Origin of the sequence: Micromonospora sp. LOL_025 (genome assembly GCF_048060285.1) — a bacterium.
Taxonomy (GTDB): Bacteria; Actinomycetota; Actinomycetes; order Mycobacteriales; family Micromonosporaceae; genus Micromonospora.
This window is the reverse complement of the sequence record NZ_JBHMIR010000006.1, coordinates 1-111,099: the sequence shown is the minus strand read 5'-3', so window position 1 is coordinate 111,099 and position 111,099 is coordinate 1. Positions and strand designations below refer to the sequence as shown.

General features: G+C 73.1%; 111 protein-coding genes, 2 tRNA genes and 3 pseudogenes (1 of these 116 only partly in view). 70 read left to right on the top strand and 46 right to left on the bottom strand.

Going from position 1 to position 111,099, the window contains the following annotated elements; all coding sequences use genetic code 11:
* On the top strand, positions 1-35 hold the 3' portion of the coding sequence (locus ACFHW0_RS10735; protein ID WP_416607119.1) for an HpcH/HpaI aldolase/citrate lyase family protein. The gene continues 922 nt to the left of window position 1, outside the view; 35 of the gene's 957 nt are visible here — the last part of the coding sequence; the start codon falls outside the window, past its left edge; its stop codon occupies positions 33-35.
* Between the two features lie 57 nt (positions 36-92).
* Here ACFHW0_RS10735 and ACFHW0_RS10730 read toward each other — a convergent pair whose 3' ends face one another.
* Positions 93-626 carry a DUF4190 domain-containing protein gene (locus ACFHW0_RS10730; protein WP_416607118.1) on the bottom strand — a complete coding sequence of 178 codons (534 nt, stop codon included), beginning with the start codon at positions 624-626 and terminating at the stop codon, positions 93-95.
* A 120-nt stretch (positions 627-746) separates the two neighbouring features.
* On the opposite strand from ACFHW0_RS10730, the gene ACFHW0_RS10725 reads away from it, so the two are divergent.
* Positions 747-1,652, top strand: coding sequence for an SDR family NAD(P)-dependent oxidoreductase (locus ACFHW0_RS10725; RefSeq protein WP_416607117.1), 906 nt, complete (start codon positions 747-749; stop codon positions 1,650-1,652).
* Between the two features lie 9 nt (positions 1,653-1,661).
* On the opposite strand, the gene ACFHW0_RS10720 is transcribed toward ACFHW0_RS10725, so the two are convergent.
* Positions 1,662-2,210 (bottom strand): DUF4190 domain-containing protein, encoded by a 549-nt coding sequence (locus ACFHW0_RS10720; RefSeq protein WP_416607116.1) that lies wholly within the window; start codon positions 2,208-2,210, stop codon positions 1,662-1,664.
* 174 nt (positions 2,211-2,384) lie between these two features.
* Between ACFHW0_RS10720 and ACFHW0_RS10715 the strand changes: the two genes are divergently transcribed.
* A complete protein-coding gene (locus ACFHW0_RS10715; protein ID WP_416607115.1) occupies positions 2,385-3,581 on the top strand; it encodes an acyl-CoA dehydrogenase family protein in 1,197 nt (398 codons plus the stop codon).
* A gap of 12 nt (positions 3,582-3,593) precedes the next feature.
* Here the strand turns inward: ACFHW0_RS10715 and ACFHW0_RS10710 are convergent, their stop codons facing one another.
* From ACFHW0_RS10710 to ACFHW0_RS10695, 4 genes are all read right to left on the bottom strand, one after another.
* Complete coding sequence (locus ACFHW0_RS10710) at positions 3,594-4,343, bottom strand: hypothetical protein (protein WP_416607114.1); 750 nt, start codon at positions 4,341-4,343, stop codon at positions 3,594-3,596.
* Positions 4,344-4,421: 78 nt separating this feature from the next.
* The gene (locus ACFHW0_RS10705; RefSeq protein WP_416607113.1) at positions 4,422-4,829 is read right to left on the bottom strand and encodes a CoA-binding protein; all 408 of its coding nucleotides are present in this window, start codon (positions 4,827-4,829) and stop codon (positions 4,422-4,424) included.
* A 22-nt stretch (positions 4,830-4,851) separates the two neighbouring features.
* Positions 4,852-5,211: a hypothetical protein gene (locus ACFHW0_RS10700; protein WP_416607112.1), complete on the bottom strand. Its 360-nt coding sequence runs from the start codon at positions 5,209-5,211 to the stop codon at positions 4,852-4,854.
* 195 nt (positions 5,212-5,406) lie between these two features.
* Positions 5,407-6,456 carry an Rv2578c family radical SAM protein gene (locus ACFHW0_RS10695; protein ID WP_416607111.1) on the bottom strand — a complete coding sequence of 350 codons (1,050 nt, stop codon included), beginning with the start codon at positions 6,454-6,456 and terminating at the stop codon, positions 5,407-5,409.
* A 102-nt stretch (positions 6,457-6,558) separates the two neighbouring features.
* Here ACFHW0_RS10695 and ACFHW0_RS10690 point away from each other — a divergent pair, with 102 nt between their 5' ends.
* Complete coding sequence (locus ACFHW0_RS10690; protein WP_416607110.1) at positions 6,559-6,978, top strand: thiol-disulfide oxidoreductase DCC family protein; 420 nt, start codon at positions 6,559-6,561, stop codon at positions 6,976-6,978.
* On the opposite strand, the gene ACFHW0_RS10685 is transcribed toward ACFHW0_RS10690, so the two are convergent.
* From ACFHW0_RS10685 to trxA, 3 genes are all read right to left on the bottom strand, one after another.
* Positions 6,942-7,850: an HTTM domain-containing protein gene (locus tag ACFHW0_RS10685; protein ID WP_416607109.1), complete on the bottom strand. Its 909-nt coding sequence runs from the start codon at positions 7,848-7,850 to the stop codon at positions 6,942-6,944. The genes ACFHW0_RS10690 and ACFHW0_RS10685 overlap by 37 nt on opposite strands.
* Entirely contained in the window at positions 7,847-8,287 is a 441-nt protein-coding gene (locus ACFHW0_RS10680; RefSeq protein ID WP_416607108.1) for a hypothetical protein, read from the bottom strand. Before ACFHW0_RS10680 ends, ACFHW0_RS10685 begins: the two co-directional genes overlap by 4 nt.
* 261 nt (positions 8,288-8,548) lie before the next feature.
* Complete coding sequence (gene trxA, locus ACFHW0_RS10675) at positions 8,549-8,911, bottom strand: thioredoxin (RefSeq protein ID WP_416607107.1); 363 nt, start codon at positions 8,909-8,911, stop codon at positions 8,549-8,551.
* A gap of 548 nt (positions 8,912-9,459) precedes the next feature.
* On the opposite strand from trxA, the gene ACFHW0_RS10670 reads away from it, so the two are divergent.
* From ACFHW0_RS10670 to ACFHW0_RS10620, 11 genes are all read left to right on the top strand, one after another.
* Positions 9,460-9,975: a MaoC family dehydratase gene (locus ACFHW0_RS10670; protein ID WP_416607106.1), complete on the top strand. Its 516-nt coding sequence runs from the start codon at positions 9,460-9,462 to the stop codon at positions 9,973-9,975.
* A 62-nt stretch (positions 9,976-10,037) separates the two neighbouring features.
* Positions 10,038-10,565, top strand: coding sequence for a hypothetical protein (locus ACFHW0_RS10665; RefSeq protein ID WP_416607105.1), 528 nt, complete (start codon positions 10,038-10,040; stop codon positions 10,563-10,565).
* A gap of 183 nt (positions 10,566-10,748) precedes the next feature.
* Entirely contained in the window at positions 10,749-11,372 is a 624-nt protein-coding gene (locus tag ACFHW0_RS10660) for a TrmH family RNA methyltransferase (protein WP_366640944.1), read from the top strand.
* A gap of 114 nt (positions 11,373-11,486) precedes the next feature.
* A complete protein-coding gene (locus tag ACFHW0_RS10655; protein ID WP_416607104.1) occupies positions 11,487-12,188 on the top strand; it encodes a DUF6758 family protein in 702 nt (233 codons plus the stop codon).
* A gap of 133 nt (positions 12,189-12,321) precedes the next feature.
* A complete protein-coding gene (locus tag ACFHW0_RS10650) occupies positions 12,322-12,480 on the top strand; it encodes a hypothetical protein (RefSeq protein ID WP_007455302.1) in 159 nt (52 codons plus the stop codon).
* Positions 12,481-12,486: 6 nt separating this feature from the next.
* A complete protein-coding gene (locus tag ACFHW0_RS10645) occupies positions 12,487-13,362 on the top strand; it encodes a PH domain-containing protein (protein WP_366640942.1) in 876 nt (291 codons plus the stop codon).
* A gap of 105 nt (positions 13,363-13,467) precedes the next feature.
* Positions 13,468-14,508 (top strand): SigE family RNA polymerase sigma factor, encoded by a 1,041-nt coding sequence (locus ACFHW0_RS10640; protein WP_416607103.1) that lies wholly within the window; start codon positions 13,468-13,470, stop codon positions 14,506-14,508.
* 56 nt (positions 14,509-14,564) lie between these two features.
* On the top strand, positions 14,565-15,782 hold the full coding sequence (locus tag ACFHW0_RS10635) for a hypothetical protein (protein WP_416607102.1): 1,218 nt from the start codon (positions 14,565-14,567) through the stop codon (positions 15,780-15,782).
* A gap of 48 nt (positions 15,783-15,830) precedes the next feature.
* Positions 15,831-16,697: a PHP domain-containing protein gene (locus ACFHW0_RS10630; protein WP_416607101.1), complete on the top strand. Its 867-nt coding sequence runs from the start codon at positions 15,831-15,833 to the stop codon at positions 16,695-16,697.
* A 40-nt stretch (positions 16,698-16,737) separates the two neighbouring features.
* Positions 16,738-17,352, top strand: a complete 615-nt coding sequence (locus ACFHW0_RS10625) for a MarC family protein (RefSeq protein WP_132231586.1) — start codon at positions 16,738-16,740, stop codon at positions 17,350-17,352.
* A 138-nt stretch (positions 17,353-17,490) separates the two neighbouring features.
* A complete protein-coding gene (locus tag ACFHW0_RS10620) occupies positions 17,491-18,333 on the top strand; it encodes a PD-(D/E)XK nuclease family protein (protein ID WP_416607309.1) in 843 nt (280 codons plus the stop codon).
* A 19-nt stretch (positions 18,334-18,352) separates the two neighbouring features.
* Here the strand turns inward: ACFHW0_RS10620 and ACFHW0_RS10615 are convergent, their stop codons facing one another.
* Positions 18,353-19,210 carry an oxygenase MpaB family protein gene (locus ACFHW0_RS10615; RefSeq protein ID WP_416607100.1) on the bottom strand — a complete coding sequence of 286 codons (858 nt, stop codon included), beginning with the start codon at positions 19,208-19,210 and terminating at the stop codon, positions 18,353-18,355.
* Positions 19,211-19,264: 54 nt separating this feature from the next.
* Positions 19,265-19,693: a Fur family transcriptional regulator gene (locus ACFHW0_RS10610; protein WP_089002133.1), complete on the bottom strand. Its 429-nt coding sequence runs from the start codon at positions 19,691-19,693 to the stop codon at positions 19,265-19,267.
* A gap of 228 nt (positions 19,694-19,921) precedes the next feature.
* On the opposite strand from ACFHW0_RS10610, the gene ACFHW0_RS10605 reads away from it, so the two are divergent.
* Entirely contained in the window at positions 19,922-20,404 is a 483-nt protein-coding gene (locus tag ACFHW0_RS10605) for a DUF2231 domain-containing protein (protein ID WP_416607099.1), read from the top strand.
* Between the two features lie 49 nt (positions 20,405-20,453).
* Here ACFHW0_RS10605 and ACFHW0_RS10600 read toward each other — a convergent pair whose 3' ends face one another.
* Complete coding sequence (locus tag ACFHW0_RS10600; protein ID WP_416607098.1) at positions 20,454-20,792, bottom strand: hypothetical protein; 339 nt, start codon at positions 20,790-20,792, stop codon at positions 20,454-20,456.
* 97 nt (positions 20,793-20,889) lie between these two features.
* On the opposite strand from ACFHW0_RS10600, the gene ACFHW0_RS10595 reads away from it, so the two are divergent.
* Both ACFHW0_RS10595 and ACFHW0_RS10590 read left to right on the top strand, forming a co-directional pair.
* A complete protein-coding gene (locus tag ACFHW0_RS10595; RefSeq protein ID WP_121396719.1) occupies positions 20,890-21,084 on the top strand; it encodes a hypothetical protein in 195 nt (64 codons plus the stop codon).
* A gap of 188 nt (positions 21,085-21,272) precedes the next feature.
* Complete coding sequence (locus tag ACFHW0_RS10590; protein WP_416607316.1) at positions 21,273-21,515, top strand: hypothetical protein; 243 nt, start codon at positions 21,273-21,275, stop codon at positions 21,513-21,515.
* A gap of 62 nt (positions 21,516-21,577) precedes the next feature.
* On the opposite strand, the pseudogene ACFHW0_RS10585 reads toward ACFHW0_RS10590, so the two are convergent.
* Both ACFHW0_RS10585 and ACFHW0_RS10580 read right to left on the bottom strand, forming a co-directional pair.
* Positions 21,578-21,736, bottom strand: a pseudogene (locus ACFHW0_RS10585) (FmdB family zinc ribbon protein); the annotation flags it as partial.
* Positions 21,733-22,401 carry a 5-formyltetrahydrofolate cyclo-ligase gene (locus ACFHW0_RS10580; protein ID WP_416607097.1) on the bottom strand — a complete coding sequence of 223 codons (669 nt, stop codon included), beginning with the start codon at positions 22,399-22,401 and terminating at the stop codon, positions 21,733-21,735. The gene ACFHW0_RS10580 and the pseudogene ACFHW0_RS10585, both read right to left, overlap by 4 nt.
* An 85-nt stretch (positions 22,402-22,486) precedes the next feature.
* Between ACFHW0_RS10580 and ACFHW0_RS10575 the strand changes: the two genes are divergently transcribed.
* From ACFHW0_RS10575 to ACFHW0_RS10555, 5 genes are all read left to right on the top strand, one after another.
* A complete protein-coding gene (locus ACFHW0_RS10575) occupies positions 22,487-24,754 on the top strand; it encodes a diguanylate cyclase (protein ID WP_416607096.1) in 2,268 nt (755 codons plus the stop codon).
* Positions 24,755-24,763: 9 nt separating this feature from the next.
* Entirely contained in the window at positions 24,764-25,726 is a 963-nt protein-coding gene (locus ACFHW0_RS10570; RefSeq protein ID WP_416607095.1) for a UTP--glucose-1-phosphate uridylyltransferase, read from the top strand.
* The gene (gene glp / locus ACFHW0_RS10565) at positions 25,723-27,036 is read left to right on the top strand and encodes a gephyrin-like molybdotransferase Glp (RefSeq protein ID WP_121396714.1); all 1,314 of its coding nucleotides are present in this window, start codon (positions 25,723-25,725) and stop codon (positions 27,034-27,036) included. The genes ACFHW0_RS10570 and glp overlap by 4 nt, the downstream gene beginning before the upstream one ends.
* A 105-nt stretch (positions 27,037-27,141) precedes the next feature.
* Complete coding sequence (locus ACFHW0_RS10560) at positions 27,142-27,792, top strand: GNAT family N-acetyltransferase (RefSeq protein WP_416607094.1); 651 nt, start codon at positions 27,142-27,144, stop codon at positions 27,790-27,792.
* 178 nt (positions 27,793-27,970) lie between these two features.
* Positions 27,971-28,762, top strand: coding sequence for a hypothetical protein (locus ACFHW0_RS10555; protein WP_416607093.1), 792 nt, complete (start codon positions 27,971-27,973; stop codon positions 28,760-28,762).
* A gap of 63 nt (positions 28,763-28,825) precedes the next feature.
* Here ACFHW0_RS10555 and ACFHW0_RS10550 read toward each other — a convergent pair whose 3' ends face one another.
* Positions 28,826-29,569, bottom strand: a complete 744-nt coding sequence (locus tag ACFHW0_RS10550; RefSeq protein ID WP_416607092.1) for a class I SAM-dependent methyltransferase — start codon at positions 29,567-29,569, stop codon at positions 28,826-28,828.
* A gap of 231 nt (positions 29,570-29,800) precedes the next feature.
* Here ACFHW0_RS10550 and ACFHW0_RS10545 point away from each other — a divergent pair.
* Positions 29,801-29,877: transfer RNA gene (locus ACFHW0_RS10545), tRNA-Ala, on the top strand.
* 236 nt (positions 29,878-30,113) lie between these two features.
* On the opposite strand, the gene ACFHW0_RS10540 is transcribed toward ACFHW0_RS10545, so the two are convergent.
* From ACFHW0_RS10540 to ACFHW0_RS10525, 4 genes are all read right to left on the bottom strand, one after another.
* A complete protein-coding gene (locus tag ACFHW0_RS10540; protein WP_416607091.1) occupies positions 30,114-30,647 on the bottom strand; it encodes a M23 family metallopeptidase in 534 nt (177 codons plus the stop codon).
* 451 nt (positions 30,648-31,098) lie between these two features.
* Positions 31,099-32,025: an endonuclease/exonuclease/phosphatase family protein gene (locus ACFHW0_RS10535; RefSeq protein WP_416607090.1), complete on the bottom strand. Its 927-nt coding sequence runs from the start codon at positions 32,023-32,025 to the stop codon at positions 31,099-31,101.
* 107 nt (positions 32,026-32,132) lie between these two features.
* A complete protein-coding gene (locus ACFHW0_RS10530) occupies positions 32,133-32,636 on the bottom strand; it encodes an O-acetyl-ADP-ribose deacetylase (RefSeq protein WP_416607089.1) in 504 nt (167 codons plus the stop codon).
* Positions 32,627-33,697 carry a saccharopine dehydrogenase family protein gene (locus ACFHW0_RS10525; RefSeq protein WP_416607088.1) on the bottom strand — a complete coding sequence of 357 codons (1,071 nt, stop codon included), beginning with the start codon at positions 33,695-33,697 and terminating at the stop codon, positions 32,627-32,629. The genes ACFHW0_RS10530 and ACFHW0_RS10525 overlap by 10 nt, the downstream gene beginning before the upstream one ends.
* A gap of 104 nt (positions 33,698-33,801) precedes the next feature.
* Between ACFHW0_RS10525 and ACFHW0_RS10520 the strand changes: the two genes are divergently transcribed.
* Positions 33,802-34,755, top strand: coding sequence for a helix-turn-helix domain-containing protein (locus tag ACFHW0_RS10520; RefSeq protein WP_416607087.1), 954 nt, complete (start codon positions 33,802-33,804; stop codon positions 34,753-34,755).
* Here ACFHW0_RS10520 and ACFHW0_RS10515 read toward each other — a convergent pair.
* Positions 34,713-36,200 (bottom strand): glycosyltransferase, encoded by a 1,488-nt coding sequence (locus ACFHW0_RS10515; RefSeq protein ID WP_416607086.1) that lies wholly within the window; start codon positions 36,198-36,200, stop codon positions 34,713-34,715. The genes ACFHW0_RS10520 and ACFHW0_RS10515 overlap by 43 nt on opposite strands.
* 207 nt (positions 36,201-36,407) lie before the next feature.
* A complete protein-coding gene (locus ACFHW0_RS10510) occupies positions 36,408-36,953 on the bottom strand; it encodes a M23 family metallopeptidase (RefSeq protein WP_416607085.1) in 546 nt (181 codons plus the stop codon).
* A 274-nt stretch (positions 36,954-37,227) separates the two neighbouring features.
* On the opposite strand from ACFHW0_RS10510, the gene ACFHW0_RS10505 reads away from it, so the two are divergent.
* Positions 37,228-37,917, top strand: a complete 690-nt coding sequence (locus tag ACFHW0_RS10505) for a hypothetical protein (RefSeq protein ID WP_416607084.1) — start codon at positions 37,228-37,230, stop codon at positions 37,915-37,917.
* Positions 37,918-38,042: 125 nt separating this feature from the next.
* Here ACFHW0_RS10505 and ACFHW0_RS10500 read toward each other — a convergent pair whose 3' ends face one another.
* The 4 genes and pseudogenes from ACFHW0_RS10500 to ACFHW0_RS10485 form a co-directional block, all read right to left on the bottom strand.
* Positions 38,043-39,074 (bottom strand): hypothetical protein, encoded by a 1,032-nt coding sequence (locus tag ACFHW0_RS10500; protein WP_416607083.1) that lies wholly within the window; start codon positions 39,072-39,074, stop codon positions 38,043-38,045.
* A 208-nt stretch (positions 39,075-39,282) separates the two neighbouring features.
* A complete protein-coding gene (locus ACFHW0_RS10495) occupies positions 39,283-39,939 on the bottom strand; it encodes a 4'-phosphopantetheinyl transferase family protein (RefSeq protein WP_416607082.1) in 657 nt (218 codons plus the stop codon).
* Between the two features lie 390 nt (positions 39,940-40,329).
* Positions 40,330-40,983, bottom strand: a complete 654-nt coding sequence (locus ACFHW0_RS10490; protein ID WP_416607081.1) for an HNH endonuclease family protein — start codon at positions 40,981-40,983, stop codon at positions 40,330-40,332.
* A gap of 456 nt (positions 40,984-41,439) precedes the next feature.
* A pseudogene (locus ACFHW0_RS10485) lies at positions 41,440-43,053 on the bottom strand (dolichyl-phosphate-mannose--protein mannosyltransferase); the annotation flags it as partial.
* Positions 43,054-43,237: 184 nt separating this feature from the next.
* Between ACFHW0_RS10485 and rsmI the strand changes: the two are divergent.
* On the top strand, positions 43,238-44,086 hold the full coding sequence (gene rsmI / locus ACFHW0_RS10480; protein WP_416607080.1) for a 16S rRNA (cytidine(1402)-2'-O)-methyltransferase: 849 nt from the start codon (positions 43,238-43,240) through the stop codon (positions 44,084-44,086).
* Between the two features lie 137 nt (positions 44,087-44,223).
* Here rsmI and ACFHW0_RS10475 read toward each other — a convergent pair whose 3' ends face one another.
* A complete protein-coding gene (locus tag ACFHW0_RS10475; protein ID WP_416607079.1) occupies positions 44,224-44,541 on the bottom strand; it encodes a hypothetical protein in 318 nt (105 codons plus the stop codon).
* A gap of 158 nt (positions 44,542-44,699) precedes the next feature.
* On the bottom strand, positions 44,700-45,713 hold the full coding sequence (locus ACFHW0_RS10470; RefSeq protein WP_416607078.1) for a hypothetical protein: 1,014 nt from the start codon (positions 45,711-45,713) through the stop codon (positions 44,700-44,702).
* A gap of 158 nt (positions 45,714-45,871) precedes the next feature.
* Here ACFHW0_RS10470 and metG point away from each other — a divergent pair, with 158 nt between their 5' ends.
* Positions 45,872-47,674, top strand: coding sequence for a methionine--tRNA ligase (gene metG, locus ACFHW0_RS10465; RefSeq protein ID WP_416607077.1), 1,803 nt, complete (start codon positions 45,872-45,874; stop codon positions 47,672-47,674).
* A gap of 96 nt (positions 47,675-47,770) precedes the next feature.
* Here metG and ACFHW0_RS10460 read toward each other — a convergent pair whose 3' ends face one another.
* Both ACFHW0_RS10460 and ACFHW0_RS10455 read right to left on the bottom strand, forming a co-directional pair.
* Positions 47,771-48,622 (bottom strand): alpha/beta fold hydrolase, encoded by an 852-nt coding sequence (locus ACFHW0_RS10460; RefSeq protein ID WP_416607076.1) that lies wholly within the window; start codon positions 48,620-48,622, stop codon positions 47,771-47,773.
* Between the two features lie 89 nt (positions 48,623-48,711).
* Positions 48,712-49,944, bottom strand: a complete 1,233-nt coding sequence (locus ACFHW0_RS10455) for a hypothetical protein (protein WP_416607075.1) — start codon at positions 49,942-49,944, stop codon at positions 48,712-48,714.
* An 82-nt stretch (positions 49,945-50,026) separates the two neighbouring features.
* Between ACFHW0_RS10455 and ACFHW0_RS10450 the strand changes: the two genes are divergently transcribed.
* The 6 genes from ACFHW0_RS10450 to ACFHW0_RS10425 all read left to right on the top strand — a co-directional run bounded on the left by ACFHW0_RS10450 (position 50,027) and on the right by ACFHW0_RS10425 (position 56,095).
* Positions 50,027-50,953 (top strand): TatD family hydrolase, encoded by a 927-nt coding sequence (locus tag ACFHW0_RS10450; protein ID WP_416607074.1) that lies wholly within the window; start codon positions 50,027-50,029, stop codon positions 50,951-50,953.
* Positions 50,954-51,008: 55 nt separating this feature from the next.
* Positions 51,009-51,878, top strand: coding sequence for a 16S rRNA (adenine(1518)-N(6)/adenine(1519)-N(6))-dimethyltransferase RsmA (gene rsmA, locus ACFHW0_RS10445; RefSeq protein ID WP_416607073.1), 870 nt, complete (start codon positions 51,009-51,011; stop codon positions 51,876-51,878).
* Positions 51,879-51,888: 10 nt separating this feature from the next.
* The gene (locus ACFHW0_RS10440) at positions 51,889-52,845 is read left to right on the top strand and encodes a 4-(cytidine 5'-diphospho)-2-C-methyl-D-erythritol kinase (protein WP_416607072.1); all 957 of its coding nucleotides are present in this window, start codon (positions 51,889-51,891) and stop codon (positions 52,843-52,845) included.
* 172 nt (positions 52,846-53,017) lie between these two features.
* Positions 53,018-54,823: an ABC-F family ATP-binding cassette domain-containing protein gene (locus tag ACFHW0_RS10435; RefSeq protein WP_416607071.1), complete on the top strand. Its 1,806-nt coding sequence runs from the start codon at positions 53,018-53,020 to the stop codon at positions 54,821-54,823.
* 113 nt (positions 54,824-54,936) lie between these two features.
* Positions 54,937-55,392: a DUF4383 domain-containing protein gene (locus tag ACFHW0_RS10430; protein ID WP_416607070.1), complete on the top strand. Its 456-nt coding sequence runs from the start codon at positions 54,937-54,939 to the stop codon at positions 55,390-55,392.
* A gap of 226 nt (positions 55,393-55,618) precedes the next feature.
* Positions 55,619-56,095 (top strand): DUF4383 domain-containing protein, encoded by a 477-nt coding sequence (locus tag ACFHW0_RS10425; protein WP_121396693.1) that lies wholly within the window; start codon positions 55,619-55,621, stop codon positions 56,093-56,095.
* Between the two features lie 12 nt (positions 56,096-56,107).
* Here the strand turns inward: ACFHW0_RS10425 and ACFHW0_RS10420 are convergent, their stop codons facing one another.
* The 3 genes from ACFHW0_RS10420 to ACFHW0_RS10410 form a co-directional block, all read right to left on the bottom strand.
* The gene (locus ACFHW0_RS10420) at positions 56,108-56,797 is read right to left on the bottom strand and encodes a TetR family transcriptional regulator (RefSeq protein WP_416607308.1); all 690 of its coding nucleotides are present in this window, start codon (positions 56,795-56,797) and stop codon (positions 56,108-56,110) included.
* A 228-nt stretch (positions 56,798-57,025) separates the two neighbouring features.
* Positions 57,026-57,982, bottom strand: a complete 957-nt coding sequence (locus ACFHW0_RS10415; protein WP_416607069.1) for an acyl-CoA desaturase — start codon at positions 57,980-57,982, stop codon at positions 57,026-57,028.
* Positions 57,983-58,036: 54 nt separating this feature from the next.
* Positions 58,037-58,348: a hypothetical protein gene (locus ACFHW0_RS10410; RefSeq protein WP_416607068.1), complete on the bottom strand. Its 312-nt coding sequence runs from the start codon at positions 58,346-58,348 to the stop codon at positions 58,037-58,039.
* Positions 58,349-58,519: 171 nt separating this feature from the next.
* Here ACFHW0_RS10410 and ACFHW0_RS10405 point away from each other — a divergent pair.
* The 8 genes from ACFHW0_RS10405 (at position 58,520) to ACFHW0_RS10370 (ending at position 66,318) form a co-directional block, all read left to right on the top strand.
* Positions 58,520-58,591 (top strand) — tRNA-Gln (locus ACFHW0_RS10405).
* Between the two features lie 105 nt (positions 58,592-58,696).
* A complete protein-coding gene (gene glmU / locus ACFHW0_RS10400; protein ID WP_370040046.1) occupies positions 58,697-60,232 on the top strand; it encodes a bifunctional UDP-N-acetylglucosamine diphosphorylase/glucosamine-1-phosphate N-acetyltransferase GlmU in 1,536 nt (511 codons plus the stop codon).
* 55 nt (positions 60,233-60,287) lie between these two features.
* Positions 60,288-61,268 (top strand): ribose-phosphate diphosphokinase, encoded by a 981-nt coding sequence (locus ACFHW0_RS10395; RefSeq protein ID WP_416607067.1) that lies wholly within the window; start codon positions 60,288-60,290, stop codon positions 61,266-61,268.
* Positions 61,269-61,680: 412 nt separating this feature from the next.
* A complete protein-coding gene (locus ACFHW0_RS10390) occupies positions 61,681-62,370 on the top strand; it encodes a 50S ribosomal protein L25/general stress protein Ctc (RefSeq protein WP_416607066.1) in 690 nt (229 codons plus the stop codon).
* A 105-nt stretch (positions 62,371-62,475) separates the two neighbouring features.
* Positions 62,476-63,066, top strand: coding sequence for an aminoacyl-tRNA hydrolase (gene pth / locus ACFHW0_RS10385; protein WP_416607065.1), 591 nt, complete (start codon positions 62,476-62,478; stop codon positions 63,064-63,066).
* 122 nt (positions 63,067-63,188) lie between these two features.
* Positions 63,189-64,022: an inositol monophosphatase family protein gene (locus ACFHW0_RS10380; protein ID WP_416607064.1), complete on the top strand. Its 834-nt coding sequence runs from the start codon at positions 63,189-63,191 to the stop codon at positions 64,020-64,022.
* Between the two features lie 80 nt (positions 64,023-64,102).
* Complete coding sequence (gene cysD, locus ACFHW0_RS10375; RefSeq protein ID WP_416607063.1) at positions 64,103-65,014, top strand: sulfate adenylyltransferase subunit CysD; 912 nt, start codon at positions 64,103-64,105, stop codon at positions 65,012-65,014.
* Positions 65,014-66,318 (top strand): sulfate adenylyltransferase subunit 1, encoded by a 1,305-nt coding sequence (locus ACFHW0_RS10370; protein WP_121396685.1) that lies wholly within the window; start codon positions 65,014-65,016, stop codon positions 66,316-66,318. Before cysD ends, ACFHW0_RS10370 begins: the two co-directional genes overlap by 1 nt.
* 32 nt (positions 66,319-66,350) lie before the next feature.
* Here ACFHW0_RS10370 and galK read toward each other — a convergent pair whose 3' ends face one another.
* Both galK and galE read right to left on the bottom strand, forming a co-directional pair.
* Positions 66,351-67,511, bottom strand: coding sequence for a galactokinase (gene galK / locus ACFHW0_RS10365; RefSeq protein ID WP_416607062.1), 1,161 nt, complete (start codon positions 67,509-67,511; stop codon positions 66,351-66,353).
* Positions 67,508-68,491: a UDP-glucose 4-epimerase GalE gene (galE, locus tag ACFHW0_RS10360; protein ID WP_416607061.1), complete on the bottom strand. Its 984-nt coding sequence runs from the start codon at positions 68,489-68,491 to the stop codon at positions 67,508-67,510. The genes galK and galE overlap by 4 nt, the downstream gene beginning before the upstream one ends.
* A gap of 265 nt (positions 68,492-68,756) precedes the next feature.
* Here galE and ACFHW0_RS10355 point away from each other — a divergent pair, with 265 nt between their 5' ends.
* The 6 genes from ACFHW0_RS10355 to ACFHW0_RS10330 all read left to right on the top strand — a co-directional run bounded on the left by ACFHW0_RS10355 (position 68,757) and on the right by ACFHW0_RS10330 (position 73,350).
* Positions 68,757-69,692: a hemolysin family protein gene (locus ACFHW0_RS10355; RefSeq protein ID WP_416607307.1), complete on the top strand. Its 936-nt coding sequence runs from the start codon at positions 68,757-68,759 to the stop codon at positions 69,690-69,692.
* Between the two features lie 33 nt (positions 69,693-69,725).
* Positions 69,726-70,751: a tryptophan--tRNA ligase gene (gene trpS / locus ACFHW0_RS10350; protein WP_416607060.1), complete on the top strand. Its 1,026-nt coding sequence runs from the start codon at positions 69,726-69,728 to the stop codon at positions 70,749-70,751.
* A 46-nt stretch (positions 70,752-70,797) separates the two neighbouring features.
* Entirely contained in the window at positions 70,798-71,355 is a 558-nt protein-coding gene (locus ACFHW0_RS10345) for a 2'-5' RNA ligase family protein (RefSeq protein WP_416607059.1), read from the top strand.
* Positions 71,356-71,513: 158 nt separating this feature from the next.
* Positions 71,514-72,437 carry a YihY/virulence factor BrkB family protein gene (locus ACFHW0_RS10340; RefSeq protein WP_416607058.1) on the top strand — a complete coding sequence of 308 codons (924 nt, stop codon included), beginning with the start codon at positions 71,514-71,516 and terminating at the stop codon, positions 72,435-72,437.
* 14 nt (positions 72,438-72,451) lie between these two features.
* Positions 72,452-72,820, top strand: a complete 369-nt coding sequence (locus ACFHW0_RS10335) for a GntR family transcriptional regulator (protein ID WP_416607057.1) — start codon at positions 72,452-72,454, stop codon at positions 72,818-72,820.
* Positions 72,821-72,909: 89 nt separating this feature from the next.
* The gene (locus ACFHW0_RS10330; RefSeq protein ID WP_416607056.1) at positions 72,910-73,350 is read left to right on the top strand and encodes a hypothetical protein; all 441 of its coding nucleotides are present in this window, start codon (positions 72,910-72,912) and stop codon (positions 73,348-73,350) included.
* A gap of 30 nt (positions 73,351-73,380) precedes the next feature.
* Here the strand turns inward: ACFHW0_RS10330 and ACFHW0_RS10325 are convergent, their stop codons facing one another.
* From ACFHW0_RS10325 to ACFHW0_RS10315, 3 genes are all read right to left on the bottom strand, one after another.
* Positions 73,381-73,752 carry a VOC family protein gene (locus ACFHW0_RS10325; protein ID WP_416607055.1) on the bottom strand — a complete coding sequence of 124 codons (372 nt, stop codon included), beginning with the start codon at positions 73,750-73,752 and terminating at the stop codon, positions 73,381-73,383.
* Positions 73,753-73,929: 177 nt separating this feature from the next.
* The gene (locus ACFHW0_RS10320) at positions 73,930-75,564 is read right to left on the bottom strand and encodes a glycoside hydrolase family 13 protein (protein ID WP_416607054.1); all 1,635 of its coding nucleotides are present in this window, start codon (positions 75,562-75,564) and stop codon (positions 73,930-73,932) included.
* A 240-nt stretch (positions 75,565-75,804) separates the two neighbouring features.
* Entirely contained in the window at positions 75,805-76,893 is a 1,089-nt protein-coding gene (locus ACFHW0_RS10315; protein ID WP_416607053.1) for a LacI family DNA-binding transcriptional regulator, read from the bottom strand.
* Between the two features lie 200 nt (positions 76,894-77,093).
* On the opposite strand from ACFHW0_RS10315, the gene ACFHW0_RS10310 reads away from it, so the two are divergent.
* The 9 genes from ACFHW0_RS10310 (at position 77,094) to ACFHW0_RS10270 (ending at position 89,091) form a co-directional block, all read left to right on the top strand.
* Positions 77,094-78,347, top strand: a complete 1,254-nt coding sequence (locus tag ACFHW0_RS10310) for a sugar ABC transporter substrate-binding protein (RefSeq protein ID WP_121396674.1) — start codon at positions 77,094-77,096, stop codon at positions 78,345-78,347.
* Positions 78,347-79,987, top strand: a complete 1,641-nt coding sequence (locus ACFHW0_RS10305; protein WP_416607052.1) for an ABC transporter permease subunit — start codon at positions 78,347-78,349, stop codon at positions 79,985-79,987. The genes ACFHW0_RS10310 and ACFHW0_RS10305 overlap by 1 nt, the downstream gene beginning before the upstream one ends.
* A gap of 5 nt (positions 79,988-79,992) precedes the next feature.
* Positions 79,993-80,910, top strand: coding sequence for a sugar ABC transporter permease (locus ACFHW0_RS10300; RefSeq protein ID WP_416607306.1), 918 nt, complete (start codon positions 79,993-79,995; stop codon positions 80,908-80,910).
* A 220-nt stretch (positions 80,911-81,130) separates the two neighbouring features.
* On the top strand, positions 81,131-82,942 hold the full coding sequence (locus ACFHW0_RS10295; RefSeq protein WP_416607051.1) for a glycoside hydrolase family 13 protein: 1,812 nt from the start codon (positions 81,131-81,133) through the stop codon (positions 82,940-82,942).
* 52 nt (positions 82,943-82,994) lie between these two features.
* A complete protein-coding gene (locus tag ACFHW0_RS10290) occupies positions 82,995-83,336 on the top strand; it encodes a hypothetical protein (protein WP_416607050.1) in 342 nt (113 codons plus the stop codon).
* 278 nt (positions 83,337-83,614) lie between these two features.
* Positions 83,615-84,679, top strand: coding sequence for a BMP family lipoprotein (locus ACFHW0_RS10285; protein ID WP_416607305.1), 1,065 nt, complete (start codon positions 83,615-83,617; stop codon positions 84,677-84,679).
* A gap of 171 nt (positions 84,680-84,850) precedes the next feature.
* Entirely contained in the window at positions 84,851-86,485 is a 1,635-nt protein-coding gene (locus ACFHW0_RS10280) for an ABC transporter ATP-binding protein (protein ID WP_416607304.1), read from the top strand.
* Positions 86,482-87,807 carry an ABC transporter permease gene (locus tag ACFHW0_RS10275; protein ID WP_416607049.1) on the top strand — a complete coding sequence of 442 codons (1,326 nt, stop codon included), beginning with the start codon at positions 86,482-86,484 and terminating at the stop codon, positions 87,805-87,807. The genes ACFHW0_RS10280 and ACFHW0_RS10275 overlap by 4 nt, the downstream gene beginning before the upstream one ends.
* Before the next feature lie 3 nt (positions 87,808-87,810).
* The gene (locus ACFHW0_RS10270; protein ID WP_416607048.1) at positions 87,811-89,091 is read left to right on the top strand and encodes an ABC transporter permease; all 1,281 of its coding nucleotides are present in this window, start codon (positions 87,811-87,813) and stop codon (positions 89,089-89,091) included.
* A gap of 71 nt (positions 89,092-89,162) precedes the next feature.
* Here ACFHW0_RS10270 and ACFHW0_RS10265 read toward each other — a convergent pair whose 3' ends face one another.
* The 4 genes from ACFHW0_RS10265 to ACFHW0_RS10250 all read right to left on the bottom strand — a co-directional run bounded on the left by ACFHW0_RS10265 (position 89,163) and on the right by ACFHW0_RS10250 (position 94,105).
* Positions 89,163-90,086 carry an AfsR/SARP family transcriptional regulator gene (locus ACFHW0_RS10265; protein ID WP_416607047.1) on the bottom strand — a complete coding sequence of 308 codons (924 nt, stop codon included), beginning with the start codon at positions 90,084-90,086 and terminating at the stop codon, positions 89,163-89,165.
* A gap of 457 nt (positions 90,087-90,543) precedes the next feature.
* Positions 90,544-91,257, bottom strand: a complete 714-nt coding sequence (locus ACFHW0_RS10260; protein WP_416607046.1) for a hypothetical protein — start codon at positions 91,255-91,257, stop codon at positions 90,544-90,546.
* A 43-nt stretch (positions 91,258-91,300) separates the two neighbouring features.
* Positions 91,301-91,705 (bottom strand): hypothetical protein, encoded by a 405-nt coding sequence (locus ACFHW0_RS10255; protein WP_416607045.1) that lies wholly within the window; start codon positions 91,703-91,705, stop codon positions 91,301-91,303.
* Positions 91,706-91,723: 18 nt separating this feature from the next.
* On the bottom strand, positions 91,724-94,105 hold the full coding sequence (locus ACFHW0_RS10250; protein ID WP_416607044.1) for a glycoside hydrolase domain-containing protein: 2,382 nt from the start codon (positions 94,103-94,105) through the stop codon (positions 91,724-91,726).
* Between the two features lie 61 nt (positions 94,106-94,166).
* On the opposite strand from ACFHW0_RS10250, the gene ACFHW0_RS10245 reads away from it, so the two are divergent.
* The 5 genes from ACFHW0_RS10245 (at position 94,167) to ACFHW0_RS10225 (ending at position 98,014) form a co-directional block, all read left to right on the top strand.
* Positions 94,167-94,397: a hypothetical protein gene (locus tag ACFHW0_RS10245; protein WP_416607043.1), complete on the top strand. Its 231-nt coding sequence runs from the start codon at positions 94,167-94,169 to the stop codon at positions 94,395-94,397.
* 108 nt (positions 94,398-94,505) lie between these two features.
* The gene (locus ACFHW0_RS10240; RefSeq protein ID WP_416607042.1) at positions 94,506-94,988 is read left to right on the top strand and encodes a hypothetical protein; all 483 of its coding nucleotides are present in this window, start codon (positions 94,506-94,508) and stop codon (positions 94,986-94,988) included.
* 110 nt (positions 94,989-95,098) lie between these two features.
* On the top strand, positions 95,099-95,806 hold the full coding sequence (locus tag ACFHW0_RS10235; protein WP_416607041.1) for a cytidine deaminase: 708 nt from the start codon (positions 95,099-95,101) through the stop codon (positions 95,804-95,806).
* 137 nt (positions 95,807-95,943) lie between these two features.
* Entirely contained in the window at positions 95,944-97,224 is a 1,281-nt protein-coding gene (locus ACFHW0_RS10230) for a thymidine phosphorylase (protein WP_416607040.1), read from the top strand.
* 109 nt (positions 97,225-97,333) lie between these two features.
* Positions 97,334-98,014, top strand: coding sequence for a DUF4272 domain-containing protein (locus ACFHW0_RS10225; RefSeq protein WP_121396665.1), 681 nt, complete (start codon positions 97,334-97,336; stop codon positions 98,012-98,014).
* Positions 98,015-98,038: 24 nt separating this feature from the next.
* Here ACFHW0_RS10225 and ACFHW0_RS10220 read toward each other — a convergent pair whose 3' ends face one another.
* On the bottom strand, positions 98,039-98,950 hold the full coding sequence (locus ACFHW0_RS10220) for a putative RNA methyltransferase (RefSeq protein WP_416607039.1): 912 nt from the start codon (positions 98,948-98,950) through the stop codon (positions 98,039-98,041).
* Positions 98,951-99,027: 77 nt separating this feature from the next.
* Positions 99,028-99,492, bottom strand: coding sequence for a MarR family winged helix-turn-helix transcriptional regulator (locus ACFHW0_RS10215; protein WP_416607038.1), 465 nt, complete (start codon positions 99,490-99,492; stop codon positions 99,028-99,030).
* Between the two features lie 58 nt (positions 99,493-99,550).
* Between ACFHW0_RS10215 and ACFHW0_RS10210 the strand changes: the two genes are divergently transcribed.
* The 4 genes from ACFHW0_RS10210 (at position 99,551) to ACFHW0_RS10195 (ending at position 102,362) form a co-directional block, all read left to right on the top strand.
* The gene (locus ACFHW0_RS10210; protein ID WP_416607037.1) at positions 99,551-100,180 is read left to right on the top strand and encodes a YczE/YyaS/YitT family protein; all 630 of its coding nucleotides are present in this window, start codon (positions 99,551-99,553) and stop codon (positions 100,178-100,180) included.
* Positions 100,168-100,737 (top strand): NADPH-dependent FMN reductase, encoded by a 570-nt coding sequence (locus tag ACFHW0_RS10205; protein WP_416607036.1) that lies wholly within the window; start codon positions 100,168-100,170, stop codon positions 100,735-100,737. The genes ACFHW0_RS10210 and ACFHW0_RS10205 overlap by 13 nt, the downstream gene beginning before the upstream one ends.
* On the top strand, positions 100,734-101,147 hold the full coding sequence (locus tag ACFHW0_RS10200; protein WP_416607035.1) for a PPOX class F420-dependent oxidoreductase: 414 nt from the start codon (positions 100,734-100,736) through the stop codon (positions 101,145-101,147). Before ACFHW0_RS10205 ends, ACFHW0_RS10200 begins: the two co-directional genes overlap by 4 nt.
* Positions 101,148-101,282: 135 nt before the next feature.
* A complete protein-coding gene (locus tag ACFHW0_RS10195) occupies positions 101,283-102,362 on the top strand; it encodes an adenosine deaminase (RefSeq protein ID WP_416607034.1) in 1,080 nt (359 codons plus the stop codon).
* A 33-nt stretch (positions 102,363-102,395) separates the two neighbouring features.
* Here ACFHW0_RS10195 and ACFHW0_RS10190 read toward each other — a convergent pair whose 3' ends face one another.
* Positions 102,396-102,917 carry an ATP-binding protein gene (locus ACFHW0_RS10190; RefSeq protein ID WP_416607033.1) on the bottom strand — a complete coding sequence of 174 codons (522 nt, stop codon included), beginning with the start codon at positions 102,915-102,917 and terminating at the stop codon, positions 102,396-102,398.
* A gap of 278 nt (positions 102,918-103,195) precedes the next feature.
* On the opposite strand from ACFHW0_RS10190, the gene ACFHW0_RS10185 reads away from it, so the two are divergent.
* The 4 genes from ACFHW0_RS10185 (at position 103,196) to ACFHW0_RS10170 (ending at position 108,207) form a co-directional block, all read left to right on the top strand.
* Positions 103,196-106,741 carry a nitrate- and nitrite sensing domain-containing protein gene (locus ACFHW0_RS10185; protein WP_416607032.1) on the top strand — a complete coding sequence of 1,182 codons (3,546 nt, stop codon included), beginning with the start codon at positions 103,196-103,198 and terminating at the stop codon, positions 106,739-106,741.
* On the top strand, positions 106,738-107,142 hold the full coding sequence (locus tag ACFHW0_RS10180; RefSeq protein ID WP_007455462.1) for a roadblock/LC7 domain-containing protein: 405 nt from the start codon (positions 106,738-106,740) through the stop codon (positions 107,140-107,142). The genes ACFHW0_RS10185 and ACFHW0_RS10180 overlap by 4 nt, the downstream gene beginning before the upstream one ends.
* A 92-nt stretch (positions 107,143-107,234) precedes the next feature.
* Positions 107,235-107,612: a DUF742 domain-containing protein gene (locus ACFHW0_RS10175; protein ID WP_030329021.1), complete on the top strand. Its 378-nt coding sequence runs from the start codon at positions 107,235-107,237 to the stop codon at positions 107,610-107,612.
* A 1-nt stretch (position 107,613) separates the two neighbouring features.
* Complete coding sequence (locus ACFHW0_RS10170; RefSeq protein ID WP_089002065.1) at positions 107,614-108,207, top strand: GTP-binding protein; 594 nt, start codon at positions 107,614-107,616, stop codon at positions 108,205-108,207.
* Between the two features lie 77 nt (positions 108,208-108,284).
* Here the strand turns inward: ACFHW0_RS10170 and ACFHW0_RS10165 are convergent, their stop codons facing one another.
* On the bottom strand, positions 108,285-109,508 hold the full coding sequence (locus tag ACFHW0_RS10165; RefSeq protein ID WP_416607031.1) for an ABC transporter substrate-binding protein: 1,224 nt from the start codon (positions 109,506-109,508) through the stop codon (positions 108,285-108,287).
* Between the two features lie 129 nt (positions 109,509-109,637).
* Positions 109,638-111,099: pseudogene (locus ACFHW0_RS10160) on the bottom strand (hypothetical protein); the annotation flags it as partial.

Sequence of the window (111,099 nt, the reverse complement as noted above, 5' to 3'; positions counted from 1 at the left end):
CCCGCACCACGTCCTTCACCCCGCCGGCGGAGTAGTTCCGCCCTTGCGATCGTCCGTGCCGCCCCGGTCCACGCCGGGGCGGCACCGTCGCGTCAGTAGCTGCTGCTGCTGTTGCCGGACTGGGAGATCGCGAAGACGATGATCGCCACGTAGAAGAGGACCACCAGCAGGTACAGGCCGGTGACGATCCAGCCGACGATGATGCCGGCCTTCGCCATGCCCTCGCCGCCCTCGCCGGACTGCCGGATCTGGTTCAGCGAGACGTGGCCGAGGATCGCGCCGATCGGCGCCGTGATGCAGGAGCCGATGCCGACCAGCGCGAGCACCAGGGCGGCGATGGCGAGGCCGTTGGTCTTCAGCGCGGGGGCGTAGCCGTAGTGCGGGTAGGCCGGCGGATGGGCGGCGGGCCCGGGCTGCCCGGAGGTCTGCTTCATCCCGGCGTACGGGTCGCCGCCCGCGTACGGGTCCGGGGCGTACGGGTCCGCCGGGGCGTACGGGTCGGCGCCGGTGGGCTGGGCGGGGACGGGTTGACCGCTCACGGGGCGGGCGGGGTCGGCGGGCGGGCTCGACTGCTGGCCCGACCACGCCGGGTCGTTCCAGCCGCCGGAGGGCGGGGGATATGTCATTCGTCTGCTCCGTTGGGTCGGGGTGCGCCCGTCAGGGTAGTCAGCCCTGCCCAGACCCCGAGGCGTCGCCACCGGGTGTGCCGCGTTGCCCGCGCCCCGGGAAGCGGGCAGGATCCTGGCATGGTGATTGACGCGCGAGCCGCGGACCGCTCCGGCAGCCGACCGAGACGGGACGCGAGCCGCCCCGGCGTGGCCCGGCGCACCCGCGCCGCCGCCCCATCGGGCGCCGCCGGCACCGACGAGCCCGCGCCGCTGACGGACCCGGTGACCATGCGGCTCGACGGGAAGGTCGCCCTGGTCACCGGGGCGGGCAGCCCTGACGGCATCGGGTACGCGACGGCTCGCCGGCTGGCCGACCTCGGTGCCCGGGTGGCCATCGTCTCCACCACCCGACGCATCCACGAACGGGCCGGCGAGCTGGGCGTGACCGGCTTCGTCGCCGACCTCACCGACGAGTCGGAGGTGGGCGCGCTCGCCGACGCGGTCGCCGAGCAGCTCGGGGACGTCGAGGTGCTCGTCAACAACGCCGGGCTGGCCAGCCGGGCCAGCCCCGAGGTGCTGCGCCCGGTCGCCCAGCTCAGCTACGACGAGTGGCGCGGCGAGATCGACCGCAACCTCACCACCGCGTTCCTGTGCAGCCGGGCCTTCATCGGCGGCATGGCCGAGCGGGGCTGGGGCCGGATCGTCAACCTGTCGGCCACCGCCGGGCCGGTCAACGCCCTGCCGACCGAGGCGGCCTACGCGGCGGCCAAGGCGGGCGTGGTCGGGCTGACCCGGGCGCTGGCGATGGAGATGATCGCCGACGGGGTGACCGTCAACGCGGTCGCGCCGGGCACCATCCACACCGCCGCCTCCACCGTGGCGGAGATCAGGCAGGGCCTCGGCACCCCGGTCGGCCGCCCCGGCACGCCGGACGAGGTGGCCGCGGCGATCGCCTTCCTCTGCTCGCCGGCCGCCTCGTACATCACGGGGCAGATGCTGGTGGTGGACGGCGGCAACAGCGTCCGCGAGGCCGAGTTCCGCTGATCCGCGGGCTCAGTAGTTGGGGCCGCTGTTGCCGGCGACGGCGATCAGCGCGATCCAGCCGCAGCAGGCCAGCAGGCCGAGCCCGGTGATGACGTAGCTGAGGATCAGGCCCCACGTGGCGAGCTGGTCGCCCTCCTCGCCCGTGGTGCGGATCTGCCGCTTGGCCAGGTGCCCGAGGACGATGCCGGCCGGGGAGAAGACGAACGCGAAGACCAGCGAGAGGATGGCCAGCACGTTCGTCCCGCCGGGCCGGTGACCGGACGGCGGGCCGTACTGCCCGTAGGGCACCTGCGGGGTGTACGGGGGCTGGTGTGCCCACTGCTGCCCGTGCGGCGGCTCCCCGGGTCGCTCGTAGCTCGGCTGCCCGTAGGCGGGCTGCTCGTAGCCGGGCCGCTCGTACGACGGCCGGTCGTACGCGGGCTGCTCGTAGGACGGCGGTTCGGGGGCGGGCGGCTCGGAGGGCGGCTCGTACCGTGACGGGTCGTGCCCCGGCGGGGGCTCCCAGGGCGACGGCGACCGGTCCGGATCGGGCGGCCCCGACGACGGTGGCTGGCTCACGGTCTCCTCCTGCCGGTGGCGGATCGCGTCCCCTCTTGCCGGACGCTACCCGCAGCGGTGAACCTTTTCACAGCGGTTGTGTGGACTGGTCACCTTGGCCTCGACGGCCGTGCGGCCAATACTGACCAAGCGTTCAGTTACCCATGAGTAAGGCGCCGACCCCCGGAGGCTGAGATGGCCCGACTCGCCCAGACGCCCGGCCTGACCGATGTGCAGCGGTCGATCCTGGAGACCGTCCGGGAGTTCGCCGACAAGGAGATCATCCCGCACGCGCAGCGGCTGGAGCACGCCGACGAGTACCCGAGCGACATCCTCGACGGGATGCGCGAGATGGGCCTCTTCGGCCTCACCATCGACGAGGAGTACGGCGGGCTCGGCGAGTCCCTGCTCACCTACGCGCTGGTGGTCGAGGAGCTGTCGCGGGGCTGGATGTCGATCTCCGGCATCGTCAACACCCACTTCATCGTCGCGTACCTGATCTCCCAGCACGGCTCCGCCGAGCAGAAGGCCCGGCTGCTGCCGAAGATGGCGACCGGCGAGGTGCGCGGCGCGTTCTCGATGTCCGAGCCCGAGTGCGGCTCCGACGTCTCCGCGATCAAGTCGAAGGCCGTGCGCGACGGCGACCGGTACGTCATCAACGGCCAGAAGATGTGGCTGACCAACGGGGCGTACTCCGCCGTGGTGGCCACCCTGGTCAAGACCGACACCGGCGCCGACTCCGTCTACGGCAACATGAGCACCTTTCTGCTGGAGAAGGAGCCCGGCTTCGGCGAGACCGCGCCCGGCCTGACCATCCCCGGCAAGATCGACAAGATGGGCTACAAGGGCGTCGAGACCACCGAGATGGTGCTCGACGGGGTGAGCGTCCCCGAGTCCGCCGTCCTCGGCGGCGCGGAGAAGGTCGGCCGCGGCTTCTACCAGATGATGGACGGCATCGAGGTCGGCCGCGTCAACGTGGCCGCCCGCGCCTGCGGCATCTCGATCCGCGCCTTCGAGCTCGCCGTCGCGTACGCCCAGCAGCGTCGCACCTTCGGCCAGCCGCTCGCGAAGCACCAGGCCATCGCCTTCAAGCTCGCCGAGATGGGCACCAAGATCGAGGCCGCCCATGCGCTCATGGTCAACGCCGCCCGGCTCAAGGACGCCGGCCAGCGCAACGACGTCGAGGCCGGCATGGCCAAGCTGCTCGCCTCGGAGTACTGCGCCGAGGTCGTCCAGGAGGCGTTCCGCATCCACGGCGGCTACGGCTACTCCAAGGAGTACGAGATCGAGCGGCTGATGCGGGAGGCCCCGTTCCTGCTCATCGGCGAGGGCACCTCGGAGATCCAGAAGACCATCATCTCCCGGGGCCTGCTCAAGGAGTACAAGCTCTGACGGGCGAGCCGGTCACCCACCGGCCGGCTCGACGGCCGGCTCCGGTGCGGTGACCGGCCCCACCGCCAGCGCCTGCGGTCGTTCCCGGTACGCCTCGATCGCGCTCGCCAGGCGCTGCTCCGGCACTGCCACGTCCCGGCCGCCGACCACCGGAGCCGGGTCCAGCGATCGCCACACCCTCGGCCGCAGCCGGACCCCGGCGAGCCGACCGTCCTCCCGGTGCAGAATCACCCGGTCGATGTTGGACCAGTCGTACCGCCGGCGGCCGTGCCGGATCCCGCTCGCGGTCAGCGCCAGTCGCCCGGTGAACCGCAGGCCGGAATAGGCGACGAAGCCGGTCGCCGCCGCCAGCCCGACCAGGAGCGCCAGCCGTACGACCCGGGCCCACTGCGGGTCGGCAGGCAGCAGCATCGTCACCACCAGCGTCACCGCCGTCGCGAAGGTCAGGTTGGTGACGAGGTCGACCCAGCCGGCCAGGGACCGCCGCGCGACCAGACCCGGCTCCGTCCCGTCCGGGCCGGCCACCCGTTCCCGCCAGACCAGCCGGGCGTCCTGCCGCGGCCGCCACCGTCGCAGCAGTGCGGTCGGACCGACGAGCAGATAGAAGACGCAGACGGTCCCGTCGACCTCGAACCGGGGAACCCGGGCCAGCGCCGCAGCCACCAGCACCGTCACCGCCGCAGCCACCGTCGCGGCCAGCAGCCGGCGCGACCAGAGCCCGTCGTCACGCTTCGGCAGCCGGCCGGACAGGCGGGGAGACATGGCCGCAGGGTACGGATCGCGGGCAACCGCCCCGGCGGGCGCCCTCGCCGCTGCGGCGCGACCTTTCCCCGAGCCCGATCAACCCAGCCGCGTCAGGCCGGCGGCGGCGCGCTCGACGATCAGGCAGCGGTCCTCGACGTAGTCGACGCCCGCCTCGGTGGCGATCCGCCGCGCCTCGGCCGAGACGATGCCGAGCTGCAACCAGACCGCCGGCGCGCCGATCGCCACCGCCTCGCGCACCACGTCGACCGCGTCCTGGGCCGGCCGGAACACGTCGACCAGGTCCACCGGGTGCGGGATGTCGGCTAGGGACCGGTAGACCCGCTCGCCGAAGAGTTCGTCGGCCGTCGGGTTGACCGGGACGATCCGCCAGCCGTACCGCTGCATCTGCAACGGCACGCTGTGCGCGGCCTTGCGCGGGTCGCGGGACGCGCCCACGACGGCGATCACGGCGGAGTCGGCGAGGATCTGCTGAGCGGAGCGCACCCGCCGACTCTAACCCCGCCGCTCAGCCCCCGCCCGCGAGCGCGCGGCGCAGCCGGGCGTACTCCTGCGGCGTGCCGATCGCCGCGCGGTGCTCCGGGTGGACGGTGTAGTGCGTGACCGCCCCGGCCAGCAGGTCCGGCGCGACGTCCAGCGCCCAGGTCTCCACGTCCACCTGGCGACGCCGGACCACGCCCCCGCGCCGGATCAGCCCCGGGCTCCGCACCGGCAGCCGGAGGGAGCCGACCTGCGGCCGGCGGACCGGGGCCGCCGGCTCCAGCGCCTCCCACGGCACGTGGACGTGCCGCAACGGGTCGCCTGCGGTGATCCCCGCCGGGGTCAGCACGAACTCCGGGACCCGTCGCCAGAGGGCGACCGCCAACACGACGGACAGCGGACCGGCCAGGCGCGGGTAGATCCAGCAGCATGAGCAGGGCGGTGGGGCCGCCGGTCCGTTCCGCCCACCCGACCACCATGCCCCAGAGCAGCCTGAGGGCCACCGCGACCACCGCCGTGACGCGCTGCCGGCGCAGCGCCCTTGCGATCGTCTCCCGCACGCCGGCAGCGTATCGGTGGCCGTCTACAGGAGAGTGAGCTGCTCGGCGGCCGGCGGCGCGGGAACCGGGTCGGTCGGGCGGCGGTCGTCGCCGCGCTCGCCCCTGTGCAGCCCGTGCCGGCGGGCCGCGATGCGCACCCGCGCCGTCAGCTCCCGCTGGTAGGACTGCGGGGCGTACGCGCCGGAGCGGTAGAGCTCGCGGTAGCGGGGGACCAGGTGCGGGAACTCGCGGCCGAGCCAGCGCGCGTACCACTCCCGGGCCCCCGGCCGCAGGTGCAGCGCCAGCGGCGTCGCGCTGCTCGCCCCGGCGGCGGCGATGGCCGCCACGGTCGCGTCGATCGACTCGTCGTCGTCGCTGAGCCCGGGCAGGATCGGCGCCATCAGCACGCCGACGTCGAAGCCGGCGTCGGCCAGCGCCCGTACGGCGTCGAGCCGCCGCCTCGGGCTGGGGGTGCCCGGTTCGACGGCGCGCCAGAGCCGCTCGTCGACGAAGCCCACCGAGTACGACACGCCGACCCGGGTGACCTCGGCGGCCTGGCGCAGCAGCGGCAGGTCACGCAGGATCAGCGTGCCCTTGGTGAGGATCGAGAACGGGTTGGCGAAGTCGCGCAACGCCGCGATGATCTGCGGCATGAGCTGGTAGCGCCCCTCGGCCCGCTGGTAGCAGTCGACGTTGGTGCCCATCGCGACGTGCGCGCCCCGCCAGCGCGGCGCGGCCAGCTCCCGCCGGACCAGCTCACCGGCGTTGACCTTGACGATGATCTTCCGGTCGAAGTCCGCCCCGGTGTCGAGGTCGAGGTAGGTGTGCGTGTTGCGTGCAAAGCAATATCTGCATGCATGACTGCATCCCCGGTACGGGTTGATCGTCCACTCGAACGGGACGCGGGACGTGCCGGGCACCTTGTTGATGATCGACTTGGCCTGCACCTCGTAGAACGTCATGCCGGCGAAGCCCGGGGTGTCGAAGGTGCGGGCGACCGCGCCGGGCAGCGCCAGCGGCAGGGGTGGTGTCGCCGGCGCTGCCCGGTCGGGGACCCCCTCGTCCGGGGGAGCGGCGAGGTTGTCCCAGCGCATGGCCCTCATTCGAACACGCGTACGAGCAGAGCGCAAGCGACCCGCCGTGTTCCCGACCACCTCGCCGCCGGCCGCACGGTCGGCGGGTGGAGGATGGAGGGCATGGAGAGGTCGACGTTCGTCTACGACGGGGACTGCGCGTTCTGCACCCGGTGCGCCGAGTTCATCGACCGGCGCATCCCGACCGGCGTGCGGGTGGTGCCGTGGCAGTTCGCCGACCTCGACGCGCTGGGCCTGAGCGAGGCCGAGTGCGAGGAGGCGGTGCAGTGGGTGGGCGCCGACGGTTCCCGCGCGGCCGGCCCGGACGCGATCGCGCGGCTCCTCGGCGACAGCGGTCCGTTCTGGCGGGTGGCGGGCGCCGGCCTGCGGTTCCCCCCGGTACGCGCCGCCGCCTGGCCCGCGTATCGCTGGGTGGCCCGCAACCGGCACCGGCTGCCCGGTGGCACGGCCGCCTGCGCGCTGCCGCAGGAGGCGCGCGAGCGCCTCTACGGGCCGTCCGGTCGCCCGGCCGCGGACGCCTGACCGGCGAGTGCCGGCGCGGCGCCGGCGGGCGCGCCGGTGTCCCGCCCCCTGCCGGTGAGCAGTCGGCGTGCCCAGACCACCGGCCGGACCCGCTCCAGGGGCAGGAAGGCGGTCATCGCCGCGAGGTGCGGGGCGAACGAGATCGTGATGGTCGCCATCGTGACCAAATGGAACGAGTAGAAAAAGCCCACCATGGCCAGTCGCCAGCGTTCCCTCAGCAGGAACACCACCGGGCTGAGCAGCTCGAACGCGACGATGCCGAACTGGGCGACGATCAGCAGGTACGGCACCGAGGCGATCAGGTCGGCCAACTCGGTGCCGCGCCGGATGATGGCTCTGGCCAGCACCGAGCCGGTGAGCCAGTCGAGCCCACCGAAGCGCAGCTTGGCCCAGGCGGCCAGGAAGTACGTGCAGATGACGGCGATCTGGGTGACCCGCAGGGCCCAGCCGCCCGCCTCGGTGCGGGTGGCGTCGCCGTGCCGGGCCCGGCCGGCGGTGGGCAGCACGGCCAGCGCGACGAGCAGGCCGAACCGGTCGTGGTCGACCTTGCCGTAGCTCATCGCGACGATCATCCACTCGAAGTAGAGCGCGAAGACCGTCCACCCGAGCAGGCGGGGCGCCCGGCCGGTCGCGGCGAGCAGGGCGAGCAGCAGCAGGGCCCAGAAGAGCACGGCGACCAGCGCCGGGTCCGGCGTGGGCAGCGGCAGCAGGCGGCCGACCAGCAGCGGCCGGTAGAGCTCGCCGGGCACCGCCACCCGGGTGCGCACCCAGGGGGTGAAGACGACCAGGTCGGCGGCGACGAAGAGGTAGGTCAACGTGCGGAAGGCGGCCACCCGACCACGGGGCACCGCCTCGGTCAACCAGCGGCTCATCGGTCCGCCCGCCAGGCGACCACGGTCTCGTCGGTCCAGCGGCCGGTGGGGCGCCCCTGGCGGATGCCGTGCCAGCGGACGACGATGCGGACCTCGACCAGCTCCGCCGCGCCCGGGTGACGCTCGGCGTACGCGTCGGCGACCTCGGCGAGCAGCGCGGGGTCGGCGGCGTATCGGCTCTGCTGGCCCTCGATCTCGGCCCGGCGGATGCCGGTGGCCCGCTCGCCCAGGTCGACGACCGCTCCGCTGCTGTCCACGCCCTCGACGCGGGTGTCCGGGGCGGGGGAGTTCGGCGGGTTGGACGTGGAGTACATCCGGAACGGGCCGAACGGGAAGTGGTCGTCGGTGCCCCAGGCGGTGCCGGCCAGCAGGACGGCCAGGCCGAGGACGGTGGCGGCGAGCCGGGCGGCGCGACCGCGGGTGGTCAAGGTTTCCATCGGGTCGTGACGATACGGGATGTACCGCCCGCCTCGGCTCCCTCCGACGGCCACTTCCCGCTGGCCGGCGGGCCAGGGGGCCGCGTCCACGGCCCGGGGCGGAACGCGCGTCCGATCCCTGGTCTCCCGGCGCAGCGCGCGGATCCGCCGCCTCCGCGCCGGAGAAGGTCAGCTGCGTGCCGGCTCTCTCCTCCCGTCACCCGGCGGGTGGACGACGAGGGCCGGGCCCGTCGGGGCCCGGCCGTCGTGGAACGCTGCGGCTCAGTGGCTGTGTCCGGCCAGCTTGTTGCGGACGTCGTCCATGTCGAGGGCCTGGACCTGCTCGATCAGGTTCTCCAGGGCGGACTCGGGGAGGGCGCCGGGCTGGGCGAAGACGATGACGCCGTCGCGGATCGCCATGATGGTCGGGATCGAGCGGACGTCGAACTTGGCGGCCAGCTCCTGCTGCGCCTCGGTGTCGACCTTGCCGAACACGATCTCGGAGTGCTTGTCGGAGGAGCGCTCGTAGACCGGGGCGAACCGCTTGCACGGGCCGCACCAGTCGGCCCAGAAGTCGACCAGCACGATGCCGTCGCTGCCGGTCACCTCGTCGAAGTTTGCCGTGGTCAGCTCTACGGTTGCCATGAAAGTCTCCGATCGGCGCGGAATAGCTACGTCTGGTGGAACCAGGGCGTACCGCGTGGAATTCCCGGCCCGCCTCCGCCGAAACGTGCTCGTCACGGCGTTGCGCAGGTCACGCTCGCATCGATGTCGGTTGTTCCGGGCCGCCGTTGCGGTACGCAAGTGCACGACGCATTTGCGTGACCGGTCGTGATGGGAGCGTTTCCAAGGAGATCGACACGATTGACCGGAACGAATGAGCAATCAGGCGGTTGACAAGCGGCTATCCGCCGTGTGGAGATCGCCGCGTGCCGGCCGGTCGAGCACGCACAGTAGTGTTACGAAAAGGTAAATGTGACCTCCGTCTCTGTTCGGGTCGCCTTGTCGTACGGCAGAATCTTCCGCATCAGAGCGTGGGCGGCGGGTGCCGGGGAGGGCCCCGCCGCTCATTGCGTCTCCCCCCGGTTGTGGCGGTGTGACATTTCCGCACGCCACAAGCCCCGCGCCTCGCCTTAACACTCCATAAGGCATGCTGTGCCGAACTCCATCGCCGCCCGTCGAAGGGGACAAGGATGCAGTTCGGCCGCTACTACGAGGAGTTCGAGGTCGGCGCGGTCTACCGGCACTGGCCCGGCAAGACGGTCACCGAGTACGACGACCACCTCTTCTGCCTGCTCACCATGAACCACCACCCGCTGCACATGGACGCGCACTACGCCGAGACGGCGAGCCAGTTCAAGCGCAACGTGGTGGTCGGCAACTACATCTACTCCCTGCTGCTGGGCATGTCGGTGCCCGACGTCAGCGGCAAGGCGATCGCGAACCTCGAGGTGGAGTCCCTGCGGCACGTGGCACCCACCTTCCACGGCGACACGATCTACGGCGAGACCACCGTGCTGGACAAGCGCGAGTCGTCCTCCAAGCCCGACCGGGGCGTGGTCTCCGTGGAGACCCGGGGCTACAAGCAGGACGGCACGATGGTGTGCGTCTTCCGCCGCCGGGTGATGGTCCCCAAGAAGGAGTACGCGGCGACGGCGGTGCCCGAGGGCGTCGACCCGGAACGGCCCAGCTTCCCCGAGCCGCGCTGACCGACGGGCCCCTTCTCATCCGGGTTCCGGGTGGTAGGGGCCCTTTTTCCGATCCGGGGCATATGCTGGCGCCGGAGGTCCCCATGAGCCACTCCGTCGCCGGAGAGCCGCCCTCTGCCGGCCGCCACGCCGCACCGCTGACCACCGCTGTCTACTCCGCCGCCGAGTGGGATCTGCTGACCGGCCTGCCCGGCCGCGTGGTCGTGGCCGCCGCCGCGCCCGGCCCCGGACGGCCCCACCCGGGAGTCGCCGCCGGGCTAGCGGGCCTGGAGGCGGTCGCGGCCGGTCGGGCCTTCGACAGCGATCTCGTACGCGCGGTGGTCGCCGCCATCTACGCCCGGCACGACGGGGCGACCGACCCTGTCGAGCGCCTCACCGACGTGGTGGACCTGCTCGCCGCCTGCCGGGCCGCGACCCGGGTGCTGCGGCGGCGGGCCGACCCCGCCGACTCGGCCGCGTACCGGCAGTGGGTGCAGTCGGTGGCGGCCCGGGTGTGCAGGGCGGCGACGGCCGGGGCCCCGGGGCTGCCGCCGGCCCCCGCCGACCGTCGCTTCCTCGACCGGCTCGGCGGGGCGCTGGGGCTGCGCTGAGCCCTGCCACGGTCGGTCCGTCCGTCCCCGGTCGCCCCGGTGTCCCCGCCCGTCGGTCCGGTGTCCGCCCTGTTCGGTCCGGCCGGTGTCCGCGGCGGTCGGTCCGTCCACGCCGGCCGGGGGCGGTGGCCGCGCCGGGGTTGCGACCCGGGCCGGGGCCCGCAGGCCGTACCCTGCGTGACCGTGACCGGAGACCAGCTCGACGTCGGCGTGGGACCCTGGCCCGGGGACCCGCCGGACGACCCGCGGTACGACCCCGAGCTGCTCGCCGAGGGCGACCGGCGCAACGTCGTCGACCGGTACCGCTACTGGCGGCGCGAGGCCGTGGTGGCCGACCTCGACCGGCGGCGGCACGACTTCCACGTGGCGATCGAGAACTGGCAGCACGACTTCAACATCGGCACGGTCGTGCGCAACGCCAACGCCTTCCTCGCCGCCGAGGTGCACGTCGTCGGCCGTCGGCGGTGGAACCGGCGCGGTGCCATGGTGACCGACCGCTACCAGCACGTCCGGCACCACGAGACCATCGAGGAGTTCGTCGCCTGGGCGGCCGGGCGGGAGCTGCCGGTCGTCGGCATCGACAACCTCCCCGGCTCCCGCCCGCTGGAGAGCACCACCCTGCCCCGGCGCTGCGTCCTGCTGTTCGGGCAGGAGGGCCCGGGCCTCTCGGACCCGGCGCGTGCCGCCTGCGACCAGCTCTTCTCGATCGCCCAGTACGGCTCCACCCGGTCGATCAACGCCGGCGTGGCCAGCGGCATCGCCATGCACGCCTGGATCCGTACGCACGCCGGGCCGCCGCCGGGCTGAGCGGGCCCGATGCGGCACCGCTGAGCGGGCCCGATGCGGGGCCGCTCGACGCCGTCCGGCGGCACCGAAACGGGCGCTCCGCTTGACGGGGCGGCGTGCGGGGGTGACGGTGGGATGGTGAGTGTCGCGGTGAGTTGCCCGAAATGTGGTGGACCGGTGCGGGCGCCGGACCTGATGCACACCGAGTCGCGCTGCCTGGACTGCGGGCCGGTCTCCCCGCTGCACGTGCCCGAGCACATCGGGACCGAGATCGTGGCCAGCGTGGTGGACCGGATCGTCGCCGCCGCCGACCCGCCGACCCGACCGAGGACGCCGCTGTGGTGCCCGTGGCCGCTGCCGACCGGCTGGACCATGACCGGCGTGGCGTACGCCGGCGACGACCGCACCGGGGTGCGCGCCACGGCGGTCGCCTGCGCCGGGCTGGAGCCGCTCGGCGGGGGCCCCGCGGACCTGGTCTTCGTGGCCGAGGAACCGGGCGTCGGCCTGGGCACCCGGTTCGCGGGGCTGGCCGGGCCGGATCCGGGCCCGGAACTCGCGCAGGCGTTGACCGATCCCGGGCCGGGGCATCCGGAGCACGTCGGGCAGGCCAGGATCAAGGTGGCCGGTCATCCCACTCCACTGTGGCTCGTGAACTCGCCGACGGATCGAAGCGCGTACGCGGGCGAGGCTCGGGGATTGTGGCTCCATGCGATAGCCTGGCCGGCGAGTGCGGGTCACCTGCTCGCGGAAGACGTCGTGCTGCACGACCTGACCGAGTGGACACCGCCCGAGCTCGTGTACGGCGCACCGTCTCCGTATCTGCACGGGAAGGCTTGACGGGCCTCAGGGCTTGACAGGCATCCCGGAATGTCGGAGAACGGACGCAGATATTCACTGTACGACACCACACTGATACTCTGGGTGCCGCTGCGGTAATGGGACCCGGCGCCGCGCGAGAGGATGGCCCGCCATGGTCAAGAAGGTCCTCACCTGGGCCGGAATCGCATTCTTGATCTTCTTCGTCGCATATCGGCCAAATTCTGCGGCGGACGTGTTCAAGTCACTGGGCGGCGGGATCATGGACATCGCCCAGGGGTTCGGCGACTTCTTCACCAGCCTCGTCGCCTAGCCGCCGATGGGAAACCCCTCCGGTCCACCCTTCGATCCCGACGATCCCGATCGGGAGCGCCGGGATCGAGACACGGAGCCGATCCCCCGGATCGGTCCCGACGACGGGCCAGGCTACGGCACCGGTCCGGGCCTCTCCGACGGCCCCTCGCTCTCGGATGACGCCGGCTTCGGCGACGGCCCGGCGTACGCCGGGGAGGGGCGGTCCGGTCGGGCCTGGGTCCGTGACCCGGAGGCCGGCTACCAGCCCCCGCAGATCTCCGAGGACGAGCTGGCCGGTCTGCGGGCCGACGCCGCCGGCATGGCGCCGCGCCGGGTGCTGCCGTTGGAGGACGAGCCCAGCTCGCTGGTGGCCCGCTACCTCTTCCCGACCGAGCGCTACCGGGGCGAGTGGAAGCGGCACTGGATCCACCTCTCCACCCCGCTGCTGGTCGGCATCGCCGCCACCTTCGTGCTGGGCTACCTCTCCGGCTTCCTCGCCGGGCAGGACGTGGGCGCGCTCACCACGATCGCGGTGCTGCTCTGGTTCGCCGTGATGGGGTGGGTGGCCTGGAAGGTCGCCGACTGGTGGTACGACCGCTTCATCCTGACCAACAAGCGGGTGATGGTGGTCAACGGCATCATCACCCGGCGGGTCGCGATGATGCCGCTGGTCCGGGTCACCGACATGAAGTACGAGCAGACCCCGACCGGCCGGGCGCTCAACTACGGCACGTTCGTGCTGGAGTCCGCCGGTCAGGAGCAGGCGCTGCGTGAGATCAAGAACCTGCCCAACCCCAACGAGCTCTACCTGCGCGTCGTCGAGGAGATGTACGAGCCGCAGGCGGTCGAGGCGCGGCTGGGCAAGGAGGCCGACGAGGCCAAGGCCGACGACGGGGCGTGAAACTTTCCGTCCGAACATCGGAGGAACTGCGCACCGTTCGCCGTCGACCCGGGCACTGCTGGCATGGCAACCTGCCAGGGGAACGGGGCGCGGAGGTGGCCGGTGGTGAGCAGGGATCCCTTGGAGGAGGAGTTCCGCGACTTCGTCGCGGCCCGCTCCGGCGCCCTACTGCGCACCGCCTACCTGCTCAGCGGGGACTGGGCCACGGCCGAGGACCTGTTGCAGACCGCGTTGACCAAGACGTACCTGGCCTGGAAGCGGCTCGGCGGGATCGAGGCGATCGAGCCGTACGCCCGCCGGGTCATGATCAACACATCGACCAGTTGGTGGCGGCGGCGCTGGCACGGTGAACGCCCCACCGACGTGCTGCCGGAGCGGGCCGGGATCGACGAGATCGAGCAGCAGCTCGACCGGGACCTGCTCTGGCGTCACCTGAGCGCGCTGCCCAGCCGGCAGCGGGCGGTGCTCGTGCTGCGCTTCTACGAGGACATGTCCGAGGCACAGACCGCCGTGCTGCTCGGCATCTCGCCGGGCACGGTCAAGAGCCAGACGTCGCGCGCCCTGGGCACCCTGCGTCGCCGGATGGGCGCCGAGGCCGCCCTCGACCTGCCGACGGGGGCCGACCCGACCCCGGCCCTGCCCCGGGACGACGGCACCGACCGGTCCACCCCCGCCCGCGGCGGCACCGACCGATCCGCTCCCGTGCAGGGCGGCGCCGACCGTCCCGCGCCGGCCCGCCCGTCGACGGCCTACGGGGCGCCGACGATGGTGGTGGGCGAGGACGCGGCGGCCGTGGTCGCGGCGACGAACGCCAGGCCGCCGGTCGTCGCACCGGCCGCGGCGGGCAGCGCCACCGCCGCCGTCCCGGGTGGGTCGGGAGGCGCCACCGCCGCCGTCCCGGGTGGTGCCGCGACCGAACCTCCGGCGCAGGTGGCCACGGCGGCGGCCACCGTGCCTCCGGCGTCGGACGCCGGGCGTCGCACGCCGGACGCCGAGCCGACCGACGAGGCGGCGGGCGATCCGGTGCCCGTCGCGTCGGGGGCGCGGGCCGGGGCCGGGGCGGGCTCGCGTACCGCCCGCGACGAGCAGCGCGGCCGGCAGGCCGCCTTCCCGGTCGTACCGGCCGGCACCGGGGAACACCGGTGAGCCGTCCGGTCGGCCGTGGTGACAACCGGACCGAAGGCCCGACGCGTCCATTCGCCGTGACCGAGGACGAGCTGGAGCAGGCGGTACGGGAGGCGTTCGCCCGCCGGGTGTCCGTCGCGCGCCCGCTCGTGGCCGATCCGGCGGGACTGGCGATCCGGCGGGCCGACCGGTCCCGGCGCCGGCGGACGCTGACCGGGATCGCTCTCGCCGCGGTGGCCACCGTGACGGTCAGCGCCGGGATGGCGCAGCTGGGGCAGCAGCCCGGGCGACCCACCCATCCCACGGTGGTGCTCGGCGACCCGTACGCCTCGCCGCTGCCGGACCCGACCCCGCAACTGTCGGCCGTCCCGAAGGCCGACCTGGGCCGGGGCGAGGTGGACCTCATCCTCCACGACGTGCTGGTCACCGCCGGCGGGCAGCGGCTCTCCCTGCCCGACGTGGGTACGGCCGCCGAGCGTGCCCAGCGGCTCCCCGACGGGGCCGGCTGGGCGGTGGTGGGCGCGCCGACGGCGGCCGGCCGTTCGCTGTGGGTCGTCCTGCCGAACGGCGCGGCGCACCTGCTCCTGGCCGGGGCGCGGGACATCGTCCTCAGCCCGGACGGGCGGCAGGTCGCCTGGCGGGAGGGGGCGGACCTGGTCGTCGCGGGCATCGTCGGCACCCAGGTCGTCGCCGCCGCCCGCACTCCCGCACCGTCCGATGCGGCGCCCGTCGCTTTCGCCGGCGACACGGTCCTGGTCCGCCTCGACCCGGGCCGGCCCGGTCATGCCCTGTGGCGCCCGGCGGCGGGTCCGCCGCGCGGCGCGGGCGACGCGGCCCTGCACGTCTACGGCACCCGCCCCGACGGGCTGGCGGTCGCGCTGGTGTCCGCCGGCACCCCCCGCCGGCCCTGTGTCGCCCTGCTCGACCCGGCCCGGGACCTCGCGCCGGTGCGGACCGGGTGCGTACCGGCGCTGACCGGCGACGGAGCCGGCGGGGTGTCCGCCGACGGGCGGTGGCTCCTGGCCAACGGGAAGGCGGGCCGGCAGGACCGCGCGTTGCTGGTCGACCTGGACCGGCTCGCCCCGGCACCGGCGCCCCGCCCGGCCGGTCCGCCCGTGGCCGGGCCGGTGGCGTGGACGCCGCAGGGGACGGCCCACTACCCGGACGCGGACGGCGCCCTGGTGCGGGTCGAGGTGAGCCGGGCGCTCGACGGCGAGATGGCCGTGCCCGTGCCCGTGACCGGCCTGCCCGTCGGAGAACGCGCGGTGCCGGTGGGCGGCGACCGCCGTCCCTGACCGCGCCCGCGCGCCCGGGGCGGGCCGCAGGCCGGTAGCGTCGGGCCGATGAGCGCGGCACCGCGGATCGACCTGCACACCCACTCCACCGCCAGCGACGGCACGCTCAGCCCGGCCGAGCTGGTGCGGGCGGCGGCGGAGTCAGGGCTGGACGTCGTGGCGATCACCGACCACGACACCACGGCCGGCTGGGCGCCGGCCCTGGCGGCGCTGCCGGCCGGGCTCAGCCTGGTCCGGGGCGCGGAGCTCTCCTGCCGGTGGTACGGCGAGGAGCCGGCGCTGCCGCTGCACCTGCTGGCGTACCTGTTCGACCCGGACGCCCCGGAACTCGTCGCGGAACTGGCCCGGGTGCGGGCCGCCCGCGAGGAGCGGGGCGAGCGGATCGTGGCGCTGCTGCGGGCCGACGGGATCGACGTGAGCTGGCCGGAGATCCTGACCGGCGCGGGCGGCGGGACCGTGGGCCGGCCGCACATCGCGCAGGCGCTGATCCGGGCCGGCCTGGTGGCCACGACCACGGAGGCGTTCGGGCCGGACTGGCTGGGCGAGCGCTACCGGCTGCCCAAGGAGGACATCGACGTCTTCCGCGCGGTCCGGCTCGTCCGCGCGGCGGGCGGCGTGCCGGTCTTCGCCCACCCCCGGGCCACCCGGCGGGGGCGGATCGCGCCCGACGAGCTGATCGCCGACCTGGCCGCGATCGGGCTGGCGGGGCTGGAGGTCGACCACGAGGACCACTCCCCGGCCGAGCGGGCGCACGTGCGGGCCCTGGCCGGTGAGCTGGGCCTGCTGGTGACCGGCTCGTCGGACTTCCACGGCACCCACAAGACCGTCCGGCTCGGGGCGTTCACCACCGAACCGGGGGCGTACGAGCGGATCGTCGCCGAGGCGGGCGGAGTGACCGAGGTCGCTTCCGGCTGATCCGCGTTTCCGCCTCCGGCGGCGCGGCTACGTTGATCACGTGGATGCCAAGCTGTTCGGCGAGGTCTTCGTGACCCTGCTGGTGATCGTCGACCCGCCGGGCATGATGCCCATCTTCCTGGCGTTGACCGGCCCGCTGACGGCGCGGGACCGCAACCGCGCCGCCTGGCAGGCCGTCGCCCTGGCGCTGGGCGTGATCGTGATCTTCGCGGTGGCGGGGCAGACGCTGCTCGACTACCTGCACGTGGACCTGCCGGCGTTGCAGGCCGCCGGCGGGCTGCTGCTCATCCTGGTGGCGCTGGAGCTGCTGACCGGCAAGGCGGACGACCCGAGCCAGCAGGTCACCTCGAACATCGCCCTGGTGCCGCTGGGTACGCCGCTGCTGGCCGGCCCCGGCGCCATCGTGGCCACCATGCTCTTCGTCCAGCAGGCCGACGGCGGGGCGGACGTCACGGCCATCGCCGCCGCGATCGTGGCCGTGATGGTCACGGTGTGGGTCGTGCTGCGGTTCTCCGGCGGGATCGTCAAGATCCTGCGTCCCGGCGGGATCGAGGTGCTGACCCGGATCGCCGGCCTGCTGCTGGCCGCGATCGCGGTGCAGCTCATCGCGGACGCGGTGGCCGCGTTCGTGACCCAGTACGCCAACATGACCTGACCGGCGCCCGGTTCCGTCGGGGGTGGATGGCAGGATCGCGGTGTGCGACGAGCCTCTTCAGCGGGACGGTCCTCCACCGGCGGCGGCCGGGCGCCCCGGCAGCGCGGCGAGCAGCCTGAGCAGCTCGGCTTCGAGGGCATGCCGGAGCGGCTCTTCGTCTGCACCCCGAGCAAGCTCGGCGCCTACGCCGACTGCCCCCGGCGCTACCGCTACTCCTACGTCGACCGTCCGGCCCCGCAGAAGGGCCCCCCGTGGGCGCACAACTCCCTCGGCGCGAGCGTGCACACCGCCCTGAAGAACTGGTACGCCCTGAGCCCCGAGCGGCGCCGGCCGGAGGCGCTCGCCGCGTTGCTCAAGGGCACCTGGGTGCGCGAGGGCTACCGCGACGACGAGCAGGAGCGGGCGGCCTACCGGCGGGCCCTGGGCTGGCTGGAGTCCTACGTCGAGACGCTGAAGCCGGGGGCCGACCCGCTCGGCGTGGAGCGGGTGGTGGCGGTCAAGACCGCCGTGCTTGCCTTCAACGGCCGGGCCGACCGGATCGACTCCCGCCCCGGGCCCGACGGCCCGGAGCTGGTGATCGTCGACTACAAGACGGGCCGCACGGGGCTGGACGCCGACGACGCGCGCGGCTCGCAGGCGCTGGCGCTCTACGCGTACGCCGCCGAGCGGGTGTTCCGCCGGCCGTGCCGCCGGGTGGAGCTGCACCACCTGCCGACCGGCACGGTGGCCGCGCACGAGCACACCGTGGAGTCGCTGGCCCGGCAGCTCACCCGCGCGGAGGAGACCGCCCGCGACATCATGGTTGCCGAGCGGGCGGTCGCCGACGGGGAGGATCCCGACGAGGCGTTCCCGACCACGCCGGGCCCGCGCTGCGGCTGGTGCGACTACCGGCGCACCTGCCCGGTGGGGGCGCAGGCGCCGGGCAAGGAGCCGTGGGCGGCCGTCGAGCGCGCCGCCGACCCGGGGCCCGGCCAGGACTGAAGGCCCCGCGCCCGCCCGGTCAGGCCGGCGTGCCGGCGAGGCGGGTGGCGCGTTCCTTGGCGGCCTGCTGCAGCGGCCCCTCCCGCCACCGGCGGGGCAACGCGGCGAGGGTCAGCCGCAGCGCCCGGACGCTCAGGTCGGCCGAGAGCGCGGTCGTGGGCAGGCCCAGCCCGCCGTACATCCGCCGGGCCCAGGCCGGCAGCAGCGCGAGCGCCGTGCCGGCGATGCCGAAGTACGCCCAGCGGGGCGGCCCGAGGTTGAGCCCGATCCGGGCGGGCAGGCTGAGCTTCCACGGGATCGGCGGCGCGGTGAGGAAGAGCGCCGTCTCGGCCGCCTCGCGGGTCATCCGCAGCTCCGGGCGGATCCGCCGGTAGTAGTCGGCCACCTCGGCGGCGGTGCCCGGCACCGTCGCCGGGTCGAGGCCGACCAGGGCGGCGGAGCGCCGCTGCTCGGTGTAGTAGCCGTCGATCTCGTCGGCGGTCAGCGGCAGCCCGGCCCGGCGGGCCGTGTCGAGGAACGACTCGACCTCGGTGACGTGCACCCAGCGCAGCAGCTCGGGATCGTCGACCCGGAACTCCTCCCCGGTGAACAGGTCGGTGGCCCGCAGGCGGGCGTGCCGGCGGCGGACCCGGAGCCCGGCGGCCTCCGCCTCGGCGGTGGTGCCGTAGATGGTGGTGCCCACGTAGGTGGCGGTGCGCACCAGGCGGCCCCAGGCGTCGGAGCGGTAGTTGCTGTTCTGGGCGACCCCGGCCATGGCCCGGGGATGCAACGACTGGAGGTAGAGCGAACGCAGGCCGGCGACGATCAGGATCGGCTCCTCGTGCACCTTCCACGTGACCGAACCCGGACCGAAGAGGCCGAGGTCATCGGAGTCCACCGCCCAAGCGTGCCACGCCCTGCCGGCGGGCGCCGCGCGGAGAGCCGTCGGCCGTCAGTCGTCGGCGGAGCGGCGGGCCTGGCAGGTGGGGCAGAGGCCCCAGAACGTCACTTCCGCCTCGTCGACCTCGAACCCGTGGGCGATGTCCGGGTCCAGGCAGGGCGCACTGCCGACCGCGCAGTCGATGTCGGCGATCTCGCCGCAGCCCCGGCAGACGACGTGGTGGTGGTTGTCCCCGGCGCGGGCCTCGTAGCGGGCGGGGCTGCCGGCCGGCTCGATGCGGCGGGACAGCCCGGCGCGCGACAGCGCGCCCAGCACGTCGTAGACCGCCTGGGTGGAGACCGAGTCGAGGCGCTGGCGCACCCGGCGGGTGATCTCGTCGACCTCGAGGTGGCCGCCGGCGGCCAGGACGTCGAGCACGGCGAGACGCGGCCGGGTGACCCGCAGGCCCCTCGACCGGAGCAGTTCCTCGCCACCGGGCACGTGCCAATGACAGCACGCGGGCCGGCGAGCGACAACCGGCCTCCGGGAGAGGTGGCGCCGGCCACAACCCGGGGTCGCTGGCGCGGGCCGCCGCGGCGGCGGGCCTCCTCGTGGAGGAACGGTGAACCGGACCGGTTCCGGGCGCGTGTTGTCGATCGAGACGAACTGGGCGGGTCGACCGGCGCACCGTACGCTGGCACCCCGCGACCCGTGCCGCCGGAGGTGTCGATGTTCAAGGAGATCCTGGGTCTGCCGGCCCACGTGCTGGTGGTGCACGCGGTCGTCGTGCTCGTGCCGCTGCTGGCGCTGCTCTCCGCCGCCTACGTGGCGTTGCCCAGGTTCCGGTCACGGCTGGACTGGGCGGTGGCGATCCTCGCCGTGGTGGCGCCCGTGTCGGCCTTCGTCGCGGTCGAGTCGGGGGAGGAGCTGACGGACGCGTTCGTCGCCCGGGGCATGCAGGGCCCGATCGTGGAGCAGATCTTCGCGCACTCGCGCTACGGCGACATCCTGTTCCGCTGGGTGCTGCCGCTGGCCGTGGCGTCGCTGCTGCTGCTCGCCGTGACGAGCGGGCACCGGCGGGTGCCGAAGCTGCCGTCCTGGGTGACCCCGGTGCTGTCGGTCGCCGTGGTGGCGTTCGGCGTCGTCAGCCTCGTCTACGTCTACCTGACCGGGCACTCCGGGGCCGAGACCGTCTGGGGCAACACCCTCTGACGTCCGCCGGTCGCGGCGGGCGGCGGGAGGCCGGCGACCGCGCCCCTGGTCAGAACACGAGCCGGGAGCAGAGCACGCAGACGAGGACCACCAGCACCACGCCGGCCACCGTCCCCACGCCGTACGTGAGGCGCTGCGCCCGCTGCTCCGCCGCGTCGAGTTCCGCCATGTCCTGTGGCGGCAGCCGCCGCGGCGGTGGCGGTCGCAGGTGCACCGGTGGGCGCCACCCGGCCGGGGGCGGGGTGGTCGCGGGCGGGCCCGGGTAGCCGCTCCCCCGCGCCGGGGGCGACGCGGCCGGACCCGGGGGTGCGCCCGTGGGCCGCTCGGGCGGGGCGTCGGGCCGCCGCCAGTACTCGTCCGGGGAGCCGCCGGAGGTGGGGGTCGTCACGCCGTCCGACGCTACCAACGCCCCGGCCCCGCGGCCGGCCGGACGCGGCGGCCCGGCGGTTCGTTCGCCGCCCCCACCGGTGGTGGCTGCGCTAGTCTTGCCGCTCGTGAGCATCACCGAGGATCCGGGCACGCCGACGGTACGCGGCGACGACGACCGCGCCGTCGACCTCAGCGACGACTTCGTGGTGCTGCCCGAGCAGACCGCCGACGACACCGACCGGGGCTGGGGCGAGCGCTCGGGCGGCAACGACGACTGGCTGCTCGCGGAGCGCCCCCCGCACTGGGACTGAACGGGTCACCGCCACCCCGGCGGACGACCGGCGGCACCCTGGCGTCGCGGTGCTCCGTGCGCAGCGACGGTCGTACCGCCGCTGTGGACAACCCGCGTCGCCGGTGTGGACAGCGTCGCCGCCCTGTGGACACGCGGCCGGCCCGAGAACCGGCCCCGGTTGCGGAGCCGGCCCCGGGCCGGTGTGGCGTGGGTCAGGAGGCGCTGGCGGTGCTGGCAGCCGGGGCCTTGCCCCCACCGCCGGTGGAGCCGCCCGAGCCCGACGACGAGGACGAGCCCGACGACGGGGACGAGCCCGACGACGGGGAGGCGGCGGACGAGCCGCCGGACGAGCCGGAGTCACCGCCGGAGGACGAGTCGGACTTCGCCGGCTTGGCGGCGGCGCCGGTCTTCGTGCTCTCCGAGCCGGACGAGCGCGAGTCCGTGCGGTAGAAGCCCGACCCCTTGAACACGATGCCGACGGAGTTGAAGACCTTCCGCAGCCGTCCCTCACACGCCGGGCACTCGGTCAGCGGTGCGTCGGAGAAGGACTGCACCGCCTCGAGCTGGTGGCCGCACGCGGTGCAGGCGTACTGGTACGTGGGCACGTTCTCCTCCGGATCTGGCCACGGCCGGTTGGCACTCGACGTATTCGAGTGCCAATGGTGCGTCATCGCCCCCGGATTCGTCCAGCGGAAGTGTGGGGCGCGACACCCGCCACGCCCCCCGGGGCGGCGTCCAGCGTACGCAGGCCCTCGGCGGGCGTGACGACCGCGCGTACCGGCCGGTCGTGCGGCTCGGCGGGAAGGGCCTCCACCAGCTCGCCGTCGTGCAGCGGAACCACGGTCAGGGCGGTCGCCGGCACCCGGGCCAGCGCCCGGTCGTACGAGCCGCCACCCCGGCCCAGCCGCAGCCCCCGGCGGTCCACCGCCAGCGCGGGCAGCACCACCAGCTGCGCCCCGGCGACCGCCGCCCGGCCCCGTCGCGGCCCGGCCGGCTCGCGCATCCCCCGCCCGGCGGCCACCAGGGCATCCGGCCCGCTCCAGGCCGCCCAGTCCAGGTCGAGGTCGTCGCGGAGCACCGGCAGCAGCAGCTCCCCGCCCGGCGGTAGCGCCGCGTGCAGCACCGCCGGCAGGTCGGGCCCGCCCGGCTCGGAGCCGACCGGCACGTACGCCGTCATCCGCAGCGGGCGCAGGCGGCGTACGAGAGCCACCAGCTCGGCCTGGACGCGCCCGGCGGCGTCGGCCCGCCGCGGCGCGCTCAGCTCCCGGCGGCGGGCGAGCACGGCGGCGCGCACATCCCGCTTCGCCTCTTCCGCTCCATCAGAAAAATCGGGCACGCAACACTCCTGACGCAACGTTTGTCGCCTGGTGGCTCTGTGTCAGCATCGCAAGCAACGGCGGCGGAACTTCCGGGGGGACCGAGTGACGCTACGCGGGCGGTTGACCACAGCCTTCCTGGCGGTGGCGCTCGGCCCGGTGGTGCTCGGGGTGATGTTCGTGGGGGCGACCGTTTCGGCGGTCGACTCGAGCCGCTCCACCGAGCGGCTCGCCGTGGCCGCCTCGACCGTGCGCACCTCCGTCGACGCCCTCTGCCAGCAGCTGCGCGCCGCCGCCGACGCGGTCGCCCTGGCCGGCGACCGGCCCGCCGCCGCGAGCCAGGTGGTCCGCCGTGGCCTGGCCGCCGCCGTGCGGGTCGCCGACGTCACCGGCCGGGTCACCTACGCCAGCCCCGGTGGCCCCGCGGCGCCCTGGCGGGACTGCGCCGACCCGCCGGCCGCCGGGCCGGTGCGGGCGCTCGCGGCCCGGGCCGACCTGCGCGACCGGGCCGGCGGGCCGCTCGGCACGGTCACCGCCGCGCAGCCGGTCGACCCGGCCTTCGTGGCGCGCCTCGCGGCCGTGACGGGGGTGGCGGTCACCCTGATCGACGACGCCGCGGCGCCCGTCCGGCTCGCCCACAGCACCGAGTCGACCGGCGTACGCGACGCCGTGCTCGCCGCCGCCGACACGCTGCACGGCGAGCGGGTCACCGAGACCCCCGACGGCCGGTACGTCCGCCTGGTCGGCCCGTCCTCCGGGCAGCCCCTGCCGCTGGTGATCTCCGTCCCCAGCGAACGACCACGCGGCCTGTACGTCGCACTGGGCTCGGCGGTGCTGGTGGCGACCCTGCTGGCCGTGGTGGCCGCCTGGCGGCTGGCCCGGGTGACCACCCGCCCGTTGGTCGAGCTGGCGGGCGCGGTGGACCGGGTGGCGCGTGGCGACCTGACCGCCCGGGTGCCGGTGCGCAGCCGGGACGAGATCGGCCGGCTGGCCGGCGCGTTCAACCGCATGACCCGCGAGACGGGCACCTACGTGGCGGCGCTGACCAGCAGCCGCGACCAGCTGCGCGGGCACCTCGCGGTGCTGGGGGACACCCTGGCCAGCACGCACGACCTGCAACGCATCCTGCGGGTGATCCTGCACAGCGCGATCGCGGCGACCGGCGCCCGGGCCGGGGCGGTGCTGCTGGTCGACGACGGCGGGGTGCTCGTCGCGCAGTGCACCGAGGGGCTGGACGCCCCCGACCCGGCGGACGAACGCCCGGGGCCGCTGCGGGTGCCGCTGGGCAGCGGCGTGGTGGGCGCCGTCGCGGCGACCGGGGAGCCGCGCCGGGGCCGGGTGGAGCCCTCCGCCGCGCCGCCGGGGGAGCCGCACTGCCGGACGTACATCGCGGTGCCGTTCGCCGCCCCCGGCACGACCGGCCCGCCCGACGCGACCGCCCGCGACGGGCCGGCTCCGCGTCCCGGTGCGGAGCCGGCCGCCCCGGCGGGGGCGCTCGGCGTGCTGGCCCTCTACGACCGGCTCGGCGCGGACGAGTTCGACGACGACGACCTCGTCACCCTGCGCACCTTCGCCGGCCACGCCGCGGTGGCGGTGGACAACGTCCGGGTGCACGAGGAGGCGCAGCGGCTCTCCTTGACCGACCCGCTCACCGGGCTGTGGAACTACCGCTACCTGCGGGAGTCGATCCGCCGGGAGGTCGAGCGGGCGAGCCGGTTCGGCCGGATGCTCAGCGTCCTCGCCCTCGACCTGGACCGGTTCAAGGACGTCAACGACACGTACGGGCACGCGGCCGGGGACGCCGTGCTGGCCGAGTTCGCCCGCCGGGTGCGCGGCGAGATCCGCGAGGTCGACCTCGCCTTCCGGCAGGGCGGCGAGGAGTTCGTGCTGCTGCTGCCGGAGACCGACGCCCGGGGTGCGGCGATCGTCGCGGAGCGGCTCGGCGCGGCGATCCGGGGCGCCCCGATCGCCGCCGACGGGCACGGCGGGGCGGGGGTGGCGATCGGAGTCACCGTCTCCATCGGCATCGCGGTGCACCCCGACCACGGCACCACCGGCCAGCAGGTGCTGGACGCCGCCGACGACGCCCTCTACGCCGCCAAGGCGGCCGGGCGGGACACCTGGCGGATCGCTGAGGAACGGGCCGGACCGCCGCCGCGGGAGATTCCCGTCCCGGCTGCGGCGGCCACCCCCGAGGACGGGTTGCCGCGCGCCGGCGCTCCCCGCCAGCCGGTGCGGACCCGCCCCGATCCGGCCGAGCCGGCCGACGCCGCCCCGGGGAGCGCGCCGGCCGCGCCCGACCCGGTGCGGCCGGGTCCCTGCGGCGGCGCGTCTTCCGGTCCTCACCCTCCACGACAGAGCCGTGGCCGATAGTCTCGCGACATGTCGGAGCACTCAGCGAACCCCTCATCGGCGACCGCCGCAACCGGTCGCTCCCGCGCGGTCAAGGCCGTCATCCCGGCCGCCGGTCTGGCCACCCGGTTCCTGCCGGCCACGAAGGCGGTGCCCAAGGAGCTGCTCCCGGTGGTCGACCGGCCGGTGCTGCAGTACATCGTCGAGGAGGCCACCCAGGCCGGCATCGGCGACGTCCTGCTCATCACCGGGCGCGGCAAGACATCGATGGTGGACCACTTCGACCGCCGCCCCGACCTGGAGGCACGGCTGGAGGCGAAGGGCGACACCGAGCGGCTGGCCGCCGTGCGCGGCCCCAGCGAGCTGGCCGAGATCTACACCTGCCGGCAGCCCGAGCAGCTCGGCCTGGGCCACGCCGTCGGCTACGCCGAGTCGCACGTCGGCGACCAGCCCTTCGCGGTGCTGCTGGGCGACGAGTTCGTCAAGCCGTCCGAGCCGCTGCTGCCGGCCATGCTGGAGCTCCAGGCGCGCACCGGCGGCGTGGTGCTGGCCTTCTTCGAGGTCGACCCGGCCGAGACGAAGCGCTACGGCATCGCCTCGGTGGAGCCGGCGGAGGCGGAACTGTCCGACATCGGCGAGGTCGTCCGGGTCACCGGCATGGTGGAAAAGCCCAAGCCGGAGGACGCCCCGAGCAACCTCGCGGTGCTGGGCCGCTACGTGCTGCCGAGCGCCATCTTCGACGCGATCCGGCGGACGAAGCCGGGCAGCGGCGGCGAGATCCAGCTGACCGACGCGATGGAGCTGCTGCGCAGCGAGGGCATCCCGGTGCACGCGATCGTCTACCGGGGCACCCGCTACGACACCGGCATGCCGCTGGGCTACCTCCAGACCGTGGTGCAGATCGCCGCCGAGCGCGACGACCTCGGCGCCGAGTTCCGCAAGTGGCTGGCGGAGTTCGTCAACTCCGACGCGTCGGGCGTGACTGGTACATGACAGCGTCGGCCGACGCCGAGGCGGCCGCGAACGAGTTGACGCCGCTCGCCGACTACCTGGGCAGCGTGCTGCGCAGGTTACGCGCGCTGCCTCCGCTCGACCTCGACCTCACCCAGGCGCACGGCAACGTCCTCGCCGAGGACGTCGTCGCGCCGCACTCCTTCCCGGCCTTCGACCAGTCGGCCGTGGACGGGTACGCGGCCCGCTGGGAGGACATCTCCGGAGGCGGTCGGGGCGTGGGTTACGTACCGACCCAGTCCGGCGGGCCGGGCGGGCGCAACGTCCGGCTCAACGTCGTCGGCGACCTCGGCGCGGCGAGCTGGCGGCCGGTCCGGCTCACCCCGGGCGCCTGCTTCTCCGTCGCCGCCGGGGCGCCGCTGCCGCTCGCCGCGGACGTGGTCGTGCCGGTGGAGTGGACGGACCAGGGCATGGCCGCCGTGGAGATCTTCCGCGTGCCCAAACGGGGGTACGGGGTGCGCCGGGCCGGCGAGGAACTGCCGGCCGGCACCCTGCTGGCCCGGGCCGGCACCTACGTCTCGCCGGCGCTCGTGGCGGTCTTCGCCGCCACCGGCATCGGGCACGTCGTGGTGCGGCCCAGCCCCCGCGTGGTCATCGTGGCCACCGGCGACGAGCTGGTCGACGTGGGCCGGGGCAGCCAGCCGGGCCAGACGGTCGACGCCAACTCGCACGCGCTGACCGCCGCCGCGGCCGAGGTGGGCGCCCTGGCGTACCGGGTGGGCATCTGCGACGACGATCCGGAGGGGCTGCGCGGGCTGCTGGAGGACCAGACGTTGCGCGCCGACCTGATCATCACCACCGGGGGCACCGGCACCGGGCCGGGCGACATGGTGCGGCGGATCCTCTCCCGACGGGAGGGCAGCCGGGCCGGCCCGGTCACCTTCACCGAGGTCGCGCTCTATCCCGGCACCTCGCTCGGTTTCGGCACGGTCGGCGCCGAGGAGGTGCCGGTGGTCTGCCTGCCCGGCGACACGGGCTCGGCCCTGATCGGCTTCGAGGTGCTGGCCCGCCCGGCGATCAACCTGCTGGCCGGGGCGGAGCCGGTGTTCCGGCCCAGCGTCCGCGCGCACCTGCTGGAGACGATCTCGTCCCCGGTGGGGCTGCGCGAGTTCCGTCCCGCGCACGTCGCCGAGCGGCGCGGCGGCGGCTACACGGTGCAGCCGCTCAACGGTGGCCCGTACACCCTCTCGGGGCTGGCCGAGGCGAACGGGCTGATGGTGCTCGGCGAGCGGGTGACCACCGCGGCGGCCGGGTCCACGGTGGACGTCCTCCTGCTGGACCGGCGCCGGTGAGCGCGAGGAGTGAGCTTGCGAGCCCCGCAGTCGCGAACGGTAGGTGGGCTCGGTGAGCGCCGCCCGGGCTTCCGGTTCGTCGGTCGTCAGCGGAAGGTCTGGTTCGTGAGTCTGTTCGGGGTCGGGCGGGCGCCGGGGTGGCCGGCGGTGCTGGCCGACGGGCCGGTGCTGCTGCGGCCCTACCGGCGTTCGGACGCCGCCGCCTGGTCGGAGGTGCGCCGCGCCAACCGGGAGTGGCTCGCGCCGTGGGAGTCGTCCCTGCCGGGGAGCTGGTACGAGCTGAACTCGCCGGCCGCGTTCCGCTGGGTGTATCGCGACCAGCGCCGTTCGGCGCGCACCGGCGAGGGGATGCCCTTCGCCGTCTGCCTGCGCGAGGACGGCCGGGAGCGGCTGGTCGGCCACCTCAACGTGGGCAGCATCGTGCGGCGGGCGTTCTGCTCGGCGTACGTGGGCTACTGGGTGGACTCCCGGGTGGCCGGTCGCGGCGTCATCCCCACCGCGCTGGCGCTCGCGGTCGACCACGCGTTCGGCGTGGGTGGGCTGCACCGGGTCGAGGTGAACATCCGCCCCGAGAACCGGCCGTCGCGGCGGGTGGTGGAGAAGCTGGGCTTCCGCGAGGAGTCGTACCACGTGCGCTACATGCACATCGACGGTGCGTGGCGGGATCACATCGGATACGCGATGACCAGCGAGGAGGTCGCCGCCGAGGGTGGGCTGCTGGCCCGCTGGCACCGGGTCCGCGCCACCGCGGGGTGAGCCGTCCCACGCTCGGGATCGGCGCGGCGTGTCAGCATCCGCGTCCACGGCCCGTAACCTCAAGTAACTGCAAGCTGTGGCAAGCGCTGCTCCACCCGTACGATCCGCGCACCCGACCACCATCGGTGGAAGATCCTGCGGCCGGGCGGCGGTTGCTCCGAATTCGGTGACGGGAGGGGTGAGGGTGCCGACCTCGGTGCTCCTCGCCGTCCTCGCCGCCGCCGGCCTGCTCGCCCTCGCTCCGGCGCTGGTTCGCCGGTACGACGCCACCGAGCGGCTGGTGGCGGAGCGGGCGCAGTCGACGGCGCGGGTGCTCCAGCGCCGCCGGCGGCGCCGCACTGTGCCGGGGCACCGCCCGGTGCACCCGCCCCGCAGTCTCGTCATCACCCTCAGTGAAGATGCGAACACGGGCGGGCTCTCCGCGCCGGTCTCCGCGCCCCCCGCCGCGCGCCGGTCGAAGCGGCTGCGCGCCGTGCCGCCGGCTCCCCGCAAGGGCCGCCGTCGGCCGCCGCCCCGCCGACAGCACGCCCCCGCCGTCTACCGACGCCGCCGGGTGCTCGCCGCGCTGCTGCTGCTCAACTTCGTCGAGCTCATCGGCGTGATCGTGGTCAGCCCCGGCTTCTGGGTCAGCTTCGGGGTCACCGCCGCGCTGCTGGTCGCGTACGTCGTGCACCTGCGGCGGCTGGCGGTGGCGGATCGCCGGCGGCGGCGGGCGCAGGCCCGCGAGGCGGCGTGGCTGGCCGCCCGGCAGGCCGAGGTGCGGCGGGAGCAGGCCCGCCGGGCGGCGGCCCGCCGCGAGGCGCAGCGCCGCCTGGCGGCCCAGCGCGAGGTGGTACGCCGCGCCGCGATGGGCCTGGACCGTCCGGCGGACCTGCCGGCGGCGGCCAACGGCGGCTCGGTCTCCTACCGCCGCTCGGGCGGCCTGCGTGGCCGCCCCTACCAGTCCGGCCGCGGCTCCCACTCGGCCTGACGCGGGGCCTGTCGCGCAACGTTCGTGGCCGGCGGTCGGCCTGGCCGGGCGGCCCGCAGTACGTCAGTTCGGGGTTGGCAGGCGGTAGACGGAGACGTGGGACCGCGAGTCGGCGGTGAACTCGGCACCGGACCAGTCCGCGTGCCGGCTCTCCAGCTCGAACCCGGCCAGCTGGCCCATCAGGTCCAGCTCCGCCGGCCAGATGTAGCGGTGCGGCGACCGGAACAGCCGGGCGTTCGTGCTCTCGTCGAACTGGAAGTGGTGCGACACGACCTGCTGGTGCAGCAGGTCGTAGGTGTCCAGGCCGATGTACCCCGGCTCGGACGACCAGACCGTCGCCTCCTGGCCCGGTGGGAGCTTGCGCAGCTCCGGCACCCACAGCTCGATCACGAACCGGCCGCCCGGGGCGAGGTGGCGGGCGGCGTTGCGGAAGCAGGCCACCTGACCGGCCTGGGTGAGCAGGTTCGAGATCGTGTTGTAGACGAGGTAGACCAGCGAGAACTCGCCGGGGACGGTGGCGGTCGCCATGTCCCCGACCATCACCGGAATCGCCGCTTCATCCGCTTTCGTCCGGAGCTGCTCCACCATCGGGCGGGACAGCTCGATGCCGCTGACCGGCACCCCTCGTGCGGCGAGTGGAACGGCCACCCGGCCGGTCCCGACGGCGAATTCGAGCGCCGCCCCGCCGCCGGCCAGCTCGGCGAGGCGGTCCACGGTCGGCCCCAGCACCTCGGGGGCGAACATGCCGGTGCCGAGGGTGTCGTAGCGGCGGGCGGTGTCGTCGTTCCAGACGTCTTCCTGTCGCATGCGCCCCACGCTGCTCACCGGTGCCCACGATGTCCATCGATTTTCGCGCCCGCGAGCAGCCGGGGGTCCTTCTACGAGATCTTGGTGGCTGGCGGCCCCCGGAGGGGCCGTTCCGTGCCAAGATCTCGGCGCGCGGGGGGTGGATTCGCGGCGGGGGCGGTGAACCTGTTAACCTTGGCGCCGGCCCGCCCGGTGAAAGCCGGGTGGGACCGATGCCGGTCCGCCGGCGGAGGGGTTGTGGCGCAGTCCGGTAGCGCACCTCGTTCGCATCGAGGGGGTCAGGGGTTCGAATCCCCTCAACTCCACCATTTCAGGCCGTTTCCGCCAGTCGGAGACGGCCTTTTTCGATCCTGTGCAGCAGCGCAGTGCCGCAACCGAGCCGACCACGCGGGACCAGGACGAGCCTCAGCAGGTCGGATGACCTCGGACGACAGCCGATCCGACCGGCTCGCCGCCAGTTCGCCGCGAGGGCTCGAAGCAGGTCGAAGGCGGGTTCCCGGTCGACCGGGAACCCGCCTTCGAACCTTGGACCAACCGCTCTGGATCAGCAGCCGGCGGTACGCGTGTAGTTCCGCGTCCCGAAGTAGAGGGCCAGGTTGCCGCTGAACCGCACCTTGATGTCGCTGCCGTTCAGCCGCTGCTCGTAGTGCAGGTGCGAGCCGGAGGAGCCGCCGCTGTTGCCCACGTACCCGATGGTGGTGGCGTAGCCGACGGACTGGCCGACCGAGACGTTGAACCCGCTCAGGTGGGCGTAGTAGGTGGTGTACCCGCCGCCGTGGTTGATCCGCACGTAGCGGCCGTAGCTGGTGTCACCGAGGTTGGCGACCACGTCCACGGTGCCCGGTGCGCTGGCCTTGACCGGCATGCCGTGGTCGCCGGCCCGGTTGAAGTCGATCGCGTACTGCGGGCTGTGGGTGGTGCGGGTCTGACCGGACCACGTCTGGTTGCACGGGAACGGCGTCCGGAACGACGGTGCGGCGGCGGCGGGCGACGCCGGGACCAGGAACGCGGCGGTCGCCAGCAGGGCGACGCCGAGGAGACTCGTCAGGCGGGAACGCATCCAGTCCTCCACGGTCATGATGTTCGACGATGTCGCTGGATGATGTCAGAAGGTTTCGATGATCGAAAGGCCGTCGTCGATCTGTTCCAGCAGGGCTCGGGCCGTTCCCCAGCTGGCTGCCCCGGGTGGGTCTGCCGGTCACTCGCCGGACGGCGCGGTCAGGGTCACGCCGAGCCGTACGGGTGTGCCGAAGTTGGGGGTGCCGTCGGCGTTCCAGGTGAACCTCTGGGCGCGGGTGGAGCGGTTCATGTCGCAGCCGCCGCCGGCCGCGCTGGAACACCGGCGTCGACTTCTTCGTCCAGTGCGTCGGGGCGTGCTCCGGCCTGTCGTCGCGCCACCAGCCTCGTTGGTGGAGGCGGCCGAAGCCGGGCTCCGGCATGTTAGCGGCAACATCACCGGATCAGGTCGCCGAAGGCGGCGGTAGGCCGAAGTCGCCGTGGCGTGCCGGACCGGTCGGCCGGGCCAGCGGTCATTCGACGCCGACCGTCACCGTGCCGATCACCACGCGGTGATCCGAGCAGGCGCCGATCGTGCAGGTGGTCGGGATGGCCAGCGAGTCGGCGGTGTAGTCGCCGGCGAGCCGGTTCTCCCGTACGAAGATCAAGTCGATCTTGTTGCCGAGGCCGCACGGCCCGCCGGTGCTGCCGTCCGCGACGGTGGTCTCGCCGTAGCCGACGCAGCGGGAGTCCAGGTCGTCCAGCTCCCGGTAGAAGCCAGTGTTGCCGGCGTTGTTGGCCACGTCGAGACTCGGCGCGTACCAGTTGTCCAGTCGGCCGTAGTGGGGCTGGGCGTTGAAGTCCCCGGCGATGAGCACCGTGTCACCGTTCGCCGCGAAGGTCTCCAGCCGGCTGCGTACCGAGTTCAGCTGCTGAACGTTGATCGCCGTGCCGTTGACGACCGTGTTCGACGGCGTGATGTGCGTGGCGCAGAACCGCAGGTGCGGCCGGGCGGAGAGCGGCGCGCAGAGCAGGGTCCGCCGCTCGGCGCTGCCGTCGGAGGGCAGCGTGTAGCGGTTCGCCGTGCCGAGCGGCGCCTTGCTGAAGATGGCGTTGCCGAACGCCTGCCCGTTGCAGACCGTGTCGCGGGACGGCTCGAAGCGGGCGAAGTTGGTGGAGTCCTGCGGCCAGCCGGCGGCCCTCAGATCGGCGACGATCGCCTGGTACTGCTGGAAGCAGAGCTCGTTGAGGCCGACGAGGTCGGCGCCCCGGCTGCGGATCGAGCCGGTCAGGGCCGGAATGAGGCCGTCGGTGGTAGAGGCCCGGTGCATGGCCCAGCCCGCGACGTTCCAGACCCAGAGGTCGTACGTCGCCGTGGTGGCCGCCGAGGCCGGGGCCGCCGGGGTGAGGGCGAGGACGAACGCGCCGAGCACGGCGACACAGAGCCTGACCAACCGCATGGTGTCTCCTGATCGAACCGACCCGCACCGATTGACCGGAGATCATGGCACAGGCAGGTCGACCGGGCGACCCGTACACAGAGGACGGCTCGGGGCGTACGGCCGGCTCAGCTCTCCGACGCCGCCGCCAGGAGCCGGTACGTGGCGTCGTCGAACGCCACCAGGCGGACGTGCTCGACGGCGGTGGGTGTCGCCCTGATCGTCGCGACCGCGATCGTCGCCGCCTGGTCGGACGGGTAGCCGTAGACGCCGGTGCCGATGGCGGGGAAGGCGACGCTGCGGGCGCCGATCTCGTCGGCGACCTGGAGGCTGCGCCGGTAGCACGAGGCCAGGATTTCGGCTTCGCCGTGGCCGCCGCCCTCCCACACCGGACCGACCGTGTGGATGACGTGGCGTACGGGCGGATCAAGATCGAATGCGGGGGTGGCGACGGCCTCCCCCGGGTGGCACGGCGCGAGGGCGGCGCCCGCCCGGGCCAGGCGCGGTCCCGCAGCCCGGTGGATCGCCCCGTCGACGCCACCGCCGCCCAGCAGCGACTCGTTCGCCGCGTTGACGATGGCGTCGACGTCCTCGCGGGTGATGTCACCGCGTACCACTTCGATCACGGGCATGGACCGATGATGCCACCGGGGGCCGCGGTGGACTGCCGCAGGTCGAGCGAGAGGTGCCCGGACAGGGCGCGGAGGAAGTCGGGCGCGTCGAAGACGGCGCCGGCGGAGGCGACACCGACCGTTCTGGTCCGTCCCGTGAGGATGCGGTGCACCGCTTCCACCGCGAGCGGCGCACTGACGGCGTAGATGTCCCGGCCGCCCGCCACCGCACGGCGTTCCGCGCCGCCGGAGCGCACGACGACATCGACGAGGAAGGTCTGCGCGGACCGCCCGCGATCGTCGACGGCGGCCGGTGCCGGTGTCTTCGGAGCCGCCAGCTCGCCGGCCGCCTCGACCGTCATGTAGGTGCACACGTCGGGGATGGCCAGGTGGCTGGGGACGGTGACGACGTCGGCCATGGTGAACTCGCCGATCACGGCCCGGGTCCCCATCGGCTCGGGGAAGGGCCACGTCAGGGTCGGCGGGGCGTCGTCGCGGTACTCCAGCCGCCCGCCGCGGTAGCTGACCCGCCGGCCGTCCCTGCGCCGCCGGGAGACCGTGCCCGCCGCGCGGGTCCCGGCCGTGGGGTGCCAACCGCTCAAGCCGTACGCGACATGCGCCTCGTCGGCCGCCGTCCAGTCGCCCATCGCCGCGGTGACCAGCAGGTCGCCGAGGCCGCCGAAGAAGGCCATCGCGGGGACCACCACCGTTCCCGCGGCGCGGGCGCGATCCGCGAAGTGCGTGAAGGTGTCGAGATTGGCCTCGATCTCCGCCGCCACGTCCACGTACGGGATCCCGGCGCGCAGTGCCGCCTCGATCACCGGCGCGGCGGTCACGGCGAAGGGCCCGGCACAGTTGACCACCGCAGCCGCGCCGGCCAGCGCGCGGTCGAGCGAGGCCGGATCGTCGACCGAGGCCGGCCGGGTGTCGAGCCCCGGAAAGGACGCCGCGAGCGTCCGCAGTTTGTCCGCGTCGCGTCCGCAGAGCAACGGGACGAACCCGCGAGCGCGCAACTCCGCCACCACGAAGCGCCCGGTGTGCCCGTAGGCGCCGAAGACCGCCACCGTCCGACCCGATTCCATCAGTTCTCCCCGCTCCAGGCCGATTGATCAACTGGGTTACATCCTGGCGGCGGCGGTTCACCGGGGCGAGTGTCTGGAACGCCATGTCCCGTACAGTTTCGGACATGAACACCGTCGCGCTGGCCGTCACGGAAGGGATGCTGCACTTCGAGCTGTCCCTGGCGTACGAGGTCTTCGGTGCCGACCCGGCCGGCGTGACAGACCCCTGGTACGGCGTCACCGTCTGCGGAATCGGCGCGGTGCGCGTCGGCCGGTTCCGGCTGGAGCCCGACTGCGGCCTCGACCAGCTCGTGCACGCCGAAACGGTGATCGTCCCCGGGTGGGTCGACGTCGACGAGGAACCGCCCGCCGACCTGGTCGACGCGGTGCGCGCGGCCCACGAGGCGGGCGCGCGGGTGGCCTCCCTGTGCACGGGCGCGTTCGTGCTCGCCGCCGCCGGCCTGCTGGACGGCCGGCGGGCGACCACGCACTGGGCGCACACCGAGGCCCTGGCGGCCCGCTACCCCCGGGTGCACGTCGATCCGGACGTGCTCTACGTGGACAACGGCAGCGTGCTCACCTCCGCCGGCAAGGCCGCCGCGATGGATCTGTGCCTGCACCTGGTCCGCCTCGACCACGGATCGGCGGTCGCCAACACGCTCGCCCGTCGCCTGGTCGTGCCCCCGCACCGGGCCGGCGGCCAGGCCCAGTACGTCACCGCCCCGGTGCCCGCCCAGGCCGACCATCCGCTCGCCGAGCTGTTCTCCTGGGCGATCGAACGGCTCGACCACGCGTTGACGGTGGAGGACCTGGCCCGCCAGGCGAACATGAGCTCGCGCAACCTGGGCCGCCACTTCAGGTCGGTGGCCGGCACCACCCCGCTGCGCTGGCTTTTGACCCAGCGGATCCGGCACGCCCAGGAGCTGCTGGAGACCACCGGCGACAGCATCGACGCCATCGCGACGGCTACCGGCATGGGCACCGCCACGACGCTGCGCCGGCACTTCAACCGCACCATCGGCGTACCCCCGGACACCTATCGCCGCACCTTCCGCAGCTCCCGCTCCGGCGCTCGATGACGAGCCACCGCCGGGGCGGCGCGGCCCTGCTCCGGCCGTCCGCCTGATCCGCGTACCGGTCGCCGCTTGCGGTCCCCGGACAACGTCACACGCTCGCCGGGCCCTTCCGCGCCGCCGGAGCCAGGGACCGCAGGGTCAGCACCTCGCCGAGCCCGTCGACGTGGGTCAACCTGGTGGCGAACGCGGCGCTCAGGGTGCGGCGCAGGTAGTCCAGCACCGCCGGCCCGGGGGTGAGCGGCGCCGACCCGGCGTCGCCCGTGCCGACGAGGTGCACCTCGCGGGCGAGCCGTCCGGAGGTGTTGACGAACCGGCAGAGGTCGTCCCACCGCAGGTACCGCCAGAAGTCGACGCTGACCACCGCGTCGAGGCTGCCCGGCGGGATGGGCGGGTCCATGCCCACCAGGTGGTAGTTCGTCGGTCCCGGCGGCGCGGCGTAGTCGAAGGTCAGCGCCCCCGGTCGGCAGGTCGACCTGATCGCTGCCGGTGCCCACCCACAGCACGCGGGGGCCGGGCAGGCGGTCGGCGAGCCGGTCGAACGCCGGCCCGATCCGGCACGTCGCGCGCCGCGCGCAGTCGGTGGCCGCCGAGCGGTAGTACACGATGCGCTCCAGCGAGTCGTACACGTCCAGCAGGCCGTAGAACTCCCACTCGATCACGTGGTACTGCCCGGTCAGCAGGCTCCGGTTGGCCGCGAAGTCGGCGAAGTTGCGGTCGGTGTTGCGGTGGTGCGGGAGGTGGAAGGCGCGGGCCTCGTCGTCGAAGGCGAAGTTCAACCCGGTCACGCCGAGATGCCGGTGCACCCGGTAGAACAGCTCGATGTCCTCCAGGCCCCAGCGCAGCCCGGAGCGTTCGTCGAACCCGCCGGCCCGGTCGAACAGGTCGCGGGCGAGCGAGATGTTGTGGGTGTAGGCGAGCGCCCAGCCCGCCCGGAGCCACTCGGGCCCCGGCGGCTGGCCGTGCGGGAAGCGCAGGTCCCCGGCGCGGTCGGTGCGGCGGCGGGGGATGTCGGTCATCTCCCGGTCGTCGAGGGCGGCCTCGACGTGTTCCAGGCTCAGTTCGTCGCGCCGGCCCATCAGCACGGCGGGCCGGCCGGCGACCGCGTGGTGGGCCAGGTGGCGCTCCAGCAACTGCGGGGAGGCGTACGAGTCGGCGTCGAGGAACAGCAGCAGCGGCGACCGGGTGTGCTGTACCGCCTCGTTGCGGGCCGCGGAGCGCCCCCGCCGTCGGGGAAACTCCAGCAGGCGGAGGTCGAGACCGGTGGCCGCCTCGACGGCGTCGGCGTATCCGGCGGGGGCGCCCCCGTCGCGGATGACGACCACCTCGAAGCGCTCGGGGCTCACGGTCTGCCGGGTCAGTGACCGCAGCGTCAGCGCCAGGCACTGCGCGTCCTGGTAGGTGGGTATGACCACGCTCAGCTCGACCGCGTCGTTCGTCCGTGCCGCCATCCGGCTTTCCTCCGTCATAGGTGATCCCCTGTGGGTCGGGGTGCCGGCACGTGCCGGCACCCCGACCGCGACGCCTCCGGCCCTGGCCCGGCCGTCGCCGACGCTCGCCGGAAGCGCTTCCATTAGCGAATGGGATTATCGATCACGGATAGTGGTGATGCAGGATTCCCATTGACGCACCTCGCGCGCGAGTGCGGCCGCGTGGGATCACGCGTAGTAGTTCACGCTCACCGGCCAGGTGCCGGTGTACGGCGTCCAGCCCTGGAGGGTGGCCGGGATGCCCACCCGGGTGTTGCAGTTGATGACCTGGAAGTGCAGGTGCGGGCCGGTGGACGCGCCGGTGCTGCCCGACCAGCCGATGACCCGGCCCTGCGGCACCCAGGTGCCGGCGTTGTAGATCGCCCGGTTCAGGTGCGCGTAGTGGGTGCACTGGCCGTTCGAGTGCCGGATGATCACCTCGATGCCGTTCTGCCAGTACGGCGACCAGTTCGACATGATGATGGTGCCGCCCTGCGAGGCGGAGACCTCGTAGTTCGCCGGCAGCCCGAAGTCCCAGGCGTACTCGTTGTACGGGCCGACGTGCGAGTAGGTGCCCTCCGGCCCCTGGGTCACCAGGTAGGACTCGCCCGCCGGGTACGGCAGCTCGTAGTAGTAGTTCGCGGCGGAGGCCGGAGTGGCCCCGACGACCGTGGCCCCGGCGACCACCAGCAGGGCGCTCGCGGTCGCGCCGAGCCGGCGCAGGACCGTCCTCACTCGGTTCACTGTGGATCTTTCCCTGGTATGTCGGCAGAAGTTCAGCCTCGTCGTCGACGGTGCCGGTGGGAGCTAAACAGCGCGCCAGATGAGGATCAATCGATTCGTCGATGTCTGGGGTGGGGCCAGTGGGTCGACAGGGGTCCCGACGACACCGGGTGACGAACGCGAGGCGCGGCGTCGAGCGAACCCCGCAACGCGGCCGGCAGCCGGATCCGCGACCGCGACCGTCCGTGAACCGGCGCGCGTGCGGTCGGTCACTACGCTGCCGCCCGTGGAGCGGATGGCGAGTGTGTTCTGGATGGGTGGCTGCGCGGCCGTCGCCGTCCTTCTCGTGGCGGGCATCGTCGCGCTGGTGGTGACGGCCCACCGGCGGGAGCGGGAGCGGCGGGAGCACTGGCGACAGTGGGCCGCCCGGTACGGTTGGACCTTCGCCGAGCGACCCGAGATCACCTGGACCGACCGGGTGCCGGGCCGCAGCCGGCGGGGCGTGCGGTTCGCGTTGACCGGGACGCTGCACGGCCGCCCCGTCTGCGTGGCCGAGTACGCGTACACCGAGACGCACAGCTCGACCGGCGCCGACGGCAACCAGACGACCACCTCGCAGACCCACACGTACGTCGTCAGCTCGGTGTGGCTGCGGCGGGCGTTCCCGGGACTCGCGGTCGGACCGCGCCACGCGTTCTCGAAGCTGGGTCGCGCGCTGTTCGGCAGCGACACCTACGCCACCGGGCACGAGGAGTTCGACCGGCAGTGGCGGGTGGCCGCGGCGGCACCGGGGCAGCAGGCGCTGGTCGGGCCGACCCTGATCGCCGCACACCTGGCGGGGGCGGTGCCGAGTTGGAGCGTGCGGGGGGCGGAGCTGATCACCTACCGGCGCGGCCGGCTGGAGGACCCGGCCCTGCTGCCGTCGCTGGTGACCCCGCTGATCACTGTCGCCGACCTGCTTGAGCAGGGCCGCTGACGGGCGCCGGCCGCGACGCGAGGGGCCCGGCACGCGGAACGGCGGGCGGCGGGGTGGCGGAGCGGTCGGGAAGAGCGCGGGAGGCCGGCCCCCGAGGGGACCGGCCTCCCGTCACGAGCCGCGGATCACGGCTTCCAGGAGCCGCTGGTCTCGAACTTGTGCCGGTACTCCAGCGCGCCGTTCTTGTCGGCCACGTTGAACACCACCGTGCCCGCCCGCTTGCTGCCCTCGCGCAGGTTGTTGCCGGAGCCCAACGTGTCGCCGCAGCCGGAGAGCGCACTCGCCAGGCCGTTGGCCGTGGTGCCGTTGGCGGCCACCCACTCGAAGTAGAACGGGTTGATGGAGCTCTTGCCCTTGGTCACGGTCGCGGTGACGTGGGCGATCAGGTACATGCCCTTGTCGGGGGCCGGGGCGTACGACCGGCAGCCCTTGGTCTCCGTGGTGAACCGGGTGACCGTGATCTCGATGGTCCCCTCGTCGTCGGAGACCACCAGGGTGGCGCCGGGCTTCATGTTGAAGGTCTCGCCGTCCCTCGCCGACGGGGACGGGCCGTCCGGCTGCAGCGTGATGCGCGGGGCGGCGGCCTTCTCCAGGTCGTTCGCCGCCTTGTTGGCGCCGGCGAGGAGCGCGACGACACCGCCGACGCAGCAGAGCAGGGCCAGCACGGCCACCACGGCCACGACGATCAGGACGGTCTTGTTCTTCTTCGGCGGCGCGACCGGATGCGGCGCGCCGAGCGGGTATCCGGGCGCGCCGCCCGGATAGCCGGGCCCACCGGGCGGCGGGTAGCCGGGCCCACCGGCCGGATAGCCGGGCGTGCCGGACACCGGCGGGTACGGCGTGCCCGAGGTCGGCTGGTGCGGTGCGGCCCACGGCTCGCCCGGCACCCCGGAGACCGGCGGCTGCGGCATCCCGGACACCGGGGAGTGCGGCATCCCGGAGACCGGCGGCTGCGCCCACGGCTCGCCGGGCGCGCCCGACGCCGGCGGCTGCGGCGCGCCGGAGACCGGCGGCTGCGGCGCGGCCCACGGATCGCCGGCCGGCTGCTGCGGCGGCACGGGCGGCAGGGGGGCCCACGGGTCGCCCGTGGTCTGCGGGGCGCCGGAGGTCGGCGGCTGCGGCGGGTAGCCGCCCTGGTCGGCGGGGAACTGCGACATCGGTGCCGGCGGCTGCGGCTGCGGCTGCTGCTCCGGGTTCGGTTGGTTCGGATCCTGAGGCCCGTAAGGGGGCGGGGGGTGACTCACCGTACTCCTAGGCACCTGACGACGACGGCAAACGCGGCTGACGCTACCGTGCGCGGACAACGGACCATCTTCGCGTCTCCGGCAGCGCCGCGCCGTCCCCTGTTCGGATTCCGTGCCCGGGTCAACCGGGCAGCAGCACGGCGGCGGTGCGGACAAGGGACTCGTCGACGCTGAACCGGCCGGTGACCAGCGCGGGCGGATCGGGCACCGGGGCGGCGTCGCGCCGCGCCGCCGCGATGCGGGCGGTGAACGTGCCGGCGTCCGGATCGAGCTCCACCAGGGCGTCGTGGAAGTCCAGCCACGTGCCGACGACCGGGTGCCACACCTTGTAGACCGTCTCCTTGACGCTGAACACCACCGCTGGCCAGGAGGTCCCCGCCGGCAGGCGGGCGCACCGCTCCTGTTCCTCGGGCAGGCAGATCAGCCGGCGTACGCCCGCGTTGAGTTCCCGGTGCCCCTCGGCGTCGATGCCGACCGACCGGATCTCGCCGGCGCGGGCCGCGACCGCCGCGCAGTAGCCGTGGGTGTGGGTGATGGCGCCGACCACGCCGGCCGGCCAGACCGGGGACCGGTCGGCGGCCGACGGCACCGCGACCGGCCGCACGCCGAGGGCGGCCATCGCCCGCCGGGCGCAGACCCGCCCGGCGGTGTAGTCGCGGCGGCGGCTCTCCACCGCGCGTTCGCCCAGGCAGGCCCGTTCAGCCGGCAGCAGTTCGCCGGCCCAGTCCGACGCCTCGGCCACGGCCACCGCCACGGTCGGCGGCAGCAGGTCACGCATCGCCGCCTCCCGACAGGTACGACCGCCCGCGCGCCCACCCGGCGTCGAGCCCGTCGGCCGGCGGCCGGTGCGGCGGTCGGCGACCGGGCCGCCGGGCCGGCACCCGGTCCACGGTCGGCGTCGCGAGGGCCATGGTTGGTGAACGTACCGCAAGGCGTAACGCCGCAGCGTCCCACGGCGCTGACAGGGCGTCGCCGGCGGGCGAGGCCGGTCCACTGTCGAGCGGCGAACGAGGTACCTGGGGGCCTGCCTCGCGGCCGCCGCACAGGGCCTGCCGCCGTCGTCCGGCACGTCCCTCCAGGACCGGTTCTTCGGCTGGCTGCCCCGCAACCCCCGGGCGTTCTGACCGCACCCGGGGGCGACCGGTCGGCCGCCCGGGGTGCCCGGCGGTCAGTACGCGTGCGTCACGGTGATCGTGATGTTCGTGCAGGAACTCGCCCGGCTGGTCAGCGCGCTCTTCTCGGCGCTGTCGACGCTCAACCGCCAGCGGGTCTTGACCGCCACCCACTCCCCGACGTACCGGCACTTCTCGTTGGTCGGCATCCAGGTCGCCGGGTCCTGGTCGCCCTTCGCCTGGTTGACGTTGTCGGTCACCGCGACCAGCGACCTGACGTCGCCGAGGTCGTTGGCGAACGCCTGCCGCCGCGTGGTGGTCCAGTTGCGGGCGCCCGAGTCCCACGCCTCGGCCAGCGGGACCATGTGGTCGATGTCCAGGTCGGACGGGTTGGTCCAGTAGGCCGCGTCGTAGTAGGAGCGCCAGCGCCCGCCGGTCAGTTGGCAGCCGGAGCCCACGGTGGGACGGGTGGTGGCCTCGGCGATCAGCACCTCGTAGCGGGTGTTGCAGCCGTCGGAGTCCGCGTCGGTCCAGTGCGGGAACAGGTTCCGCGAGTAGCCGGTGCGGCTCTCGGTGGCCACCGGGAGGTCGGCGACGAGGGTGCGCAACGGTACCGAGACGGTGGCCGCGTGGGCGGGGGCGGCCAGGCCGAGGGTGGCGGCGGTGACGGTGGCCAGCAGGCCGCCGGTCCAGCGGAGGGTACGGGTCATCGCGAACTCCGTCCGATCGATCGGGGGTGGCTGACAGTGCAACCGGCCCGGGTGCCGACGGACCGGACCCAGGGTGACTGGAGAACCAAATCGATCGATACGTTACGGGAACACTCCCGTTGGTGGGAATCCCGATGGCTGCAAAATGTGGCAAGCGCTGACCCGCTGGCGTTGCCGATCCGTACCGTTTGCGCAAGATGACGAACCGTAAGATGTCGGATGTAAACCATCCGTGCCGTGTCGCGTAGGTCGGAAATCTGACCGAAGTCGACCCGTTGTGCCAGTGGTACGTCGTGGTTAAGCTCTTGATGCGCGCCCCAATCGCCCGCTTCCCCCGTGGCAGGCGATCGGGGCGCGCTTCTCCGTCGAACGGGCCCGCACGCCACCGCGTGCGGGCCCGTTCTCCGTGCACCCGCCGCGCCGCCCGGGGGCGCGCGGCGGGTGCCGTGCCGTCCGTCAGATCCAGCGGCCGTCCAGCCACATCCGCGCCGACCACTCGGCGTACGGCAGCAGCTTCCCGACGAAGATCGGATAGAAGTACGCGAAGCAGAGCGCGACCAGCAGGACGTACGCCCCGGCGATCACCCCACCGACCAGCCTGCGGTCCCGGGCCTCGGCCGACTCCTCGCGCCCGGCAACAGTCCCGGCGTCCGGCTGTGCGGCGACGGCGTCCGGTGGACCGGCCGGCGTGATGATCGCGCCGAGCACGTAGACCACCGCCAGCACCAGGAACGGCAGGACCGGCGCGGTGTAGAAGGAGAACATCGTCCGGCCGTCGAGCGCGAACCAGAACCAGGGCAGCAGGCCGGCCGCCACGACGAGCAGGATCGCCCCCGCCCGCCAGTCCCGCCGGGCCAGGCCCAGCCAGGCCAGCGCCGCCAGGGCGGGCAGGAACGACCACCAGAGCAGGGGGGTGCCGAGCAGCAGGATCTCGGAGGCGCAGCTCGGCGCCCCGCAGGACCCGTCGCCGGACCAGTAGAAGGCGACCGGCCGGCCGAGCAGCAGCCACTGCCACGGCCACGACTGGTACTTGTGCGGATCGTCGAGTCCGGTGTGGAAGCCGTACGCGGCCTTGTGGTACTCGATCAGGTTGTTCAACGCGCCGAACACCGGGGTGTCGCTCAGCGGGGCGTTCGGGTAGCGCTCGGCGAGCCGGTAGTAGCCGTCGTCGCCGAGCAGCCAGCCGGACCAGGTGCCGACGTAGGTGACCACGATCAGCACCCCGGCCAGCACCAGCCACGGCACCTCGTCGAGGAGGGTGTCCCGCCACGGCCGGCGTACGCCGGCGGAGCGGCGGACCCCGACCTCCCACAGGACGACCAGCAACGCGAAGACGGGCAGGAAGTAGAGCGCGCTCCACTTGACCGCGCAGGCGCAGCCGAACAGGACCCCGGCGGCGAGCCGCCACCACGGCCAGTTCCGCCACCCGCCCGCCGGCCGCCCGGCCCGCCCGGGCCGGCCCGGGTCCAGGCCCGACTCCAGCGCCCGGGCCCACCGGCGGCGCCGGGCGTCCCGGTCGAGCACCAGGGCGCCGAAGGTGGCCAGCACGAAGAACAGCAGGAAGATGTCGAGCAGCGCGGTGCGGGACAACACCAGGTGGAAGCCGTCCAGCGCGAGCAGCAGGCCGGCGGCGCAGCCCAGAGCGGTCGAGTGGAACATCCGCCGGCCGATGCGGACCAGCAGCAGCACCGACAGGGTGCCGACGACCGCCGCCGTGAACCGCCAGCCGAACTCCGGCGCGGTCGTCGTCAGGTGCCCCGGCACCGAGATGCCGTGCTCGGCGTCGGAGTAGCCGAAGGCCCACTCGCCGAGCCCGATCAGCCACTTGCCCAGCGGCGGGTGGACCACGTACGACGGGCCGCCGTCCTTGTAGTTCCACTCGACGCCCTTGTCGACCAGCCCCCAGGCGTCCCGGGCGTAGTAGGTCTCGTCGAAGATCTTGCCCGGCGGGTGACTCAGGCCGACGAAGCGCAGGATCGCCGCGATGGCGACGATCACGCCCGTGGCGAGCCAGGAGCGCCCGTCCAGCCGGGCCTCGACGGTGGCCAACCGCCGCCGGACCACGCCGGGGATCCCACCGGCAGCCGGGGACGCACCCTCCGGCGGGCTCCCGTCCGTGAGGTCCTGCCCCGCCTGGTCCGCGCTCTGTGCTGTCGACGCACTCGTCACCCGGCGATCGTAGGCTGCGAAGGTGCCCGGTGGCGCCCGTCGTCCCCGATACCGGTCAAGCCGTCGATGAAGGAGTTGCATTCTCGTGGGTGAAAATTCCGAAACCGGGCGCCTGGTCCTGCTCGGCGCGCCGCTCGGCAACCCCGCCGACGCCTCCGCCCGGTTCCGCGAGGTGCTCGCCGCCGCGGACGTGGTGGCCGCCGAGGACACCCGGCGGCTCACCCGGCTGGCCCGGGACCTCGACGTCACGGTCGGCGGCCGGATCGTCTCCTACTTCGAGGGCAACGAGGAGCGGCGCACCCCCGAGCTGGTCGACGTGCTGACCGCCGGCTACCTGGTCGCCCTGGTCACCGACGGCGGCATGCCGAGCGTCTCCGACCCGGGCTACCGGCTGGTCACCGCCGCCCTGGGCGCCGGCGTGCCGGTCACCGCCGCGCCCGGCCCGAGCGCGGTCACCACCGCCCTGGCCCTGTCCGGCCTGCCCTGCGACCGGTTCTGCTTCGAGGGCTTCCTGCCGCGCACCGGCGGCGCCCGGCGGTCCCGCCTGCGCGCCCTCGCCGCCGAGGAGCGGACGCTGGTCTTCTTCGAGGCGCCGCACCGGATCGCCGCCGCGCTCGCCGACCTGGCCGCCGCGTTCGGCGCCGACCGGCCCGCCGCGCTCTGCCGCGAGCTGACCAAGACGTACGAGGAGATCGTCCGCCGCCCGCTCGGCGAGCTGGCCGACTGGGCGGCCGAGGGGGAGCCGCGCGGCGAGATCACCCTCGTCGTGGCCGGCGCGCCCGAGTCGGCCCCCGAGCGGCCCGACGACGACACGCTGCGGGCCGCCGTCGCCGCCCGCGAGGCCGCCGGGCTGTCCCGCCGGGACGCGATCACCGAGGTCGCCACGGAGTACGCCCTGCGCCGCCGCGACGTCTACGCCGTCGTGCACGCCTAGACGGCGTTCCGGCAGCGGGGGGCGCCGGGCGTCGCCGCGCCGCTGACCACGTGGCGGCGAGGTCACACCTGTGGCGGAGGTGCAGGCCGCGGAGGGACCCGGATCGGATCCGACCTCCGTGGCGTCCCGTGGCGCCGTCACTCGGCCAGGCTGACCCACACGTCGGTGACATACAGAGGGTGGTTGCAGTTGGCCTGCGACCAGGTCGGGCCCGGCTGCAACCACGGCCCGGTCCGGTAGGTGCCGTCGTTGCACCGCACGAGCACCTGGAACGCGGGCATGCCGTAGTTGCACCGGGCGATGCCGTAGTACCAGCCCATTTCGGCGAAGCAGCCGGCCGGCGGCTGGTGGACGCCGGCGGAGGCCGGGCTGGCGACGCCGACGAGGCCGCCGAGGGCCATCGACGTGGTGGCCGCGCCGAGGGCGAGGCGGCGGGTGATCTTCGAGATACTCATGTCGGCGACCGTATCGACGGGCACTGCCGCGCCGCTGTCACGCCGCTGACGCCGCCCGTCCGTGACCCCGCCGCCGGACGCCGGCCGCGAGATCCGCCCAGGTGACGCCGCATCACGCCGGATCCGGCGATCGCCCACGGTGGAGCCCCGGCGGAGGCTCACCAGGCGGCGACGAGGAAGCCGAGGGTGATCGCCAGCGGGCCGGCCGCGGCGCCCGTCACCGCCCAGCGCCGCAGCCGGGGTTCGGCGATCCGGGTGGACCCGGTCCACCGGACGATCCCCGCGCCGCAGCCCAGCACCACCAGCAGGCCGAGCAGCCAGCGCAGGTGCCCGGCCGCGCCGGTGTCCGCGTACGCGGTGCCGCCGTCCGGGCCGGTCATCCGGGCCGGCAGCGTCGTGCCGGTCGCGGTGCGCTCCGCGGCCACCCCGCTCACCCGCACGCCGTACGCGGTCCACGTCTCGTCGGCGGGGGCGAAGTTGCCCCGGCAGCGTTGCGTGAGGCCGCCTCCGGTGCAGTCGGCGATCACCACCGTGCCCCGGGTGGCGTGCCCCACCGCCAGCCAGAACGGGCCCGCGCTGACCCAGGCGAAGAACGCCGCCACCAGGCTCAGCGCCAGCAGCGCGGCCAGCCCCGGCAGCGGATCGGGCGGGCGCGGGGTGCGTTGGGCCCGCCGCCGCGCCGCGTCGTCCCGGGCCGACCGCTGCCGTTCGTGCGGCGGCTCCTCCCGGATCGGCGTGCCGTCCCAGTGCACCAGCTCGATCGGCGGCCAGTACGCCCCGTCGTCGCCGTCGGGCGCACCCCCGCCGCCCCCGCCGTCGGGCGTGACCCGACCGTCCGGCGTACGCCCGGCGTCGTCCCGGTCGGGTGTGCCGGCGGGGGAGCGACCCCGGCCGGGCCAGCGGTTCGGCTGCCGGACGGGGACCCGGCGTGGCAGGGCGTCGACCGGCGCCCCGGTCGTGGGCTCCACCTCGACGGCGGGCGCGGGGGACGGCGGGGCCGCCTCCGGCCCGGCGGCCTCGGCGGGCGGTTCCGGCGACGGCTCCGGCGGCGCGGCGGCCGGGACCACGCGCGGGTGCGGCGCGACGGTGCCGCGCGACGCCCCGGCCGCGCCGCCGTTCGTCGGGCCGGAGGGACGGTCGTCGCGATCCCGGGCCGCTCGTCTGCCAGTCACGGCGTTCATTGCACCCCGCGACCGGGACCTCGGCCGGCAGCTCAGGCCGCGTGTCGGCGACAAATCGGGCAAACGGCGGACCCGGTCCGGCCGGGCCGCCGACCCGGGGACCCTATTGATTCGCGGTCACCGCGAGCGGGTCACTAGGCTTGCTGGTCATGAGTCACGTTCTCGCGGCGGTCGCCTGGCCGTACGCCAACGGCCCGCGCCACATCGGCCACGTCTCCGGTTTCGGCGTTCCCTCCGACGTCTTCAGCCGGTACATGCGGATGGCCGGGCACGACGTGCTCATGGTGTCGGGCACCGACGAGCACGGCACCCCCATCCAGGTGCAGGCGGACGCCGACGGGGTCACCCCGCGCGAGCTGGCCGACCGCTACAACCGGGTGATCGTGGAGGACCTGCACGGCCTCGGGCTCTCCTACGACCTGTTCACCCGCACCACCACCCGCAACCACTACGCCGTGGTGCAGGAGCTGTTCGAGGGGATGCACCGCAACGGCTACATCGTCCCGAAGACCACGATGGGGGCGATCTCCCCGTCCACCGGCCGGACGCTGCCCGACCGCTACATCGAGGGCACCTGCCCGATCTGCGGCTACGACAGCGCGCGCGGCGACCAGTGCGACAACTGCGGCAACCAGCTCGACCCGGTCGACCTGATCGACCCGAAGTCGCGGATCAACGGGGAGACCCCGAAGTTCGTCGAGACCGAGCACTTCTTCCTCGACCTGCCCGCCCTCGCCGACGTGCTGCGGCAGTGGCTCGACACCCGCGAGGGCTGGCGGCCCAACGTGCTGCGCTTCTCGAAGAACCTGCTCGACGACCTCCAGCCCCGGGCCATCACCCGCGACCTGGAGTGGGGCGTGCCGATCCCGCTCGACGGCTGGCGGGACCGCCCCGACAAGCGCATCTATGTCTGGTTCGACGCGGTGATCGGCTACCTCTCCGCCTCGATCGAGTGGGCCCGCCGCTCCGGCGACCCCGAGGCGTGGCGCAGGTGGTGGTCCGCCGACGGGGCCGGCGGTGACGCCCGCGGCTACTACTTCATGGGCAAGGACAACATCGTCTTCCACTCGGTGATCTGGCCGGCGCTGCTCTCCGGCTACTCCGGCGAGGGCAGCCGGGACGGCGAGCCGGGCAGCCTGGGCCGGCTCAACCTGCCCACCGAGGTGGTCTCCAGCGAGTACCTGACCATGGAGGGGAAGAAGTTCTCCTCCTCCCGAAGGGTCGTCATCTACGTCCGGGACTTCCTGGAGCGCTACGACGCCGACGCGCTGCGCTACTTCATCGCCGCCGCCGGACCGGAGAGCAACGACACCGACTTCACCTGGGCCGAGTTCCTCCGCCGCAACAACGACGAGCTGGTCGCCGGCTGGGGCAACCTGGTCAACCGGTCCGTCTCCATGGCGGCGAAGAACTTCGGCGCGATCCCGCCCGTCGACCCGGCCGGCCTCACCGATGCCGACGAGGCGCTGCTCGCGGTCGCCCGGGCCGGCTTCGGCACCGTCGGCGACCTGATCGCCCGGCACCGCCAGAAGCAGGCCATCGGCGAGGCGATGCGGGTGGTCGCCGAGGCCAACCGGTACCTCTCCGAGCAGGCGCCGTGGAAGCTCAAGGGCGAGGACGACAAGCCGCGGATGGGCACCGTCCTGCACGTCGCCCTCCAGGTGGTCAGCGACGCCAACACGCTGCTCACCCCGTTCCTGCCGCACTCCGCGCAGAAGGTGCACGAGCTGCTCGGCGGCACCGGCGTGCACGCCCCGATGCCGGTCATCGAGGAGGTCGAGAACCTCGACGGCGGGCCCGCGTACCCGGTGCTGACCGGCGACTACACCGTCGGGGCGCGCTGGGAGTCCGTGCCGCTGGAGGCCGGTCGGCCGCTGGCCGCACCGAAGCCGGTCTTCCGCAAGCTCGACCCGTCGATCGTCGACGAGGAACTCGCTCGCCTGGCCGGCTGACGGCCGCCCGCGTGCCGACGGGCGCGACCCCCGAGGGGGCCGCGCCCGTCGCCGTCGTTCGCCGGCCGCCACGACCGGTCCGGTGCCGGTGGCGCGTCAGGCCCGGGCCATCGCCGGTGCCCCGATGAAGTCCATGATGCTGCGGTTCACCTCGGCCGCGTTCGTCCAGGGGGTGCCGTGCGGGGCGCCCTTCAGGGTGACCAGCTGGCTGCCGGGCAGCATCGGCTGCAGCCGCTGACCCGTCTTCGGGTACGGCAGCACCGCGTCGGAGTCGCCCTGCACGATCAGCACCGGCACGTCGATGCGGGACACGTCGCCCCGGAAGTCGGTCTGCCAGGCGTCCACGCAGTCGTGGGTGCCCTTCGCCGAGGCCCGGGCGCCGATCTCCCAGTGCGCCCGGAACGCCTCCTCGCTGACCAGCTTGCCCTTGTTCTCCTGGTAGTTGAAGAACGCCTCGCAGAAGGTGGTCAGGTAGGCGAACCGGTCGTCGATGATGGCCTGCTGGAAGCCCTGGAAGAGGCTCTTGTCGACGCCCTCCGGGTTGTCCGAGGTCTTCAGCAGGAACGGCGCGAGCGGGGCCAGCAGCACCGCCCGGTCGACCCGCTGCGAGCCGTACACGCCCAGGTAGCGGGTCACCTCGCCGGTGCCCATCGAGTGGCCGACCAGGATCGCGTTCCGCAGGTCCAGCTCCGTCATCAGCACGTCGAGGTCGGCGGCGAACGTGTCGTAGTCGTACCCGGTCGCCGGCTGGGCGGAGTTGCCGAAACCCCGCCGGTCGTACGTGATCGTCCGGTAACCGGCGGCCTGCAACGGCCCGGTCTGCTTCTCCCAGGTCGACCCGCTGAACGGGAAACCGTGGATCAGCACGATCGGCTGACCGGAGCCGTGGTCCTCGTAGTACAGGTCGACGGGGGCGGAGTTCTCCGTCCCCACGGTGATGAAAGGCATGCGCGTCTCCTGGTCACGTGACGGTCGGACGCCCGCGCTTTCCCGCCCCGCCCCCGGTTATGCCGCCGGAGGCGGGCGCCGGGCCCTGCTCAGAGCGCGTACGGCAGGTCCACCACCCGGTCGTCGGTGACCTCGGCCGCGGGCGCCCACGTCTCGTAGACGCCCCGCTCCTGGCACTGCGCCCCGGTCTCCGCCACCGCGTCCGGCCCGGGCCGGCGCAGGCGCAGGCGCAGCCACCCGGACTCCTCCCGCAGCACCAGGCAGGGCACGCCCCGCCAGTCGGCCAGCCGCAGCCGGCGGGCCGCCGACTCCACCGGGTACCGGGCGGCCCGGGTCATCGCCAGCACCCGGAACCCGCCCGGCAGGTCGGCCACCGCCTCGTACTCGCCGCCGGCGTAGCCGCCGACCAGCCGGGTGGAGCGGGGCGCCTCGCCGGTCGGCACGTACTCCTGGTCGGGGGAGAGCCCCGGCACCGCCGCCAGCAGGTGCCGCCACTGCGGGCCGACCATCCGCAGCCAGCCGCGCTGCTCGGCCTGGTAGCCGTAGAGCACCACCTCCACGCCGTCGGACGGGTAGGCGAGCAGGGTGGCGTTCGCCGGCATCGGCAGGTCCGCGAAGTCCCGGGTGACGAACTCCGGGACGAGTTGGGCGCTGCTGGGCACGAAACCCGTGCCGAGCACCGCCCCGCCCAGCCGGTCCCGGGGCGCCAGCGCTGTCAGCCCCCGGTGCGCCCCGCCGACCGGCACGTCGTAGTCGGCCGGGTCGGCGGCCCGCCAGCGCAGCGCGTACGTCACGTCCGCCCCGTCGGGACCGGCCGTGCCGTCGGTGCGCAGCACGGCCGTCGCCGCCGGCGTACGCAGGTGCGCCACGTCGTGCTCGCGGTAGCAGAAGCCGTGCGGGAGCCACCCGCGCACGTAACCGGCGAGCTGCCGCGCGGAGAGCACCTTCACCATCCGGGTGCCCCGCCGCAGCACCGCCGAGGCGCGCACCGCCGCCAGCGTCGGGTCACCGGCCGCCGCCGGCTGCTGGCTGAGCTGCTGCACGTACGCCCAGCCCCGCTCCCGGTGCAGCGGCACCAGCAGCGGGGACTCCGCCTCGTCGCCCGGCTCGGCGGCGGGGTGCACGACGGTGACCTCGGTGGCGTGCACGAACCTGCGCCACGGCAGCGGGACGCCGGGCCGGGGCGCCCAGTCGAAGCCGGGCGCCTCCTCCGCGCTGAACAGTTCGTACGCCGCGCCCCGGGCGATCTCCTCCGCCGGGTACACCACGCCCCCGTACGTCACGCGCGGGCCGTGCCCGCCGGCCTGAGGGGTGCTGGTCACGCCGACGACGCTAGGCGCGCGACGTGCCGCCCCGGTGAACAGGCGGTGGCGTCCCCACGACGCGGGCCACCGGCGGTGTGTGATGCTGGCCGCGATGAGCGAGCCCACCGAAACCCGCAAGCAGCGCGCCGCCCGCCGGGCCGGGGAGTTCCCGCCCGTGCCCGAGCCGCTGCCCCGCCCCGTGCTGGACAGCCACACCCACCTCGACATCACCGTCAGCGAGGCCGGCGTGCCCCCGCAGCCGGGGGCGGACGGGGACCCGGGCGTCGTGCCCGTCGGGGACCCGGTCGCCGTGGCCGTCGCCGTCGCCGCCTCGGTGGGCGTCGACCGGCTGGTGCAGGTCGGGGTGGACGTCGCCTCCTCCCGCTGGGGGGCCGACGTCGCCGACAGCCACCCGGCCGTGCTGGCGACGGTGGCGCTGCACCCGAACGAGGCCCCCCGCCTGCCCGACCTGGACGAGGCGCTGCGCGAGATCGAGGCGCTCGCCGCCCGGGACCGGGTGCGTGGGATCGGCGAGACCGGGATGGACTTCTTCCGCACCGGCGAGGAGGGACGCGCCGTCCAGGAGGAGAGCTTCCGGGCGCACATCGCCATCGCCAAGCGGTACGGCAAGGCCCTGGTCGTCCACGACCGGGACGCGCACGCCGACGTGCTGCGGATCCTCGACGACGAGGGCGCGCCGGAGACCGTGGTGCTGCACTGCTTCTCCGGCGACGCCGACTTCGCCCGCGAGTGCGTCCGCCGGGGCTACCTGCTCAGCTTCGCCGGCACGGTCACCTTCGGCAGCGCCGCCGCGCTGCGGGAGGCCGCCGCGCTGACCCCGGTCGAGCAGATTCTCGTGGAGACCGACGCGCCCTACCTGACCCCGATGCCCCACCGGGGCCGGCCGAACGCCTCGTACCTGATCCCGCTGACCGTACGGTCGCTGGCCGGGACGACCGGCACGGACCTGGACGAACTCTGCGCCGCGATCTCCGCCACCGGCGACCGGGTCTTCGGCCCGTGGTGACCGGGAGGGGCCCTGGCACGCGCGCCCCCGCGACGGCCCGCATAGGCTACGGGGCGTGACCGGTCTCCTCGGCCCGGCGGAGATCCGGGAACTGGCCGCCCGGCTGGGCGTCACCCCCACCAAGAGGCTCGGCCAGAACTTCGTGCACGACCCGAACACCGTCCGGCGCATCGTCACCGCCGCCGGGCTGACCCCGGAAGACGTGGCGCTGGAGGTCGGCCCCGGCCTCGGCTCCCTCACCCTCGCCCTGCTCCCGGCCGCCGCGCACGTGCACGCCGTGGAACTCGACCCGACGCTGGCCGGCGCGCTGCCCGACACCGCCGCCCGGCACGCCGGGTCCGACGCCGCGCGGCTGAGCGTGCACCACGCCGACGCGCTGCGCGTCCGCGCCGCCGAGCTGGCCGACCCGTCGCCGACCGCGCTGGTGGCGAACCTGCCCTACAACGTGGCCGTGCCGGTGGTGCTGCACCTGCTCGCCGAGCTGCCCAGCCTGCGCCACGGGCTGGTGATGGTGCAGAAGGAGGTCGCCGACCGGCTCGTCGCCGGCCCCGGCTCCAAGGTGTACGGCGTGCCGTCGGTGAAGCTCGCCTGGTACGCCTCGGCCCGCGCCGCCGGGAAGGTCCCGCCGAACGTCTTCTGGCCGGTGCCGAACGTCGACTCCGGACTGGTCGCCTTCGCCCGCCGCGAGCCGCCCCGCGCCGACGTACCCCGGGAACGGGTCTTCGCCGTGGTGGACGCGGCCTTCGCGCAGCGCCGCAAGACCCTGCGCGCCGCGCTGGCCGGCTGGGCCGGCGGCGCGGACCGGGCGGCCGAGGCGCTCACCGCCGCCGGCGTCGACCCCGGCGCACGGGGGGAGTCGCTCACCGTCGCGCAGTTCGCCGCCATCGCCGCGTCGGCCCCGGCCGCCCCACCCGCCGCGCAGTAGGCTGACGCCCGTGACCGAGGCCTGGGGACCGGACGACGAGGACGAGCAGCGGCGGCGCGGAGCCAGCGGACCGGTGCGGGTCCGGGTGCCCGCCAAGGTCAACCTGCACCTCGGGGTGGGGCCGCTGCGGCGCGACGGCTACCACGAGCTGAACACCGTTTACCACGCGATCTCCATCTACGACGAGCTGACCGCGCGTCGTGGCGACACGCTCACCCTCACCATGGAGGGCGAGGGCACCGGCGAGCTGGCACTGGACGACACCAACCTGGCCATCCGGGCGGCCCACGCCCTCGCCGGCTACGCCGGGGTGCCTCCGCACGCCCGGCTGCACCTGCGCAAGCAGATCCCGCTGGCCGGTGGGCTGGCCGGGGGCAGCGCCGACGCGGCCGCGGCGCTGGTCGCCTGCGACACGCTCTGGGGGACCGGGCTGTCCCGCGACGAGCTGGCCCGGATCGCCGCCGACCTCGGCTCCGACGTGCCGTTCCTGATCCACGGCGGCACCGCGCTCGGCACCGGCCGGGGCGAGTCCGTCAGCCCCGTGCTGGCCCGCCCCACCACCTGGCACTGGGTGGTGGCCGTGGCCGACGGCGGCCTCTCCACCCCGGCCGCCTACCGGGAACTGGACCGGCTCCGCGAGGCCGGCGCCGCCGGCGCGCCGCTGGGCAGCACCGACGCGCTCTTCGCCGCGCTGCGCCAGCGGGACCCGCGGGTGCTCGCCGCGGCCCTCGGCAACGACCTCCAGGACGCCGCCCTGGCCATGCGCCCGTCGCTGGCGGAGACGCTGAAGGCCGGCGAGGCGGCCGACGCGCTGGCCGGCATCGTCTCCGGTTCGGGGCCGACCTGCGTCTTCCTCGCGGCGGACGCCGCCGACGCCGAGCGCATCGCCGCGGAGTTGACGTCCGCCGACGTGTGCCGCGAGGCGCGCACCGCCCACGGGCCGGTACCCGGCGCGCGGATCGCCTGACCAGCCCACCCTTCCCCGATCCCGCGCGCCCGGCCCTCCGGTACCGCCTCTCCCGGCGGGATCGCGGGAGCCCGCGCCCGGCGGCCGGCGGGGCGGTCCGCGTACGCTGGGAGGCTCAGGCGTCCCAGGTGCCGGCCGGCACCGGGACGCCTTGATCATGGGAGGTGAGGTCGTGGCCAACATCGTCAACCTGGACCGGGTGTCCAAGGGCTACGGGGCCGCCGGGCCGCTGCTCACCGACGTCTCGCTCGGCCTGGACGACGCCGACCGGATCGGCGTGGTCGGCCTCAACGGCGCCGGCAAGTCCACGCTGCTGCGGCTGCTCACCCGGATCGAGGAACCGGACGACGGGCGGGTCACCCACCGCCGCGACCTGCGGGTCGCCTGGCTGCCGCAGAGCCTCCAGCTCGCCCCCGACGCCACCGTCCGGGACGTGGTGCTCGGCACCGCCTGGCTCGGCGAGAGCATGGGCGCCGAGCACGAGTGGGCCGGCGACGCCGGGGTCCGGGCCATCCTCGACGGCCTCGGCATGCCCCACCTCGGCCTCGACCAGCCCGTCGGCCCGATGTCCGGCGGCGAGCGGCGGCGGGTCGCGCTGGCCGCGCTGCTCGTCCGCGAGTCCGACCTGCTCATCCTCGACGAGCCCACCAACCACCTCGACGTCGGCGGCGTCGACTGGCTGGCGAAGTACCTCGTCGGCCGCAAGGGCGCCCTGGTCGTGGTCACCCACGACCGGTGGTTCCTCGACGCCGTCTGCACCACCACCTGGGAGGTCGCCGACCAGACCGTCCGGGCGTACGAGGGCGGCTTCGCGGCCTGGACCCTCGCCCGGGTCGAGCGGGAGCGGGTCGCCGCGGCCACCGAGGCCCGCCGGCAGAACTTGCTCCGCAAGGAGATCGCCTGGCTGCGGCGCGGGCCGCCCGCCCGCACCTCCAAGCCGCGCTTCCGCATCGACGCCGCCAATGCGCTCATCGCCGACGTCCCGCCGGCGCGCGACACCATGTCGCTGCAACGGCTCGCCACCGCCCGGCTCGGCAAGCAGGTGTACGACCTCGAGCACGTCACCCTGCACGCCGGCCCGAAGGAGATCCTGCGCGACGTCACCTGGCAGGTCGGCCCCGGCGACCGGATCGCCGTCCTCGGCCGCAACGGGGCGGGCAAGACCACCCTGCTGCGGATGCTGGCCGGCATCACCCGCCCCGACGGTGGGCGCTTCGCCACCGGCTCGACCGTCCGGCCGGCCTTCCTCTCCCAGGAGCTGGCCGAGCTGCCCGGCCACCTGCGCGTGCTCGAAGCGGTGGAGGAGGTCGCCCGGCGGGTGCAGCTCGGCGACCGGGAGGTCTCCGCCGCCCAGCTCGCCGAGGTCTTCGGCTTCGACGACCGGCGGCTCTGGACGCCGGTCAGCGACCTCTCCGGCGGCGAGCGTCGCCGGTTGCAGATGCTCCGGCTGCTCGCCGGGGAGCCGAACGTGCTGCTGTTCGACGAGCCCACCAACGACCTGGACACCGACACCCTCGCCGCGCTGGAGGACCTGCTCGACTCCTGGCCCGGCACCGTCATCGTGGCCAGCCACGACCGGTACCTCATCGAGCGGGTCACCGACGTCGCGTACGGGATGTTCGGCGACGGCCGGCTGGTGCACCTGCCCGGCGGCGTCGACGAGTACCTCGCCCGGGCCGCCGGCCAACCCGGCCCCGCGATGCCGGAGACGGCCCCCGGGGCCGGCGCCGACACCCCCGCCGCGACCGGCATGTCCGCCGCCGAGGCGCGGCAGGCCCGCAAGGAACTGGCCCGGCTGGAACGGCAGGTCGCCAAGCTGGAGCAGAAGGAGGCGACGCTGCTCGACCAGCTCGCCACGCACGCCACCGACTACGCCAGGGTCGCCGAACTCGACGCCCAGCTCAAGGAGCTGCGGGCCGAGCGGGAGCGGACCGAGGAGTCCTGGCTGGCCCTGGCCGACGAGATCCCGGCGATCTGAGCCGTTCCCCTGTCGCGGCGCCGCAGGGGGAGGCCCCCGTGTGCGGCGTCACACCCCGGGGTGCGGGACAATCGTCGGCGACCCCTCACCCGAACGGCGTTGGAGACTCAGACATGGCCCACACCCCCGTCAACCACCCCGCGCGGCCGGTCTACCGGGCGATCGGCGGGCTGACCGGTCTGTACCTGGTGGCCTTCGGCGTGCTCGGCATCATCGCGAGCGCCGGCAACGAGGCCCTCGCCCAGGATGACACCCAGGTCCTCGGCCAGGGCACGAACCTCGGTTTCTCGCTGCTCAGCGTCCTGCTGGGGGCCGCGGTGCTGGCCGGCACCGCGATCGGCCGCAACATCGACGTCATGATCAACCAGTGGCTGGCGTACGCCCTCATGGTGATCAGCCTCGCCGGTCTCGCCTTCATCCAGACCGAGGCCAACATCTTCAACTTCAGCATCTTCACCGTCATCGCGCTGATGGTGGTCAGCCTGGTCCTGCTGATGGTCGGCATGTACGGCAAGGTCGGCTCGGAGGAGGATCAGGAGGCCTGGCAGAAGGCCCGCCTCGTGCTCTGAGTGGTTCGGTGGGTCTTCGCCGGAGCCCGACCCGCTCCGGGCGGTCAGGCTCGATTCCCGCGCGGGTCGGGCTCCGGCGAAAACCGACGTGGTCCCGCTCCGTCCCGGCCGTCGCGGCCCGGTGGGGCGGGATCTTCGTTGTTCCGCCTGTTGTCGGGCGGTTTGGCGGACGGTTGACCTCCTCCGAGGGACAATCGGGGTGAATGTCCTGATTGATGGAGGGGTCATGCCGCACTTTCCCGTGAACCATCCGGCGCGGCCGGTCTACCGGGTCCTCGCCGGCCTGGTGGGGCTCTACATCCTGGTCTTCGGGGTCTGGGGCGTCGCCCTGACGGCGGGCGACCCCCTCTTCGACCGGGGCGACAACTGGGCCCTCGGGCTCCGCACCAACCTGGCCTTCTCGCTGGCCTCCGTCGCCTTCGGGATCGTGCTCATCGTCGGGGCGTCACGGCGCGGCAACCTCGGCCACTACATGAACCTGACCGCCGGGGTGGTCTTCCTGGTCACCAGCATCCTCATGATGGCCGTGCTCCAGACCGAGGCCAACTTCCTCAACTTCTCGATGTCGACGGTGATCGTGTCGATGCTCTTCGGCCTGCTCCTGCTCGGCACCGGCCTGTACGACAAGGTCGGCACCGACGAGCACGCCGAGGAGGAACGGCGGCTCCGGCACCACCCGGTCTCCGAGGCCCACGGCCGCTGACCGACGCCAGGGTCAGCGGCCCCGCACCGTGATCAGGGTCGGCTTCGCCTCCAGGTGCGACAGCCCGCTCCAGGCCAGGTTGACCAGGTGCGCCGCCACCGTCTCCTTGCGTGGCTTGCGCACCTCCAGCCACCAGCGGCCGGTCAGCGCCACCATCCCCACCAGCGCCTGCGAGTAGAGCTCGGCCAGCTTCGGGTCGTAGCCCCGGCTGGAGAACTCGGCGCCCAGGATGTGCTCCACCTGGTGCGCCACGTCGTTCATCACGCTGCTGAAGTTGCCCGCCGCCGACAGCACCGGCGACTCCCGTACCAGCACCCGGAAGCCGCTGGTCTCCTCCTCGATGTACGTCAGCAGGGCCAGCGCCGCCTGCTCCAGCAACTCGCGCGGGTGCCCGGCGGTGAGGGCCGTGGTGATCCGCTCCAGCAGGGCGCGGACCTCCCGGTCCACCACCACCGCGTAGAGCCCCTCCTTGCCGCCGAAGTGCTCGTAGACCACCGGCTTGGAGACCTTGGCGCGGGCCGCCACCTCCTCGATGGAGGTGGCGTCGAAGCCGCGCTCGGCGAAGATCTGCCGGGCGATCGAGATCAGCTGCTCCCGGCGCTGGGCCGCCGACATGCGTACGCGTGAGGAGGGTTTGGGAGCCGGGGCGGGAACCGCCCGCCGCCGGCCTGTCGTGCCGTCGCTGCCAGGGACATCCGCCATGTTCTCGTCACTCCGCCGGCGCTCGGTGACGCCCTGTCGTCCGATGGTGCCGCCGCCGTGCTGGGTCACGTCGCCCCCTCGCCGGTCGTCGGTCGGGTGGCGCCGCCGCCCCCTGCGACCGTATCCGCGGCGGGCCCGCCCCCGTGCCGCCGGGCCGCCCGGCGTCGCACCCGCTTCGCTCGGTCACCCGGCCATCCTGCCAGGCGACCTCCGCGCCCATCGCCCGCTCTACCGCCCGGTGACCGGTTCGACGAGCTTCGCCGCGATGCGCTCGGGCTTCGGCCAGCGCACGTCCCACGCCGCGCCGAGCTTCTCGAACAGCCAGATCACCCGGGCCGAGATGTCCACCTGGCCGCGCAGTACGCCGTGCCTGGCGCTGGTCGGGTCGGCGTGGTGCAGGTTGTGCCAGCTCTCGCCGAACGACACGATCGCCAGCGGCCAGAAGTTCGACGCGCGGTCGCCCTGGCGCATCGCGAACGGCCGCTCCCCGTAGACGTGGCAGACGGAGTTGATGGACCAGGTCACGTGGTGCAGGAGTGCGATGCGCACCAGGCCGGCCCAGAAGAGCGCGGACAAGGCTCCCCGCCACGACCAGGTGAGCAGGCCGCCCATCAGCGTGGGGCCGAGCACCGAGACCACCACCAGCAGCGGAAACAGCCGGTCGACCCGGTTGATGTCCCGGTCGGCGAGCAGGTCCGGGGCGAACCGCCTCCGGTTGGACAGCTCGCGGCCGAAGAGCCAGCCGACGTGCGCGTGGAACAGGCCCTTCGTCAGGCCGCGGACGCTCTCCCCGAACCGCCACGGCGAGTGCGGGTCGCCCTCCAGGTCGGAGAAGGCGTGGTGGCGCCGGTGGTCGGCCACCCACTGGATGATCTCGCCCTGCACCGCCAGCGAGCCGGACACCGCCAGCGCGATCCGCAGCCAGCGCTTCGCCTTGAACGACCCGTGGGTGAAGTACCGGTGGTAGCCGACCGTGATGCCCAGCCCGGAGACCACGTACCAGAACCCGGCGACGGCCACGTCGGTCCAGCTCAGCCAGCCACCCCAGGCGACCGGTACGGCGGCGAGGAGGGCCAGGAAGGGGATCACCACGAACGCCCAGAGGGCGATGAGGATGCCCCGCGACTGGGTGCCCTGGGTGAGGGGCTTCGGGCCGGCGGTCGGGTCGAGGGACGTGGCGGACATGGCACCTCGCAGAGGGACGCGATGATCACTAAGTTACGCCTACGTCACCGTAACTTAGGTTCCCCGCGCGCGCATGGGACAGCGTCGGGGATGAATGTCCCAGGTGTCGTACGTCCGTTCTGAGCTGCTGCTCATGACCGATCCGATCGCTGACGAGGTGCGGCGGCTGCGCACCGCCGAGCAGCTCTCCGTCAACGACAGCGCGAGCGTGCGGCCGGCCTGGTCGGGTCCCTTGCCGACCGGGCCGTCCCCCGCTGTCGCGTCAGCATCCACGAGACGGCCGACCTCGACGCGGCGGTGAAATGGTGGGTGCGGAAACTCGATCTGCCGGTCGGGCGTTTCCAGCGCGCCAATCTCAAGAAACACCGTGCGGCCACGGTGCGGCGCAACGTCGGGGACGACTATCGTGGCTGCCTGGTGATCACCGTGCCCGCAGCCGCGAGCTCTACCGGCGGATCGAAGGTATGATCGCCGAGCTGTTCCAGACCGTCGGGCGACGCGAACCGGAATTGACGGCAAGCGACGCTTGACATTTTATGGGGTGTGGGGTAACGGCAACCCGCAGGCCTTTGGAGCCTTGAGCTCCTGGTTCGAATCCAGGCACCCCAGCTCACACCGCATCTCCCGGCATTCGTGTGGCCGTGCCGAACGGCGGCTCGCCGTCTGGTTAGCATGGCCGCGAGACTGTTCGCCGTCCCGACGGGAGCCCGTGTCGTGTCCCAGCCCCACCTCCGCACCGTTGTCGTGCTCGCCGCCGGTGAGGGCAAGCGGATGAAGTCGGCGCTGCCCAAGGTGCTGCACCCGCTGCTCGGTCGTACCCTCGTCGGCCACGTGCTCGCCGCCGCCGCGCCGCTGGCCGCGGACCGCACCGTGGTCGTGGTGGGCCACGGCGCCGACCAGGTCCGCGCGCACCTCGCCGAGATCGCCCCCGACGCCACCCCGGTGCTCCAGGCCGAGCAGCTCGGCACCGGGCACGCCGTCCGGATCGCGCTGGACGCCGCGCCGGAGGCCACCGGCACCGTCGTCGTCATCAACGGCGACGTGCCGCTGCTGCGCCCGGAGACGGTGGCCGCGCTCGTGGAGGCGCACGAGGGCGCGGGCGCGGCGGCGACCGTGCTCGCCGCCGAGGTGCCCGACCCGACCGGCCTGGGCCGGATCGTGCGCGACGCCGACGGGCGGCTCGAGCAGATCGTCGAGGAGCGCGACGCGACCGGGGCGCAGCGGGCGATCCGGGAGATCAACGCCGGCATCTACGCGTTCGACGCCGCCCGGCTGCGCGACGCGCTGGGCAAGCTGTCGACCGACAACGACCAGGGCGAGGAGTACCTGACCGACGTCTTCGCCCTGCTGGGCTCGGCCGGCGAGCCGGTGGCGGTGCACGTGGCGGCGGACCACGTGGAGACGCTGGGCTGCAACGACCGGGTCGAGCTGGCCGCCCTGCGCCGGCTGCTGCGCGACCGGGTCAACGAGGCGTGGATGCGTACCGGGGTCAGCCTGCTCGACCCGGACACCACCTGGATCGACGTGACGGTCGCGCTGGACCGGGACGCCGTGGTCGACCAGAACACCCAGCTGCGCGGCGGCACGGTGGTCGGCACGGGCGCCGTGGTCGGGCCGGACGTGACGCTGATCGACACCGTCGTCGGCCCGGGCGCCACGGTGCTGCGCAGCCACGCGGTGGGCGCGGAGGTCGGTCCGGGCGCCAGCGTCGGGCCGTACGCGTACCTGCGGCCGGACGCCCGGCTGGCCGAGAAGGCCAAGGTCGGCACGTTCGTCGAGGTGAAGAACTCGGAGGTGGGCGCGGGCGCGAAGGTGCCGCACCTGTCGTACGTGGGGGACGCGACGATCGGCGCGAAGGCGAACATCGGCGCGGCGACGATCTTCGTGAACTACGACGGGGTGAACAAGCACCGCACCACGGTCGGTGAGGCCGCGTTCATCGGCTGCGACACGAGCCTCATCGCACCCGTCGAGGTGGGCGCCGGGGCGTACGTGGCGGCGGGCAGCGCGATCACGCAGGACGTGCCGCCGGGTGCGCTCGGGGTGACCCGTGCGCCGCAGCGCAGCATCGACGGCTGGGTGGCCCGCAAGCGGGCCGGTACGGCCTCGGCGGAGGCGGCGGCGCGGGCCCGGGCGGCCGACGAGGATGCGTCGGCGCCGGGATCCCGGGCAAGTGAAGGTGAGGCAATCCACGGGGATGCCGAGCCGGTCGGGTCGGCCTCGGGGGCGGGGGATACTGCAACCGAATAGTCCCCGGCCCACCACCACCGCCGGGTACCACCGACCAACGGGAGCAGACGGGCCCATGGGCAGCATCGTCGCCGAAAACCGCAAGAGCCTGATGCTTTTTTCCGGACGTGGCTTTCCGGAGTTGGCCAAGGAGATCGGTGAGGTGCTCGGCGTCGCGCCGACGCCGGCCGACGCGTACGAGTTCGCCAACGGTGAGATCTTCGTACGGTTCAAGGACTCGGTGCGCGGTTCGGACGCCTTCGTGGTGCAGTCCGTCACGCACGGGGTGAACACGTGGGTCATGGAGACCCTCATCATGATCGACGCGCTGAAGCGCGGTTCGGCCAAGCGGATCACCGTGGTGCTGCCGTTCTACCCGTACGCCCGGCAGGACAAGAAGCACCGCGGCCGGGAGCCGATCTCGGCCCGGCTGGTGGCGGACCTGCTGAAGACGGCCGGGGCGAACCGGATCCTGACCGTCGACCTGCACACCGCGCAGATCCAGGGCTTCTTCGACGGCCCCGTCGACCACCTCTTCGCGATGGACATCCTCGCCGAGTACGTCGAGCACAAGTACGCCGGCCGCCCGATGACGGTGGTCGCGCCGGACTCGGGCCGGGTGCGGGTGGCGGAGCGGTGGACGGACCGGTTGGGTGGCTGCCCGCTGGCGTTCATCCACAAGACCCGGGACCCGCTGAAGCCGAACCAGGTGGTGGCGAACCGGGTGGTCGGTGAGGTCGAGGGGCGGGTCTGCCTGGTCGTCGACGACATGATCGACACGGGCGGCACGATCTGCAAGGCGGCGGACATCCTCCGGGGGTCCGGCGCGGCGGACGTCATCGTCGCCTCGACCCACGCGCTGCTCTCCGACCCGGCTACCGAGCGGCTGAAGAACAGCCCGATCAGCGAGGTCGTGGTGACCAACACGCTGCCGCTGCCGCCGGAGAAGCAGCTCGACAAGATCACCGTGCTGTCGATCGCGCCGCTGCTGGCGCGGGCGATCCGTGAGGTCTTCGACGACGGCTCGGTGACCACCCTCTTCGGTGGCCTGAGCTGACCGTCTGACGCCGGGCCGGACGGTGCCGCCGCCCCCGGTCCGGCGTCGGCCGCCCGGCGGCGGCGTCGCCGCGCGCCGCCCGGCCGTCGGCGCGGAGGCCGCACCGGCGACCCCGGCGGCGTCGCCGCGCGGCGCCCGGCGGCGGGCGTCGACGGGGCAGGCCCGGATCGCGCTGCGGGCCTGCGGGAACGGTGATAAGGGGACTGCCGGAACGCGCGGAAACAGCTCGGGTAGACTGGTGCGGTTGCCACGGCGAGGGTGCCCGGCGGGCCGCTGAGAAGCGCCGCACGGAGGCACCGTCATCGACGCGGTGCTCCGGGCAGTCGTTCTCGACGCATGAGCCCCAGCGAGCCCCTCGCCCCAGCACCGCCAGACGACAAGCCGCCGCAGCGAAAGCATCAGGAGTTTCCCCGTGTCCGAGGTAAAGATCAGCGCCGAGCCCCGTACCGAGTTCGGCAAGGGTGGTGCCCGTCGTACCCGCCGGGCCGGCAAGGTGCCCGCCGTGCTTTACGGCCACGGCGAGAAGCCCAAGCACATCGCGCTGCCGTCCCGTGAGTTCGCCGCCGCGATCCGCAAGGGCGGCGCCAACCAGCTCTTCGCGATCGAGGTCAGCGACGGCACCCAGGTGCTGGCGCTGCCGAAGGCGATCCAGCGTGACCCGATCAAGGACACCTTCGAGCACGTGGACCTGCTGCTGGTCCGCCGGGGCGAGAAGGTCACCGTCGAGGTCCCGGTCCAGCTGACCGGCGAGGCCGCGAAGGACACCCTGATCGTGCACGACCACGACACCCTGTCGGTCACCGCCGACGCCACCAGGGTGCCGGACCACCTGGAGGCCTCGATCGAGGGCATGGAGGCCGGCACCCAGGTCACCGCCGGCGACGTGGAGCTGCCGGCCGGCGTCGAGCTGGCCGCCGACTCGGAGCAGACCGTCGCCTCGGTGACGGCCGCGCCGACCGCCGAGCAGCTCGAGGCCACCCTCCCCGAGGTCGAGGAGGCCGCCGAGGAGGCCGAGGCCGGTGTCGGCGAGGAGGCCGCCGAGGCCGCCGAGGCGCCGGCCGCGGAGGGCGAGGAGAACGCCGAGGCGAAGACCGAGGCCTGACCGGTCCGCATCGTTGCGACAGGCGTCCCCGCGCGGTCGGGGGCGCCTGTCGGCGTATCGGTGTCCGGGCGGGCGGGTGACGGCGAGCAGCGGGAGGGGCGGGGCGTGACGGACGAGACGGGGCCGTGGCTGGTGGTCGGCCTGGGCAACCCGGGTCGGGAGTACGCCGGCAACCGGCACAACGTCGGCTTCATGGTGGCCGACCTGCTGGCGGGCCGGCTCGGCGCGAAGTTCGGTCGGCACAAGCGGGCGGTGGCGGAGGTCGCCGAGGGGCGGCTCGGGTTCGGCGGGCCGAAGCTGGTGCTGGTCAAGCCGCTGACGTACATGAACCTCTCCGGTGGGCCGGTGACCGGCCTGGCCCAGTTCCACAAGGTGCCGCCGGGCCGGGTGGTCGCGGTGCACGACGAGCTGGACATCGGCTACGGCCAGCTGCGGGTGAAGTGCGGCGGTGGCGAGGGCGGGCACAACGGCCTGCGGTCGATGTCGAAGTCGCTGGGCACGAAGGAGTACGTCCGGGTGCGGTTCGGCATCGGTCGGCCGCCGGGGCGGCAGGACCCGGCGGACTACGTACTGTCGGATTTCGGCGCGGCCGAGCGCAAGGAGCTGGAGTTCCTGGTGGACCGGGCCGCGGATGTGGTGGAGTCGGTGATCACCAGGGGCGTGGAGCCGACGCAGAACCTCTACCACGGGGTGTGAGCGCCGGATCGGGCGCCGGGGGCCGGTAGTCTTCGCCTTTCGGCGCGACGCGACCGTCGGGGCGGGTCGTCGGCGGCGGCGTGCCGGGCGTGGAGCACCGCGAGGCGACGGGAGCAGGAGTCATGGGCAGTCCTCCGACGATCGACGGCGCTTTCGCCCGGTGGCTGGCGGCGCGGGCCGGTCAGGCGCTGCTGGCCCTGCGGTCCGAGATGGGCTTCGCCGACGCGGGAGCGTTGAAGTCGGCGGGCGACAAGGTCTCGCACGACCTGATCCGCACCGAGCTGGCGAAGTGGCGGCCGGGTGACGCGGTCCTCTCCGAGGAGGACGAGGGTTCGCGGCTGGCGTGGGCGGCGGAGGTGAACGCCGAGGCGGTGTCCCGGCTGACCGCCGACCGGGTGTGGATCGTCGACCCGCTGGACGGCACCCGGGAGTTCTCCGAGGAGGGCCGTTCGGACTGGGCGGTGCACGTGGCGCTCTGGGCGCGTGACGCGCCGACGCCGCACGGGCTGGTGGCGGGCGCGGTGGGGCTGCCGGCGCAGCAACGGGTGCTGGGCACCGACTATCCGCCGGCGTACCCGCCGCTGACCCTGGAGGCGGCGGCGGCCCCCGGCGGGCGGACGATCCGCCTGGCGGCGAGCCGGAGCCGGCCGCCGGTGTTCCTGACCGACCTGGCGGAGGACGTCGGGGCGCACCTGGTGCCGATGGGCTCGGCCGGGGCGAAGATCGCCGCGGTGGTCACCGGCGAGGTGGACGCCTACATCCACGCGGGCGGCCAGTACGAGTGGGACTCGGCCGCGCCGGTCGCTGTGGCGACGGCCACCGGGCTGCACGCTTCCCGGATCGACGGTTCTGCGCTGAGATACAACGAGGCGGATCCGCGCCTGCCCGACCTGCTGGTCTGCCGCAAGGATCTCGCCAGTCGGTTGCTTGCAGCGTTGCAGCGTCATTCCGGGTAGCCTGATCGGCACTTCTTGGCATGCCCGACCGGAAAGGTCTGGAATACGATGAGCGGATTCGAGCGAAGCGAGCCCGTGGCATGACCGCCCCCGCCGCCTACCAGGTGTCGCACCTCGACGCGCTGGAGGCCGAGAGCATCTTCGTGATGCGCGAGGTGGTCGCCGAGATGGAGCGGCCGGTGCTGCTCTTCTCGGGCGGCAAGGACTCGATCGTGATGCTCCGGCTGGCCCAGAAGGCGTTCGCCCCGGCCAACATCCCGTTCCCGGTCATGCACGTGGACACCGGGCACAACTTCCCCGAGGTCCTGGAGTACCGGGACCAGCGGGTCGCCGAGCTGGGGCTGCAACTGGTGGTGGCGAGCGTGCCGGAGGCGCTGGCCAGCGGGCTGGTGCGCGAGTCGGCCGACGGGATGCGCAACCGGATCCAGACGCCGGTGCTGCTGGACGCGGTGGAGAAGCACCGGTTCGACGCGCTCTTCGGCGGCGCCCGGCGCGACGAGGAGAAGGCCCGCGCCAAGGAGCGGGTGTTCAGCTTCCGCGACGAGTTCGGCCAGTGGGACCCGAAGAACCAGCGCCCGGAGCTGTGGTCGCTCTACAACGGCCGCCACCACCCGGGCGAGTCGATCCGGGTCTTCCCGTTGTCCAACTGGACCGAGCTGGACGTCTGGCACTACATCGCCCGCGAGCGCATCGCCCTGCCGTCGATCTACTACGCCCACGAGCGCGAGGTCGTCGAGCGCGACGGGATGCTCTACGCGGTCAACGAGTTCTTCCGTCCCCGGGCGGGCGAGGACCGGTTCAAGGCGCGGGTGCGCTACCGGACGGTGGGCGACGCGTCCTGCACGGCGGCGGTCCGTTCCGACGCCGACACGGTCGAGAAGGTCATCGAGGAGGTCGCCGCCACCCGGATCACCGAGCGCGGCGCGACCCGGGGCGACGACCGGGTCAGCGAGGCCGCCATGGAGGACCGCAAGCGGGAGGGCTACTTCTGATGACCACCGAGACCGTCGCGCCCGCGGCCACCGAGACGCCCGGCAGGCCGATGGACCTGCTGCGCTTCGCCACCGCCGGCAGCGTCGACGACGGCAAGTCGACCCTGATCGGCCGGCTGCTCTACGACACGAAGTCGCTCTTCACCGACCAGCTCGCCGCCGTCGAGGCGGTCAGCGCCGCCCGGGGCGACGAGTACACCAACCTGGCGCTGCTCACCGACGGCCTGCGGGCCGAGCGCGAGCAGGGCATCACCATCGACGTGGCGTACCGCTACTTCGCCACCCCCCGGCGGAAGTTCATCATCGCGGACACCCCGGGGCACATCCAGTACACCCGGAACATGGTCACCGGGGCCTCGACGGCCGACCTGGCGCTGATCCTGGTGGACGCCCGCAAGGGCCTGGTCGAGCAGTCCCGCCGGCACGCGTTCCTCTGCTCGCTGCTGCGGGTGCCGCACCTGGTCCTCTGCGTCAACAAGATGGACCTGGTCGACTGGTCGCAGGAGGTCTTCGAGCGGATCGCGGACGAGTTCACCGCGTTCGCCGCGAAGCTCGACGTGCCCGACCTGACGGTGGTGCCGATCTCGGCGCTGCGCGGCGACAACATCGTCTCCCGGTCGGAGAACATGCCCTGGTACGAGGGCCCGTCGCTGCTGCACCACCTGGAGCGGGTGCACATCGCCAGCGACCGCAACCTGGTCGACGTCCGGTTCCCGGTGCAGTACGTGATCCGCCCGCAGTCGACCACCGTCACCGACTACCGGGGCTACGCCGGCCAGGTCGCCTCCGGCGTGCTCAAGCCGGGCGACGAGGTGATGGTGCTGCCGTCCGGGTTCACCAGCCGGATCGCCGCCGTGGAGACCGCCGACGGGCCGGTCGCGGAGGCGTTCCCGCCCATGTCGGTGACCGTACGCCTGGAAGACGAGATCGACATCTCCCGGGGCGACATGATCTGCCGTCCGAACAACGCCCCGGCGGTGTCCCAGGACATCGAGGCGATGGTGTGCTGGATGGACGAGACCCGTCCGCTCCAGGTCGGCGGCAGGTACGCCGTCAAGCACACCACCCGCTCGGCGCGGGCGATCGTGCGCGGGCTGCACTACCGGCTGGACGTCAACTCGCTGCACCGCGACGAGTCCGCCGACGGGCTCGGGCTCAACGAGATCGGCCGGGTGCGGTTGCGGACCACCGTTCCGCTGCTCGCGGACGAGTACCGCCGCAACCGCACCACCGGCGGCTTCGTGATCATCGACGAGGCCACCAACCGCACGGTCGGCGCGGGGATGATCGTCGAGGCGCAGTGACCCCACGGTGGGCGGGTGACCGCCCACCGTGGTCAGTCCAGCCGGGTCGCGCCGGGGCCGGGCAGGACGGTGACGTGGCCGGGCGCGGCGAAGCCCCGCTCGGCGTACGCGGCCGTGACGGCGGCGGCGACCGCCTCGGCCCGCTCCGCGTCGACGAGGGCGAGGACGCAGCCGCCGAAGCCGCCGCCGGTCATCCGCGCACCGAGCGCCCCGGCGGCCAGGGCCGCCTCGACGGCCGTGTCGATCTCCGCGACGGTGATCTCGAAGTCGTCCCGCATCGAGGCGTGCGAGGCGGTCAGCAGCGGGCCGATCTCGCGTACCCGCCCGGCGCGTAGCAGCGCGACGGTGTCGAGCACCCGCTGGTTCTCGGTGACGACATGCCGTACCCGGCGGCGGGTCTCGTCCTCGTCGAGTCGGGCGAGGGCGTCGGCCAGCCCGTCGGCCGGGACGTCCCGCAGCGCCGCGACACCGAGCAGCCCGGCCGCCCGCTCGCAGGAGGCGCGGCGGGCGGCGTACTCGCCGTCGGCGTGCCGGTGCGGGGCCCGGCTGTCGACGACCAGCACGGCGAGGCCGGCGGCGTCCAGGTCGAAGGGGACCTGCTCGACGGACTCGTCGCGGCAGTCCAGGAAGAGCGCGTGCCCGGCGCGGCACCGGATCACCGCCGACTGGTCCATGATCCCGGTCGGCGCGCCCACGTAGTCGTTCTCCGCGCGCTGGGCCAGCCGGGGCCGCCGCTCGGCGGGCAGGTCCAGCCCGCCCAGGTCGACCAGGGCGGCCAGCACGGCGGCCTCCAGCGCGGCCGAGGAGGACAGCCCGGCGCCCAGCGGCACGTCGGAGGCGATCGCCAGGCGTGCGCCGGGCACCGCGTGCCCCGCCTCCCGCAGCGCCCAGACGACCCCCGCCACGTACGCGCCCCAGCCGTCGACCCGGCCGGGCCCGGAGACCTCGTCGGCGCCGAAGGTGACCGTCCCGCCGGTGAGCTCGGAGCAGACCGTCCAGGTGTCGCCGGGCTGCGGGGCGGCTGCCACCACCGTGCGCAGCGGCAGGGCGAAGGGGAGCACGAAGCCGTCGTTGTAGTCGGTGTGCTCGCCGATCAGGTTCGCCCGCCCGGGAGCCGCCCAGCGGCCGGCGGGCGGCTCGCCGTACGCCGAACGGAAGCCGGCGGTGGCGCGGGTCGCGACGTCGTCGGTCACCGCGTCCCCACGACGTGCGTGCGGTAGAAGGCCCAGGCGTCGGCGACGATGTCGGGCAGGGTCGGCTTCTGCGGCACCCAGCCCAGCTCCTCGCGGGCGAGCGCGGACGACGCGACCAGCTCGGCGGGGTCGCCCTCGCGGCGCGGCGCCACCTCGACCGGCACGGGGTGCCCGGTGACCTCGCGGACCACGTCGACCACCTGCCGGTTGGTGAAGCCGTTGCCGTTGCCCAGGTTGTAGATCCTGTGCTGGCCGGCGGTCGCGGCGCCGAGCGCCAGCAGGTGGGCGCGGGCCAGGTCGGCGACGTGGATGTAGTCGCGCACGCAGGTGCCGTCGACGGTCGGGTAGTCGTCGCCGAAGAGCTGGAGCTTCTCCCGCCGGCCGGCGGCCACCTCCAGCGCGATCGGGATCAGGTGGGTCTCGGGGTCGTGCCGCTCGCCGAGCGCGACGTCGCCGTCGAGGTACGCCCCGGCGACGTTGAAGTAGCGCAGCGAGACGGCGGCCAGGCCGTGCCCGATCGCCTCGGAGGTGAGGGCCATGTCGACGGCGAGCTTGGTGGCGCCGTACGTGTTGGTGGGGGCCTTGACCGCGCTCTCCGGGATCGGCAGCTCGGTGGGGTTGCCGTAGACGGCGGCGGTGGAGGAGAAGACCAGGCGGGGCACGCCGGCGGCCCGGACGGCGTCGATCAGGGCGATCGAGCCGACCGTGTTGGCGTGCCAGTAGAGCTCGGGCCTGATCATCGACTCGCCGGCGGCGATCAGCGCGGCGAAGTGCAGCACCCCGTCGAAGCCCGCGCCGGGGGTGAGCACCCGCGCGGCGTCGTGGACCGACGCGTCGACGTACGTCGCGTCGGGGGCGAGCGCCTCCCGGTGGCCGGTGCGCAGGTCGTCGAGCACCACCACCTCGTGGCCGGCGTCGAGCAGCATCCGGGTCACCACGCTGCCGATGAAGCCGGCGCCGCCGGTGACGAGCAGTTTCACGTCGGTCTCCTCCTGCCTGGCCGCCCGGTCGCGGCCCGTCTCGTGATCACCCTACGGCCGGTCGCCCGTGGACCGCCCTCCGTCGGCGACCTTGCCATTCCATCATGATTGCCCAACTTCGAACAGACCCGAACATAGACAGCCTGCCGGCCCAGTGCTGTCTACCATCACTGTCATGCGGGAAGCGGGTGCTCCCGGGCCGCGGCGACGCGCCCGGAGCCGGTCACGCCGCGAGCCGGGACCGCTGCCCCGGGCCGTCGCCCGGATGGTGGTGCGCGCCGCGGACGCCGCCACCCGGGCGGTCACGGCGCTGCTCGGCGCCAGCCCGGCGGCCGGCCGGGAGCGGATCAGCGAGGCGGAGCTGCGCGACCTGGTCGCCGCCAACACCCTGCTCGACCCGGTCGAGCGCCGGATCATCGACGAGGTGCTGGTCGCGGGCGCGAGCCTGGTCCGCGAGGTGATGATGCCGCGCACCGAGGTCGTCTTCCTCTCCGCCCGGCTCACCATCGCCGAGGCGGAGCGGCTGGTCCGGGCCGAGACGCACACCCGCTACCCGGTGGTCGACGGCACCCACGACGACGTGGTCGGCTTCGTGCACCTGCGCGACGTGCTGCTCCACCCCGACCTCGACCCCCGGACCACCGTCGGCGAGCTGACCCGGGAGGTGAAGCGGCTGCCCGGCAGCAAACGGGTGCTCGCCGCGCTCAGCGAGATGCGGCGGGAACGCCACCACCTCGCCGTGGTGGTCGACGAGTACGGCGGCACCGCCGGCATCGTCACCCTGGAGGACCTCATCGAGGAGCTGATCGGGGAGATCCACGACGAGTACGACACCGCCCCCGACCCGGTGCACGCGGGCCTGCCCGCCGTGGTGGACGGCCGGCTCAACCTCGCCGACTTCGCCGAGCACACCGGCGTGAGCCTGCCGCCCGGCCCGTACGAGACGGTCGGCGGCTTCGTGATGGCCGCGCTGGGCCGGCTCCCCGTCGCCGGCGACGAGGTGCCGGTGACCGCCGGCCCGGCCGGCGACGGCCGCGCGGAACCCGACGACCCGTCCGGCGGATGGCTGCTGCGGGTGCTCACGCTGGAGGGGCGACGGGTGGCCCGGCTCACGGTCACCGCCGGGCGCCTGCCGGAGCCACGGCGCGAGGTCGCCGCCCCGACACCGACGGGGCGGAGCCGACCCGCCGGCCCGTCATGACGCGCACCGGGTCTTGCTGACAGAATTGCCGCCATGTCCGACGTACCCGCCCGCCCCCGCGTCTTCTCCGGCATCCAGCCGACGGCCGACTCGTTCCACCTCGGCAACTACCTGGGCGCCGTGCGGCACTGGGTGGCGTTGCAGGACACCCACGACGCCTACTACTGCGTGGTCGACCTGCACGCGATCACCGCGGGGCACGACCCGAAGACGCTCATGCAGCGTTCCCGGATGGCGGCCGCCCAGCTCTTCGCCGTCGGCCTCGACGCGGAGCGCAGCACGCTCTTCGTGCAGTCGCAGGTGCCCGAGCACTCGCAGCTGGCCTGGGTGCTGGGCTGCATCACCGGGTTCGGCGAGGCGAGCCGGATGACGCAGTTCAAGGACAAGTCGCAGAAGCAGGGCGGCGAGCGGGCGAGCGTCGGCCTGTTCACCTACCCCGTCCTGCAGGCCGCCGACATCCTGCTCTACCAGGCCGACGCCGTGCCGGTGGGCGAGGACCAGCGCCAGCACCTGGAGCTCTCCCGCGACCTGGCCCAGCGGTTCAACTCGCTGTTCGGGCCGACCCTCACCGTGCCCGCGCCGCACATCGTCAAGGACACCGCGAAGATCACCGACCTCCAGGACCCGACGGCGAAGATGTCGAAGTCGTCCTCGTCGCCGGCCGGCATCGTCAACCTGTTGGAGGACCCGGCCCGTTCGGCCAAGAAAGTCCGTTCCGCGGTCACGGACACGGGGCGGGAGATCGTCTTCGACACCGAGACCAAGCCCGGCATCTCCAACCTGCTGACCATCTACTCGGCCCTCAGCGGGCGCAGCGTCGACGACCTGGTCGCCGCGTACGCCGGCAAGGGCTACGGCGACCTGAAGAAGGACCTCGGCGAGGTGGTGCGGGAGTTCGTCGGCCCGATCCAGGAGCGCACCCGGACCTACCTCGACGACCCGGCGCAGCTGGACAAGCTGCTCGCCGCCGGTGCCGAGAAGGCCCGCGCGTCCGCCGCCGCGACGCTGCGCACCGTGTACGAGCGGGTGGGCTTCTTCCCGCCGGTGCGCGGCGAGTAGCGCCCCGGCGCGACGGGTGAGGGCGGACGGGTCGGTGGCCGGAGGGATGACGCACAGCGTGGATCGCAGGGACGGGGCGCCGGACGCCGGTGACACCATCGAGATCGGCATCGCGGTCGACATCCCGGAGCCGTGGGGCGGCATGCTCACCCGGCGGCGCGTCGAGGCCGGGGACCCGCGGGTCGTGCCCGCGCACGTGACCCTGCTCGGGCCGACCGAGATCCCGGTGGCGACGCTGCCGGCGGTGGAACGGCACCTCGGCGCGGTCGCCGCCGCCCACCTGCCGTTCACCCTGCACCTGCGGGGCACCGGCACGTTCCGGCCGGTGACCCAGGTCGTCTTCGTGGCCGTGGCCGCCGGGATCAGCGAGTGCGAGCTGCTCGCCGCCGCGATCAGGGCCGCTCCCGAGCTGCACCGCGAGACGCGCTTCCCGTACCACCCGCACGTCACGGTCGCGCAGGACGTCGCGCCGGAGGCGCTGGACCGGGCGTACGAGGACCTGGCCGACTTCTCGGCCATGTTCGAGGTCGAGGCGTTCACCCTCTTCTCGCACAGCGGGCAGACCCGGTGGCAGCCGCGCCGGGACTTCCGGCTGGGCGGCTGAGCGGTCGCCCGGGTGCGCCACGAGCGCCACGGCGGCCACCGCGCCGACGCCGGCCCACGCCGTACGACCGACGCCGACCCGCGCCGCGTGACCGCCGCCCGCTGCGGGCCGGCGGCCGGTTGCCGGCGCGGGGGCGGGAGATCGGCGAGGATGACGGCGTGAACGTGCTGGGCCGCATCGAGGCGGGCATCGACCGCCGGATCAGCGCCGCGCGCCGCCGGTGGGGCGCCGCCGACCACCTGTGGCGGGCCGGCGTGCTCTACACCGACGTGCTGGGCGGGCGGCTGGCCGCCGCGATCGCCTACTACGGCTTCTTCGCGGTCTTCGCGCTGGCGCTGGTCGGGTACTCGATCTTCGGGGCCATCCTGGAGGACAACGACGAGGTCAGCGCCGCCGCCGCGGACTTCCTGCGGGAGAACCTGCCGTTCCTCGACCCCGTGCAGATCGCCGACAGCAGCGGCACGGTCGGGGTGGTCGGCCTGATCATCCTGGCGTTCACCGGGATCGGCTGGGTGGAGGCGATCCGCTCCTCCCAGCGGCTCATGTACGGGCTCAACCAGCAGCCGGGCAACCTGGTGGTCCGCCGCCTGGTCGACCTGGGCGTGCTGGTGGTCATCTTCGTGCTGCTCGGCGTCTCGGTGGCGGCGGTGGACGCGCTGGAGTCGCTGCTGCGCTTCCTGCTGCGCAGCACCGGCTCGATCGGCCTGACCACGGTCAGCGCGGTGCTCAGCGTGCTGGTCAACGCGGTGCTGGCCACCCTGCTGCTGGTGGCGGTGCCGAGGCTGCGGATGACCCGGTCCCGGCTGCGCCCCGTGGTGCTGCTGGTCGCGGTCGGCATCACGCTGCTGAACACCGTCGGTCGCTTCTACGTGGTGCGCACCGAGCGGAACCCGGCGTACACGGTGGTGGCGGGCGCCGTGGGCCTGCTGCTCTACCTCTACCTACTCAACCAGCTGGTGCTCTTCGGCGCGGCGCTGGCCGCGACCAGCCCGCGCGGTCGGGTGGTGGACCTGGCGGAGGGCCCGGCGCCGGCCGACCTGGACGTGGACACGGATCCCGGCACCCCGGGCGGGGGCGGATGAGCGGGGGAGCGGGCGTGCGGATCTCGGTCGACCAGGACTCGGCGGTGCCACCGTACGAGCAGGTGCGCGGGCAGCTCGCGGAGCTGATCGGGACGGGCCGGTTGGCGGTGGGCACCCGGCTGCCCACCGTCCGGCGGTTCGCGGTCGACCTCGGGCTGGCGGTCAACACCGTGGCCCGGGCCTACCGGGAGTTGGAGGCGGCCGGTCTGCTGGAGACCCGTGGCCGGCACGGCACCTTCGTCGCACCCGGGCGCGATGACGCGACGGACCGGTTGCAGCGGGTCGCGGCCGACTACGCCGCCGAGGCCGCCCGGTTGGGCGTGCCGCCCGCGGCGGCGCTGGCCCTGGTCCGCGCGGCGTTGGACGCGACGCGCCCGGGCTGACGCCGCGCCGCGGCATCCGACAGCCACGGCGGCGGTGAATAGGGGCGAATGCCTCCCGGTGCCGTGGCGTGACGGACCATGATGGGCGCGTGGGCGCACTCGTGACACTGGACCTGCCGGACGACTCGCCGATGCTCGGCCTGCCGTGGATCATCACCTTCGGCCCGCTCGGCGACGCCGACGAGTGGGAGCCGGTGGTCTGCGGCCCCTACGAGCGGCCGCACGCCCTTGCGCTGGCCGAGACGATCGTCGCCGAGGAGCAGCTGATGGCGGTGGTCGAGCCGCTGCTGCCCGCGGTCTCGGCCGAGGAGATCCGGGGCGAGATCGCCGCGGCGCAGGTCGCCGCCGAGGACGAGGCGGCGCAGCTCGACCAGGCCGACCTCTACGGCGACTTCGAGGACACCATCGACGAGGAACTGGAGGCGGCGGCCGAGGAGGCCGACCGGGCGGAGCCGCTGGCGCCGCCCACCGAGGCCGAGCTGCGGGCGGCCTTCGGTCGCATCGCCACCAAGCTCACCGGCGGCGCCTGAGCCGGTCCGGGCCGCCCGGGGCGGCCCGGGTCAGCGGCGGTGGGGCGAGCGGTGCAGCACGCAGAACTCGTTGCCCTCGGGGTCGGCCAGCACCGTGAACCCCTCGTCGCCGCGCTGTCCCACGTCCGTGGGCCGGGCGCCGAGCCCGATCAACCGGCTCACCTCGTCCGCCGGATCGCCGTCGGCGACCACGTCCAGGTGCAGCCGGTTCTTCCCGTGCTTGGCCGTGCCGGAGCCCTGCAACCAGACGGTGGGAGCGCCGACCCGGTCGGCCGGGGGATAGAGCTTCGCGCTGCCGTCGCCGCCGGCGTCGACGGCGTAGCCGAGCGCCGCCGCCCAGAAGCCGGCCATCAGGTCGAGATCGACGACGTCGAGGGTGTACTGCGCGACGCGAACCACCATGGGCCCGTCGTACCCGCAGGGGCCGGAGGCGACACGTGACCCGATGGACGCCGGCGCCGCCGGGGCGTACTCCGGTGACGCCGGCGCCACCTCACCCCCCACCACAAGGGGTCGGTAGCCCAGTCGCCCGTCGGCGCGGGGCACAACGAACGACCAGGTCGATGACGGGTTACCCGCTCAGCGCCGTTCGAACCAGGCCGCCGCGTCGACTCCGAGCAGATGGCCGGAGCCCTGCCCGGTGAGCGGCTCGCTGGCGGCGATCGGCGCGCCGTACCCGTCGATCAGGGCCGGCGCACCGCTGATGTTGACCACGCAGGTCAGCACGGTGTCGCCGGCGGTGCGGCTGAAGGCGAGCACGCCCGGCCCGGCCTCCAGCCAGGTGACCCCGCCCGCGTCGGCGGCCAGCGCCGGGTGTTCCCGGCGGATCCGCAGCGCGGTGCGGTAGAGCTCCAGCGTCGAGCCGGGCACGCCGGCCTGGGCGGCGACCGAGAGGCCACGCCAGGTCGCGGGGACCGGCAGCCAGCTCAGCTCGCTGCCCTGCGGCCCGAAGCCGTACGGGGCCAGCTCGCCGCTCCACGGGATCGGTACGCGGCAACCGTCCCGGCTCTGGCCCGTGCGCAGGAACGCCGGGTCCTGGCGCAATTCGTCCGGCAGGTCGAGCACCTCCGGCAGGCCCAGTTCCTCGCCCTGGTAGATGTAGGCGCAGCCGGGCAGGGCGAGCATCAGCAGGGTGGCGGCCCGCGCCCGGCGCAGCCCCTCGGCGCCGTCGCCGTAGCGGGTGACGTGCCGCTGCTTGTCGTGGTTGGACAGCACCCAGGTGGTGGGCGCGCCGACGATGGTCGACTCGGCGAGCGCGGTGTCGATGACCTTGCGGAACGAGTCGGCCGACCAGGTCGCGTCGAGGAAGTCGAAGCTGAACGCCTGGTGCAGCTCGTCCGGGCCGATGTAGCGGGCGAGGCGCTGCGGGGTCTCGGCCCACGCCTCGGCGACCGCCATCCGGCCGCCCGGGTAGCTGTCCAGGATCGGCCGCCAGGCGCGGTAGATGTCGTGCACCTCGTCCTGGTCGAAGTAGGGGAGCCGGCCCTTGCCGAGCAGCTCCGCCTGGCGCTGGCCGGTGGTCATCGAGCTGAACCCGACGTCCGGCAGCCCCTCGGCCTTGATCATGCCGTGCGCCACGTCGATCCGGAAGCCGTCCACGCCCCGGTCGAGCCAGAAGCGCAGGACGCCCTCGAACTCGGCGCGTACCTCCCGGTGGCGCCAGTTCAGGTCCGGCTGGGCCGGGTCGAACAGGTGCAGGTACCACTGGCCGTCGTCGATCCGCGTCCAGGCGGGGCCGCCGAAGATGCTCTCCCAGTCGTTCGGGGGCAGCTCGCCGTGCTCGCCGGTGCCCTCGGCGAAGAGGTAGCGCGCGCGCTCGGGGGAGCCGGGGCCGGCGGCCAGCGCCGCCTGGAACCACGGGTGCGCGCTGGAGGTGTGGTTGGGCACCAGGTCGACGATGATCCGCAGGCCGAGGGCGTGCGCGTCGGTGATCATCGCGTCGAAGTCGGTGAGGGTGCCGAACATCGGGTCGACGTCGCGGTAGTCGGCGACATCGTACCCGCCGTCGATCATCGGCGAGGTGTAGAAGGGGGTCAGCCAGAGCGCGTCCACCCCGAGGTCGCGCAGGTACGGCAGGCGCTCACGGACGCCCTGGAGGTCGCCGATGCCGTCGCCGTTGGAGTCGGCGAAGCTGCGTACGTAGACCTGGTAGACGACCGCGGAGCGCCACCAGTCGTCGTCGGAGGTCAGCGGCGTGGGGTTGCTGACGGTCATCGGTGGCGTTCCCCGTTCTGTGGCGCGGGACGGCGGCACCCGGCGCGGTGCGGGTGCGGGGGCGGTGTCTGAGCAGAATGCCGCCCGTGACTGCAAGAGTCAAGCATTCCTTGCGCAAGAAATGGCAATGATCACGCCGCGCCTCCGACGGCTCACGGCCGGTGAGCCCTTTCCGGGGCCCGCGGCGCGGTCGGAGCGGGCCGGGCGGGCAGACGGGAGGCCGGACGGGAGCCGGGGCGGTCAGGCCGGTACGGCGAGGGCGGGCGGGGCCGGGCGCTGCCGCGTCGCGCCGCCCGGGGCCGGCCGCGCGGCGTCGGTGGGGGCGACCGCGGTGGAGCCGCGCACCACCAGTTCCGGGCGGAACACGTACTCCGAGTGCGGGGCGGCGTGCCCGTTGATCTCGTCGACCAGGGCCCGGACGGCGGCGACGGCCATCGCGGCCACCGGCTGCCGCATGGTGGTCAGCGGCGGGTCGGTGAAGGCCATCAGCGGGGAGTCGTCGTAGCCGACCACCGACAGCTCGCCGGGGACCGACATGCCACGCTGCCGGGCGGCCCGGATCGCGCCGAGCGCCATCAGGTCGGAGCCGCAGACGATGCCGGTGACGCCGCGCTCCAGCAGCCGGGCGGCGGCGGCCTCGCCACCCTCCACACCGAACAGGGAGAGCTCGGCCAGTTCGTCGAGGCCGGCCTCGTCGACGCCGACCAGCCGGCCCATCGCGGCCCGGAAGCCGGCCACCCGGCGCTGCACGGGCACGAACCGGTCCGGGCCGGTGATCAGGCCGATCCGGCGGTGCCCGAGCGCCACCAGGTGGGCCACGGCCAGCTCGGTGGCCTCGCCGTCGTCGCAGGAGACGAAGGGCGCGGGGATGCCGGGGGCGTACCCGTTGATCATCACGACGGGCAGCGGGCGGGCGATCAGGGCCCGGTAGCGGTCGTGGTTGGCGGCGGTGTCGGCGTGCAGGCCGGAGACGAAGACTATTCCGGAGACCTGCCGGTCCAGCAGCATCTCGACGTACTCGTCCTCGGTGACCCCGCCGGCGGTCTGGGTGCACAGCACGGGGGTGAAGCCGCTCTGCGCCAGGGTCGACTCGATCACCTGGGCGAAGGCGGGGAAGATCGGGTTGTCGAGCTCGGGGACCACCAGACCCACGAGGCCGGCGCTGCGCTTGCGCAGCCGGGCCGGGCGCTCGTAACCGAGCACATCGAGGGCGGTCAGTACGGCTTGCCGGGTTTCGGGGGCCACTCCCGGGCGGTCGTTGAGCACCCGCGACACCGTGGCCTCGCTGACTTCGGCCTGATGGGCGATGTCGGACAGTCGAGCGCGCATGGGCGCACTTTAGCTCACTGGCAAGTTCTTGCGTACACTTCTGCAAGCCCTTCCATTCTCTGCAACCTCTTGCTAACGTCCCCGCAACACGCGAGAGCAGCGGCGCAGCACGCCGAGCGCCGGTTGGCAAGAAACTTACAGAGCTTCCACTGGCGGGACCGCCCTTCCCCCGGCGTGCCGCCATGACGACAGGAGTACCGATGCGCATCCGTACCGCGGGTGTGGTCGCCGTCCTCGGCCTGGCGCTCGCCGCGTCGGGCTGCGGCAGCGACAGCAGCGACGAGCCGGCCGCGAAGGAATCCACCAAGGCCGCCGCCGGCGGCAAGCTGGTGATCTGGGCCGACGACAAGCGCACCGCCGCCCTCAAGCCGTTTGCCGAGAAGTTCGGTCAGGAGAACGGCGTCACGGTCGAGGTCCAGGCCGTCTCCAAGGACCTCCAGACCAACTTCGTCACCGCCTCGCAGCAGGGCAGCGGCCCGGACGTCGTGGTCGGCGCGCACGACTGGATCGGCAACCTCGTCCAGAACGGCGCCATCGACCCGGTGCAGCTCGCCGCCGAGCAGAAGAGCGGGTTCAACGAGACCGCCGTCAAGGCCGTGACGTTCAACGGCCAGCTCTACGGCGTGCCCTACGCCATGGAGAACCTGGCGCTGATCCGCAACACCGAGCTGGCCCCCGAGGCGCCGAAGACCATCGAGGACCTGGTCGCCGCCGGCAAGAAGCTCAAGGCCGAGAAGAAGGCCAGCGAGATCCTCTGCCTCCAGTCCGGCCAGAACGGCGACGCCTACCACATCTACCCGCTCTACACCTCCGGTGGCGGGTACCTCTTCGGCACGGGCGCCAACGGCGACTACGACCCGAAGGACCTGGGCGTGGGCAAGCCGGAGTCGATCGAGGCGTTCAAGAAGATCGCCAAGCTCGGTGAGAAGGGCGACGGCGCGCTCAAGCGCTCGATCACCGGCGAGAACTCGATCGCCACGTTCACCGGCAAGAAGTGCGCCTACCTGGTCTCCGGCCCGTGGGCCATCGCGGACGCCAAGAAGGCCAACATCAAGTACGACATCTCCCCGGTCCCCGGCTTCGCCGGTGGCAAGGAGGCCCAGCCGTTCGTGGGCGTCCAGGCGTTCTACGTGGCCGCCAAGGGCAAGAACAAGGCCCTGGCCCAGGAGTTCGTCGCCAACCACGTCACCACCCCCGAGCTGGCCGTGGCGCTCTACAACGCCGAGCCCCGCCCGCCGGCGCTGACCGCCGCCCTCGACCAGGTCAAGGGCACCGACCCGGACCTGGCCAAGTTCCAGGAGGCCGGCAAGAACGGCCAGGTGCTCCCGGCGATCCCGGCCATGGCCACCATCTGGGACCCGTTCGGCAAGGCCGAGGCCGCCATCATCGGCGGCGCCGACCCGGCCAAGACGATCACCGCAGCCGGCAAGACCATCTCCGGCCAGATCAAGTAATGAGCACGTCGCTGTCCGGCCCGGGGGCTGCCACGCAGCCCCCGGGCCGGGAGCCCGTCGGTCCCGGGCTCCCGGGCAAGTCCCGCACCGCGCGGCACCACGCGCCGATCACCGTGACGGGCCTGCTCGTCAAGGTGCTCCTGCTCGGCCTGACCGCCGGGATCGCGATCTGGGCGGCCTTCCCGCTCGTCGAGGCGGAGAAGTGGGCCGGGCTGGCGCTGCTGGCCGCCACCACCGCCGGGCTCTTCTACCTCTACCTGACCCGCCGGCACATCCCGGCGAAGTACCTGGTCCCCGGCACGCTCTTCCTGATCGCGTTCCAGATCGTCCCGGTGCTGTACACGGCGAGCACCGCCTTCACGAACTTCGGCGACGGCCACCGCGGCACCAAGGAAGACGCCGTCGTCGCCATCCAGACCGCCTCGGTCAAGCAGGTGCCCGGCTCCACCGAGTACGCCCTCTCCGTCGCCACCGAGGGCGACCCGGCGACCGGCCCGCTCGTCTTCCTGGTCAGCGACCCGGGCACCGGCACCGTCTCGGCCGGCGACGCCGGCGGGCTGCGCCAGCTCGACCCGGCCGACGTCACCGTGGCCCCGGGCGGCAAGGTCACCGCCGCCGACGGCTACACGGTGCTCAACTTCGGCCAGGCCAGCGCGCGCAGCCAGGAGATCACCGACCTGGTCGTGCCGACGTCCGGGGGCGCGCTGCGCTCCGCCGGCCTGTCCCGCGCCTACGAGGGCAAGGCGATCCGGGCGTACGACGCCGGCTGCGACTGCATCAAGGACATCGAGAGCGGCAGGACCTGGACGGCGGACGAGGAGACCGGCGCCTTCGTGGCCGCCGACGGCGAGCGGCTGGCCCAGGGCTGGAAGGTCACCGTCGGGCTGGAGAACTTCTCCCGGGTGCTCACCGACCCGGCCATCTCCGGGCCGTTCTTCGGCACGCTGCTGTGGAACTTCGCCTTCGCCATCGGCTCCACCGGCGGCACGTTCATCCTGGGCATGTTCATCGCCCTGGCCCTGCACTCGCCCCGGATGCGGGGCACCAACTTCTACCGCATTCTGCTGATCCTGCCGTACGCCATGCCGTCCTTCGCGATGCTGCTGGTCTGGCGGGACATGTTCAACACCGACTTCGGCCTGATCAACAACCTGTTCGGGATCGGGGTGGACTGGTTCGGCCAGGAGTGGTCGGCCCGGATAGCGGTGATCCTGGTGCAGCTCTGGCTGGGCTACCCGTACATGTTCCTGGTCGCCACGGGCGCGCTCCAGGCCATCCCGAAGGAGCTGACCGAGGCGTCGTCGGTCGACGGCGCGTCGCCGTGGCAGTCGTTCCGGTCGGTCACCCTGCCGCTGCTGCTGGTCGCGCTCTCCCCGCTGCTGATCGCGTCGTTCGCGTACAACTTCAACAACTTCAACGCGATCTACCTGACCACCGAGGGCGGTCCCTTCCCGGCGGACAACCCGACCGCGGGGGCGACGGACCTGCTGATCACGTACACGTACCGGCTGGCCTTCGGCGCGCAGGGCGCCCAGTTCGGCCTGGCGGCCGCAGTGTCGATCTTCATCTTCACCATCGTCGCGGTGGTGTCGGCGGTGAGCTTCCGGCGCACCCGTAAGCAGGAGGAGGTGTACTCGTGACCTCGCTGCACGGCACCCCGGCCGCGGGCGGCGCGACGGACGCCGCCCCGGCCGTCAACCGCAACGCGGGCCGGCGGCGCAACCGGTGGTTCGCCCAGGTCGGCTGGCGCCACCTGGTGGGCGTGCTGGCCGTCGCGTTCAGCCTCTTCCCGATCCTGTTCGTGCTCTCGGCCGCGCTCAACCCGCTCGGCACGCTCTCCTCGACGGAGTTGCTGCCGACCGGGGCGTCGGTGGAGAACTTCACGAACCTGTTCGACCGTACGGCGTTCGGGTGGTGGTTCCTCAACTCGTTGCTGATCGCCGGGGTGGCCTCGTTCGCGTCGGTCTTCCTGTCGGCGCTGGCGGCGTACGCCTTCTCCCGGATGCGCTTCGCCGGCCGGCGGGTCGGGCTGCTCGCGCTCCTGCTGATCCAGATGTTCCCGCAGTTCCTGGCGATCGTGGCGATCTTCCTGATCTTCACGACGATCACCGACCTGTGGCCGGCGATCGGCTTCAACACGCCGTGGGGCCTGCTGCTGCTCTACCTGGGCGGCGCGCTGGGCGTGAACACCTGGCTGATGAAGGGCTTCTTCGACACGCTCCCCCGGGAGCTGGACGAGTCGGCCACGATGGACGGCGCCACGCACGCCCAGGTCTTCTTCCGGATCATGCTGCCGCTGGTGGCGCCGATCCTGGCGGTGACCGGCCTGCTCGCCTTCATCGGCACCATCAACGAGTTCCTGATGGCGAACGTCTTCCTGACCAACAGCGAGTCGAAGACCCTCGCGGTCGGGATGTTCGGCCTGGTGGCCGGCGAACGCAACAACAACTTCGGGATCTTCGCGGCGGGCACCCTGCTCACCGCGATCCCCACGGTGCTGGTCTTCCAGATGGTCCAGCGCTACATCGTCTCCGGCCTCACCGCCGGAGCCGTCAAGGGATAAAGCGGATAGGTGGCCGCTCCTCGCCGAGGTCGAGGCGAGGGGTGCCGCTCCGTCGCGACCGGCCGGGTCCACCGGCCGTTGCGCGACACCGCAAGCTGCGGCAAGGGCGTCGGCGTCCGACGTACACCGGAGCAGTCACGGATCGACCGCCGCGGTCGGGGAACCGGCCGCGACGGGAGACCCCTTTCTCTCCCGTCCGACCGACGCGAAAGGCGCCACCATGTCCCTGTTGCCGCACCACGACGGCTCCGCCCTGTACGTCCCCGAGCAGGAGCCCGCCCTCGGCGACGTCGTCGACGTCTTCGTCCGGGTGCCGGCCGGCGCCGACGTCCGGCAGGTGCACGCGCGCACCACCGGCGACGGCGAGCCCCGGTTCACCGAGGCGGTCGTCGACCGCGCCGACGGCGACGACGTCTGGTGGCGGGTGCCCGTCGAGGCCCGCAACCCGGTCAGCAACTACCGGTTCATGCTCACCGGCAGCCGGGGCTACCGCTGGCTGAACGCCGCCGGCGTGGTGGCCCACGACGTGCCCGACAACGGCGACTTCAAGCTGGTCACCCACGCCCCGCCGCCCGCCTGGGCCCGCGACGCGGTGATCTACCAGATCTTCCCGGACCGGTTCGCCCGCTCCACCGCCGCCGAGGGCCGCGAGCTGCCGGACTGGGCGATCCCGTGCGACTGGGACACCCCGGTGATCGGGCGCGGCCCCGAGACCCCCCGGCAGTTCTACGGCGGCGACCTCGACGGCGTCACCGGGCGGCTGGACCACCTGGAGCGCCTCGGCGTGAACACCGTCTACCTGACGCCGATCTTCCCGGCCCGCTCCAACCACCGCTACGACGCCGCCAGCTTCGACACCGTCGACCCGCTGCTCGGCGGGGACGCCGCCCTGGCCCGCCTCGCCGACGCCGTACGCGCCCGGGGCTGGCGGCTGCTCGGCGACATCACCAGCAACCACACCGGCGACGCGCACGAGTGGTTCACCCGGGCCGCCTCCGATGTGTCCGCGCCCGAGCGGGAGCTGTACTACTTCGACGAGGTGACCGGGGACTACGAGTCCTGGAACGGGGTCAAGTCGCTGCCGAAGCTGAACTGGGGCAGCGCCGAGCTGCGCCGGCGCTTCGCCACCGCCGGGGACTCGCTGCTGCGCCGCTGGCTGCGGCCGCCGTACGGGCTGGACGGCTGGCGGGTGGACGTGGCGAACATGACCGGGCGGCGGGGCGCCGACGCGTACACGCACGAGGTGGCGGCGCTGCTGCGCGAGGTGGTCGCCCGGACCCGGGCCGACGCCCTGCTGATGGCCGAGCACGGCCACGACCACACCGGCGACCTCGACCGCAACGGCTGGCACGGCACGATGAACTACGTCGGCTTCACCGACCCGGTCTGGTCCTGGCTGCGGCACGGCGACCAGCCGGTGCCGAACTTCCTCGGCACCCCGGGCGGAGTGGTGCGCCGGGACGCGGACGCGGTGCTCGCGACCATGGACGCCTACCGCTCGCTGGTTTCCTGGCGGTCGTACACCCACTCGTGGCAGCTGCTCGGGTCGCACGACTCGGCGCGGATCCGCACCGTGGTCGGCGACGCCGCGCGGCAGGAGGTCGCCGCCGGCCTGCTCGCCACCATGCCCGGCACCCCGATGGTCTTCGCCGGTGACGAGCTGGGCCTGACCGGCACCAACGGCGAGGGCTCGCGTACGCCGATGCCGTGGCACCGGCCGGAGAGCTGGGACGACTCGACGTTCGCCGCGTACCGCGCCCTGATCGCGCTGCGCCGGGCCGAGCCCGCGCTGCGCCACGGCGGCCTGCGCTGGCTGCGCGCCGACGCGGACACGCTGGTCTTCCTGCGCGAAGCCCCGACCGGCACGGTGCTGGTGCTGGCCCGCCGCGCCGCCGGCCAGCCGCTGCGCCTGAGCGGGCTGGGGCCGGCCGAGAACCTGTACGGCGGCGCCCCCGCCCTGCGTCCCGACGCCGACGGAGCGGTCACCCTCCCGGCGGACGGCCCCACCTTCCAGGCCTGGCGGCTCTCCTGACCCCTACGGCCCCACTACTACGATCCGTCGTTGATGAGGGAGGATGGTGCCCGTGGAAGCTCTGAGACTGATACTTCGCTACGTCCATCTGATCGGTTTCGCCCTGCTGCTCGGCGGCGCGATCGTCCAGTACATCAGCGGGAAGCTGCGGATCAACCCGGCCATGCTCTGGGGGTCCGTGATCATGCTGGCGACCGGGATCGGCCTCTCCGCGCCCCTGCGTGACGGCGACGAGCCCGACCCCGCGAAACTTGTTACCAAGTTGGTGCTCGCCATCCTGATCTTTGTCATGGCGTTCTTTTCCCGCAAGCGCGACGTGGTCAACCGTGGGCACTTCCTGGCAACCGTCGGGTTGACCCTGGTCAACGCGGCGGTGGCCGTCTTCTGGCGGTAACGTCGTTGGCAGGGGACGACGCGCAGAACCGGACGTTCCGCGACGCCTCGCCGCGCACCTACCAGCACTGAGAGTGATCTGCCCCACCTAAGGGTTACGTAGGGGTAACAGGCGCTCAACAGTCGTGCACGATTGTCGGCCGGTGGGTGGGCGCGGGCGTACGCTCCCGTCCGTAACGTGGGGACGCCGGCGGCGCAGCGCAGGCCGGCTCAAAGGGCTGCCACCGTGCAGGACGCGGTGTGCAATGGGAAGGAGACGTCTTGCGCTCTGTGCGTGGGATGCGGATTGCCTCCGTCTTCGCGATGGGTGGGCTCGTGCTGAGTGCCGCCGCGTGTGGCGAGGCTCCCGAGGAGAACAACAACGCCGGCAGTGGCGACAAGAAGTACAGCGCCTGCATGGTGACCGACGTCGGCGGCATCGACGACAAGTCGTTCAACGCCTCCGCCTGGAAGGGCCTGGAGGAGGCGAAGAAGGCCAACGACAACATCGACATCAAGTACGTCGCGTCGAAGGCCGAGGCGGACTACGAGGTCAACCTGACCCAGTACGTCAACCAGAAGTGCGACTTCATCCTGGCCGTCGGCGGCCTGATGGGTACCGCCACCTCCAAGATCGCCAAGGCGAACCCGAACCAGCAGTTCGGCATCGTCGACGCGAAGGTCGAGGAGACCAACGTCTACCCGATGCAGTTCGACACGGCCCAGGCCGGCTTCCTCGCCGGTTACCTGGCCGCCGGCATGACCAAGAGCGGCACGGTGGGCACCTACGGCGCCGTGAAGATCCCGCCGGTCACCATCTTCATGGACGGCTACGCCGACGGCGTCGCGCACTACAACAAGACCAAGAGCAAGACGGTCAAGCTCGTCGGCTGGGACAAGGCCGCGCAGAACGGGTCGTTCACCAACGACTTCGTCAAGCAGGACGAGGGCAAGAAGGTCAGCGACGCGCTGGTCGCCCAGGGCGCCGACATCGTCATGCCGGTCGCCGGCGGCGCCGGCCTCGGCACCACCGGTGCGGCGAAGGCGTCGGGCGGCAAGTACAACACCATCTGGGTGGACGTCGACGGCTGCGAGAGCACCCAGGACTGCGCGGCGATCATCACCACCGTCGAGAAGAACATCCCGGACGCCGTCAAGGAGGCCGTCGTCAAGGCCGCCGGCGGCGAGAAGCTGTCGGCCACCCCGGGCTACCTCGGCAACCTGTCCAACAACGGCGTCGGGCTCGCCCCGTACCACGAGTTCGACAGCAAGGTCCCGGTCGAGCTGAAGGCCGAGATCGACAAGCTGAAGGCGGACATCGCCGCCGGCACCGTCACCGTCACCTCCGCGGCCCAGCCGAAGTGAGGCTTTGCCGGCCGCCCGCGGTGAGACGATCACCAGGGTAGGCCGGCGGGCGGTACAGCACGACGATCCGGCCGCCCCGGCGTCGCGGGGAAACCCCCACGGCGCCGGGGCGGCCGATCCACACCCACCCGACGACGGCCCCGCGCCGCGAGCGGTACACCGGCAGCTACGCTGCACCATCGCTTCGCACTCCAGGAGGTTGCGCTGAGACTCGAACTGCGCGGCATCACCAAACGGTTCGGTGACCTGGTCGCCAACGACCACATCGATCTGACGGTGGAGCCTGGAGAGATCCACGCCCTGCTCGGCGAGAACGGCGCGGGCAAGTCGACCCTGATGAACGTGCTCTACGGGCTCTACCAGCCCGACGAGGGCGAGATCCTGGTCGACGGCGCGCCGTTGAAGCTGCGCGGGCCGTCCGACGCGATCGCGGCCGGGATCGGCATGGTGCACCAGCACTTCATGCTGGTGCCCGTCTTCACCGTGACCGAGAACATCATGCTCGGCGCCGAGCAGGTCCGGGGCGGCATCGCCGGCTTCCTGGATCGGCGGCGGGCCCGGCGCGAGGTTGCCGAGGTCTCCGAGCGGTACAACCTGCGGGTCGACCCGGACGCGGTGATCGAGGACCTGCCGGTCGGCATCCAGCAGCGGGTGGAGATCGTCAAGGCGCTCACCCGCGACGTCGACCTGCTCATCCTCGACGAGCCGACGGCCGTGCTCACCCCGCAGGAGACCGAGGAACTGCTCACCGTGATGCGGTCGCTCAAGGCCGCCGGCAAGTCGATCGTCTTCATCACCCACAAGCTGGGCGAGGTCAAGGCCATCGCCGACCGGATCACCGTGATCCGGCGCGGGAGGACCGTCGGCACCGCCTCGCCCGAGGCGAGCCGCGACGAGCTGGCCGCGCTGATGGTCGGCCGCAGCGTGCGGCTCACCGTGGAGAAGGAGCCGGCCGCCCCCGGCAAGCCGGTCCTGGAGGTCTCCGGCCTGGTCGTCGACGACGACCGGCAGATCCGCGCGGTCGACGGGGTCGACCTGACCGTACGGGCGGGCGAGGTGCTCGGCGTCGCGGGCGTGCAGGGCAACGGCCAGACCGAGCTGATCGAGGCGATCATGGGCCTGCGCCCGACGCTCGCCGGCACGGTCACCCTCGACGGGCAACAGGTCAACGGCTGGTCGACCAAGAAGGTGCTCCGCGCCGGCGTCGGCTACGTGCCCGAGGACCGCAGCGTCGACGGCCTGGTCAAGGAGTTCTCCGTCGCGGAGAACCTGGTGCTCGACATCTACGACCGGCCGCCCTTCGGCAAGGGCCTGGCGCTGAAGCCGGACGCCATCGCGAAGTCGGCGAAGGAGCGGATCGCGCAGTTCGACGTCCGCACCTCCTCGGCCGACGCGGCCGTCGGCACCCTCTCCGGCGGCAACCAACAGAAGGTCATCGTGGCCCGGGAGCTGTCCCGGCCGCTGAAGCTCTTCATCGCCGCCCAGCCGACCCGCGGCGTCGACGTCGGGTCGATCGAGTTCATCCACAGCCAGGTCATCCGGGAGCGGGACGTCGGCACCGCCGTCATGGTGGTCTCCAGCGAGCTCGACGAGGTGATCGGCCTGGCCGACCGGATCGCGGTCATGTACCGCGGCCGGATCATCGGCATCGTCGGCCCGGACACCCCCCGCGAGGAGATCGGCCTGCTGATGGCCGGCATCACCCCCGACGCGGCACCCGCCGGTGGCACGACCGCGGGCGCGACGACGGCCGACGGCGCCCCGGCCCCCGCAGCCGAGGCCCCTGGCAACGAGGACGAGGCATGACGAACCCGAACCCGGGCTCCCCGGACAAGGAGCCGGCGACCGAGGCGCAGGCCGCGCGGACCGCGCTCGGCAACACCGAGCGCGCCGGGACGGCCACCGCCCCGAAGGGCCCGGCCCCGGAGGCGAAGCCCTCGCTGGGCCGGCTGTTCCTGGACAACCTCTGGGCGGCCAACACCTTCACGGTGACCCTGCTGTCGCTGGTGCTGGCGATGATCGTCGGCGCGATCCTGATGATCGTGTCCGACCCCGACGTGCTCGCCACCTACAGCTACATCACGGCCCGGCCGGCCGACGCGCTCAACGCGAGCTGGACGCTGGTCAGCGAGGCGTACGGCAACCTGTTCAAGGGCGCGATCTTCGACCCGGACGCCGTGGGCTTCCAGGCGGTGATGAGCCCGATCTCGGAGACGCTCACCTACACCGCGCCGCTGGTCTTCACCGGCCTGTCGGTGGCGCTGGCCTTCCGGGGCGGCCTGTTCAACATCGGCGCCCAGGGCCAGGCCACCATGGGCGTGATCCTGGCCGCGCTGGCCGGCTTCCTGCTGCCGCTGCCGCCCGGCCTGCACCTGCTCGTCGCGGTGCTCGCCGGCGCGCTGGGCGGGGCGATCTGGGGCTTCATTCCGGGCATCCTCAAGGCGCGTACCGGCGCCCACGAGGTGATCAACACGATCATGCTCAACTACGTCGCCACGTACTTCCTGACCTGGATCATCGTGCAGAACGGCGTCCAGGACCCGAACCGCACGGACGCGATCAGCCGCCCGGTGGACGGGTCGGCCCAGCTGCCCCGCCTCCTCGGCGACGGGCTGCGGGTGCACGCCGGCATCATCCTGGCGGTGCTGGCCACCTGGGCGGTCTGGTGGCTGCTGAACCGGTCCACGCTCGGCTTCGAGCTGCGCGCCGTCGGCGCCAACCCCGACGCCGCGCGGACCGCCGGCATCAGCGTCACCCGGACGTACGTCCTGATCATGGTCTTCGCCGGGATCCTGGCCGGCCTCGGCGGTTCCAACATGGTGCTCGGCTCCACCGCGAGCGCGCTGACCCCGCTGGTGGTCGCGCAGATCGGCTTCGACGGCATCCTGGTGGCGCTGCTCGGCCGGGTGAAGCCGTGGGGCGTCGCGCTGGCCGCGCTGCTCTTCGGCGCGCTTCAGGCCGGCGGCAACCGGATGCAGTCGTACTCGGGGATCTCGTTGGAGCTGGTCACCGTGCTCCAGGCGCTGATCGTCATCTTCATCGCCGCGCCGGCCCTGGTGAAGGCGATCTTCCAGCTCCGGGCCGCCCGCGCCGCCCGGTTGCAGACGAGCCTGGCGAAGGGCTGGTAACTCATGTCCACCATGGCTGTCGAAGACGTCGCGGTCGCCCCCGTCGACCAGGGCTTCTGGACCCGTACCCGCAAGGTCGGCGCCGTGCTGATCGCCCTCGGCCTGCTGGCGACGGTGGTGTTCGGGGCGCTCGCCACCGGCGAGCAGGCCCGCTTCACCCTGAGCGAGGACGCCGCCGGCGCCGCGCTGGAGATCCACGGCACGGTCGGCGCGATCCTCTTCGGCCTCGTCGCGGTCGCCGCCGGCGCCGCGATGCTCGCCGGGCTGCCGAGGCGCTGGTTCACCCTCGTGCTCGGCGTCGGGCTGGTCGGCTTCGTGCTGTCGTTCCTCTGCTGGCAGGTCTCCGACGCGCCTGCCGGGCAGAACTTCATGCCGCTGGTCAACATCCTCCGGGGCACGTTCATCCTGGCCCTGCCGCTGGTCTTCGGCGCCCTGGCCGGCGTGCTCTGCGAGCGCTCCGGCGTGGTCAACGTGGCCATCGAGGGGCAGCTGCTGATGGGCGCCTTCAGCGGCGCGCTCTTCGGCAGCCTCTCCGGCAACGTCTGGGTGGGCCTGGTCGCGGCGGCGATCGGCGGTGCGTTCATCTCGCTGCTGCTGGCCGTCTTCTCGATCCGCTACCTGGTCGACCAGGTCGTCATGGGCATCGTGCTCAACCTGCTGGCCGTCGGCGTCACCGGCTTCCTCTACGAGCGGCTGATGCAGACCAACGCGCAGAGGTACAACAGCGCCCCCCGGTTCAGCAACTGGGAGATCCCGCTGCTGTCGGACATCCCGCTGCTCGGCCCGGCGCTGTTCCGGGGCAACATCTTCCTCTACCTCGGGCTGCTGTTGGTGCTGGTCATCCACATCGCGCTGTTCCGCACCCGGTGGGGCCTGCGCACCCGCTCGGTCGGCGAGCACCCCACCGCCGCCGACACCCTGGGCGTGAGGGTGCTCGGGCTGCGCTACCGCAACGTGCTGCTCGCCGGGGTGGTCGCCGGCATCGGCGGCGCCTCCTACACGCTGGCGCTCTACTCGTTCACCAAGAACATGATCGGCGGCAAGGGCTTCATCGCCCTGGCCGCGCTGATCTTCGGCCGGTGGAGCCCGACGGGGGCGCTGCTCGCGGCGCTCTTCTTCGGCTTCGCCGACCAGCTCGCCACGTACCTGGGCGCCATCAACAGCGTGATCCCGAACCAGTTCCTGGCCATGCTGCCCTACCTGGCGACGATCCTGGCGGTGGCCGGGCTGGTCGGCCGGGTCCGGGCGCCGGCCGCCGACGGCAAGCCGTACATCAAGGGCTGACACCTGACCCGGCCTGGGGGCGAAGTGCCCATCCCTCCAGGCCGGGCAAGGGCGACGGGTCATACGTGCAGCTAATTTCCGTCAGCCGAGGCGAGCAGGACGGATGCCGCGCGAATGTGCAGCACCGCCCTTTCCAGGTGCCCTAACAAATCGCTCTCGGGGCGCTTTTCCGCGGCCGCGAGCAGTTCGGCCGCCTGGGCGAAGGCGTCCAGGTCACGAGGCCCGGAAACCCGGCCGTTTCGCGCCTCGGTGGAGGGCGCGGAATGATGGAACGCCGCCAGGATATCTGCCCTTCTGGCTCGGGCTTGAGAACCTGGGTTTGCCCCCAACTCGGCCGCCAGATGTCGGGCGAAGGCGTCATAGGCGGACAGCGCCTCCCTGTGCTGGCCCCTCTGCAGCAGAGCTTCAGTCAACAACAACATGTATGGCTCGTGCAGGGGATGGAGACGGGTCAGGGAGCGAAGTTCGGGGACGGCCTCGTTAGGGCATTCCAACTCCAGTTTGAGCTCCAACATTCGTTGCGTCGCCGTCGTACGCATGTCATTCAGGCGGCATGCGTGCGCCCTCAGCTCTGCCGATTCCATCCCGTCCAGCGCCGGACCTCGCCACAGCGCCAGCGCTGATCGCATGAGATTGGCTCCTGCCTCAAGGTCTCCGGCGGCGGCCTGCGTAGTTGCGGTGCGGTAGTCGCGCTCGAACCGGTGCGCATCGACCTCATTTGCGTCGACATTGAGCTGATAGCTCGCGCCGATTCGTTGAATGGTGATCGCCGTCGGCCCGTCCGACAGTGATCGTCGTAGTATCGAGATGCAGTTCTGCACCTGTTCGCGGGCGGTCGCGGGTGGGCGTTCCTCCCAGACGGCGTCGATTAGTCGGTCCAAGGAGACATGTTTGTTGGCATTCAGCGCCAGCATCGACGCGAGCACAGTGGTGCGCCGACCGGCCACCCCGGCCGCTTTCTCGATGTATGGCAGGCCAAGGACACGGAAACGCATGATGATCCCCCGTTGCTGCCGGGCGTTGGAGCCCTGACGCAGCCATCCTCCAAAGGGGCGGACAATCTGTCAAGATCTATGTACTGTGCGTTTCGTGGCTCTGGTCGCGGCGAGTCCGGCGGCGATGCTGGTGTCGGCCGTCGAGCGTGATGAGGGTGGAGGTGGGCGTTGCAAAGAGCGGTTCCGGTCGATGCTCGGGCGGCGCTACAGCGGCCGGTTGCGATAGGGGTAGATCGTCGCGGAGCTACCGTGGTATGCGCCGTCGTCGATGACGGTCCGGCTGGTAAGCCTCAGGTGAGTGTCTTGGGTGCGGTAGGCGAGGGTGTCGAGGTGGCGACACTCATTGCCAGCCCGGTCGGCCATGTCGCCGGCAAGCTCGGCGACATGGCCGACGAGATTTGCGGAACCGGGCGCCGGCCTCCGTTGAGCGAAGCTGAAGGGGCGACGCCAGTTTTCGTCACGCCGAGGCGCGCTGCCGGTCGGCGAGACCGGATGCCGCTGCGAGGCGAGGTCTGCTGAAGATGTCCGGGGCTGTTCCGGCTCCCTGGCCCGGCTTCTCCGTCCATTCCCGGATCCTGACAGCAACCCGCCGTAGTCTGCCGTCACCGGGCCGCACGTCGATCTGGAAGTGCCCCTCCTTGGGCAGTGTGCGGTGGTCACCGCCCCAGCGCACCACCCCCTCGCACTCGGCGAGGATGTCGCGGACGGTGGCCAGCTCGTGCGGGAAGAGACCATCCCGGGCACCCGCCGGAAAGCGTCCGGGAAGGAGCTCGATCGCGGTACCGGACAGGTAGTTCGACTCGTAGGCGGCGGCGACACGTCGGTCCGATCGGTGACCGTTGATCGTCTCGATGCTGTCGACCTCGTAGTGGAAGCGCCGGGCGACATGCAGGAGAACAGCCGCCGTCGTGCCAGGCAGGAGCGCGACCGTTGCGTTCGCCCCCTCGACCCGGAGGCGGGACGCGCGGTCGGAGCCGATGACGGGCCACCCGTTCTGGGTGGCGGCTGCGGCCCAGCCAGTTCGCTTCGCTGGCGCGGCCTGATCGGGGCGCGGAGCTGCGGAGGCGCCGGTCGGAACCGTCAGAAGTGCGGCGGTGCCGGCGCCGGCACCGAGAGCCGCCAGGAAGCGGCGACGCTGCCAGGGGCGGCCCGGAGGAGGCTTCTCATCCATCGGTCAGATCCTTAGCGGGAGATGGGTAGGTCAGATCGGTACATCACGACGGGCGGCGGAGATTCCTGTGCAGGACCGCTCGACCGAGAGCGAGCAGTGCGGCCAGCGACGCCGCGACGAGCAGGATTACGACGAGGGGATTGACGTATCCCGGCACCATGTCGATGGACGCCGTGCACTTGCGTTCCAGCGGCCAGTAATGGGGCCGGCCGTAAGCGCTGTCCCAGTTGTGGTAGCGGGAGATGCATGCCTCCCGGACGTCGGCCCAGAAGACGACCATGTGCACAAGGCCGAACAGGTACACCTCGGCTGCGGCCAGGAGGAGAGATCCGGCTGCCAGTACCCAGGGCCGTGTGGCGGCGTGCAGCTGCCGTGACCCACGGCGGATCGCCCCGACGATCAGGACCACGGCAGGTACGGTCAGAGCTAGGGCCAGTACGGGCAGCACGAGGAATCCTCTCTCGCTTTAGTTGCCGATCGTGGTGCGGCGGTTGGCGGTCGGCTCCTGGTTGACAAGATTCTGCAGCGTGTCCACGTAGCCCTGGATGAAAGGGTTGAGTTTGCTGTCCGGCAGGAGATGCGGGAGCAGGGCGCCCTGCGTCTTCGTCTCAATCGCCAGTATCCGCAGGCCGTCGGTGACGGAATCTTCGGTGCCGCAGAGCAGCGTACGGGCTGCGCTGGCGGCAACGGCCACACTGCCGTAGCGGCGCGTGAAGAACCTCCGGAACCGGCTGAGATAACCGGTGCCACCGAGATGACCGCGAATCGCCTCGTGAACCTTGGCGCCATCCCGCATGGCCATCCCGACGAGATATCCGTCAACATCCTCGACCAGATCACCGAATGAGAAAGACGAGTCGACATTGATCTTCGCGAGTCGGTCCATGCAGAAGGCGTAGCCGGACGCGTAGGAGTCCTCGTTGTTCCACCAGTCTGCGTAGAAGGTGGCCAGGTCGCCGCCCCAACCGCCGAAGTCGCCCCGCCACCCTGAGCCGCCAGGAGTCGCGCCGCCACTGCCCTTGGCGTATACCGCGCAGGCTGTGGCCGCGAAATGGTCGATGTCGATATCTATGCCGTATCCGGGGTCGACAAAGTTGTGCCGTCTCGGGGGGCCGTTCGCGACCGCGTACGCGAGCCAGTCCTTGGTGACCCCCCACGTGCCCAGTAGAGTGTTCCACCCGCTGAGGTCCCCGTCATAGGTCGGGTAGCGCAGGAAGTCGAGGACAAGCCGATTTGGGTCCTCGCCCCTACCGTACGACACGGCGGTGGCGTAGAGCATGTCGATGTAGGTCAGGAAAGACTCGATCGGTGCGGCGGTACCCCCGACGTTCTCCGGCCCCACGCCCTGGTCGGTGCCGGGCCGGTGGACGTTGCGGTCGAGGCCGAACGAGTCGGTTCCGGCGGTGAACCAGAATTCCTTGATCTGGGTGAATGACCAGTTCTCCGGCATTGGAAAACCGAGGTTGCCGGAGAATCCCCACGACATCCCGGACACGAACGAGAAACGCGCGTACGCCTCGCTGGTGGCGCGTGAACAGACATTGCGAGACCCGTAGACGCCGGCCAGATACCGCTTGCCGCGGTTTGACAGGCCGGCTTGCACGCCCCGGAAATACGGAATGATGTTGCTGGTGATTTCTTCGTCCGTGGCATCGTAATCGACGGCGAAGTAGATGACGGTACCTCGGTTGAAACCGTAACTGACGGCCCGGTCATGGGCCCTCCTGGCGTGGTTGTAGCCATGGGAGTACGTGAAGTTGCTTAAATATCTGCCGTCATACTGCGAGATCGGGAACATCCGCATTCCGCCGGCGAATATCGCCTCCAGTTCGCCGGGTTGGATCTCCTTCTGCAGATTTTTCGGCTCGTCCTCGTCCAGGTATCTGCCGACCGTGTAGTAGTTGGCGGCGACCAGTGCTCGAGCCCGACTCTCGGAAATGTGGTATCGGGTGTCACAGGCATGCGCCGGTCGGTCGGCATCGCCCATGGAGACCAGGAGTTGAGCCCAGGTGCGGTAGTCGCCACGACCGTGGTCCTCGAGCACAGAGAATCGTTGGAACGCCTGTGTGTACGTGGTGAGTGCTGCGTCGAAGGTGTTCTTGAAGACTGTCGTGTAAGTTTCACCGCCATCCCGCACCGTGCCGTTGAAGACACAGGCGGCGCTGAAGAGTTGGACGAAGATACCCGTTGAACCCTGGGCGACCTCGTTGTTCCGCAGTCCTTGCTGGGTGCCGGGGCCGAAGTTGCCGGTGGCCTGATCCTGGGGGATCCCCACTTCGTACTGGATGGCCTTCATCAGAGCCTGCTGCACGTCCCGCGTGTAGTGACCATCGCATGGGACGATATAGAACGTCGATTTGTTCAGGTAACGGCCGTTGAGCCAGCGCTGGATGTCTCGGACCCCTGCCCTACCTCCGGACAGCAGGACGTAGGCATCCATGGTGAGCAAGGACTTGAATACCTTGGGCTGGACGTCGGTGTTGGAAGCGTCCAAGCCGGCGTCCGCTTTGAGTTGGGCGATCGCCGACGCGGTATCGACGCCATACACCCCGTCACCCGGGCCGCCCCAGTAGCCCTTGCAGAAGAGCGCGTACTGAACGATGTTCACGATGTTGCCGTTCGTGGTGTCCGGTCCGATGTCCCCCAGGGCGGCGAGGCGGGACAACGTGGCGGGGCCGAACGCGTCGGAGAGGACCTCAATTCCGAGTTCATGTTGCAGTGCTCGGGTGAGCGAGTACATCGTCGCCCAGCCGGTCTTGCCGTTCTCCGGACAGGGGTTGTAGTACGGCACGCTCTGGTAGGTGGAGTTCACCCACTCTTGTGCCTCGAGCACTTTGGGATCAGACATCGTCACCTGCTCTTGTCTCGCCGCCGGAGTCGCGGACTGTGGTGGAGCAGGGAGCCTAGGTTTGGCGGACATCGTGGGCCCATCGCTCGGCCATCATGTTGTCGGGCGGCCCGTATCCGGCCATCTGTGGGAGAACGGCCGGGCCGGGTTCGTGTCGTTGCTCGCCTTCGACGCCGAGATCCGGCCGGGTGAGCTGCCCACCAAACCGCTCGTCAGCGTCAGCGCCGGTATCCGCCGCGCCGTGCGCGCCTGCGGCTACCTCCCCAACGAGCAGCCGTCCTCAACGGGTTGACGTGACCCGCGGCCGGGGCGCGGTGATGGGCGCCTGATGGTCCGGTGATGGCCAGCCTTCCTACTGTCGCTGCCACCACTTCTCCTCGACGCCCGGAGGTTTCCACAAATGTCCAAGCCTTCAATCAAGCGAACGGTCACCAGCGGGATGCTCGCGCTGGGCGCCTTCGCCGGCCTCACCGCCGGCTTGGTGGCCCCCGCCACCCCGGCATCCGCCGCCTGCAGTGCGGTAGTCCAGGCGCAGTACACGGCGGGCAGCAGCAAGGCATGGAAACTGGTTCAGAGCACCACCTGCAACACCCAGCGTTGGGGGCAGATCGTGATCGACGCCGTGTCGTCGCCCTTCGACCCACCGTTGGTTGTCAGGATCGAGCGGCAGATCAAGACCCCCTACGGGTACTCCGAGGATGTGTCCAGTCGCAGAACCGCGATGTCGGGGCAGGGGGTGACGGGCACCTGGACCACCAGCAAGATCACCAACTCTTCTGGTGATGCCGACAAGCACCGGATCTGCTACGACTATGCCGCGGGCTCGCCCGGCGCCTGGTCCTACCCCTCGAGTTGGAGCACCTGCACCAGCTGGGTGTACTGACCTAAGAACCGCGTCCTGAACGGGGTGGCCGACCGGATCTTCCGGTCGGCCGCCTGTGGTTGGCATCGCTCCGTTTCTGCTGGACAGGAGCCATGCGGCAGAATGGCGGGATGAGCGAGATCGACTGGGAGCGGCTGCGGGCCGCCGCCACCGAGGTGATGCGGCACGCGTACGTGCCGTACTCGAAGTTCCCGGTCGGGGCGGCCGCGCTGGTCGACGACGGCCGGGTGGTGGTCGGCTGCAACGTGGAGAACGCCGCGTACGGCGTGGTGCTCTGCGCCGAGTGCGGGGTGGTCTCCTCGCTGCACGCCACCGGCGGCGGCCGGATCGTGGCCCTCTCCTGCGTCGACGCCACCGGCGAGCCGCTGATGCCGTGCGGCCGGTGCCGCCAGCTGCTCTGGGAGCAGGGCGGGCCGGAGTGCCTCATCGAGGCGAGGGGCGGACCGCTGCGGATGGCCGAGCTGCTGCCGCATGCCTTCGACGTGACCGACCTGGAGGCCGTGACGGGGGAGGCCCCGGTGCCCGTGGTGCCGGAGCGGCTGGCCGCCTGGCGCGGGCGCGGCACGGTCTTCGTGCATCCCGACCTCTCCGCCGGCCAGCAGGTGTGGACGGCCTACTGGGAGCGGTCCGCGGGCGACAACGAGGGCGCCGAGACCGGGGTGTTGGAGGAGGGCCCGAGCTGGGAGGAGCCGGCGGAGGCGATCGCCTGGGGCCACGCCCGTACGCCCCGGGTGGTGGTCGTGGACGCGTCCGGCGGCATCTTCTGGGCCGGCGAGGGTGAGCCACCGATGGAGATCCCGGTTCGCTGGGGTGGCTGAGCTTAAGGGGCTGGGGCCGACCGTGCCCGGCTCCGGGCGGTCAGGCTTGATCCCTCTGCCGGTCACGGTCGGCCCCAGCCCTGGTGGGCGCGGTCCGCGAACCGGTATCGCCATAACGACGAGAAAGATCTTTTTTGATGAGTGGTTTTGCGGCGGTTGATGTCATTCGGGTCAAGCGGGACGGGGGTGTGCTCTCCGACGCGCAGATCGACTGGGTGGTGGACGCGTACACCCGGGGGGTGATCGCCGACGAGCAGATGTCGGCGCTGGCCATGGCGATCCTGCTGCGCGGCATGACCGGTCCGGAGATCGCCCGGTGGACCGCCGCGATGATCGCCAGCGGGGAGCGGCTCGACCTCTCCGCCGTCGATCGGCCGACCGTCGACAAGCACTCCACGGGCGGCGTCGGTGACAAGATCACCTTGCCGCTCACCCCGCTGGTCGCCGCCTGCGGCGCCGCCGTGCCGCAGCTCAGCGGCCGGGGCCTCGGGCACACCGGCGGCACGCTCGACAAGCTGGAGTCGATCCCGGGCTGGCGGGCGGCGCTCAGCAACGACGAGTTCACCGCCCAGCTCCGCGACGTCGGCGCGGCGATCTGCGCGGCCGGCGCGGGGCTCGCCCCCGCCGACCGCAAGCTGTACGCGCTGCGCGACGTGACCGGGACCGTCGAGGCCATCCCGCTGATCGCCAGCTCGATCATGAGCAAGAAGATCGCGGAGGGCACCGACGCGCTGGTGCTCGACGTCAAGGTCGGCTCGGGCGCGTTCATGAAGTCCGTCGAGCAGGCCCGCGAGCTGGCCCGGACGATGGTCGAGCTGGGCGGCGCGCACGGCGTACGGACGGTCGCCCTGCTCACCGACATGTCCACCCCGCTGGGCCTGGCCATCGGCAACGCCGTCGAGGTGACCGAGTCCGTCGAGGTGCTCGCCGGGGGCGGCCCCGTCGACGTGGTCGAGCTGACCCTGGCGCTGGCCCGCGAGATGCTCGACGCGGCCGGGCTGCCGGACGCCGACCCGGAGGCCGCCCTGCGCGACGGCCGGGCGATGGACTCCTGGCGGGCGATGATCCGCGCCCAGGGCGGGGACCCGGACGCCCCGATGCCCGCCGCGAACGAGGTCGAGGTGGTCCGCGCGGAAGCCGACGGCCACGTCGCGGCGATCGACGCGTACGCCATGGGGGTGGCTGCCTGGCGGCTCGGCGCCGGGCGGGCCCGCAAGGAGGACCCGGTCAGCGTGCCCTCGGGGATCGTGCTGCACCGGCGCCCGGGTGACGCGGTGCGGGCGGGCGACCCGCTCTACGAGCTGCGCGCGGAGGACGCCGCCCGGATCCCGGCGGCGCGGGACGACGCCGCGCGGGCGGTACGGATCTCGCCGGTCGCGCCCGCCGCGACGCCGCTGGTCATCGAGCGGATCAGCTGAGCGCGGCGGTCCCCGGGGCGGCATGGTGCCCGCCCACTCGGACCGCTATCCTCCCTGGCCAGGGGGGACAACCGGCGCCGAGTCGTCGCGAGCAGACAGGATTTTCGCCGTGACCGTACCTGCCCCCGATCCACGGGAGGTGCGTGAGGCGAGCCTGGACGAGTTGTCCCGGCTGCGTCTCCCGCTGCCGCCCGCCCAGTTCCCGCTCGTGTGGGAGCCGGGCGACCAGATCGAGCTCCGCCCCACGGTGGAGATCGAGGCCCGCATCGCGGTGCTGCACCTGATCCTGGCCCGCTGCTTCGGGATGCCGCCGCAGGCGGCGATGAGCTGGCTGCTCGCCTCGCACCTGGTCGACATGGTCACGCCGCCGGAGTTCCAGTTCGTGACCGGCGGCAAGGGCGACCACCGGTCCTTCGTGCTGCACCACGACGCGCTCTTCGCGCTGGCCTGGGTGCTCGGCCTGACCAAGCAGCTCGACCCGACGCTGCCGGTCGACGAGCGGCTGGTGGAGCGGATGCCGCACATCCACGGCGGGGAGACCTTCGGCCAGTGGCGGGCCCGGATCCTCACCGCCCCGCAGCACCCCGCCGACGCGGCCGCCCTGCTGGACCTGCACTACTGCCTGGACTGGGCGTACCTGGAGACGGAGCGGGCCGGTCGTACGCCCCCGGGGCTGGTGGACGCGAACGCCATCGGCCAGCGCCGGTGGGCCCTGGAGTGGGCGGTGATGCTGCGCGGGCCGTACCACGACGAGCCCCCCGGCTGGGAAGAGGTCGACCTCTCCACCTGACCCGGGGCGGCCCGCCGCGCCGGGTCAGCGCGGTGCCGGGCGCCAGACGGTCAGCCGTACCGCGAGGGTCACCCGGACCGGTTCGGCGAGGGCGGCCACCCGGGCGGCGAGCCCGGCCGGGTCGGTGTGCCAGGCGCTGGGGCCCATCCCGACCAGCGTCGCGACCTCCGGGCCGGTCAGCGCCAGCTCCCGCCGGTGCACGGTGGACGCCGCCGGGGTGAAGTGCCCGCCCAGGCTCTCGGCGACCCGGTCCGCCTTGGCCGGGTCCACCCGCAGCAGGCCGAGGGCGCCGACCAGTTCGGTGAGGTGGTCCTCGGCCGGCGTGACCACCAGCAGGGAGCCGGCCGGGTCGAGGACCCGGTGGAACTCCGCGCCGTTGCGGGGCGCGAAGACGTTCAGCAGCACGGCCGTGCCGGCGTCGGCCAGGGGCAGCCGCTGCCAGGTGTCGGCGAGCGCCGCCGCCGCGCGCGGGTGCGCCCGGGCCGCCCGGCGCAGCGCCGGCTTCGACACGTCCAGGGCGAGACCCGCCGCGTCCGGCAGCGCCGCCAGCACCGCCGCGAGGTGCCGGCCCGTCCCCGCCCCGGCATCCACCACCAGGGGGTACGCCCCGTCGGCGCGCGCCCCGGCCTGCTCCCCGGCCGGGAGGCGCCGGGGGGCCGCCAGGTGGCCCACGGCCCCCGTCGCGGCGGCGGCGAGGGCGGTCGAGATCAGGTCGTAGTGGCCGGCGGCCAGGAAGTCGGCGCGGGCGGCCACCATCTCGGCGGTGTCCCCGGTGTGCGGGGCGCGGCCGGCGAGCAGGTTGACGTAGCCCTGGCGGGCCACGTCGAAGTTGTGCCGGCGGGGGCAGCGCAGCGCGCGGGCACCGCCGGCGTCGACCTCGGCCAGCGGCTCGGCGCAGACCGGGCAGCGGAGCCGGTCGACGATGCGGGGGTCCACGTCAGGCGCCCAGGCAGGTCAGCACCGCGCGTACCCGGCGGTGGTCGTCGTCGCACTCGCGCTCGGGGTCCACCGGCTCATTCTCCGGGTCGGGTGAGGTGGTCGACCACGCGGTGGGTCAGCGCGTCCAGCGCGGCGACCTCGTCGGGGGTCAGCAGGTCGATCAGGTGCCGGCGGACGGCCGCCACGTGGCCGGGGGCGGCGGCCTCGACCGCGTGGCGGCCCTCGGCGGTGAGCACGACGACCGCGCCCCGGCCGTCGGTGGCGCACTCCTCGCGGGTGACCAGGCCGCGCTGCTGCATCCGGGTCAGGTGGTGGGAGAGCCGGCTGCGGGACCAGAGCATCCGGTCGGCCAGCTCGCTGAGCCGCAACCGCTGGTCGGGTGTCTCCGAGAGGTCGGAGAGGACGTCGTAGTCGGGCTCGGAGAGCCCGGCGTCCCGCATCAGCTCCCGGGCCAGCTCCAGGTCGAGCAGGCGGCGCATCCGCCGGTAGCCCCGCCAGGCGCGCTGCTCCCGCTCGTCCAGCCAGCGTGGTTGCTCCATGCCGGCATCCTAACCATCTTGTTGACATGTCATCAACATGCTCCCTAGGGTGAGTGACATGTCAACCAAACTGCCGGGCCGGCTGGCCCGCCTGCTGGGCGGCCTCGTGCTGTTCGGCGTCAGCGTGGCCCTGATGGTCCGCGCCGACCTGGGCCTCGCGTCCTGGGACGTGCTGCACCAGGGGCTCGCCGAGCGGACCGGGCTGCCCCTCGGTCAGGTGGTGAACCTGGTCGCCGTGGTCGTGCTGGTGCTCTGGATCCCGCTGCGGCAGCGCCCCGGGCTCGGCACCCTCGCGAACGCGGTCGTGGTCGGGTTCGCCGCCGACGCCGCGCTCGCCGTCCTGCCGCCGGTGGCGCCGGTCGCCGGCCGGATCGGCCTGCTGGTCGCCGGCATCCTGCTCAACGGGCTCGCCACGGCCCTCTACCTCGGGGCACGCCTCGGGCCGGGGCCGCGCGACGGCCTCATGACCGGACTCGCGGCGCGCGGCCTGCCGATCGGGCGGGTACGCACGGCCATCGAGCTCGGCGTGCTGGCCCTGGGCTGGGCACTCGGCGGCACCGTCGGCCCCGGCACCCTCCTCTTCGCCGTCAGCATCGGGCCGCTGGCGCAGCACCTCATCCCGAAGTTCACCGTGCCGGCCCCGAGCCGGCCCGCCACCACAGGAGCGACCTCGCCATGCCCTGCCTGACCGTCATCGTCGCCAGCACCCGGCCCGGCCGGGTGGGCCGCCGGATCGGCGACTGGTTCACCGCCGTCGCCACCGCGTACGACGCCTTCGACGACGTACGCCTGGTCGACCTCGCCGAGGTGGGCCTGCCCTTCCACGACGAGCCGCACCACCCCTCCGAGGGGCGGTACCTGCACCCGCGTACCCGCAGGTGGAGCGCGACCGTCGCCGCCGGGGACGCCTTCGTCTTCGTCATGCCGGAGTACAACTACGGCTTCAGCGCGCCGTTGAAGAACGCGATCGACCATCTCTACACGGAGTGGCAGTACAAGCCGGTCGGCTTCGTCAGCTACGGCATGACCTCGGGCGGCCTGCGCGCCGTCCAGATGATCAAGCAGGTGGTGACCACCCTCAAGATGATGCCGGCCAACGAGGCGGTGACCGTGTTCCTGCGGCAGGCGCTCGACGACACGGGGGAACTCGTCCCGGACCCGGGGCGCGAGGCCGCCGCCACGGTGATGCTCGACGAACTGGCCCGGCTGACCGCCGCCCTCGCCCCGCTGCGGGTGACGGCGTGAACGCCCGGCTGTGGGAGCTGTTCGGCGAGCGCGGCCGGGGCGTGCTGGTGACCCTGCGCCGCGACGGGCGGCCCCAGCTGTCGAACCTCGACTTCCTCGCCGAGCCCGGCCTGATCCGCTGCTCCACCACCGGCGACCGGGCCAAGGTGCGCAACCTGCGCCGCGATCCCCGGGCCAGCCTGCACGTCACCACCGCCGACGGCGGGGCGTACGCGGTCGCGGAGGGGACGGTCACGCTCACCCCGCCGGCGGCGGCGCCCGACGACGCATGCGTCGAGGAACTGGTCGAGGTCTACCGGCGGATCCGCGGCGAGCACCCCGACTGGGCGGACTACCGGGCGGCGATGGTCGCCGACGGTCGGCTGGTGATCCGGCTCGCCGTCGACCGGGTGTACGGCTGGCGTCCCTGACCCGGCCGGCGGTTCCGGCCGGGCGACGCGGGGCGTCCGGCCGGAACGGGCCGCCGGTGGCGCGCGGCGGCGCGCCGAGCGCCGATCCGTGCCGGTCCCGTCGGGCGGGCCGGCGGCGCCGACTAGGGTCTGTGCATGGTCGCGACAATCCGTTACGAGGACATCGTCAAGGTCCCGAAGGCGCTGCTGCACGATCACCTCGACGGCGGCCTGCGGCCGGCGACGATCGTCGAACTGGCCGCCGAGGTGGGGCACGAGTTGCCCACCACCGACCCCGAGGCGCTCGGCCGGTGGTTCGTCGAGGCGGCCGACTCCGGTTCCCTGGAGCGCTACCTGGAGACGTTCGCGCACACCGTCGCCGTCATGCAGACCGCGTCGTCCCTGCGGCGGGTGGCCCGGGAGTGCGCCCAGGACCTGGCCGCCGACGGGGTGGTCTACGCCGAGGTGCGGTTCGCCCCCGAGCAGCACCTGGAGCGGGACCTCACCCTGGACGAGGTGGTCGAGGCGGTGCTGGCCGGCTTCGTCGAGGGCAGCGCGCTCGCCGCCGAGGAGGGCCGGCAGATCCGGGTCGGCACCCTGCTCACCGCGATGCGGCACGCCGCCCGGTCGCAGGAGATCGCCGAGCTGGCCGTCCGGCACCGCGACGCCGGGGTGGTCGGCTTCGACATCGCCGGCGCCGAGGCGGGCTTCCCGCCCACCCGGCACCTGGACGCCTTCGAGTACCTCCAGCGGGAGAACTTCCACTTCACCATCCACGCCGGGGAGGCGTTCGGCCTGCCGTCGATCTGGCAGGCGATCCAGTGGTGCGGGGCGGACCGCCTCGGCCACGGGGTGCGGATCGTGGACGACATCACGCCCGGCGCGGAGCCGGTGCTCGGCCGGCTGGCCGCGTACGTGCGGGACAAGCGGATCCCGCTGGAGCTGTGCCCGTCCTCGAACGTGCAGACCGGCGCCGCCCCCTCGATCGCCGAGCACCCGATCGGGCTGCTGCGGGACCTGCGGTTCCGGGCGACGGTGAACACCGACAACCGGCTGATGAGCGGCACGTCGATGTCCCGGGAGATGGCCCTGCTGGTGGACGCCTTCGGCTACGGCTGGAAGGAGCTCCAGTGGTTCACCATCAACGCCATGAAGAGCGCCTTCATCCCGTTCGACGAGCGGCTGAAGATCATCGACGAGGTGATCAAGCCCGCGTACGGCAAGCTGCTGGGCTGACCACGGCGGGCCGCCGCGTTCCGGCAGCCGGAGTCAGGAGCGGTGCGGGTGGCCGGCGAGCATGCCGGCCACCGCGCGCAGCACCTCGCCGGCCCGGGCCGCCTCGGCGCCCAGGCCGGTCTGCCGCCGCAGCACCGCCGGCTCGCTGCGCAGCAGCGCCAGGCCGCGGCGCACCAGCACCCGGGGCGCCTTGCGCTGTTCGGCGAGGTCGCGGGCGAGCCGGCGGACGAAGGTCGCCCCCCGGGGCCGCCGCAGGGCGTACGCCCCGGCGAGGACCCCCCGTCGACGGCACTCCTCGACGATCTCGGCCGCGAAAATCCCTTCGGCCACGAAAAGTGGCGAACCGGCGACCTCGAATGGCCGGGTGGACACCCGACGGTCCGCACCGATCGCATAAACCGGCACATCGGCCTTGCCCTCCCTGGCCAGGCGGGCAATGGTCTCCACGGCTGCCGCAGCGTCCCAGGAGTGGGGCGACTCCCAGTCCACCAGGCCGTTTTGTCGCGGCAACGTGGGGTCGTCACCGTCCTTGTAGAAGTCGTCCAGGCAGAGCACCGGAAGGCCGGTTCGCTGCGCTATGTACGACTTTCCGGAACCGGAAGGGCCGGCGAGCAGGACAACGCCATGGGGGTGCTTCATTACCTTCAGTGACTCCGGCCAGACGGATTGCTATCAAATTGCACCAACATCTCATCACACCGCTGGCTGCGGCCAACCTGGGCTTTCTCTTTCGCAGGTGGCGTGATGGAATCTCGGATGGTCCGACCCGCGGGGTCGGTCGCTGGGCGTTGTCCAGGGGCAACGCAGTCCCAGAATTTCGCGAGGGCGGTGACGTGAGCAAACGGCCAAAGGCGGCGGGCTCCTTCCTGTCGCGTCTGCGCCGGCCGACCGGTCGGCTCCGCGACATGCCGATCTGGTCCAAGCTCGGTCTCATCATGATCGTGCCGACCATCGCCACGGTGGTCGTCGGCACCAGTGGTCTGGTCGACCACCTGGAGACCCTCAACAACGCCAACCGGGCTGGCGACCTGGCCAACCTCGTCGGCCACTCGGGCAACCTGGTCGACACCCTCCAGAACGAGCGCACCAACGCGCTGCGTCTGCTGGGCGTGCCGCGCGGCCAGGACAACGCCCGCTACAAGCAGGCGTACGAGCAGGCCAACGCCAGCGTGGACAAGGCCAAGGGGCCGTACTCGCAGCAGCGGGCCGAGGTCGAGGACCTCCCGGCGAATCTCGACAGCCTGCTGGGCGAGATCGACCAGACGCTGACCGACCTGCCCGGCACCCGCAGTCAGGTCTTCAACGGCAAGCTCGGGCTCGTCCCGGCCATGCAGGCCTACGACGGCCTGATCGACGACCTGATCAGCATCCGCGACTCGGCCACCCAGCTCGCCGGCGACAACGAGCTCAGCGACAAGATGCGCGCCTCGACCGCCACGGCCCGGAACAAGGAGTTCCTCTCCCGCCGCCGCGACGTGGTGCACCGCGCGTTCATCCAGCAGCGGCTCACCCCGAACCTGCGCAACGAGTACATCGCCACCAGCACCGGCTCCAGCCAGTGGCTGCAGAGCTTCCAGGTGGTGGCCAGCCAGCCCGAGCAGGAGTACTACGCCCAGGTGGTCGCCGGCCCCGACCTGCGCGAGGCGAACACCTACAACAGCTGGCTCAACGGCATCACCACCGCCGACACCCTGGCCGGCGCGCCGTTCGACGCGGACCAGTGGGACGCGGCGATGGTGGCCAACGCCAAGCTGATCCGCACGGTCGAGACGAAGATCGACCGCGAGGTCGTCGTGGGCGCCGAGAAGCTGCGCTCGGACGTGCAGCGCCAGGTGTTCCTGGAGACCGGCCTGCTGCTCAGCATGCTGCTCCTGGCGATCCTCTTCGCCTACCTGGTCGCCCGCTCGATGGCCCGCTCCCTGCGCGACCTGCGTCAGGGCGCCCTCTCCATCGCCCAGTACGGCCTGCCCCAGGCCGTGGCCCGGCTGCGCGACCCCAAGGTGACCGGTCAGCTCTCCCCGGTGCAGCTCGCCAACCAGATCGCCGAGCCGCTGCCGGTGCGCAGCAAGGACGAGTTCGGCCAGGTGACCGAGGCGTTCAACGCCGTCCACCTGGAGGCCGTCCGCACCGCCGCCGAGCAGGCCGCGCTGCGCGCGTCCGTCGCCACGATGTTCGTCAACCTGGCCCGCCGGTCGCAGATCCTGGTCGACCGCCTGATCGGTCACCTCGACCGGCTGGAGCGCGGCGAGGAGGACCCGGACCGGCTGGCCGAGCTGTTCCAGCTCGACCACCTGGCGACCCGGATGCGCCGCAACGACGAGAACCTCCTGGTGCTCGCCGGCGCCGACTCCACCCGCGTGCAGCGGGAGCCGGCCGCCCTGATCGACGTGCTCCGGGCTGCCCAGTCCGAGGTCGAGCACTACACCCGCATCGAGTTCGGGGTGATCGACCGGGACATCGAGGTCGCGGCGCACGCCGTCAACGACCTGGTCCACCTGGTCGCCGAGCTGTTCGACAACGCCACCGCCTTCTCGCCGCCGGACTCGCACGTCATGGTGGAGGCCCGGCGCGTCGGCGACCGCGCGTCGCTCTACGTGGAGGACCGGGGCATCGGGATCAGCCCCGACCAGCTCCACGACCTCAACGAGCGGCTCGCCACGCCGCCGCAGGTGGACGTGGCCGTCTCGCGGATGATGGGCCTGGTCGTGGTCGCCCGGCTGGCGTCCCGGCACGGCGTCAAGGTCGAGCTGCGTCCCGGCACCGACCGGGGGACCGTCGCCGAGGTGGTCATGCCGACCTCGGTGCTCGTGCCCCGGGCGCTCTCCGGCCGACCGCAGTCGCCCGCGCTGCCGGGGCCCGGCCCGCAGTCGTACGCCCCGGCCCCGGCCTTCGGCGCGCCGCCGGCGCTCGGCAACGGCCCGGCCAGCCCGATGCCCACGCAGCGTTCCGGCGAGTCCGGCAACCAGGTGACCCTGGGCGGCCGGCCGTTCGACCCGGTGCCGCGCAACGGGGCCGGCACGCCGGCCTCGGCCGGCTCGACGCGGTCCATGCCCGCCTGGTCGGACCTGACCGGCGCCAGCGGCTTCAACGGCGGCGAGGCCTTCCGGCCGCGCACGTCGAACGGCGAGCCGTTCGACCCGCTGCCGCAGCGGCGGTCGGCCGACGACCAGGACGCCACGGGCCAGCAGCAGGCCGTCCCGCGGCAGCTGCCCAGCAGCCCCGAGGCCCGGCCGTACTCCGTCCCGCCGGTCTCCGCGCCGCCCGTGCCCTACGCGGGCCCGCCGGTGTCGAGCCCGCCGGTTCCCTACTCCGCGCCGCCGGTGTCCGGCCCGCCCGTCTCCGGCATGCCGGTCTCGGCGTCACCCGTCTCCGGCCACCCGTACTCCGGCCCGCCGGTTTCGGCCGCGCCGTACTCCGGCCCGCCGTACTCGCCGCCGTCGACCGGCCCGCTGCCGCAGCGCCCGGCCCCCGGCACGCCGGGCCCGAGCACGCCTGCGCCGCCGGCCTGGCCGCCGGTCGCCGGTGCCGACCGGGACGTGGCGACCCCGCCGGTGCCCGAGCGGCTGGCCGCCGCGCTGGACATGACCACCGAACTGCCGCGGGTGCCGCGCTCCGGCGCGCCGACCCCGCCGGCCCAGGCCCCCGCGCCGACGGAACGGCCGGCGCCGGCCGCCCCGCAGGCGCGGCCGACCACGCCGCCGGCCCAGACCCGGCAGCGGTACGCGGACGAGACGATGGAGCTGCCGATCTTCCGGGAGCTCGAGTCGGCCTGGTTCCGTACCCGCCGCCCGGGGCCGGAGGAGGCGGCGCCGGCCGCCGAGAAGACGCCGACCAACGGTGCACCGACCCAGCAGTTCGCCCGGGTCGACGCCGGCGGTCGGGCCGTGCAGCCGACACCACCCGGGACGACAGGTAACGCACCGATGGCAGACACTCCGGCGGCCGGAGGAGCGCCGCGCGAGAACGGACCGACGGTCAACGGGGGTGCCCGCCCCGGCCTCGCCGACAGCTTCGGTCACCGCCGGTCCGCCCAGCAGACCGGGGGTTGGCAGACGGCGGCCGACGACGGGTGGCGCGCCGCCTCGGCGGCGACCGAGGTGCCCGTCGCGGCGACCACCTCGACGGGTCTGCCCAAGCGCACCCCGATGGCGCAGTTGGTGCCCGGCGCGGTGGAGAAGCCCACCACCTCCGTGCAGCGACGTACGCCGGAGGGTGTTCGAGGCCTGCTTTCGGCCTACCATCGGGGCGTGCAGCGGGGGCGTACGAACCCGTCGGACAGCAACCCGACCAGCCCGGAGGGGACTCCGGGAGGGCAGCAATCCTCGCAGTCTGGCTCAGGCCCGGTGGCCGGGAGCGGGCAGAAGGAGCAAGAACGATGACAACTACGCAGGATCTCGGTTGGCTGCTGGCCAACTTCGCCGACCGGGTACCCGGTGTCGCGCACGCGGTCGCCGTCTCCGCGGACGGGCTGCTCCTCGCGTCGTCACGGGACCTCCCGCGGGACCGGGCCGACCAGCTGGCCGCAATCGCGTCCGGTCTGGTCAGCCTCACCCAGGGGGCGGCCCGCTGCTTCGAGGGAGGCGCGGTGCTGCAGACAGTGGTGGAGATGGACAATGGCTTCCTGTTCCTGATGTCCATCTCGGACGGCTCGTCGTTCGCGGTGCTCGCCGCCCGCAGCTCCGACGTGGGACAGGTCGGCTACGAGATGGCCCTGCTGGTCGACCGGGTGGGCGACGCGTTGACCCCGCAGCCACGTGCGGCTGCGGGAATGCTGGGCTGACGACCCGTTGACCCGTGAGGTCGGCGGGGTGACAACGACAACGACGGGCTCCACCGGAGCCGGTGCAGGGTGCGAGGGAGGTGAGCGGCGACATGGCCGATCGTGACGAACCGACCGGAGCGTTGGTCCGTCCATACGCCGTTACCCGTGGTCGTACCCGCCCGCGCCTCGACATCGCGCTGGAGGCGCTCGTCGAGACGACGGTGCGCGGCCGCGCCGCTGCCAATGGCAACGGCGGTCAGGGCCGCGAGCACCAGTACATCGCTGCGCTGTGTGACGGACGTGTGCAGTCGCTCGCCGAGATCGCGGCGCGGATGCAGCTCCCGCTCGGTGTGGCCCGGGTGCTCATCGCCGACATGGCGACGGACGGCCTGGTCGCGGTCCACGAGCCGACCATTCTGGACGACTCGGACGACGCGGTGGGCACTGAACTGCTGGAGAGGGTGCTGAGTGGACTTCGCAGGCTCTGACATGTCGCACCGCCCGCCGACCCCGAGTGGGCGCGTGACGTCGGCGAAGATCGTTATCGCCGGTGGATTCGGCGTCGGCAAGACGACGCTGGTCGGCTCGGTCTCGGAGATCACGCCGCTGACGACCGAGGCCATCATGACCTCCGCCGGCGTGGGCGTCGACGACACCCGGCAGGTGCCGGGCAAGACGACGACCACGGTGGCGATGGACTTCGGCCGCATCTCGATCGACCGTGACCTGATCCTGTACCTGTTCGGTACGCCGGGTCAGACCCGGTTCTGGTTCATGTGGGACGAGTTGGTCCGCGGCGCGATCGGCGCGGTCGTGCTGGTGGACACCCGCCGGCTGGCCGACTGCTTCGCGGCGATCGACTTCTTCGAGCACCGGCGGCTGCCGTACCTGGTGGCCATCAACTGCTTCGACGGGATGCAGTACCACGACCCGCAGGACGTCCGGGACGCGCTCGCGATCTCCGGCGACGTGCCGGTGGTGGCCTGCGACGCCCGTAACCGGGAGTCGACGAAGCACGTGCTGATCTCGCTGGTCGAGTACGTGCTGACCATGCGGCGCTCGCGCGCCGTGGCGCCGGCCTGATCGACGCGACCCGCGCCCGGTGACGGCCTCGGCCGCCACCGGGCGCTCGTCGCTGCCCGCGCCACGGCGGCGCGGGGTCAGGACACCCGCGTCCAGGCACCCGCGCTGACGGTGTAGACGCCCAGCGAGCCCTGGTCCATGCCGCCGTGCCGGATGGGGGTGAAGGAGTACATCCCCGCCATTCCCTCGGTGACCTGGTTCTGCAGGAACGCCCGGATCCGTCCACGGTCGACGCTGGTGGACAGCCGCGCCGCGTCGGCGACCAGCTGGACCGCGTCGGACGCGTACGGGGCGAAGCCGCTGAACCCGCCGTGCAGCTGGACGTAGCGGTAGACGAACTCCTTGCGGTCCAGCGCCGACATGGTGGTGTTGGCGAGCATCGCACCGCCCAGCGAGGTCGGGTGGACGGCGTACGCGCCCTCCATGAGGGCCGCGTTCCCGCCCTCCAGGGTCTGCTCGGCGACCGCGCCCGCGTCGAGGAACACCGGCCCGTCGTAGCCGGCCCGGCGCAGCGCCCCGACCGCGGCGGCCGAGTCCGGGGCGGTCGCCCAGACCACCACCCCGTCGGGGCGGGAACCCGTCGCCGCGCGGGCCGCCCGGCGCAGGTCCGCGCCGGTGCGGGGCAGCCGGGTGGTGGTGCTCAGCGCCACCCCGGCCGTACGCAGGGCCCCTGTCACGGCCCGTACGCCGGAGTCGCCGTGCAGGCCGTCCGCGGCCAGCAGCGCCACCCGGGAGAGCCGCTGCGAGGCGATGAGCCGGGCGAGTCGCCGGGCCATGTCGCCGGCGTCCGGAGTCATCTTGAAGACGTACGTCCGCTGCGCCAGCGGCAGCACGATCCCGTCGCCGAAGGCGAGCGAGAGGAACGGCACCCGCTCCTTCTGCGCCACCCCGGCCAGGGCCATCGAGGTCTCGGACAGGGTGCCGCCGACCAGGGCGTGTACGCCGCCCTCGCGGGCCAGGGCGGTGGCCTGCCGGGCCGCCAGCGCGGGGTCGCCGGCGTTGTCCCGCACCTCCAGCCGTACGGCGCGGCGGAGGTTGCCGATCGGCACGCCCTTGGCGTTGAGCGATTCGAGGGTGATCTCCAGCGCCCGCTGCTGGAGGACGCCGAGCGCGGCGCCGGGACCGGTCAGCTCCAGGCTGACCCCGACCAGCAGCTCCTGGCCGCCCGGCGCGACCGCCGTGGCGCGATCGCCCCCGCCCGCCTCGCCGCGCCCGCAGGCGCTGAGCAGGAGCGTGCCCGCCGTCGCGGCCAGCAGGCCCCGACGGGTGAACACGGAGGGGCCGTTCGCCGATGTCGCCATGAGTCGCCTTCCCACCCGGCGACCCCTGCCGCCGGCTGTTCCGCCGGTATGCTCCCGGCCGCCGCGACACGGCGTCAAATTATCCGGGTGTGGGCAGGAACACGCAGGTGGGAGGCGGTTTCCCGGCGGTCAGGAGCGGTAGCCGGCGGAGCGGTACTCGTATTCCCGGTCGTCGTCGCGGTCGCCCGTGTCGCGGGTGAAGTCCCACCCGCCGGCGGCCTCCCGACCGGGTCGGCCGCCGACCGCGAACCCGCCGATCTCCTGTCCCCGGCGCCAGCCGCGGAAGTAGCCGGTGGTGTTCTCGGCGAGGCTCGCCGCGTCGCGGACGATCCGCAGTGGCCGCTCGTCGCGCAGCGGTGAGCCGGGCACGAGGTTGGCCTGGGGGACCCGCTTCGGCAGCCCGGCCGGGGTCTCGGCACCGACCGCCGGGCGGGCGGCCTGCTCGGCCGCCTGCCAGCCGGTGTCGGCCGTGGTGGACCACTCCAGGTCGGACTCGTCGTCGTGCCCCACGAACCAGGCGGACTTGGCCTGGGCGAAGATCAGCAGGTCGCCGTCGCCCTCGTCGGACACCGGCGGCGGGCGGCGCTCCATCGGGGGCGCCGGGCGGTACTCGGCCGCCGGCCGCTCCTCACGCGGTGCCGGTCGGTACTCGGCCGCCGGTCGTTCGTCGCGGGGCGCGGGCCGCTCGTCGGGTGCCGGTCGTTCGTCGCGGGGTGCCGGGCGGTACTCGGCCGCCGGTCGCTCGTCACGCGGCGCCGGGCGGTACTCGGTCGGCGGACGCTCCTCACGAGGGGCGGACCGACGGGCCGCCTCCTCGCGGTCGACCAGCCGCAACGGGGGAGTCTCGGGCTGGGCGTCGGCGGCCGGGCCCGTCCCGCCGCGCAGCGCGCGGTCGGCCAGCGGCGGCGGCTCGACCAGCCGCAGCACCGGAGGCTCCTGGGGCAGGTCGTCGGCCAGCCACGGCGGGGTGACCCGGCGCTCCGACCCCGGATCGGTCGGGGCGTCGACGCCGCGCCCGCCGCGGTCGTCGTAGGAGCCGGCGACCGGGTTCTTGGCGGAACTGTCGGCCGGGTCCTCCGGGTTGTTGACCAGCGGCCAGTTCGCCCGGGATCCGGGGGGAGCGGGCTCCGCCCGGGCGGCCGGGGAGGTGGTTTCCTGGCCGGGGCGTGGCGTGGGCACGGGAACGCTGAGGTCGGTGGCGCTGAAGCCGCCCGTGGGCGTGGCCGACTGGCCGTTGGTCTTCGGGCGGGGCGGGATCACGGTGCGCTGGCGCTCCGCGCGGGCGTTCTGGATCGCCGCGGTGGTCAGGGTGGGGCGGAACGGCTCTCCCGCCTCGGCCGGCGGCACCGCGCCCCGCTGCGCCGGAGCGATGGGGGTGATGCCGGGCGGCGGAGGCGGCGGCGCGGACACCGGGCGGTTGGTCGGGCCGTCGATCCGGCTCGGCAGCGATCCGGGTCGCGTCGGGGGCGCGGAGACCGGGGGACCGGCGACCGCGGCCGGCGTCACCGGCGTCGGCGCGACCGGCGGCGGGGTGACGGGGGCCGGTGCGACCGGCGGCGGGCTGAGCGGCCGGGGGGCCGGGGGCGTCGCG

What these genes read in the sequence shown, in the direction of transcription:
- ACFHW0_RS10730 (WP_416607118.1), bottom strand. Translation starts at nt 626, where the DNA reads ATGACATATCCCCCGCCCTCCGGCGGCTGGAACGACCCGGCGTGGTCG.
- ACFHW0_RS10725 (WP_416607117.1), top strand. Translation starts at nt 747, where the DNA reads ATGGTGATTGACGCGCGAGCCGCGGACCGCTCCGGCAGCCGACCGAGA.
- ACFHW0_RS10715 (WP_416607115.1), top strand. Translation starts at nt 2,385, where the DNA reads ATGGCCCGACTCGCCCAGACGCCCGGCCTGACCGATGTGCAGCGGTCG.
- ACFHW0_RS10710 (WP_416607114.1), bottom strand. Translation starts at nt 4,343, where the DNA reads ATGTCTCCCCGCCTGTCCGGCCGGCTGCCGAAGCGTGACGACGGGCTC.
- ACFHW0_RS10695 (WP_416607111.1), bottom strand. Translation starts at nt 6,456, where the DNA reads ATGCGCTGGGACAACCTCGCCGCTCCCCCGGACGAGGGGGTCCCCGAC.
- ACFHW0_RS10690 (WP_416607110.1), top strand. Translation starts at nt 6,559, where the DNA reads ATGGAGAGGTCGACGTTCGTCTACGACGGGGACTGCGCGTTCTGCACC.
- ACFHW0_RS10685 (WP_416607109.1), bottom strand. Translation starts at nt 7,850, where the DNA reads ATGAGCCGCTGGTTGACCGAGGCGGTGCCCCGTGGTCGGGTGGCCGCC.
- ACFHW0_RS10680 (WP_416607108.1), bottom strand. Translation starts at nt 8,287, where the DNA reads ATGGAAACCTTGACCACCCGCGGTCGCGCCGCCCGGCTCGCCGCCACC.
- trxA (WP_416607107.1), bottom strand. Translation starts at nt 8,911, where the DNA reads ATGGCAACCGTAGAGCTGACCACGGCAAACTTCGACGAGGTGACCGGC.
- ACFHW0_RS10670 (WP_416607106.1), top strand. Translation starts at nt 9,460, where the DNA reads ATGCAGTTCGGCCGCTACTACGAGGAGTTCGAGGTCGGCGCGGTCTAC.
- ACFHW0_RS10665 (WP_416607105.1), top strand. Translation starts at nt 10,038, where the DNA reads ATGCTGGCGCCGGAGGTCCCCATGAGCCACTCCGTCGCCGGAGAGCCG.
- ACFHW0_RS10655 (WP_416607104.1), top strand. Translation starts at nt 11,487, where the DNA reads ATGGTGAGTGTCGCGGTGAGTTGCCCGAAATGTGGTGGACCGGTGCGG.
- ACFHW0_RS10650 (WP_007455302.1), top strand. Translation starts at nt 12,322, where the DNA reads ATGGTCAAGAAGGTCCTCACCTGGGCCGGAATCGCATTCTTGATCTTC.
- ACFHW0_RS10645 (WP_366640942.1), top strand. Translation starts at nt 12,487, where the DNA reads ATGGGAAACCCCTCCGGTCCACCCTTCGATCCCGACGATCCCGATCGG.
- ACFHW0_RS10630 (WP_416607101.1), top strand. Translation starts at nt 15,831, where the DNA reads ATGAGCGCGGCACCGCGGATCGACCTGCACACCCACTCCACCGCCAGC.
- ACFHW0_RS10620 (WP_416607309.1), top strand. Translation starts at nt 17,491, where the DNA reads ATGCCGGAGCGGCTCTTCGTCTGCACCCCGAGCAAGCTCGGCGCCTAC.
- ACFHW0_RS10605 (WP_416607099.1), top strand. Translation starts at nt 19,922, where the DNA reads ATGTTCAAGGAGATCCTGGGTCTGCCGGCCCACGTGCTGGTGGTGCAC.
- ACFHW0_RS10570 (WP_416607095.1), top strand. Translation starts at nt 24,764, where the DNA reads ATGTCGGAGCACTCAGCGAACCCCTCATCGGCGACCGCCGCAACCGGT.
- glp (WP_121396714.1), top strand. Translation starts at nt 25,723, where the DNA reads ATGACAGCGTCGGCCGACGCCGAGGCGGCCGCGAACGAGTTGACGCCG.
- ACFHW0_RS10550 (WP_416607092.1), bottom strand. Translation starts at nt 29,569, where the DNA reads ATGCGACAGGAAGACGTCTGGAACGACGACACCGCCCGCCGCTACGAC.
- ACFHW0_RS10540 (WP_416607091.1), bottom strand. Translation starts at nt 30,647, where the DNA reads ATGACCGTGGAGGACTGGATGCGTTCCCGCCTGACGAGTCTCCTCGGC.
- ACFHW0_RS10535 (WP_416607090.1), bottom strand. Translation starts at nt 32,025, where the DNA reads ATGCGGTTGGTCAGGCTCTGTGTCGCCGTGCTCGGCGCGTTCGTCCTC.
- ACFHW0_RS10530 (WP_416607089.1), bottom strand. Translation starts at nt 32,636, where the DNA reads ATGCCCGTGATCGAAGTGGTACGCGGTGACATCACCCGCGAGGACGTC.
- ACFHW0_RS10525 (WP_416607088.1), bottom strand. Translation starts at nt 33,697, where the DNA reads ATGGAATCGGGTCGGACGGTGGCGGTCTTCGGCGCCTACGGGCACACC.
- ACFHW0_RS10520 (WP_416607087.1), top strand. Translation starts at nt 33,802, where the DNA reads ATGAACACCGTCGCGCTGGCCGTCACGGAAGGGATGCTGCACTTCGAG.
- ACFHW0_RS10515 (WP_416607086.1), bottom strand. Translation starts at nt 36,200, where the DNA reads ATGGCGGCACGGACGAACGACGCGGTCGAGCTGAGCGTGGTCATACCC.
- ACFHW0_RS10500 (WP_416607083.1), bottom strand. Translation starts at nt 39,074, where the DNA reads ATGTCGCAGTTCCCCGCCGACCAGGGCGGCTACCCGCCGCAGCCGCCG.
- ACFHW0_RS10495 (WP_416607082.1), bottom strand. Translation starts at nt 39,939, where the DNA reads ATGCGTGACCTGCTGCCGCCGACCGTGGCGGTGGCCGTGGCCGAGGCG.
- ACFHW0_RS10490 (WP_416607081.1), bottom strand. Translation starts at nt 40,983, where the DNA reads ATGACCCGTACCCTCCGCTGGACCGGCGGCCTGCTGGCCACCGTCACC.
- ACFHW0_RS10475 (WP_416607079.1), bottom strand. Translation starts at nt 44,541, where the DNA reads ATGAGTATCTCGAAGATCACCCGCCGCCTCGCCCTCGGCGCGGCCACC.
- metG (WP_416607077.1), top strand. Translation starts at nt 45,872, where the DNA reads ATGAGTCACGTTCTCGCGGCGGTCGCCTGGCCGTACGCCAACGGCCCG.
- ACFHW0_RS10460 (WP_416607076.1), bottom strand. Translation starts at nt 48,622, where the DNA reads ATGCCTTTCATCACCGTGGGGACGGAGAACTCCGCCCCCGTCGACCTG.
- ACFHW0_RS10450 (WP_416607074.1), top strand. Translation starts at nt 50,027, where the DNA reads ATGCTGGCCGCGATGAGCGAGCCCACCGAAACCCGCAAGCAGCGCGCC.
- ACFHW0_RS10430 (WP_416607070.1), top strand. Translation starts at nt 54,937, where the DNA reads ATGGCCCACACCCCCGTCAACCACCCCGCGCGGCCGGTCTACCGGGCG.
- ACFHW0_RS10425 (WP_121396693.1), top strand. Translation starts at nt 55,619, where the DNA reads ATGCCGCACTTTCCCGTGAACCATCCGGCGCGGCCGGTCTACCGGGTC.
- ACFHW0_RS10420 (WP_416607308.1), bottom strand. Translation starts at nt 56,797, where the DNA reads ATGGCGGATGTCCCTGGCAGCGACGGCACGACAGGCCGGCGGCGGGCG.
- ACFHW0_RS10415 (WP_416607069.1), bottom strand. Translation starts at nt 57,982, where the DNA reads ATGTCCGCCACGTCCCTCGACCCGACCGCCGGCCCGAAGCCCCTCACC.
- ACFHW0_RS10395 (WP_416607067.1), top strand. Translation starts at nt 60,288, where the DNA reads ATGGGCAGCATCGTCGCCGAAAACCGCAAGAGCCTGATGCTTTTTTCC.
- ACFHW0_RS10380 (WP_416607064.1), top strand. Translation starts at nt 63,189, where the DNA reads ATGGGCAGTCCTCCGACGATCGACGGCGCTTTCGCCCGGTGGCTGGCG.
- cysD (WP_416607063.1), top strand. Translation starts at nt 64,103, where the DNA reads ATGACCGCCCCCGCCGCCTACCAGGTGTCGCACCTCGACGCGCTGGAG.
- ACFHW0_RS10370 (WP_121396685.1), top strand. Translation starts at nt 65,014, where the DNA reads ATGACCACCGAGACCGTCGCGCCCGCGGCCACCGAGACGCCCGGCAGG.
- ACFHW0_RS10355 (WP_416607307.1), top strand. Translation starts at nt 68,757, where the DNA reads ATGGTGGTGCGCGCCGCGGACGCCGCCACCCGGGCGGTCACGGCGCTG.
- trpS (WP_416607060.1), top strand. Translation starts at nt 69,726, where the DNA reads ATGTCCGACGTACCCGCCCGCCCCCGCGTCTTCTCCGGCATCCAGCCG.
- ACFHW0_RS10345 (WP_416607059.1), top strand. Translation starts at nt 70,798, where the DNA reads ATGACGCACAGCGTGGATCGCAGGGACGGGGCGCCGGACGCCGGTGAC.
- ACFHW0_RS10325 (WP_416607055.1), bottom strand. Translation starts at nt 73,752, where the DNA reads ATGGTGGTTCGCGTCGCGCAGTACACCCTCGACGTCGTCGATCTCGAC.
- ACFHW0_RS10320 (WP_416607054.1), bottom strand. Translation starts at nt 75,564, where the DNA reads ATGACCGTCAGCAACCCCACGCCGCTGACCTCCGACGACGACTGGTGG.
- ACFHW0_RS10315 (WP_416607053.1), bottom strand. Translation starts at nt 76,893, where the DNA reads ATGCGCGCTCGACTGTCCGACATCGCCCATCAGGCCGAAGTCAGCGAG.
- ACFHW0_RS10310 (WP_121396674.1), top strand. Translation starts at nt 77,094, where the DNA reads ATGCGCATCCGTACCGCGGGTGTGGTCGCCGTCCTCGGCCTGGCGCTC.
- ACFHW0_RS10305 (WP_416607052.1), top strand. Translation starts at nt 78,347, where the DNA reads ATGAGCACGTCGCTGTCCGGCCCGGGGGCTGCCACGCAGCCCCCGGGC.
- ACFHW0_RS10295 (WP_416607051.1), top strand. Translation starts at nt 81,131, where the DNA reads ATGTCCCTGTTGCCGCACCACGACGGCTCCGCCCTGTACGTCCCCGAG.
- ACFHW0_RS10285 (WP_416607305.1), top strand. Translation starts at nt 83,615, where the DNA reads ATGCGGATTGCCTCCGTCTTCGCGATGGGTGGGCTCGTGCTGAGTGCC.
- ACFHW0_RS10275 (WP_416607049.1), top strand. Translation starts at nt 86,482, where the DNA reads ATGACGAACCCGAACCCGGGCTCCCCGGACAAGGAGCCGGCGACCGAG.
- ACFHW0_RS10270 (WP_416607048.1), top strand. Translation starts at nt 87,811, where the DNA reads ATGTCCACCATGGCTGTCGAAGACGTCGCGGTCGCCCCCGTCGACCAG.
- ACFHW0_RS10265 (WP_416607047.1), bottom strand. Translation starts at nt 90,086, where the DNA reads ATGCGTTTCCGTGTCCTTGGCCTGCCATACATCGAGAAAGCGGCCGGG.
- ACFHW0_RS10260 (WP_416607046.1), bottom strand. Translation starts at nt 91,257, where the DNA reads ATGGATGAGAAGCCTCCTCCGGGCCGCCCCTGGCAGCGTCGCCGCTTC.
- ACFHW0_RS10250 (WP_416607044.1), bottom strand. Translation starts at nt 94,105, where the DNA reads ATGTCTGATCCCAAAGTGCTCGAGGCACAAGAGTGGGTGAACTCCACC.
- ACFHW0_RS10240 (WP_416607042.1), top strand. Translation starts at nt 94,506, where the DNA reads ATGTCCAAGCCTTCAATCAAGCGAACGGTCACCAGCGGGATGCTCGCG.
- ACFHW0_RS10235 (WP_416607041.1), top strand. Translation starts at nt 95,099, where the DNA reads ATGAGCGAGATCGACTGGGAGCGGCTGCGGGCCGCCGCCACCGAGGTG.
- ACFHW0_RS10230 (WP_416607040.1), top strand. Translation starts at nt 95,944, where the DNA reads ATGAGTGGTTTTGCGGCGGTTGATGTCATTCGGGTCAAGCGGGACGGG.
- ACFHW0_RS10215 (WP_416607038.1), bottom strand. Translation starts at nt 99,492, where the DNA reads ATGGAGCAACCACGCTGGCTGGACGAGCGGGAGCAGCGCGCCTGGCGG.
- ACFHW0_RS10210 (WP_416607037.1), top strand. Translation starts at nt 99,551, where the DNA reads ATGTCAACCAAACTGCCGGGCCGGCTGGCCCGCCTGCTGGGCGGCCTC.
- ACFHW0_RS10205 (WP_416607036.1), top strand. Translation starts at nt 100,168, where the DNA reads ATGCCCTGCCTGACCGTCATCGTCGCCAGCACCCGGCCCGGCCGGGTG.
- ACFHW0_RS10195 (WP_416607034.1), top strand. Translation starts at nt 101,283, where the DNA reads ATGGTCGCGACAATCCGTTACGAGGACATCGTCAAGGTCCCGAAGGCG.
- ACFHW0_RS10180 (WP_007455462.1), top strand. Translation starts at nt 106,738, where the DNA reads ATGACAACTACGCAGGATCTCGGTTGGCTGCTGGCCAACTTCGCCGAC.
- ACFHW0_RS10175 (WP_030329021.1), top strand. Translation starts at nt 107,235, where the DNA reads ATGGCCGATCGTGACGAACCGACCGGAGCGTTGGTCCGTCCATACGCC.
- ACFHW0_RS10170 (WP_089002065.1), top strand. Translation starts at nt 107,614, where the DNA reads ATGTCGCACCGCCCGCCGACCCCGAGTGGGCGCGTGACGTCGGCGAAG.
- ACFHW0_RS10165 (WP_416607031.1), bottom strand. Translation starts at nt 109,508, where the DNA reads ATGGCGACATCGGCGAACGGCCCCTCCGTGTTCACCCGTCGGGGCCTG.